This is a genomic window from Dinghuibacter silviterrae (genome assembly GCF_004366355.1).
Taxonomy (GTDB): domain Bacteria; phylum Bacteroidota; class Bacteroidia; order Chitinophagales; family Chitinophagaceae; genus Dinghuibacter; species Dinghuibacter silviterrae.
Genome location: NZ_SODV01000002.1, coordinates 1842241 through 1957583, shown reverse-complemented (window position 1 = coordinate 1957583; position 115343 = coordinate 1842241). Strand labels below are relative to the sequence as shown.

92 protein-coding genes and 1 other RNA gene (2 of these 93 only partly in view) are annotated in these 115343 nt (G+C 56.3%); 42 read left to right on the top strand and 51 right to left on the bottom strand.

Going from position 1 to position 115343, the window contains the following annotated elements; translation table 11 throughout:
* Nucleotides 1-29, bottom strand: partial view of a PLP-dependent cysteine synthase family protein gene (locus tag EDB95_RS25260; RefSeq protein ID WP_211352215.1) — the 5' portion only. Its footprint begins 1021 nt before the window's first position; only the first 29 of its 1050 coding nucleotides appear in the window; the start codon lies at nt 27-29; its stop codon lies beyond the left edge, outside the window.
* 115 nt (nt 30-144) lie between these two features.
* Here EDB95_RS25260 and EDB95_RS25255 point away from each other — a divergent pair, with 115 nt between their 5' ends.
* Complete coding sequence (locus EDB95_RS25255; RefSeq protein WP_133999196.1) at nt 145-606, top strand: Lrp/AsnC family transcriptional regulator; 462 nt, start codon at nt 145-147, stop codon at nt 604-606.
* A 38-nt stretch (nt 607-644) separates the two neighbouring features.
* On the opposite strand, the gene EDB95_RS25250 is transcribed toward EDB95_RS25255, so the two are convergent.
* The 4 genes from EDB95_RS25250 to pruA all read right to left on the bottom strand — a co-directional run bounded on the left by EDB95_RS25250 (nt 645) and on the right by pruA (nt 4266).
* On the bottom strand, nt 645-983 hold the full coding sequence (locus EDB95_RS25250; protein WP_133999194.1) for a DMT family protein: 339 nt from the start codon (nt 981-983) through the stop codon (nt 645-647).
* 3 nt (nt 984-986) lie between these two features.
* Nucleotides 987-1922 (bottom strand): aspartate carbamoyltransferase catalytic subunit, encoded by a 936-nt coding sequence (locus EDB95_RS25245; RefSeq protein ID WP_317129041.1) that lies wholly within the window; start codon nt 1920-1922, stop codon nt 987-989.
* 180 nt (nt 1923-2102) lie between these two features.
* Nucleotides 2103-2630 (bottom strand): bifunctional pyr operon transcriptional regulator/uracil phosphoribosyltransferase PyrR, encoded by a 528-nt coding sequence (pyrR, locus tag EDB95_RS25240; protein WP_133999191.1) that lies wholly within the window; start codon nt 2628-2630, stop codon nt 2103-2105.
* 10 nt (nt 2631-2640) lie between these two features.
* Nucleotides 2641-4266, bottom strand: a complete 1626-nt coding sequence (pruA, locus tag EDB95_RS25235; RefSeq protein ID WP_133999188.1) for an L-glutamate gamma-semialdehyde dehydrogenase — start codon at nt 4264-4266, stop codon at nt 2641-2643.
* A 47-nt stretch (nt 4267-4313) separates the two neighbouring features.
* Between pruA and EDB95_RS25230 the strand changes: the two genes are divergently transcribed.
* Nucleotides 4314-5318 carry a class 1 isoprenoid biosynthesis enzyme gene (locus EDB95_RS25230; RefSeq protein ID WP_133999185.1) on the top strand — a complete coding sequence of 335 codons (1005 nt, stop codon included), beginning with the start codon at nt 4314-4316 and terminating at the stop codon, nt 5316-5318.
* Here the strand turns inward: EDB95_RS25230 and prfB are convergent.
* Nucleotides 5278-6370, bottom strand: a protein-coding gene (gene prfB, locus EDB95_RS25225; RefSeq protein ID WP_394346392.1) for a peptide chain release factor 2 whose coding sequence is annotated in 2 segments (ribosomal slippage) — nt 5278-6309 and nt 6311-6370 — 1092 coding nt in all. Because the reading frame shifts where the segments join, the coding sequence is not laid out codon by codon here. The genes EDB95_RS25230 and prfB overlap by 41 nt on opposite strands.
* An 86-nt stretch (nt 6371-6456) precedes the next feature.
* Here prfB and EDB95_RS25220 point away from each other — a divergent pair.
* From EDB95_RS25220 to argS, 5 genes are all read left to right on the top strand, one after another.
* Nucleotides 6457-10506, top strand: coding sequence for a hybrid sensor histidine kinase/response regulator (locus tag EDB95_RS25220; protein WP_162852788.1), 4050 nt, complete (start codon nt 6457-6459; stop codon nt 10504-10506).
* Nucleotides 10488-11165 (top strand): hypothetical protein, encoded by a 678-nt coding sequence (locus tag EDB95_RS25215; protein WP_133999177.1) that lies wholly within the window; start codon nt 10488-10490, stop codon nt 11163-11165. The genes EDB95_RS25220 and EDB95_RS25215 overlap by 19 nt, the downstream gene beginning before the upstream one ends.
* Before the next feature lie 435 nt (nt 11166-11600).
* Nucleotides 11601-12092, top strand: a complete 492-nt coding sequence (locus EDB95_RS25210) for a hypothetical protein (RefSeq protein ID WP_133999174.1) — start codon at nt 11601-11603, stop codon at nt 12090-12092.
* Between the two features lie 175 nt (nt 12093-12267).
* Nucleotides 12268-13053 (top strand): hypothetical protein, encoded by a 786-nt coding sequence (locus EDB95_RS25205; RefSeq protein ID WP_133999171.1) that lies wholly within the window; start codon nt 12268-12270, stop codon nt 13051-13053.
* A gap of 70 nt (nt 13054-13123) precedes the next feature.
* The gene (argS, locus tag EDB95_RS25200; RefSeq protein WP_133999168.1) at nt 13124-14896 is read left to right on the top strand and encodes an arginine--tRNA ligase; all 1773 of its coding nucleotides are present in this window, start codon (nt 13124-13126) and stop codon (nt 14894-14896) included.
* Here the strand turns inward: argS and EDB95_RS25195 are convergent, their stop codons facing one another.
* Nucleotides 14897-15445: a hypothetical protein gene (locus tag EDB95_RS25195; RefSeq protein ID WP_133999165.1), complete on the bottom strand. Its 549-nt coding sequence runs from the start codon at nt 15443-15445 to the stop codon at nt 14897-14899.
* 30 nt (nt 15446-15475) lie between these two features.
* Here EDB95_RS25195 and EDB95_RS25190 point away from each other — a divergent pair, with 30 nt between their 5' ends.
* Nucleotides 15476-16357 carry a hypothetical protein gene (locus tag EDB95_RS25190; protein WP_133999162.1) on the top strand — a complete coding sequence of 294 codons (882 nt, stop codon included), beginning with the start codon at nt 15476-15478 and terminating at the stop codon, nt 16355-16357.
* Here EDB95_RS25190 and EDB95_RS25185 read toward each other — a convergent pair.
* From EDB95_RS25185 to EDB95_RS25170, 4 genes are all read right to left on the bottom strand, one after another.
* Complete coding sequence (locus EDB95_RS25185; protein WP_133999159.1) at nt 16354-17754, bottom strand: type III PLP-dependent enzyme domain-containing protein; 1401 nt, start codon at nt 17752-17754, stop codon at nt 16354-16356. The two genes, EDB95_RS25190 and EDB95_RS25185, sit on opposite strands and share 4 nt — an antisense overlap.
* Before the next feature lie 130 nt (nt 17755-17884).
* Nucleotides 17885-18229, bottom strand: coding sequence for a 50S ribosomal protein L20 (rplT, locus tag EDB95_RS25180; protein WP_133999156.1), 345 nt, complete (start codon nt 18227-18229; stop codon nt 17885-17887).
* A gap of 35 nt (nt 18230-18264) precedes the next feature.
* Nucleotides 18265-18462: a 50S ribosomal protein L35 gene (gene rpmI / locus EDB95_RS25175; protein ID WP_133999153.1), complete on the bottom strand. Its 198-nt coding sequence runs from the start codon at nt 18460-18462 to the stop codon at nt 18265-18267.
* Nucleotides 18463-18593: 131 nt separating this feature from the next.
* Nucleotides 18594-18935: an MmcQ/YjbR family DNA-binding protein gene (locus EDB95_RS25170; RefSeq protein WP_211352212.1), complete on the bottom strand. Its 342-nt coding sequence runs from the start codon at nt 18933-18935 to the stop codon at nt 18594-18596.
* Between the two features lie 52 nt (nt 18936-18987).
* Between EDB95_RS25170 and proB the strand changes: the two genes are divergently transcribed.
* Both proB and EDB95_RS25160 read left to right on the top strand, forming a co-directional pair.
* Nucleotides 18988-20067, top strand: a complete 1080-nt coding sequence (gene proB, locus EDB95_RS25165; RefSeq protein ID WP_133999150.1) for a glutamate 5-kinase — start codon at nt 18988-18990, stop codon at nt 20065-20067.
* On the top strand, nt 20064-21344 hold the full coding sequence (locus EDB95_RS25160) for a glutamate-5-semialdehyde dehydrogenase (RefSeq protein ID WP_133999147.1): 1281 nt from the start codon (nt 20064-20066) through the stop codon (nt 21342-21344). Before proB ends, EDB95_RS25160 begins: the two co-directional genes overlap by 4 nt.
* On the opposite strand, the gene infC is transcribed toward EDB95_RS25160, so the two are convergent.
* Nucleotides 21341-21883: a translation initiation factor IF-3 gene (gene infC, locus EDB95_RS25155; RefSeq protein WP_246073781.1), complete on the bottom strand. Its 543-nt coding sequence runs from the start codon at nt 21881-21883 to the stop codon at nt 21341-21343. The genes EDB95_RS25160 and infC overlap by 4 nt on opposite strands.
* A 98-nt stretch (nt 21884-21981) precedes the next feature.
* On the bottom strand, nt 21982-23919 hold the full coding sequence (gene thrS / locus EDB95_RS25150; protein ID WP_133999141.1) for a threonine--tRNA ligase: 1938 nt from the start codon (nt 23917-23919) through the stop codon (nt 21982-21984).
* 46 nt (nt 23920-23965) lie between these two features.
* Here thrS and EDB95_RS25145 point away from each other — a divergent pair, with 46 nt between their 5' ends.
* On the top strand, nt 23966-25084 hold the full coding sequence (locus EDB95_RS25145) for a hypothetical protein (RefSeq protein WP_133999138.1): 1119 nt from the start codon (nt 23966-23968) through the stop codon (nt 25082-25084).
* A 117-nt stretch (nt 25085-25201) separates the two neighbouring features.
* On the top strand, nt 25202-26533 hold the full coding sequence (locus tag EDB95_RS25140; protein ID WP_133999135.1) for a Fic family protein: 1332 nt from the start codon (nt 25202-25204) through the stop codon (nt 26531-26533).
* An 8-nt stretch (nt 26534-26541) separates the two neighbouring features.
* Here EDB95_RS25140 and EDB95_RS25135 read toward each other — a convergent pair whose 3' ends face one another.
* The 10 genes from EDB95_RS25135 to EDB95_RS25090 all read right to left on the bottom strand — a co-directional run bounded on the left by EDB95_RS25135 (nt 26542) and on the right by EDB95_RS25090 (nt 42035).
* Nucleotides 26542-26943 carry a hypothetical protein gene (locus tag EDB95_RS25135; RefSeq protein WP_133999132.1) on the bottom strand — a complete coding sequence of 134 codons (402 nt, stop codon included), beginning with the start codon at nt 26941-26943 and terminating at the stop codon, nt 26542-26544.
* A gap of 95 nt (nt 26944-27038) precedes the next feature.
* The gene (locus EDB95_RS25130) at nt 27039-30317 is read right to left on the bottom strand and encodes a TonB-dependent receptor (protein WP_133999129.1); all 3279 of its coding nucleotides are present in this window, start codon (nt 30315-30317) and stop codon (nt 27039-27041) included.
* Nucleotides 30314-31288 carry a fasciclin domain-containing protein gene (locus EDB95_RS25125; RefSeq protein WP_133999126.1) on the bottom strand — a complete coding sequence of 325 codons (975 nt, stop codon included), beginning with the start codon at nt 31286-31288 and terminating at the stop codon, nt 30314-30316. The genes EDB95_RS25130 and EDB95_RS25125 overlap by 4 nt, the downstream gene beginning before the upstream one ends.
* Before the next feature lie 4 nt (nt 31289-31292).
* Nucleotides 31293-32345, bottom strand: coding sequence for a fasciclin domain-containing protein (locus tag EDB95_RS25120; RefSeq protein ID WP_162852787.1), 1053 nt, complete (start codon nt 32343-32345; stop codon nt 31293-31295).
* A gap of 4 nt (nt 32346-32349) precedes the next feature.
* A complete protein-coding gene (locus EDB95_RS25115; RefSeq protein ID WP_133999121.1) occupies nt 32350-33594 on the bottom strand; it encodes a fasciclin domain-containing protein in 1245 nt (414 codons plus the stop codon).
* Between the two features lie 11 nt (nt 33595-33605).
* On the bottom strand, nt 33606-34640 hold the full coding sequence (locus EDB95_RS25110) for a fasciclin domain-containing protein (protein WP_162852786.1): 1035 nt from the start codon (nt 34638-34640) through the stop codon (nt 33606-33608).
* 4 nt (nt 34641-34644) lie between these two features.
* A complete protein-coding gene (locus EDB95_RS25105) occupies nt 34645-35916 on the bottom strand; it encodes a hypothetical protein (RefSeq protein ID WP_133999115.1) in 1272 nt (423 codons plus the stop codon).
* 4 nt (nt 35917-35920) lie between these two features.
* Nucleotides 35921-37675, bottom strand: coding sequence for a DUF4397 domain-containing protein (locus tag EDB95_RS25100; RefSeq protein WP_133999112.1), 1755 nt, complete (start codon nt 37673-37675; stop codon nt 35921-35923).
* 2 nt (nt 37676-37677) lie between these two features.
* The gene (locus EDB95_RS25095; RefSeq protein ID WP_133999107.1) at nt 37678-41103 is read right to left on the bottom strand and encodes a TonB-dependent receptor domain-containing protein; all 3426 of its coding nucleotides are present in this window, start codon (nt 41101-41103) and stop codon (nt 37678-37680) included.
* A gap of 17 nt (nt 41104-41120) precedes the next feature.
* A complete protein-coding gene (locus EDB95_RS25090; protein ID WP_162852785.1) occupies nt 41121-42035 on the bottom strand; it encodes a FecR family protein in 915 nt (304 codons plus the stop codon).
* Between the two features lie 151 nt (nt 42036-42186).
* On the opposite strand from EDB95_RS25090, the gene EDB95_RS25085 reads away from it, so the two are divergent.
* Together EDB95_RS25085 and EDB95_RS25080 are read left to right on the top strand one after the other, a co-directional pair.
* Nucleotides 42187-42702, top strand: coding sequence for an RNA polymerase sigma factor (locus tag EDB95_RS25085; protein WP_133999102.1), 516 nt, complete (start codon nt 42187-42189; stop codon nt 42700-42702).
* Between the two features lie 26 nt (nt 42703-42728).
* Entirely contained in the window at nt 42729-44243 is a 1515-nt protein-coding gene (locus tag EDB95_RS25080; RefSeq protein WP_133999099.1) for a phospholipase D-like domain-containing protein, read from the top strand.
* On the opposite strand, the gene EDB95_RS25075 is transcribed toward EDB95_RS25080, so the two are convergent.
* The 3 genes from EDB95_RS25075 to EDB95_RS25065 form a co-directional block, all read right to left on the bottom strand.
* Nucleotides 44240-44689: a hypothetical protein gene (locus tag EDB95_RS25075; protein WP_133999096.1), complete on the bottom strand. Its 450-nt coding sequence runs from the start codon at nt 44687-44689 to the stop codon at nt 44240-44242. The genes EDB95_RS25080 and EDB95_RS25075 overlap by 4 nt on opposite strands.
* Before the next feature lie 165 nt (nt 44690-44854).
* Nucleotides 44855-45358 (bottom strand): cupin domain-containing protein, encoded by a 504-nt coding sequence (locus EDB95_RS25070; RefSeq protein ID WP_133999093.1) that lies wholly within the window; start codon nt 45356-45358, stop codon nt 44855-44857.
* A complete protein-coding gene (locus tag EDB95_RS25065; protein WP_133999090.1) occupies nt 45358-47166 on the bottom strand; it encodes a M61 family metallopeptidase in 1809 nt (602 codons plus the stop codon). Before EDB95_RS25065 ends, EDB95_RS25070 begins: the two co-directional genes overlap by 1 nt.
* Before the next feature lie 152 nt (nt 47167-47318).
* On the opposite strand from EDB95_RS25065, the gene EDB95_RS25060 reads away from it, so the two are divergent.
* Together EDB95_RS25060 and EDB95_RS25055 are read left to right on the top strand one after the other, a co-directional pair.
* A complete protein-coding gene (locus EDB95_RS25060) occupies nt 47319-49019 on the top strand; it encodes a S8 family serine peptidase (RefSeq protein ID WP_162852784.1) in 1701 nt (566 codons plus the stop codon).
* Nucleotides 49020-49029: 10 nt separating this feature from the next.
* The gene (locus EDB95_RS25055) at nt 49030-49542 is read left to right on the top strand and encodes a DinB family protein (protein ID WP_133999084.1); all 513 of its coding nucleotides are present in this window, start codon (nt 49030-49032) and stop codon (nt 49540-49542) included.
* A gap of 80 nt (nt 49543-49622) precedes the next feature.
* Here the strand turns inward: EDB95_RS25055 and EDB95_RS25050 are convergent, their stop codons facing one another.
* Nucleotides 49623-50045 (bottom strand): hypothetical protein, encoded by a 423-nt coding sequence (locus EDB95_RS25050; protein ID WP_133999081.1) that lies wholly within the window; start codon nt 50043-50045, stop codon nt 49623-49625.
* A gap of 86 nt (nt 50046-50131) precedes the next feature.
* An RNA gene (gene rnpB / locus EDB95_RS25045) (RNase P RNA component class A) lies at nt 50132-50519 on the bottom strand.
* A gap of 69 nt (nt 50520-50588) precedes the next feature.
* On the opposite strand from rnpB, the gene EDB95_RS25040 reads away from it, so the two are divergent.
* The gene (locus EDB95_RS25040; RefSeq protein WP_133999079.1) at nt 50589-51425 is read left to right on the top strand and encodes a hypothetical protein; all 837 of its coding nucleotides are present in this window, start codon (nt 50589-50591) and stop codon (nt 51423-51425) included.
* A gap of 71 nt (nt 51426-51496) precedes the next feature.
* On the top strand, nt 51497-53209 hold the full coding sequence (locus EDB95_RS25035) for an amidohydrolase (RefSeq protein ID WP_133999076.1): 1713 nt from the start codon (nt 51497-51499) through the stop codon (nt 53207-53209).
* Here the strand turns inward: EDB95_RS25035 and EDB95_RS25030 are convergent.
* Nucleotides 53206-54093, bottom strand: a complete 888-nt coding sequence (locus EDB95_RS25030) for a hypothetical protein (protein WP_133999073.1) — start codon at nt 54091-54093, stop codon at nt 53206-53208. The genes EDB95_RS25035 and EDB95_RS25030 overlap by 4 nt on opposite strands.
* 135 nt (nt 54094-54228) lie before the next feature.
* Here EDB95_RS25030 and EDB95_RS25025 point away from each other — a divergent pair, with 135 nt between their 5' ends.
* The gene (locus tag EDB95_RS25025) at nt 54229-56874 is read left to right on the top strand and encodes a DUF5686 family protein (RefSeq protein ID WP_133999070.1); all 2646 of its coding nucleotides are present in this window, start codon (nt 54229-54231) and stop codon (nt 56872-56874) included.
* 53 nt (nt 56875-56927) lie between these two features.
* Nucleotides 56928-58142: a serpin family protein gene (locus tag EDB95_RS25020; RefSeq protein WP_162852783.1), complete on the top strand. Its 1215-nt coding sequence runs from the start codon at nt 56928-56930 to the stop codon at nt 58140-58142.
* On the opposite strand, the gene EDB95_RS25015 is transcribed toward EDB95_RS25020, so the two are convergent.
* A complete protein-coding gene (locus tag EDB95_RS25015; protein WP_133999064.1) occupies nt 58139-58774 on the bottom strand; it encodes a MarR family winged helix-turn-helix transcriptional regulator in 636 nt (211 codons plus the stop codon). The two genes, EDB95_RS25020 and EDB95_RS25015, sit on opposite strands and share 4 nt — an antisense overlap.
* Before the next feature lie 99 nt (nt 58775-58873).
* On the opposite strand from EDB95_RS25015, the gene EDB95_RS25010 reads away from it, so the two are divergent.
* From EDB95_RS25010 to EDB95_RS24995, 4 genes are read left to right on the top strand one after another with little or no spacing between them, the layout of a single operon-like run.
* Complete coding sequence (locus EDB95_RS25010; protein WP_133999061.1) at nt 58874-59341, top strand: hypothetical protein; 468 nt, start codon at nt 58874-58876, stop codon at nt 59339-59341.
* An 11-nt stretch (nt 59342-59352) separates the two neighbouring features.
* On the top strand, nt 59353-59985 hold the full coding sequence (locus EDB95_RS25005) for an NAD(P)-dependent oxidoreductase (protein ID WP_133999058.1): 633 nt from the start codon (nt 59353-59355) through the stop codon (nt 59983-59985).
* Between the two features lie 14 nt (nt 59986-59999).
* A complete protein-coding gene (locus EDB95_RS25000; RefSeq protein WP_133999055.1) occupies nt 60000-61505 on the top strand; it encodes a hypothetical protein in 1506 nt (501 codons plus the stop codon).
* Nucleotides 61506-61551: 46 nt separating this feature from the next.
* Nucleotides 61552-61773 (top strand): hypothetical protein, encoded by a 222-nt coding sequence (locus EDB95_RS24995; RefSeq protein WP_133999052.1) that lies wholly within the window; start codon nt 61552-61554, stop codon nt 61771-61773.
* A gap of 123 nt (nt 61774-61896) precedes the next feature.
* Here the strand turns inward: EDB95_RS24995 and EDB95_RS24990 are convergent, their stop codons facing one another.
* Together EDB95_RS24990 and galA are read right to left on the bottom strand one after the other, a co-directional pair.
* Nucleotides 61897-62931: a glycoside hydrolase family 53 protein gene (locus tag EDB95_RS24990; RefSeq protein ID WP_133999049.1), complete on the bottom strand. Its 1035-nt coding sequence runs from the start codon at nt 62929-62931 to the stop codon at nt 61897-61899.
* A 114-nt stretch (nt 62932-63045) separates the two neighbouring features.
* A complete protein-coding gene (galA, locus tag EDB95_RS24985; RefSeq protein WP_133999046.1) occupies nt 63046-65619 on the bottom strand; it encodes a beta-galactosidase GalA in 2574 nt (857 codons plus the stop codon).
* A gap of 155 nt (nt 65620-65774) precedes the next feature.
* Between galA and EDB95_RS24980 the strand changes: the two genes are divergently transcribed.
* Nucleotides 65775-70070 (top strand): hybrid sensor histidine kinase/response regulator transcription factor, encoded by a 4296-nt coding sequence (locus tag EDB95_RS24980; protein WP_211352210.1) that lies wholly within the window; start codon nt 65775-65777, stop codon nt 70068-70070.
* On the opposite strand, the gene EDB95_RS24975 is transcribed toward EDB95_RS24980, so the two are convergent.
* From EDB95_RS24975 to EDB95_RS24965, 3 genes are read right to left on the bottom strand one after another with little or no spacing between them, the layout of a single operon-like run.
* Nucleotides 70065-70736, bottom strand: coding sequence for an arylesterase (locus EDB95_RS24975; RefSeq protein WP_133999040.1), 672 nt, complete (start codon nt 70734-70736; stop codon nt 70065-70067). The two genes, EDB95_RS24980 and EDB95_RS24975, sit on opposite strands and share 6 nt — an antisense overlap.
* Nucleotides 70737-70747: 11 nt before the next feature.
* Nucleotides 70748-73261 carry an ABC transporter permease gene (locus tag EDB95_RS24970; protein WP_133999037.1) on the bottom strand — a complete coding sequence of 838 codons (2514 nt, stop codon included), beginning with the start codon at nt 73259-73261 and terminating at the stop codon, nt 70748-70750.
* Nucleotides 73258-73923, bottom strand: coding sequence for an ABC transporter ATP-binding protein (locus tag EDB95_RS24965; RefSeq protein ID WP_133999034.1), 666 nt, complete (start codon nt 73921-73923; stop codon nt 73258-73260). Before EDB95_RS24965 ends, EDB95_RS24970 begins: the two co-directional genes overlap by 4 nt.
* 118 nt (nt 73924-74041) lie before the next feature.
* On the opposite strand from EDB95_RS24965, the gene EDB95_RS24960 reads away from it, so the two are divergent.
* Nucleotides 74042-74602: a hypothetical protein gene (locus tag EDB95_RS24960; RefSeq protein ID WP_133999031.1), complete on the top strand. Its 561-nt coding sequence runs from the start codon at nt 74042-74044 to the stop codon at nt 74600-74602.
* Between the two features lie 6 nt (nt 74603-74608).
* Here the strand turns inward: EDB95_RS24960 and EDB95_RS24955 are convergent, their stop codons facing one another.
* Complete coding sequence (locus EDB95_RS24955) at nt 74609-77041, bottom strand: ABC transporter permease (protein ID WP_133999028.1); 2433 nt, start codon at nt 77039-77041, stop codon at nt 74609-74611.
* Nucleotides 77042-77164: 123 nt separating this feature from the next.
* On the opposite strand from EDB95_RS24955, the gene EDB95_RS24950 reads away from it, so the two are divergent.
* Both EDB95_RS24950 and EDB95_RS24945 read left to right on the top strand, forming a co-directional pair.
* Nucleotides 77165-78214, top strand: a complete 1050-nt coding sequence (locus EDB95_RS24950) for an LLM class flavin-dependent oxidoreductase (protein WP_133999025.1) — start codon at nt 77165-77167, stop codon at nt 78212-78214.
* Between the two features lie 47 nt (nt 78215-78261).
* Nucleotides 78262-79263 (top strand): type I glyceraldehyde-3-phosphate dehydrogenase, encoded by a 1002-nt coding sequence (locus tag EDB95_RS24945; RefSeq protein WP_133999022.1) that lies wholly within the window; start codon nt 78262-78264, stop codon nt 79261-79263.
* On the opposite strand, the gene EDB95_RS24940 is transcribed toward EDB95_RS24945, so the two are convergent.
* Nucleotides 79260-80279 carry an SDR family oxidoreductase gene (locus EDB95_RS24940; RefSeq protein WP_133999019.1) on the bottom strand — a complete coding sequence of 340 codons (1020 nt, stop codon included), beginning with the start codon at nt 80277-80279 and terminating at the stop codon, nt 79260-79262. The genes EDB95_RS24945 and EDB95_RS24940 overlap by 4 nt on opposite strands.
* A gap of 75 nt (nt 80280-80354) precedes the next feature.
* Here EDB95_RS24940 and EDB95_RS24935 point away from each other — a divergent pair, with 75 nt between their 5' ends.
* Together EDB95_RS24935 and EDB95_RS24930 are read left to right on the top strand one after the other, a co-directional pair.
* Nucleotides 80355-81119: an AraC family transcriptional regulator gene (locus EDB95_RS24935; protein WP_133999016.1), complete on the top strand. Its 765-nt coding sequence runs from the start codon at nt 80355-80357 to the stop codon at nt 81117-81119.
* 87 nt (nt 81120-81206) lie between these two features.
* Nucleotides 81207-83585, top strand: a complete 2379-nt coding sequence (locus EDB95_RS24930) for an ABC transporter permease (protein WP_133999012.1) — start codon at nt 81207-81209, stop codon at nt 83583-83585.
* A 3-nt stretch (nt 83586-83588) separates the two neighbouring features.
* Here EDB95_RS24930 and EDB95_RS24925 read toward each other — a convergent pair whose 3' ends face one another.
* Nucleotides 83589-84029, bottom strand: coding sequence for a hypothetical protein (locus tag EDB95_RS24925; protein ID WP_133999009.1), 441 nt, complete (start codon nt 84027-84029; stop codon nt 83589-83591).
* A gap of 28 nt (nt 84030-84057) precedes the next feature.
* Between EDB95_RS24925 and EDB95_RS24920 the strand changes: the two genes are divergently transcribed.
* Both EDB95_RS24920 and EDB95_RS24915 read left to right on the top strand, forming a co-directional pair.
* The gene (locus EDB95_RS24920) at nt 84058-84489 is read left to right on the top strand and encodes a hypothetical protein (protein ID WP_133999006.1); all 432 of its coding nucleotides are present in this window, start codon (nt 84058-84060) and stop codon (nt 84487-84489) included.
* The gene (locus EDB95_RS24915) at nt 84486-84860 is read left to right on the top strand and encodes a hypothetical protein (protein WP_133999003.1); all 375 of its coding nucleotides are present in this window, start codon (nt 84486-84488) and stop codon (nt 84858-84860) included. Before EDB95_RS24920 ends, EDB95_RS24915 begins: the two co-directional genes overlap by 4 nt.
* Here the strand turns inward: EDB95_RS24915 and EDB95_RS24910 are convergent.
* A complete protein-coding gene (locus EDB95_RS24910) occupies nt 84857-85828 on the bottom strand; it encodes a GlxA family transcriptional regulator (RefSeq protein WP_133999000.1) in 972 nt (323 codons plus the stop codon). The genes EDB95_RS24915 and EDB95_RS24910 overlap by 4 nt on opposite strands.
* Before the next feature lie 92 nt (nt 85829-85920).
* Between EDB95_RS24910 and EDB95_RS24905 the strand changes: the two genes are divergently transcribed.
* From EDB95_RS24905 to EDB95_RS24890, 4 genes are all read left to right on the top strand, one after another.
* A complete protein-coding gene (locus tag EDB95_RS24905; RefSeq protein WP_133998997.1) occupies nt 85921-86367 on the top strand; it encodes a VOC family protein in 447 nt (148 codons plus the stop codon).
* Nucleotides 86354-86791: a VOC family protein gene (locus EDB95_RS24900; RefSeq protein WP_133998994.1), complete on the top strand. Its 438-nt coding sequence runs from the start codon at nt 86354-86356 to the stop codon at nt 86789-86791. The genes EDB95_RS24905 and EDB95_RS24900 overlap by 14 nt, the downstream gene beginning before the upstream one ends.
* A 75-nt stretch (nt 86792-86866) precedes the next feature.
* Nucleotides 86867-87937, top strand: coding sequence for a hypothetical protein (locus EDB95_RS24895; protein ID WP_133998991.1), 1071 nt, complete (start codon nt 86867-86869; stop codon nt 87935-87937).
* Nucleotides 87938-87943: 6 nt separating this feature from the next.
* A complete protein-coding gene (locus tag EDB95_RS24890; protein WP_133998988.1) occupies nt 87944-88507 on the top strand; it encodes an O-methyltransferase in 564 nt (187 codons plus the stop codon).
* Here EDB95_RS24890 and EDB95_RS24885 read toward each other — a convergent pair whose 3' ends face one another.
* From EDB95_RS24885 to EDB95_RS24855, 7 genes are all read right to left on the bottom strand, one after another.
* On the bottom strand, nt 88508-89257 hold the full coding sequence (locus EDB95_RS24885) for an outer membrane beta-barrel protein (RefSeq protein ID WP_133998985.1): 750 nt from the start codon (nt 89255-89257) through the stop codon (nt 88508-88510). It lies immediately after the preceding gene.
* Nucleotides 89258-89354: 97 nt separating this feature from the next.
* Nucleotides 89355-91433, bottom strand: a complete 2079-nt coding sequence (locus EDB95_RS24880) for a hypothetical protein (protein ID WP_133998982.1) — start codon at nt 91431-91433, stop codon at nt 89355-89357.
* 94 nt (nt 91434-91527) lie between these two features.
* Entirely contained in the window at nt 91528-93384 is a 1857-nt protein-coding gene (locus tag EDB95_RS24875) for a T9SS type A sorting domain-containing protein (RefSeq protein WP_133998979.1), read from the bottom strand.
* 18 nt (nt 93385-93402) lie between these two features.
* The gene (locus EDB95_RS24870; RefSeq protein WP_133998976.1) at nt 93403-95124 is read right to left on the bottom strand and encodes a tail fiber domain-containing protein; all 1722 of its coding nucleotides are present in this window, start codon (nt 95122-95124) and stop codon (nt 93403-93405) included.
* 102 nt (nt 95125-95226) lie between these two features.
* Nucleotides 95227-95709: a hypothetical protein gene (locus EDB95_RS24865; protein ID WP_133998973.1), complete on the bottom strand. Its 483-nt coding sequence runs from the start codon at nt 95707-95709 to the stop codon at nt 95227-95229.
* A gap of 222 nt (nt 95710-95931) precedes the next feature.
* On the bottom strand, nt 95932-96630 hold the full coding sequence (locus EDB95_RS24860; RefSeq protein WP_133998970.1) for a LytR/AlgR family response regulator transcription factor: 699 nt from the start codon (nt 96628-96630) through the stop codon (nt 95932-95934).
* On the bottom strand, nt 96627-97673 hold the full coding sequence (locus tag EDB95_RS24855) for a sensor histidine kinase (RefSeq protein WP_133998969.1): 1047 nt from the start codon (nt 97671-97673) through the stop codon (nt 96627-96629). Before EDB95_RS24855 ends, EDB95_RS24860 begins: the two co-directional genes overlap by 4 nt.
* Before the next feature lie 200 nt (nt 97674-97873).
* Between EDB95_RS24855 and EDB95_RS24850 the strand changes: the two genes are divergently transcribed.
* The 3 genes from EDB95_RS24850 to EDB95_RS24840 are packed head-to-tail and all read left to right on the top strand — an operon-like array spanning nt 97874 to nt 104291.
* Nucleotides 97874-98608, top strand: coding sequence for a hypothetical protein (locus EDB95_RS24850; RefSeq protein ID WP_133998966.1), 735 nt, complete (start codon nt 97874-97876; stop codon nt 98606-98608).
* Between the two features lie 22 nt (nt 98609-98630).
* Nucleotides 98631-99743, top strand: coding sequence for an efflux RND transporter periplasmic adaptor subunit (locus EDB95_RS24845; protein ID WP_162852782.1), 1113 nt, complete (start codon nt 98631-98633; stop codon nt 99741-99743).
* 9 nt (nt 99744-99752) lie between these two features.
* The gene (locus EDB95_RS24840) at nt 99753-104291 is read left to right on the top strand and encodes an efflux RND transporter permease subunit (RefSeq protein ID WP_133998961.1); all 4539 of its coding nucleotides are present in this window, start codon (nt 99753-99755) and stop codon (nt 104289-104291) included.
* Here EDB95_RS24840 and EDB95_RS24835 read toward each other — a convergent pair.
* From EDB95_RS24835 to EDB95_RS24825, 3 genes are all read right to left on the bottom strand, one after another.
* Nucleotides 104236-105114, bottom strand: a complete 879-nt coding sequence (locus EDB95_RS24835) for a helix-turn-helix domain-containing protein (protein ID WP_133998958.1) — start codon at nt 105112-105114, stop codon at nt 104236-104238. The genes EDB95_RS24840 and EDB95_RS24835 overlap by 56 nt on opposite strands.
* A 60-nt stretch (nt 105115-105174) precedes the next feature.
* Nucleotides 105175-105870, bottom strand: coding sequence for an alpha/beta hydrolase (locus tag EDB95_RS24830; RefSeq protein ID WP_133998955.1), 696 nt, complete (start codon nt 105868-105870; stop codon nt 105175-105177).
* Between the two features lie 109 nt (nt 105871-105979).
* Complete coding sequence (locus EDB95_RS24825; protein ID WP_133998952.1) at nt 105980-108763, bottom strand: T9SS type A sorting domain-containing protein; 2784 nt, start codon at nt 108761-108763, stop codon at nt 105980-105982.
* A 160-nt stretch (nt 108764-108923) separates the two neighbouring features.
* Between EDB95_RS24825 and EDB95_RS24820 the strand changes: the two genes are divergently transcribed.
* Complete coding sequence (locus EDB95_RS24820; protein ID WP_133998949.1) at nt 108924-109772, top strand: LamG domain-containing protein; 849 nt, start codon at nt 108924-108926, stop codon at nt 109770-109772.
* Here EDB95_RS24820 and EDB95_RS24815 read toward each other — a convergent pair.
* Nucleotides 109759-112392 (bottom strand): glycoside hydrolase family 38 N-terminal domain-containing protein, encoded by a 2634-nt coding sequence (locus tag EDB95_RS24815; RefSeq protein WP_162852781.1) that lies wholly within the window; start codon nt 112390-112392, stop codon nt 109759-109761. The genes EDB95_RS24820 and EDB95_RS24815 overlap by 14 nt on opposite strands.
* 48 nt (nt 112393-112440) lie before the next feature.
* Nucleotides 112441-112737 carry a hypothetical protein gene (locus tag EDB95_RS24810; RefSeq protein ID WP_133998943.1) on the bottom strand — a complete coding sequence of 99 codons (297 nt, stop codon included), beginning with the start codon at nt 112735-112737 and terminating at the stop codon, nt 112441-112443.
* A gap of 238 nt (nt 112738-112975) precedes the next feature.
* Here EDB95_RS24810 and EDB95_RS24805 point away from each other — a divergent pair, with 238 nt between their 5' ends.
* Nucleotides 112976-115225, top strand: coding sequence for a CocE/NonD family hydrolase (locus EDB95_RS24805; RefSeq protein ID WP_133998940.1), 2250 nt, complete (start codon nt 112976-112978; stop codon nt 115223-115225).
* Nucleotides 115222-115343 carry the start of a LytR/AlgR family response regulator transcription factor gene (locus tag EDB95_RS24800; protein ID WP_133998937.1) on the top strand. 685 nt of this gene lie beyond the right edge of the window, so 122 of the gene's 807 nt are visible here — the first part of the coding sequence; it begins with the start codon at nt 115222-115224; its stop codon lies beyond the right edge, outside the window. Before EDB95_RS24805 ends, EDB95_RS24800 begins: the two co-directional genes overlap by 4 nt.

The following is a 115343-nucleotide window of genomic DNA, read 5'->3' as shown; positions in this document are numbered from 1 at the left end:
TCTTCGATGGTGGTGACCGCTTCCAGCATAAAAAGCGTTTTTATTTGCTCAAAGATCATTTCCACCGTTATGTCAAACAACGATTGTCCGAAAAAGCGGAAATTTTATGGAAAAACCCCTAATTTTCCTCAATAATTTCAATTTATGACGGGCCTGGACGATGTTGACCTTAAAATTTTAGGGCTGTTACAAAAGAACGCGGACCTGACGCACAAGGAAATTGCGTTCAAGCTGCACAAATCGGTCGCCACCATCCATGAAAGGACGCGGCGCCTAAAGGAGGAGGGCTTTATCCTGCGCACGGTCGCGATCCTGGACAGGAAAAAAATCCACAAGGCGCTGATCGCCTTTGCACACGTCCTTCTCCACGACCATACGCTCCAGACCCTGGAAGGGTTCGAGCAGGCGGTCGCGCGGTTCCCGGAGGTGATGGAGTGTTTTCAAATGACGGGGACATTCGATTTTATCCTCCGGATCGCCACGACCGATATGGAAGAGTACCAGCATTTCTACCGGAACAAGCTGGCGAACCTGCCGAATGTGACGACGGTGCAGAGCTTTTTCGTGCTGTCGGAGACGAAGAGTGAGACGGCGTACCCGCTGTAGGGGCGCCGCCGCAGCAGGGGCCCGCAAAGGCCGTGGCCCTAGAATTTTTTGAACATGAAATAGGCCCCCACGAGGATAAACCCGAAAGCTACGAGGTGGTTCCAGCGAAGCTGTTCCTTCAATACAAGGATGGTGAAAAAACAAAAAATGGTGAGGGTAATAATCTCCTGGATCATCTTCAACTGAAAGGCGCTATAGCCTTCAACCTCGTAGCCGATCCTGTTAGCGGGTACCTGGAAACAATATTCGAGAAGGGCGATGCCCCAACTGATGAGGATGACTTTGGGGAGGGGTGTTTTCTCAAACCATTTCAGGTGGCCGTACCAGGCGATGGTCATGAAAATGTTGGAGGCGATCAGCAAAAGTATCGTTCGCATGAGCTAGTTTTTACCGGCGAGGAGGTACAGCACGGCCATGCGCACGGCGACCCCGTTCTCCACCTGCTGGAGGATGAGCGAATGCCCGGAGTCGGCCACGTCGCTGTCCAGTTCCACGCCGCGGTTGATAGGGCCGGGGTGCATGATGAAGATGTCCTTTTTTAACCCGTCGAGCAACCGGCGGCTGACCCCGTAAGCGAGGTTGTATTCGCGCAGGGAGCTGAACAGGGGCTGGCTTTGGCGTTCGAGCTGTATGCGCAGGACGTTGGCGACGTCACACCATTCGAGGGCTTCCCTGACCTTGTAGACGACCTTTACCCCGAAGGCTTCCTGGATATAGGGCGGGATGAGCGTGGGGGGACCAGCAACCATGACCTCTGCGCCCATCTTTTTGAGGAGGTAGATGTTGCTCATGGCGACACGGGAATGCATGATGTCGCCGATGATGGCGACCCGGATGCCTTCCAGGGTGCCCAGCGCCTGTTTCATGGACAGGGCATCCAGGAGTCCCTGCGTGGGGTGTTCATTGATCCCGTCCCCGGCGTTGACGATCGCCGCCGGGATGTGCTGCGCGAGGAAGTGGGGCGCGCCGCTGGCGCTGTGCCGCATGACGACCATGTCCACCTTCATCGACAGGATGTTGTTGACGGTATCCAGGAGGGTTTCTCCTTTGGACACCGAGGAACCGCTGGCGGTAAAGTTGATGGTGTCGGCGGAGAGGCGTTTTTCCGCGAGCTCGAAGGAGATCCGCGTCCGCGTGGAGTTCTCGTAAAAAAGGTTGACGATCGTCACGTCCCGGAGGGAGGGGACCTTTTTGACGGGTCTTTGTAAAACGTCTTTGAATTGTTCGGCGGTGGAAAGAATGAGCTCGATGTCTTCACGGGTGAGCGCCCGTATCCCCAGGAGATGTTTCGTGGACAACTGCATCTTAAGGCGCAAAACTAGGAGAATTTGCGCAACTGCGGCGCAAAAATTTCGCACAGCGGGCACGGCGGCGATGAGCGGTGCGCGGCGGCGGTGAGCGGCGGCGGTGAGCGGCGGTGAGCGGTGGCGGCGAGCGGCGGCGGCGGCGGGCCGGGGCCCCTGCGGCTTCGCCGCGAGCGACGGCGCCTGCGGCGCTTACGCGCCAGCGCCCTCGTGGAGCACCACGCGCTCATGCTCCCATTCGACAATCACCCGCTGGCTGACAATAGAATCGATGGTTTTCCCGCAAAAATCAGGTTGTATGGGCAATTCCCTGCTGAACCGTCTGTCGATCAAGGCGCAAAGCGCTACCCGTGCCGGGCGTCCGAAGTCCTGGAGGGCGTCGAGGGCGGAGCGGATGGTCCGGCCGGTATAGAGGACGTCGTCGATAAGGATGACGGTCTTGCCCTCTATGGAAAAGTCGATGGATGTTTGGTTGGGGAGGTGTATCCCGTCCCGGACGTCGTCCCGGTAAAAGGTGATGTCGAGCTTGCCGTATTGTACCTTTTGCCCGGGGAGAAGTTTGCGGATCTGGTCGACGACCCTATCCGCAAACTTGATACCGCGGGGCTGTATGCCGATAAAAACAGTTTGTTTTACGTCCAATCCATCCTCCGTGAGCTGGTGCGCCAGGCGTTGAATGGTCAGTTTCAATTGGTCGGGGTCTAGGATGATCCTTGCCATAGGGCCAAAGTTACCCCAGAAAAGGATATCTATAATCCACGGGTGGGTTATAGTTTTCTTTTATCGTGCGGGCGCTCAACCAACGGTAGAGGTTAAGGGCGGAACCGGCCTTGTCATTGGTACCGGATGCCCGGGCGCCGCCAAAGGGTTGCTGACCGACGACGGCCCCGGTGGGTTTGTCGTTGATGTAAAAGTTCCCGGCGCTGTGGCTCAGGCGGTGCGTGGCGCGTTCGACGGCGGCGCGGTCCTGGGCGAAGACGGCCCCGGTGAGCGCGTAGGGCGACGTGTTGTCGACGAGGTCCATGGCTTGCTCGAAGGCGTCGGCCTCGTATACATAGAGCGTCAGGACGGGGCCGAAGATTTCTTCGCACATGGTGACGAAGCGGGGGTCGCTGGTTTCGATGACGGTGGGTTCGATAAAGTACCCGGCGGTTTTGTCGTAGGTGCCGCCCGCGATGATCCGCGCTGCAGGGTCGTTTTTAGCCTTGTCGATATAGCCGGCGATCTTGTCAAAGGAACGCTCGTCGATGACGGCGTTGATAAAGTTGCCGAAGTCTTCCACGGTGCCCATTTTCATGGACTGGAGCGCCTTCTGGAGACCGGCTTTTATCTCGGGGGCGAGGTTGGAGGGGATATACGCCCGGGAGGCCGCGGAACACTTTTGCCCCTGGTATTCAAAGGCGCCCCGGGCCAGGCCGGTGACGACAGCGTCTGCGTGGGCGCTTTTGTGTACGAGGACAAAGTCCTTGCCGCCGGTTTCCCCGACGATCCGGGGATAGGTCCGGTAGCCGGCGACGTTTTCGCCTATGGTTTTCCAGATGTGGTTGAAGGTGCGGGTGGACCCAGTGAAGTGGACACCGGCAAAGTCCCGGTGGGCGAACACCGCATTCCCGAATTCGGGGCCGTCTCCATAGACGAGGTTAATCACCCCGTCGGGCAACCCGGCTTCCTTAAAGACCTTCATGACCCACCAGGCCGCGAGGACCTGGGTATCGGAAGGCTTCCAGACCACCACGTTTCCGCAAAGCGCAGGGGCGGAGGGCAGGTTGCCGGCAATGGCGGTGAAGTTAAAGGGCGTGATCGCGACGACAAAACCTTCCAGGGGGCGGAACTCCAGCCGGTTGTGTACCCCGGGGCTGCTGATCGGTTGCTGGCGGTAGATCTCGCCGAGGTAGTGGACGTTGAACCTCAGGAAGTCGATCAGTTCGCAGGCGCTGTCGATTTCAGCCTGGTAGGCGTTTTTGCTTTGGCCGAGCATCGTGGCGGCGTTGACCTGGTAACGGTATTTGGTGGCCAGCAGGTCGGCGGCTTTCAGGAAGATATTCGCCCGGTTGGCCCAGCTCAGTTCGGCCCAGGCCTTGCGCGCGGCGAGCGCGGCGTCGATGGCTTTGTTGAAGTGCGCGGTATTGCCCGTGTGGAAATGCCCCAGCACGTGATGGTGTTCGTGCGGAGGGTGCAGGCTGACCGTCTTACCGGTTTTCACCTCCTCCGAACCAATGTACATGGGAATGTCGGCCTTGTGGGCCTTCATTTCCTGTATCGCCTTTTGTAACAACTCCTTCTCTTTACTCCCTGGCGCGTAGCCCAAAACGGGCTCGTTGGCGGGCAGGGGATAAAAAAACTCTCCGATGGTCATGGAAAATAATTTCGGCAAAATTACGAATTGTACCTTTCTTGCAGCTTATGGGTTATTTTTTCCGGTTCCTGGCCCAGGTTCTCCGCACCGCGTTCTATATCATCCGGCAACGCCGGATCGAGACCCGGAGGGCGTATGCGTTGCTGGCGGAGGTCGAACGGAAATATGACGGGCGGTTTAGCGATAAAACCCGCAGGAAGATCGCGGTCAGCTATGGCATCTACAATCCGATGATGTGCGACGCCTTTACCGCCCTGCGCGGGCGCCGGACGACCGAAGCGGAAAAAGAACGGTTTATTTACTATTTCGTGTGCAGTTCCCTGTTTGACGACTTTACCGACGTGCTGGCGTTACCGGAAGACGAACTCCTGGCGTTGTCGTTTGCGCCGGAGCGGTTCGAGCCGCGGAATTTCGACGAGGCGGTGTTTCGGGACGCGCACCTGCAACTGCGGAGCTTTGTGCATGAGCGGACCGTCTATGACGCGCTGACGCGGAAGCTTTTCCAGGCGCAGTGGGATTCGAAGAAGCAGGCCCGGACAGGGGTGCTCTCCGAAGACGCCCTCCGCGAAATTACCTTCCGCAAGGGCGGCCTCTCGGTGCTGCTGTGCAGCTTTTACCTGGAAGTCACCCCTACCCCGGCCGAGCGGGACTGCTGGTACCGGATCGGCACCATCATCCAACTGACCAACGACCTTTTTGACATCTACAAGGATTTGGGGGACCAAATGGATACATTACCGCTCCGGATGCGGGACGTCGCGGTTTTCCGTGTCTTTTTCGAAGACCAGGTCGTGGGGATGTTCCATGCCGTGGAAAGCCTGGAGGTGACCGAGCGGCGTAAAGGGCCCTTCCGGCTGGCCATGGCGGGCATTTCCGCGTTTGGGATGATCGCCCTCGATCAGTTTGCGGAACTAACGCCGCCATTCACCGGGTATACCCGGCAAGAACTGGTGATCGATATGGAAAAGCGGCAGAACCTGGCCGCGTGGCTCAGATACACCTACCGTATGGCTAAACGTCCGCTTCCTTCGCCATCATCAGGTACGCCTTGATAAAGCCTTCCAGCTCCCCGTCCATGACGGGTCCGATGTTGTTGACCTCGTAGTCGGTACGGTGGTCTTTGATCATCTTATAGGGATGGAAAACGTAGCTGCGGATCTGGGATCCCCACTCGATCTTCTTTTTGGAGGCGTTGGTGGCGTTTTTGAGCTCTTCCCGGCGTCTCAGTTCTTCCTCGTAAAGGCGGGATTTGAGCATCTTGAGCGCCTTTTCCCGGTTTTCCCCCTGGGTCCGGGCCTGCTGGCACTCGACGATGATCCCGGACGGGATGTGTTTCAGGCGCACGGCGGTTTCGACCTTGTTGACGTTTTGGCCTCCTTTACCCCCTGACCGGTAGAATTCCCATTCGAGGTCGGCCGGGTTTACTTCAATTTCTATGGAGTCGTCTACAAGTGGGTAAACAAAAACCGACGCAAAAGAAGTATGCCGGCGGGCATTGGAATCGAAGGGGGATATGCGGACCAGGCGATGGACACCGCTTTCGGCCTTCAGGAAGCCAAAAGCAAAAGGTCCGTCGAACTGGAGGGTGGCGCTTTTGATCCCGGCGCCTTCTCCTTCCTGGAGGTCCAGCTCGGTGACGCCCCAGCCTTGTTTCTCGCCGTACATACGGTACATCCGCATGAGCATTTCCGCCCAGTCCTGGCTTTCGGTCCCGCCCGCCCCGGAATTGATCTGGACGATGCCCGGGAGCTCGTCTTCGGGCTGGTTCAGGGTGCTTTTGAATTCGGCCTCCTCGATAACCTGGAGGGCCTTGTCATACGCCTGGCGGACCTCCGTTTCAGAGCCCTCCCCTTCCTTCCAGAAGTCGAAAAGTACCGTGAAGTCTTCTATGGAAGCCTCTACGCTTTCGTAGAGTTTGACCCAATATTCGTTGACCTTGATGTCTTTCAGGATCTGGGTGGCGCGCTCATTGTCGTCCCAGAACCCCGGCGCCAGGGTTAGTTGCTTGTCCCTGGCGATTTTTTCCCTTTTGTCAGGGACGTCAAAGATACCTCCCCAGAACGCCCAGGCGGTCCCTCATATCTTTTATCTGCTCTATTGTCATAGCGGACAAAGGTATCGGTTTTTTGTTATGTTTGTATCATCCAAACGCTACCCTTGTCTTTGCGTCCATCCATACTTTGTCTAACGTTGAGCCTGGTCTTTTTTGGTACCTCGGCCTTGGGGCAATACCACCGGGTGAAATTCCGGCGTCTCGGTACGGCAAACGGTCTTTCCCAAAGCAATGTTACCTGCATTCTCCAGGGCAAAAGGGGATTTATATACTTGGGCACGAAGGATGGCGTCAACCGTTGGGACGGGTATCAGTTCATTTCTTTTAAAAACGATCCCGCCGATTCCAACAGTCTTCCCAACAACTTTGTCAAAGGACTCCTGGGAAGCCCGGACGGGCGTCCATGGGTGGCGACCTGGGGAGGAGGGATTTGCCGTTTCGACCCCCTCAACGGAAAGTTTACGCCCTACAACCGGGGCAAGTCGCCCGCCGACAGGATACCGGACAACTTTATCAATTGCGTTGCCTCCAATGGCGGCCACAGCGTGTGGATAGGTACGGAAAATCATGGAGCCTACCTGGTACAGGACGGGCGAACCCTGACGCATTTGGGAGAGGACAATGTCACCTGTATTCTCAGGGACGACAAAGGAACGGTTTGGCTTGGTTCAGCCCAGGGAGGGTTGGAACGATACGACCCCTCCACCGGGAAAATGACCTGGTTCCGGCACCGCGAGGGGGACACCACTACCCTGGCGGGTAATTATGTCCGCGCCCTGTTCCAGGATAGCGGGCATCGCCTTTGGATTGGTACGGGCGGAGGGGGCCTGGACCTCTGGCAACCGGAGCAGGAAACTTTCCGGCACTACCAGCATACCGAAAGACCGGGCAGCCTTTCCAACAACATGGTTTTTTCCATCGGCGAGGACCGGGACCATGTCCTTTGGGTGGGGACGGAAAACGGGGGGCTGAACCTCCTGGCACCCGGCGCCGATACCTTTACCGGCCTGGTAGAAGACGACATGGATACCTATAGCCTGAGCAGCAATTCCATTTATTCCATTCTCCAGGATAAGGATGGCAATATGTGGGTGGGTACCTTTAGCGGCGGGGTGAACGAATTTAACTGGGACACCCGGCAGTTCCTCCTCTACCGCAGGGAAACCGACCCATCCAGCCTGAGCAGCAACAACGTCCTGGACTTCTTAGGTACACCGGGGAAGATCTGGATCGGTACCGACGGGGGCGGCCTGGACATTTTTGATGAAAAGACCGACCGGTTCCAGGCCATCCAATATCATCCCCGGGATCCCCACTCTATCAGCAGCGACTATGTGGCGTGTGTGTTGGAAGACCGTAAGGGACAGATATGGACCGGCACGGTCGCCAACGGTCTGACCGTTTTTGACCGGAACGGCCGTTTCCTCCGGAACTTCCACAATAATCCCCTCGACGCGGGCAGCCTTTCGTCGGACAATATATCCACCCTGGCCCTCGACGCGGATGGAAGTATATGGATCGCCAGTTATGGGACGGGGCTGGACCGCTTTGACGAGGCCACGGGCAAATTTGAACACTTCCGGCACGACGCGTCCCTCCCGGTCACCCAGAGCCTTTCCGGCAACGGTATCCAGAAATTAATGACGGACGACCAGGGCCTTCTTTGGATCGGGACCTTTGACAAGGGCCTGGACGTCTGGAATAAGAAAACCCGGACCTTTCTTCACTATACACACGACACGGCCCGGAACAGTCTCAGCAACAATGCCGTCAACGACCTCAGGGAAGACCACCTCGGCAATATCTGGATCGCCACCAATTATGGCCTCGACCGTTGGGACAGGAAAACGGGGCGGTTCAAAGTGTTTCTTGCCAAGGATGGCCTGGGCGGGAACATCATCCATGCCGTACTGGAAGACAGCCAGGGGCATTTATGGCTGAGTACGGACAAGGGGATCTCCTTTTTCGACCTGGTCTCCGGTACCGCACGCAATTACTCCGCCGCCTTCGGCATCCAGCCGGGAGAGTTTATCGCCCACTCGGCCTGGAAAGCGGCGGACGGCAAACTCTACTTTGGAGGCACCGGGGGGTTTACGGCTTTTTACCCGGACAGTCTCCGGAACAACCCTTTCGACCCGCCCCTTGTCCTCACCAAGTTTTCCCTTTTCAACAAGGAAATCAGCCTGGACTCGGGAGGAACCGAGGTTTATCATATCCAGGAATCCGGGGATGACGCGATTACACTACCCTTCGACCATTCCGTCCTGACCTTCGAGTTCGCCTCCCTGAATTATACGACCGGGGACCGCAAGCGGTATATGTATCGTTTGGAGGGTTTTGAGAAGAATTGGAACGACGCCGGTTTGCGGCATTCGGTCACCTATACCAACCTGGATCCGGGGCACTACGTTTTCGAGGTCAAAGGACTCAATAATAGCGGAGCATGGTCGGACAAACCCCTGACCGTAAAGCTGGAGGTCCTTCCGCCCTGGTGGGACACCTGGTGGTTCAGGACCATAGGCATCCTGGCCGGCGTGGCGTTGATTTACGGGATCATCGCGCTTCGCGTCCGGATCATCCGCCAGCAAAAAGAGGCGCTGGAAAACCAGGTCGGCGAACGCACCGATCAGCTCGCCCAGGCCATCAAAAAAGAACGGGAGGCCAACGAGGCTAAAAGCATTTTCCTGGCTATGATGAGCCACGAGATCCGGACGCCCCTCAACGGGATCATCGGTATGTCCTCCCTTCTGTCCGAATCGGACCTCAGCAAGGAACAGCAAGACTTCGTCGCCACCATACAACACTCGGGGGAAACACTGCTGTCGGTCATCAACGACATCCTCGACTTCTCCAAGATCGAAGCCGGTCACATGGAGTTGGAGGACCGGGAGTTCTCCCTGGAAGTTTGCGTGGAAGAAGTCCTGGAGCTGTTCGGACCCCGCGCGGCCGAAGCCGGTATAGACCTGGTGTGTGACATTGACGATGACGTTCCCCCGGTCATCCGGGGGGATATGATCCGGCTCCGGCAGGTGTTGACCAATTTGGTGTCCAATGCGGTTAAGTTCACCCGGAAGGGGGAGGTGTTTCTGCACGTGGGTGTGGCCCGGTCCGGCGACCCCGTCGAGCTGGTCTTTACGGTGCGGGACACCGGCATCGGTATCCCCGACGAGAAGCTTCACCGGCTTTTCAAGGCCTTCTCGCAGGTGGACGCCTCCACGACCCGGCAATACGGTGGCACGGGGCTGGGGCTGGTCATCTGCGAAAAGCTCGTCACCCTGATGGGCGGTACCATCGGCGTGAAGAGCAAAGAGGACATAGGTACGGAATTCCGCTTTACGATCCGGACCCGGCGGGCGGCGTCCGGTTTTCCGGCGCGACAGCCGAGCCAACCGCCTTCTCTTAAAGGCAAAACGGTCCTGGTGATCGATGACAACGCTACCAATTTACAAATATTGGACAAGCAACTGTCCAAATGGGGGATGACCGTGGCGACGGTATCATCAGGCACGGACGCCCTTGCCCTGGCCCACGACGGACACCGCTTCGACCTGGTCCTGACCGACCTGCACATGCCCGTCATGAACGGCAAGGAAGTCGGGGCGGCGATGACCGGGGTCCTGCCCGGCACCCCGGTCATCCTGCTCAGCTCTACCGCGGACGATATCTATCCCCAAAAGGAAAACCCTTTCAGGGCCGTCCTTCACAAACCGGTCCGTCAAACATTACTCCTGGCAGCCGTCCAGGACGCCCTTCAACCCGGCAAGAAAATGGAAACCCCTCAGCACCGCAAACAACTCGACCCTGCTTTTGCAAAAGAACACCCGTTGCGCATCCTTGTTGCCGAAGACAATCCCGTCAATCAGAAACTGGTCGAACACATCCTCCAAAAGCTCGGGTATGCGCCCGACAAGGCTTTTAACGGGAGGGAAGCCGTGGACAAAAGCGCCACAGACACGTACGACGTGATCCTGATGGACGTCAGCATGCCGGAGGTGGATGGTCTCCAGGCGACCCGTTTTATCCGGGAGCGGGGCGGCCAGCAGCCGGTGATCATCGCCATGACCGCCAACGCCATGGAAGGCGACCGGCAGATCTGTCTCGACGCGGGGATGAACGACTATGTCTCCAAACCCATCCAGCTCGACCAGCTCCTGCAGAGCCTCAAAAGATGGAGTACCTCCGCATGAGCCGGACCTTGCGAAGGATAACGATGGGCATAGTGGGGTTGTTACTGTTGTATTTGTTGTGCCTGCTCTACCCCCAGCCTTTTTTCCCTTTTAAGGCCCGGCGGGGGAATATCACGATCTATGCTTCCCGCGCCGTTCCTTCCTCCCTTTTTGACGAGGTAAACAACCTGCTACGGCGCTCTCCCCTTGATGACACGACGATCACCCAACGGGTATTCGTCTGCGGCAGTGTTTTCCAGTTTGGCTTCTTTACCCGCGGCCGGACCAACCTCGGCGGTCTTTGCGACAACCGGCTCACCCGCAACATCTTTATACGTCCGGCAAGCCCGGATTTCGACCGGGTTCCGGGCGATCCGCGTCCCCTCTCCTATTTTATTGCCCATGAGATCACCCACAGCCTGGAGTCCCATTATGTGGGCCGCTGGAGCCTTCGTGAGCCCACCTGGCTTTGGGAAGGCTATGCGGACTATATTGGTGATCCCCGGTCCATTTCGCGCCTGCTTGACGTTTACCGGGCGCGTTCGCCCCAGGCGTACGACCGGTATGCCCTCTATGTGACCTACTTATTGGACCTTGAGCACCAGGACATACGGGACCTGCTCCGCCGCCCCCCTGCCAGAGATAGTGTCGAGGCCGCAGTGCAGGGACTGGCCCGCTAGCCCCCTCCGGGCGGCCGCTCCTCCCAAAAGCGGGCGCCGGATGTAACTTTTTCCCGCCAATTGCGTCTCATTCTAGGTTTTTGAAAAGTGCTGGATTTTACAATTTATTCACAGTTAGATGCATTGATATTAAGAAAAATTCGTAGCTTTGCGGCGCCATCCGGTACCAAAAGAAAACGATTTGACCACTTGCCCTCTTTTTTAGCCCGCTAACGTAGGCTTGCTTGGAAACTGCTCCTAGAACCAGACTTCAATTAGGGAAAAGCCTTTCTACCTGCAGTAAAAACAGACATCCGAAAGAAAAAAACTACCGGTCACGAAAAATGACCGCTCATATAGCCAAAATTGCCAGACATAGTATCTTGCATTGCATAGTACCAGTTTAAAGACATATCTTTGTATCACAAACAAACCGAAAAAAGTAAAACATTTTATATGAAACAGATTATCAATACTACCGGCTTATTCCTTTTGATCGCCGTTCCCACATTTGCCGGGAACATGGATTCGACGAAAAAGGACTCCTGCTGCACCACCGCTGCTGTGAAAGCCAACCGTGACAACGCTCCGGCTGCTATTTCCGCCGCCGAATTCGCCCAGGCTGCCGTCGAACTGAATGCGGCTGCCGCCAACGCCGACGCCGACATCACCTTTGCTTATGCAGCCCATAACGCGGACCACGCCGCCGTCGCCAAGGCCGACGCCCTGACGGATCTGCAGGTGTGCGCTTCCTCCTACAACCACTTGTCCGAGGCTGCTGTCAGGAATGCAGACCGCTCTCTGACCGCCGCTCATCAAGAGAAGGTGGCGTTCGAAGGCACGCCCGTCAAGGCTGAATCCTTAACTAAATTGTTAATTGCTACCGACAAATCAACGCATCAGCAATTTGCCCGCCAGTATGGTATGGAAGTTGCAAGTTCTAAATAAGCAGAAAGTTTCAGTTATTAGTTTTCTCATGTCTCTTGCGGGTCGGTGTTCTCACTGACCCAATTTTTTTGCCCGTACGCCCGTTTATCTATGCATTGTGGCCTTTGGCAGCGGAGTTTTTTAGGTTTTGCACCTTTGGTGTAACTTTAAGGACTCTTAAAAAAGCAACCAAGCAATGACAAAGCAATTTTTATGGGTCACACTCGCGGTGGGAGTCTCACTCACGCTCCAGACAAAGCGGGGACAGGCGCAGGAAACGGCGCCTATGATCATCAAGGCCACCCAGGTTTTTACCCCCCCGGACGGCGGGGACGATCCGAACCCGCCTCAGGAAACAAGCATCATGGTTTACATCAAGGGTAATCACGTCAAGTCCGAGTCAAAGTCGGACGTGCAGCATACGATCGTACTGGTGGATAAGGATGCTAAAAAGACCACCCAGTTGTACGAGAACCAGGGCCGGAAATATGGGTACTATTCCATAGACACGCCCCGGACGACGCCCCGGCAACCACGGCTGGATTCCGCGGGGAATCCCCGTCCGAGGCCTTCCACGAACATCGACTATATCGATACTACGATGACGATCGCGGGGTATAAGTGCAAAAAAGCGTTGGCGAAGACGTCTTTCGCGGGGCGCAATATCGTCACCGAAATTTGGTATACCGAGGACTTACCGATAAAGGAACCGATCCAAACCGGCGGGCGTGGGTTTGGCTTCGGCGGTTTTAACCAGTTGAAAGGTTTCCCTATGGCCTTTACGACAACCGTCTTTAACGGGGCAACGATCCAATACAAGGTGACCAAGGTTACGGTCAACGCGGACATCAAAGACAGCGAATTTGACGTACCCAAGGGTTATGACGTAAAACCGGAGAGTGAGCGGCCCCGCGGGCAGGGCTTTGGCGGGTTCCGCGGGGGGCCTGGCGGCGGGCCTGGTGGGCCTCCGCCCGGTGACTAACCGGCGCCGGAGTGTGTAAAAAGCTTGAAAAGCGGGCAATGCCCGCTTTTTTTTTATTTTTGCCCCCCCAATGGCTATCACAAACATCATAGGCGATTCAGTAAAAGCGGCCCTGACCGCGTTGTATGGCATCGAGACGGACGTCAGGGATTTCCAAATCAACCAGACCAAGCCGGAATTCGAAGGCGACTATACGGTCGTTGTTTTTGCGCTGGTCAAAAAACTGCGGAAGTCTCCGGACGGTCTGGGGAAGGAGCTGGGAGAGTACCTGGTGGCGCAAAACCCGGGGCTCTTTAGCGCGTACAATGTCATCAAAGGATTTCTGAACCTGACCGTAACCGATAGCTATTGGACGGAGTTGCTTGGCAACGCTTTTCAAGACGCCCGCTACGGGGCCGGGGCGCCGAAGGGCGAACGCGTGATGGTCGAATACTCTTCCCCGAACACCAACAAACCCCTCCACTTAGGCCACCTCCGGAACAACTTCCTGGGTTGGAGCACGGCGGAAATCCTCAAGGCCTGCGGGTATGAAGTCGTCAAGACGTGTATCGCCAACGACCGGGGCATCCATATCTGTAAAAGCATGGTGGCCTGGCAGCGGTTTGCGCATGGCGCGACCCCGGCGTCCACGGGGACGAAGGGGGACCACTTCGTGGGTGACTATTATGTGCTTTTCGGAGAAGAACATAAAAAAGAAACGGCGGCGCTGGTAGCGGGGGGCATGCCGCAGGAAGAGGCGGAAAAAGAGGCGCCGGTCATGAAGGCGGCACAGCAGATGCTGGTCGACTGGGAGGCGGGCCAACCCGATGTGATCGCGCTGTGGAGCCAGATGAACGCCTGGGTGTACGCGGGTTTTGCGGATACCTACCGTGCCATCGGGAGCGACTTTGACAAGACCTATTACGAAAGCGAGACCTACCTGCTGGGGAAGGATATGGTGGATGTAGGGCTGGAAAAGGGTGTCTTTTTCCAGAAGGAGGACGGCAGTGTCTGGATCGACCTGACCGACGAAGGGCTGGACCAGAAGATCGTCCGCCGCCGGGACGGCACGTCGGTATACATCACCCAGGACATTGGTTTGGCGGAGTTCAAATACAACGAATACCACTGCAACCAGAGCATCTACGTCGTGGGGGATGAGCAAAATTATCACTTCAAAGTACTCAAGCTGATCTGCCAGCGCCTCGGTATTCCTGGGGCGGATGGCATTTACCACCTGAGCTACGGCATGGTGGAGCTGCCCACGGGTCGTATGAAAACCCGGGAAGGCACGGTGGTGGACGCGGACGACATCGTCGCAGAGATGGTCAACCTCGCCCGGGTCAAAACCGAGGAGCTGGGCAAGGTGGACGGGTTTACCGCCGCCGAACGCGAGGACCTGTATCATACCCTGGGCCTGGGCGCCCTGAAGTTTTTCCTGCTCCGGGTGGATCCCCGCAAAAGAATGTTGTTTAACCCGGAGGAGTCCATCGACCTGCACGGGTTTACCGCGACCTTTATCCAGTACGTATACGCGCGTATCCGGTCGGTCCTGCGGAAGGAAGGGGCGCCTGCGGGCGGTTTTTCAACCGCTTTGCTGCCGTTGGAAAAAGAATTGCTGGTCGTGCTGGAACAATTCCCCTCCGTCGTCGAGACCGCGGGTTCGGACCACGATCCTTCGTTGATCGCCAATTACGCCTTCCGGCTGGGGCAGGTGTTCAACTCGTTTTACGCAGAGCACTCGATCGGCAATGCCGAAAACCCCGCTAAACGCCACCTCCGGCTGGGGCTGGCGCAAATGACGGGGAATGTGCTGGCGTTTGCGTTGTCGCTGCTCGGGATTGCCGTGCCGGAGCGGATGTAATTACCGGGCCTGCTCCTGTATCTTTTGCCAGTCTTCGGGTTGTAAGATCGTCTTCTCCTCATCCCTTTTGCCAACGGCAATCCCTACGGGAGCGTCACCGCCATTATTGATAATCATCCAATTGTCGCAGAGAGGGAGGATATGACGCACCAGGTTCCGGATGCTTTTGTAGTACGTATCGACGATTTTGTCCTCAGGGATGTTCTTTTTTACCCGTTTTTTTGACATTTCTGGCGACGGGAGCCAATAGTAGACCATCGTCACCCCATATTCTCTCTTCCGGGCGATCCCGACCAGGCGGGCTTGGTGCCCATCCGCCAGCGTCGTTTTTATCGCAAAGTCCTCCCTTTTTGCCATCAGGTCCGCCACATTCATCCGGCTCTTGGCACCGGGAAGCTCGAAATATCCGGGGTAAAAAGGAGACACCCCCAAGGGCATGTCATCCACGTCCAGGCATACGTCGCAATGAAAGACGTTAGGCAACACCGTCGTGGTGGCTTTGGTTTTGCCTGCGCCGTGCGGGCCCGCGATGATATATAAGTGGGGCATACAGCACACAAATTCGTATATTTATTGTTCATGGACGCGCCGACAAAAGACTACAGCACCATCAGCCCTTCCGCAAAGTCCCTTCTTTGGATGAAGGCGCTTACGGACATTCCTTTTGCCAGGGCCGCGGCCGGTCTGGTCTTTGGAGAAGATGAGCTGCCTCAGGAAAGCGACGAGCGGGTCACCCCTACCTTTCTAAAACGGCTGATGCACTTCGACGTCCGGTATTGGTCGATCGACGCGGCTTTGAGCATGATGGGGCTGACGAACATCCTGGAAGTGTCCTCCGGTTACTCGTTCCGCGGTTTGCACCAGGTGCTTTACGAAGACCGCTTTTACATCGATACGGACCTGCCGGAAGTGATCGCGATCAAGGAAACGCTCCTCCAGCCGCTGATGCGGACCTTAGCCGACGCCCCTGTCGGACAGCTCCTGGTCAAACCGCTCAACGTATTGGACGAAGACGCCTTCCGGGCGCTGATACGGCGTTTCCCCCCGGGTCCGCTGGCCTTAGTCAACGAAGGGTTGCTGGTTTACCTGGACGAGGAAGAAAAACGCCGCATGTGCCGGATCATCCGGTCTGTGTTAAAAGAAAGGGGCGGCTACTGGGTCACCGCGGACGTCTATGTGCGTAAGATGGAAAACGAGATGGCGGCCCTGTCCGAAGTCACCCCCGAAATCTCCAAGTTCCTGGCCGATCACCACGTGAACGAAAATAAATTCGGCAGCTTCGGCGAAGCGGAGACCTTTTTCCGCAGTTGCGGGTTGAAACTGGCGTACAAGGCTACGCCCGAGCCGGATATGATCCGCTCGCGCGAGCTCCTGCGCCGGAAGGGGCAGCAGGTGCCGCCGATACCGCTGGTGCAGCGTCACCGGATCCGCGAGACGTGGATCCTGGAGCCGCACCGCTAATAATACCCGAGAATCTTCAGCATGCTCTGCGCCGTCTGCTCCTTGGCGTAGACCCAATCCGTGAGCTTCCCGCTTTTGTCGTAGCCGACGATGATGTGCTTGGGAGAAGGGATGAGACAGTGTTTGATACCTCCATAGCCACTGATCTGATCCTGATAGGCTCCGGTGTGGAAGAAGCCGACATAGAGAGGCTCCTTATCACCGTTGACCTTTGGAAGAAACACTTCGTTGATGTGCTCTTCCGAATCGTAGTAGTCGTGGCTGTCGCAGGTGATCCCTCCCAGGACCACGCGTTGGTATTCATTACCCCACTTGTTGATGGGGAGCATGAGGAATTTTTCGCCTATACCCCAGGTATCCGGGAGGGTGGTGATAAAACTGGAATCGATCATGTACCAGATCTCGCGGTCGTTCTGGGTCTTTTCGGCGATGACGCTGTAAATGTGCGCCATGCTCTCGCCGACGGTAAAGCTGCCGAATTCCGTAAAGATGTTGGGAACGGGCACCTTCGACCTTTTACAAGCCTTTTTGATCGTCGAGACGATCTCGTTGATCATGAACTGGTAATCGTATTCGAAGGCCAGGGAGTGCTTGATCGGGAAGCCGCCGCCGATATTGATCGAGTCCAGTTCGGGGCAGATCTTTTTCAGCTGGCAATACAGGTTGGCGATCTTGTTGAGCTCGGACCAGTAGTAGATGTCGTCCTTGATCCCCTTGTTCAGGAAGATATGGAGCATCTTGAGCTGGAACTTGTGTTCGTAGCCCTCGATCTTGTCGACGTAGAATTCCAGGATGTCCCGGGCGCGGATGCCCAGACGCGACGTATAAAAAGGAAACGACGGTTCTTCTTCCGCGGCCACGCGGATCCCCAGTTTGAAGGGTTCCTTGACTGACCGTTTGTACATTTCCAGTTCTTCCTTGTTGTCGAGAACCGGGATGACGTTTTTGAAACCGCTGTTGATCAGCTTGGCAATACGGGACGTATACGCCCGCTGCTTGAAGCCGTTGCAAATGATGTGGATGTCCTTATTGATCTTCCGGCGTTCGTACAACCGGTTGATGATCTCTATATCGTAAGCGTAGGACGTCTCCAGGTGGATGTCGTGTTTGAGGGCCTCCTCCACGACAAAGGAGAAATGCGAGCTTTTGGTACAATAACAGTAGTAGTATTTCCCCTCGTATTTGTGGCGCTTGAACGCATTGTCAAACCACTTTTTAGCCTTGCCGATCTGCTGTCCGATCTTTGGGAGATAGGTCAATTTCAACGGCGTCCCGTACTTGTCGATCAGGGCTTTCACGTCTACGTCATTGTAACGAAGGTAGTCGTCTTCAATCTTAAAATCTTCCTGCGGGAAGTGGAACGTCTGATGCACCAGGTCGGTGTACGTGTTGTTCATTGACAGTTCTCTCGTTTTTTGAGGCTTTTGGGTTAGAAAATGGCTACAAAAGTATATTTTTTCGCAGTTTCCGTGCAAAAAAAAAGACCGCCCAGGGGGGCGGCCAATCTATAGATAAACTTTGGCGCGTCTACTTTACGGAAGCCACCAGGCTCTTAAAGGTTTCAGGCTCGTTCATGGCCAGGTCGGCGAGGACCTTACGGTCGAGGGTAATCCCTTTTTCGTTCAGTTTGTGGATGAACTGGGAGTAGCTCAGGCCTTGTTCCCGGACGGCCGCGTTGATACGGACGATCCAGAGGGCGCGATACTCGCGCTTTTTGAGTTTGCGGCCGACGTAGCGGTATTGCAGGCCCTTTTCCAGGACGTTCTTGGCTACGGTGTACACGTTCTTGCGCTTGCCGTAGAAGCCCTTGGCTTGTTTCAGTATCTTTTTCCTTCTGGCCCTGGATGCTACTGCATTGACTGAGCGTGGCATATCGAATAAATTTTAAACGGTAATTAAATGGTTGTCTACTTCAAACGCAACAGGCGCTTTACAAAAGGCAGGTTGGCCTTGTGTACGAGCGCGCCGCCCCGCAGGGAACGCTTCCTTTTTTTGGACTTCTTCGTGAGCAGGTGGCTCTTGAAGGCCTTGGCAAAGGCGATCTCGCCGGAACCGGTTACCTTGAACGTCTTTTTCGCTCTGGAGTGTGTTTTAACCTTGGGCATTGTTACTAAGCGTTTTACAGTGTGTGGCCGAGCCTTTCCTAAGGGCTTGCCGTTGAGATAATTGTTAACGTTTCGGGCATCAAACAATAAAATCTCCGTGAAATTCGGTCGGCAAAGGTAGGGAACAAACTTCAGATCCCCAATTCTTTCCGGGTCTTTTTGGGGAGTTTTTCCAGGACGAGCGTGTAGGATTTCTTCAAATAGTCCTTCCATTCCTGGCGGGACAGGGCCCCGGGGCGGTTCACCTGGACCCACTGGCCCCGGGCGAAATGGGGGGCTTGTATGATGTCGTCCCTGCCGGTAAGCTCGGCAAAGTCCTCCTCCGAGACCTTGAAACCCACCCGGTTGCCGGCGAGACCGGCGATGGCGAAAATCTTGTCCCCCACCAGGAAAGTGAGGTTGTCTTCCCATTTGATGTCTTCGGTCACCTTTGGCAGGTCGGCGGTTAGCGCCCGGAGGTCGTCTGCGGTCATATTGCCCGGGGTTTAAGTATCTTGCGATCCGCAAATGTAGGAAATGCCAGGTATGGATTATAAAAGACTGGTGATCAAAATCGGGTCGAACGTGCTCACGGGCCCGGACGGACTTCCGGACAGACTCCGGATGGAGCGCCTCGTGGAGGAGATCGCATCGCTGAAAAAGGAAGGCCGGGAGGTCGTGGTGGTCTCCTCGGGGGCGGTGGCCTCCGGGAGGGCGCTCGTGTCCGTCCCCGAGCGGGCCGACGAAGTCGCCGCCCGGCAGCTCCTGGCCTCGGTGGGCCAGGTGGAGCTGATCCGCCGGTATGCAGACCTTTTCCGCGGCTTCGACCTGGTGGTTTCCCAGGTATTGGTGACTAAAGAGGACTTCCGGGACAAGACGCACTACCGGAATATGCTGAGTTGTTTGGAGATCCTGCTGAGCGAACAGATCATCCCGGTCGTCAACGAGAACGACGTGATCTCCGTGTCGGAGCTGATGTTTACGGACAACGACGAGCTCGCGGGGCTTATTGCTTCCATGATCGGGGCGAATGCGCTCATTATTCTGTCCAATGTAGACGGCTTGTACACGGGGGATCCACGCGATCCGGGGTCGGTGTTGCTCGAAGAAGTGCTCCCGACCTTATCGGATCTTTCGGGGTATATCAGCACCTCCAAGTCCAACTTCGGCCGCGGGGGCATGCTCACCAAGTCGCACATGGCCCGCAAGACGGCCAGGCTGGGCATCGCCGTACACATCGCCAATGGGAAAAAAGACCATATCCTTGCCGGTGTCTTGAATGGCAGTGTTCCGCATACGCGTTTTCTTCCTTTGCGGAAACCCTCGGGCCAGAAGCGCTGGATCGCGCACGCGTCCGCTAAAGGTCGCGTTTTTATAAACGACGGTGCCCGCGCGGCATTGCTGGGCTCGAAGGCCTCCAGCCTGCTGCCCGTGGGCATCACCCGCATCACCGGGGACTTCAACAAGAACGACGTGGTGGAGATCGCCGACGCGCATGATCACCTCATCGGGCTGGGCATGGCGCGGTATGGCTCCGAAACCGCGCGGGGGCTCATCGGCAAGCACAACGAACCGCCCCTGGTGCATTATGACTACCTTTACATACAGGAAGACACAAAAGGATGAACTATTTCGAACGGGCGCGCGACGCGGTGCGCCATCTGCATATACTCACCCCTGAGATAACCAACGAAGTATTGTCCGCGATAGCGCAGGCCCTTGTCGGGTCTTCGCCGGATATTTTAGCAGCCAACGCCCTCGATTGCGCGCGCATGGACCCCGCCGATCCCAAATACGACCGGCTCTTACTCACGGAGACGCGTATCGCAGGGATCGCCGCGGACATGGCCAACGTCGCGTCCCTCCCCTCCCCTTTGGGTCACTCGCTCGAAGAAAAGACGCTGAACAACGGCTTACACATCACCCGTATCTCCGTGCCGCTGGGTGTGGTGGGCATGATCTATGAGGCGCGGCCCAACGTCACGGCCGACGCCTTCTCGCTTTGTTTCAAAACGGGAAACGTCGCCCTGCTCAAGGGAGGCAGCGACGCCGACGACTCCAACCGCGCCATCGTGCGCGTGATCCACGGGGTCCTGGAGCGCTTTGGCATCCACCCCGACGTGGTGCAACTGCTGCCGCCCGAACGCGCGTCCACTACGGCGCTTCTTCAAGCCGTCGGCTGGGTGGACGTGGTCATCCCACGGGGAAGCAACCAGCTCATTCAATACGTGCGCGAGAACGCGCGGGTGCCGGTGATTGAAACCGGGGCGGGCGTGGTGCACACATTCGTGGATGCGTCTGCCGATCTTGCGAAAGCCGCTGCGGTCATCCACAATGCGAAGACCCGGAGGGTGAGTGTGTGCAACGCGCTTGATTGTTTGCTCGTGCATTCCGCGCTGCTGGGGGCGTTGCCGCAGTTGGTGGGGGCGATGGCCGGTGCAGCGGCGCATGGCGAAGCCGGCGCCGGGGGCGCCGCACACGGCGTCGAACTCCGCGCCGATCCCCGTGCGCTGGAAGCGCTGAACGGCCGCTATCCGGCCACGCTGCTGAAACCCGCGACCGAAACCGACTTCGGCACAGAATTCCTGGCAATGACGCTCGCCATAAAAACGGTGGACAGTTTTGAAGAAGCCCTCGAATATATCCGCAAACACAGCTCCGGGCACAGCGAGGCCATCCTGACGGAGGACACCGCGCACGCGGACCGTTTCGTACACGCGGTGGACGCAGCGGCGGTGTATGTGAACACCTCCACGGCATTCACGGACGGCGCCCAATTCGGGCTCGGGGCGGAGATCGGGATCAGCACGCAAAAGCTGCACGCGAGGGGGCCTATGGGGTTGGAGGCCCTGACGAGTTACAAATGGATCGTCCGGGGAGACGGACAAGTGCGGCCGGGTTAAGCGGCGCCGCCTTCCTTCTTTTTCTTGGCGCTGGCGGGTTTGGGGGCGAACATCGTCAGCATACGCTTGCCTTCCATCTTCGGCATCCCTTCCAGGACCCCGTGTTCTGCGAGGCGTTCCGCGAATTTCAGCAGGATCAGCTCACCGCGTTCCTTGAACATGATGGCACGGCCCTTGAACTGGACGTATGCTTTAACCTTATTGCCTTCTTCGAGGAACTTCAATGCGTGTTTCACCTTGAAGTCGAAGTCGTGGTCGTCGGTATTGGGCGTGAAGCGGACTTCCTTTACTTCGGAAGCCTTGCTCTTCGCCTTCATTTCCTTTTCCTTCCGCTTCTTCTCGTAAAGGAACTTGTTATAGTCGATGATTTTGCAAACGGGGGGATCCGCCGTGGGAGAGATTTCTACCAGGTCAAGGCCCTGGTCGAAGGCCATTCTCCTGGCCTGGTCTGTCGGGTAAACGCCGACGGTTACGTTGTCGCCCACCAGCCTAACCTGGGGGACCCTGATGCGATCGTTGATTCGGTGTTCCGGCTCCACTTGCCTTCTGACAAACGGGCCATTAAATCTTCCTCTTTGTGGTAATGCCATTAAACGAAAAACTGTTTTTTTAAATTGGTGACGGGTGTAAATCTACTCTAATTTTCCGAAAGTCGGAGTCTTGCTTCCTCTTCTACTGAACGAATAAAGGAGTCCAGGGGTTGACTGCCCAGGTCCCCTTTCCCCTGGCGGCGGATGGAAACCTGTCCGGCCGCTTCCTCCTTTTCCCCCAATACAACCATATACGGAACCTTGGCGAGCTCGGTGTCGCGGATCTTTTTCCCAATCTTTTCGCTCCGGTCGTCGATCTCGGCACGGACCCCTGCGTCCCTTAGGGCTGCTTCCACCTTCCGGGCGTAATCCATGAATTTGTCGCTGATGGGCAACACTTTAACCTGGGTGGGCGCCAGCCAGACGGGGAATTTCCCCGCGTAGTGCTCCAGGAGGAAGCCGATAAAGCGTTCGTGGGTGCCCAGGGGCGCCCGGTGGATGATCAGCGGGGTATCCGTCTTGTTGTCCCGGGTCGTATATTCCAGTTTAAAGCTCCGGCCCTGGCTAAAGTCGACCTGGTTGGTGGCCAGGGTAAACTCACGCCCGATCGTGCTCCAAATCTGAACGTCGATTTTGGGGCCATAAAAGGCGGCCTCGTCGGGCACCTCGATAAAGGGCGTCCCGGTATCCTGGAGGACTTTCCGGACCATGGCCTCGGTTTCCAGCCAGAGTTCGGGGGCGTCCACGTACTTCTGACCCAGCTTGGACGGTTCGTGCAGGGACAACCGCATCACGTATTTGTCGATCCCGAAGAGCTTGAAATACTTCAGGTACATCTGGTTGACCGCCTCGAACTCGCTCGCAAACTGCTCCTTGGAACAATAGATGTGGGCGTCGTTCATGTGCAGACAGCGCACCCGCATCAGCCCGAAGAGCTCCCCGGACTGTTCGTACCGGTAACAAGTCCCGTATTCGGCCAGCCGCAGGGGCAGGTCCTTATAGCTCCGGGGTTCGGCCGCGTAGATCTTATGGTGGTGAGGGCAGTTCATCGCCTTCAGGTAGTAGTTGGTCCCGTCCATCTCCATGGGGGGATACATACTGTCCTTGTAATAAGGCAGGTGCCCGCTGGTCAGGTACAGGTTTTCCTTGGCGATATGGGGCGTGACCACGCGTTTGTAGCCCGCCCTGGATTCGGTTTCCTTCGCCAGCTTTTCCAGTTCCTCGATGATGATGGTCCCGTTGGGCATCCAAAGCACCAGGCCCGGTCCGATGTCATCGTCGAACGTAAAGATCCCCAGGTCCTTGCCCAGTTTCCGGTGGTCGCGCTTCTTTTGTTCTTCCAGCAGCGCGAGGTATTCGTCGAGTTCTTTTTGTTGAGGAAAAGTAACGCCGTACACGCGTGTCAGCATCTTATTTTTCTCACTTCCTTTCCAGTAGGCACCCGCGATGTTGGTGAGCTTGATCGCTTTGATCGCCCCGGTGGCGGGGATATGGGGCCCCCGGCAGAGGTCGGTAAATGCCCCCTGGGAATAAAAGGTGATCGAGCCGTCCTGGAGGCCTTCCAGCAGGTCCAGCTTGTACTCGTCTCCTTTGTCGCTAAAATATTTGACCGCGTCCGCCTTGGAGATCTCCTGACGGGTGTAGGCGTTGTTTTGTTTGGCCAGCTCGGCCATCTTTACCTCCAGCCTGGCGAGGTCTTCCTCGGTGATGTGCCGGTCCCCCAGGTCCATATCATAGTAAAACCCGTTTTCCACGGGGGGGCCCACCCAGAACTTGACGCCGGGAAAAGTGGCTTCTACCGCCTCGGCCAGCAAGTGTGCCGAAGAGTGCCAAAAGGTGGACTTGCCGTCCGCGTCGTCCCAAGTCAGGAGCTTTAGCGTAGCATCCTCCTGTATGGGGCGGGTCGCGTCCCAAACCTGTCCATTGACGTTTGCCGCCAATACTTTTCTGGCCAATCCTTCCGAGATCGATTTGGCTATGTCCAGTGCGGTTACTCCGTTTTCATACGAACGAACTGCGCCGTCCGGGAATGTGATTTTGATCATAAAGTTCGTCTGCCGAATTTGCAAAATTAATGCTTAATTTTCTTTTATGAGGCACCTAAGTTTTTGTTTCCTTGCTATCCTACTCTGCCTTTCTACACACGCCCAAAACTTCAACGGACAATGGAAAGGCACCTTTACCTCCTTTGACTCTTCAGAGACGGATGACTATGTGCTGGAGCTCCAGGTTTCCGCGGGCGGGCAGGTGACCGGGTATTCGTACACGTATTTTTTTCTCCGGGGATACACCATTTTCACGATCTGCACGGTGACCGGCACGGTCGATCCCGCCACCCGGACCGTCACCGTGAGCGAAACCCACCGCATCAAGGGGAATACGCCTCCTGGCTGGGTCGACTGTTTACAGACACATATACTTACGTATTTCAACGGAGGAGGCGAGGAAACCCTGGAGGGGAGGTGGAAGCCGGCGCCGGGGTATACGTCGTCCTGCGGGTTTGGGTTTACGACGCTGTCGCGGAAGACGCTTGCGAGCTTGCGGCCTGTGCCGCCGGGCGCGGGGCATGCGGCGCGGCCGCCGGTGGCCCGGCCGCCCGTGGCGCATGCGCCGGCGAAAACGTCCCGGCCAGATTCCGCCCGCGTGCACCGCGTGCCGCGGCGTGATACCCTGGCCTCGCGCAAGCCGGCAGCGCCCCACCCCGGCGTCGCGTCCCGGTCGAAGCCCCCGGTAAAAAAGGCACCCCCGCCCACCGATACCGTCGCTCTAAAGATGCAATCCGGCGGCGACCGCCTCGCCGCCGCCCCGCCGAAGGTCCTGGCCCCGGTGACCCCTCCCCCGCCCCAGGTGCGGCAACGGCAGGACAACCTCATCCAAACCATCGAGATCACGGACCCGACGATCCGCATCGAACTCTATGACGACGGGATCATCGACCACGATACGGTCACCGTATACTTCAACGGCAAGGCGGTGGTCTATAAAAACATGCTGACGCACCAACCCATCAAGGTCACGCTGACGGCCCTGCCCGACCGGGACAACGAACTCATTCTTTTTGCCGATAACCTTGGCGATATTCCGCCGAATACGGCGCTGATGGTGGTGCATGCGGGGGAGGATCAGTATGATGTGCGGGTGACATCGGACCTGCAGAATAATGGGGTGGTGCGGTTCCGGTGGAAACAGGCGACGACAAAGCCCAAATAAATCCGATATGCCACTCTTTATCAATTATTTATAATTCTACAAGTTACTCCTAATTTTTCAAAAAATTTGGAATAAACAATTGAATACTCCTAATTTTGGGAATTATTAGGAAATAATATGAGGAGCGTCGAAAAACCACCCAGGATGCCCCAAGGAGGGGTAGCATTGTTAAAAGCCATGGAGGAACTGCAAGCTGCAGGAAAATTTGAAGAACTGCGACAAATAGAAGAATCCTCTTATCCCTATTGGGAAAAATGGAAGTATCTCGCTAAAGAATGGAGCTGTGATCCCAAAAAAGTTTGGGGTGCCGTCAAAGGGCAGCGCTACTCACAAAAGACCATCAATTTTAGTGGGCTGGAGATGCATCTCAACACGCCCTCATTTTTGCAGGAGCAGCTTCACGACCTCGATATGAACTTAGGTGGAAGCCTCCATACAAGCGATCTTATTCCAACGGCCGAGAAGCAACGCTACCTAGTCAGCTCCCTGATGGAAGAAGCTATTGCCTCTTCCCAGCTCGAAGGTGCTGCGACCACGCGAAAGCTTGCCAAAGAGATGCTCGAATCTAATAGAAAACCCAGGAACCTTTCCGAGCAGATGATCGCCAATAACTATACTGCCATGCAGTGGATTGTAGATCATAAGGATGTTACCATGACACCGGATCTTATCCTTCAGATCCATCAAATTATTACCAGCGGAACGCTTCCCGATGGTCGTGAGGAAGGAGCGTTCAGAACGTCAGATGATGTACGCATTATCGACGTGCAGACCGGAACAATTCTGCATACCCCGCCTCCCTCCGCTTTGCTAGAGAAGCTGATGACCGAATTTTGCATTTTTGCAAACGATCAACGAAAGGAAAACTTCTTCCTCCATCCCATATCCAAAGCCATCATTGTTCATTTCTTGACGGGATATATACATCCATTTGCAGATGGAAATGGCCGTACTGCCCGGGCATTGTTCTACTGGTACCTAATTAAAAAAGGGTATTGGCTCATCGAATACATGTCAGTATCCCGGGTTATTCTAGGCTCGAAGTCGCAGTACGCACGGGCTTATCAATACACAGAATTGGATGAAAATGATCTTACCTATTTCGTCGCCTATAATTTGAAATGCATTGGCACTGCCTTGGAGGAACTTAAAAAGTATATTTCGCGAAAGAACAAGGAAAAGAAGACGATGTTGCAGCTCCTTCGAAATACCGATTACAATGAACGACAACAGTTCATGCTTCAACAAATTCTCAATGAAGAAAAAACAACATTCACTGTATCTGAAATCGAGTCCAAATTCGACGTCAGCAATCAAACAGCCAGAAATGACCTAAATTTTCTGGTCGAAAAAGGCATTTTGGATCCCAAACGGCTGGGACGTCAAATTCACTTCCTGGTTACTATCGACGCCGCAAAAAAAATTCAAAGTGCCTCCACCGCAAGGTGAGGCTTGCCTCACTTGAACATCCGCTCCTCGATCTCCGCATCATGCCCATACACATCCTTCCGGTAATTCACCCTCCCCGTCGCGTCGACCCACGCCGTCAAATAGACGATATACACGGGTATGGGCTTGGGAAGTGTTACCCAGAGCTCGCTACTGCGGTGCATAGCAGCCTTGATGCGCTGGGGTGTCCAGCCGGGGACGTCTTTTATTGGGTGGGAGACCATAGGAACGCTGCTCCCGGCGGACGGCAGCCTCCAGCGCGGTATCGAAGGTCGGGGTCGTATCGGAAGGGGAAAATCCCCGGACAGGCGTAACCGCTTTTTCACTCTGGCGATCGCCTCGGCGCCGGCCGTATGGCATCCGTACAGGCAGGGCCATAGCGCCGCCAGGCAAAGAAGGGCGTTCTTCATCTCCGGATAGCAATTTCCGCCAAAGATAGGAATTTGCAGCGCCCCGAGGGGGCGGCGCCGCACACAAGCGCGGCACCGCATACAAAAACAGAGCCTTAAAAACTATACCTCACCCCCGCCTGCATCTGCCATCTGCTGGCCATAAAATCCACCGAGTACGGCTTCCCCGGGTTGATAAACTGATAAATGGGATACCCCTGCGACACGCGGGCGGGGATATAGGGGATCAGCCCCACGCTGGCCGTGGAATTGTAGGTATTGGGTACGAAGTACACGCGTCCCCAGTTGGGGTCGAGCAAGTTGGTTAGGTTAAGGATGTCGAGGGTAAAAGAAACAACACGGCTTCCGCCCAGCCCGAATTCCTGGCCGAAGTGGAAGTCGAGGTCGTTGTTCCAGGGGGTGGTGACGGCGTTGCGCTGCGTGAAGTCTCCGCGGCGGGAACGCAAATAAGGACTGCTGTCGATAAAGGCGTCGAAGGCGGCGGCTTGCTGGGCGGCGGTTTGGTATTGACCGGTCTTGTCGGTATAGCTCTGGAAGAAATTCACCGACTCCCCTACGCGGGGGATATACGCCAGGCTGACCTGCTGAGGAGTGTTTTGCACGGTATAGTTGACAAAGCCATAGGTAAAGGGGGCGCCGGACTGGGCGCTGAAAAACAACAGGACGCTGGTCCGCCAGTGGCCGTGCCAGGTGACCTCATACCCGGCGTCTGCCACGATGCGGTGGCGGAGGTCGAAATTGGAGGGAGCAAGGCCCGGGTTGTTGGGGTTGAGCGCTTGGTTGACCTGCCAGTTGGACTCCATGGAGTTCCGGATACCGTTGGATATGTCCATGGAGTGGCCGAAGGTGTACGCGGCCATGGCCTGGAAGCCGTTCGGGAATTTGCGGCTGACCTGTGCGGTCAGGCTGTAGCGGTAGCCACGGTTGGTATTGCTGAGCTCGTAGGCGTTGGCGAACTGGGGGTTGATGCTGCCGCCGAAGATGGGTTGTTTCCGTTGGTTGAGGGCGGAGTCGTACGCATAGTAGGTCGGGTTGTCCTTGATATTGACCTGTTGGAACAATACGTCCTTCAAAGTCTTTGTGTAGAGCGCTTCGAACGTGTATTTGAAGCCGAACCTATCGGTATAGTCCACCGCGAAGCTGCCGCGCAATACCTCGGGCATGATGAAGTGGTTGTCGATGAGGTCTACCTGGGTCTGACCGGCGTTGGGGTTGTTCACGATCCGACCCTGGTTGGCGATAAAGCCGGCGATCCCGGGTTGCCCCTGGTTGGGCTTCAGGGGGTCGGTGCCGGGGGCGAAGGGCGCGGGCGGGTTGCCATCGGTCTTCTGGTCGAAAGAACCGTACGTGTCTCCGTTATTGTAGAAGGCATAGCCCAGCCAGGCGAAGGGAATCCGGCTGGTGAAGATACCCAGGCCGCCCCTCAGGATGACCCGCTGGTCACCGCGGGGATCGGCCCGGAAACCGATGCGGGGGGAGATCTCCGGACGGGTAAGGTAGCTTTGGTTGATCTGGTTCATCTGGGTATAGGTGTACGAAAAACCAAAGTTGGGGTCTGACACGGCGGTCCGCGTTTTTTCACTCAACGGTTGCTTCGAGGGCACTACATCATAATCGGCGCGCAGGCCGTAGGTTACCTTGAACCGGTCGGATACCTGCACCTCGTCCTGGAGGTAGGCGCTGTACAAGTTGACGTTGAAAACGGCGCCCGGATGCGCGAGGATATACGCGCGGGCGTTGTTCGCGAAGTTATAGTTCCCTTGCACCCGTTCGGGGTTATTCGCCAGGAAGTCTTCGATGCTTTGATAGGTCACGCGCCCGTTCCAGGAATTGACGAAGCCGTAGGAGATGTGGTACAGCTCGTCGTGGGTCCCCATGGTGATCGTGTGGCGGCCGAGGTTCCAGGTCACGTTGTCGGTAATCTCGATGGTGCGCTGTTTCTGGTTGAAGATGGCGGCCTCCCGGTCGGTGCCCAGGAAGATGGTGGAACCGGGGCTCCGGCCCACGATCTGCACCTGGGGAATGGAGGGGTCGCTTAAAGGGTTGCGAAAGTCGTGTATGGACGTAAAACCTGCCACGAAGCTGTTGGACCAGCGGTTGTTGAAACGGGTCTTGAGTTCCGCTACCGTGGACGTCTGGTTGTTGACCTGCTGATAGCCGATCCCTGCGAAACGGAAGTCGAACTGGTCGCGCTCCATATTGATGGCTTCGGAGTGCATGGTGTTGTTGCGCAAGACGAGTTGGGTGCGACGGCCGATATTCCAGTCGAGGCGGTTGAAGAATTTATTGGAATTGGAATAGACGTCGTACACCCCCGCTGTTCCCGGGTCGATACCATAGGTGTTGATCATGTGCGACCGGATGCTGTCTGCATCTGCCAGGCTTAGGATGCCGCCAGAAGCGGCGCTACCGGCTACCTGCTGGATGGGATCCACCCGGCGGGTGAGTTCTTCGTTGGTGAAGAAAAAAACTTTGTTTTTAACGATCGGAAACCCCACCCGGGCGCCCACCTGGTAGTCGTGGAAGTCGGAAGGCATTTTGCGCGCCTGCTCCTGATGGGTATTGTCCGGTCCGGTGATGGCGGCATTACGGCCATAGGTATAAATAGAGCCGGTCACTTTGTTGGTGCCGCTGCGGGTGACGGCGTTAATGCTGCCCCCGCTGAAATTACCCAGGGTCACGTCGTAGGGCGAGAGATAGACCTGCATGTCCTCGATGGCGTCAAGGGAGATCGGGTTGTTCCGGGTGGATGAACCGGGCATGTTAGAAGTGCCCGTCTGACCGCCTAAGCTAGGGCTGAAGCCGATGGCGTCGTTGTTGATGGCGCCGTCGATGGTGACGTTGTTGTACCGGAAATTGCTGCCTGCAAAGGAATTATCTTTTGAGCCCTGGGGCACGAGACGGGTCATGTCGGTGATGCTGCGCGTCGCCGTCGGCATGGTGCGCAGCTGGTCGCGGCCGATGTTCAGACCGGCGCCAAAGGTATTGGCCCTGGGCGCGGCCGAAGCCGCCTTGATGACCACGCCGGCGACCTCGTGCACGGCGGGTTGAAGCGCTATATTCTGTGTAAGTGTTTCGCCCAATCGAACCTGGTCAATGTCCAGCGTCCTGGGGGTCATACCGGCATAACTAACGCTCAATATATAGGGTCCGCCGACACGCAACCCCGGCAGGTGATAACGCCCATCCGGGGAGGTCACGGTCTCGTAATGGGTCCCTGAAGGCTGGTGAACGGCGGTGACGGTGGCCCCGGCCAACGGCGCACCAGCCGTGTCGAGGATGCGCCCGGTAAGGCCACCGCCGGTTTCCTGGCCCGCCGCGAGTAAACTAAGCAAAACGCCCGTGCAAAAAAGAAACAGTGTAGAGAGTTTCATGGGAATAATATATAGTTCAGTTCATGTATCACTCCATTGGTGGCGGAGATGTCCGGTTTGACGATCTGGACGGTGTATTGTACGTTGGCGGCGGACTGGAAGGTGATGCCGTCCGCTTCTATGCTGAACAACGCGCCATTACCCGAGTAATTGAAGTACGGCCCTCCGAAGGTTATGCCGCCCTTGAAATCGCTTGTATAATATTCCCCGGGGAAGAAGTAGACATAAAGCAGGTTATACATATAATTGGAATCCGCCTGTTGTATCGAAGCAGTATCGGGAAACCCGAAGTCTTTGAAGGCGCTGTTGTTGGGCGCCAGCAACGTGATGCCGTAAAAGTTCGTTCCGTTGCCGTTGTTCTTGACGGGGGCGGGATTTTCCAAAAGGTTTCTGAAACGCGCGATGTGACGGACAGCGGCGCCAAAGATGGTCAGCTCCGGAAGACTGTCTATCTCCTGCATGAGCGTACCCGTAGGGGGCAGGACCATCCGGTCGGTGGCCTGGATGACCCCTTCGGAGACGGGTATATCGGGTTTGACGACGGGGACGCCGTCCAGGAAAATGCCGTAATAGTTCTTCGTCAATTCGGGCTGGAACAGGGGATTCAGACAGGTGACCGTTTCGCTATAGGTACCCGTCAGGCTTGCCCCGCTGAGGCGCCCGTTCAAGATCCCGTATTCCAGGATGCCGCGCAGCCGTGCCGTGTCATACGTGGCAAGGGTTTGCTGGTTGAACCCCGCTCCCTGCATGGCCCCGTTCATGGGCACATAGATGGTATACGGCCCCCCGCTGGCGAACGTGGTGTCCGTTGCCATCCCGGACCGTTGGAGCGCCAGGTTGTAGAGCCGGAAATTGGTGTCCTGGGCGGTGTACTGGCTGAGCGTCAGCTCCGGGCCCAAGTCCCCTTTGGGGGCGGGATATTTGGTACAGGAAGACGCCAGGAGTAATATCAGGGTTAATTTCTTTTTCATATTGTCATGGTTGTAAGACCTGGTCGATGACGTGAAGCACACCGTTTTCGCTGGGGATGTCCGCCTGGTATCTATATTTATCTTCTACTTGGTTGGAATTGGCAGACGGAATGCCGCCGGGAGTGCCCTGGCCGCTTCCCCCCAGGAAATGGTCCGGAAGGATCCCCCAGCCCGCTTGTTCCTGGAAGTAGCGGACCTGCTCTCCATTCAGCGCGGTCACCATCACGGTATCCCCCGGTGCCGCCAGCCACCGGTCGAAGTCGTTGAGAAACCGCCGGCTGCCCGGGATGATATGCCCCCTCACCAGGGGGCCCAGTACCGCTGTGTCTGCCGTCAGGAGGCTGTCCACGGTACTGATTCCAAGACCCATCCAGGCCGCCTGCACAAAGGCGGTGTTGTTGGGCGCCAGCACCGTCCATGGTCCGCCCTTCGTCAGGAGGCTGTCGGCGCCGACGCGTGTCAGGGCCACGGCAAACATGGTGAGATCGGGGAAGTTTTTAACCCAATCCGTAATCGAATGGGTTTCCTCCGGGTTGAGCAATAGCGAAACCGCCTGGATAAGACCGTTGGAGGTGGGAATATCCACGCCTGTCAGCGGGGCCCCGTTGACCGTAACGACGGTATCCGTCCCGCTGACGTACTTGCTGACCCAGACGTGAAAGCCTCCGTAGGTGGGAATCGGTTGGTTGTCGCCCAGCGGCAGGGAGTCGAAGGAATAGCGGCCGCGCAGAATGCTATAGTTGAATATATCGTTGAGGAAAGTAGAGGACCAGGTGCCGAGCGGATAACCGATGAAGTAGATACTCCACTGGGTACCCGCCCATCCCGTGTTGACGGGAGCCAGCACCGTAAAAGGACCGGCCCCGGCAAGCGTATCGGCGTAGCCCGTCGTCGTAATACCCGTACTATACATGCTGAAGTTGAAATTGTCCTGGATCACGAAAGAAGCACGCTCGCCGTAAAGGCTGTCCTGGATCGCCGCGGAAGCGGGATGACTCTTGGTACAGGAGACCGCACCAAAAGAACCCAGGATGATCAACAATAAAAGGATGCGCATATACTTAATTGGGTGAGGTGAATAATTGATCGATGATATACAGGGCTCCGTTCCTGGCCATGAAGTGTTTCGGGTGGGTGGGATCCGTGTCGGGGGACAACGGCACAGGGGAGATAGCCGGGTTCCACTGGATGTAGGGGACTCCATTCTGCACCGAAAACACCAGGGGATACGGCTGGTAGTAGAACAAATAAAAGTTAGATTCCAATATCTGGAAAGAATTGGTGTTCTGTAACCCGTGGTTCACCAGGGGGCTGAACTGGAGGTCATTGTACAACGCCAGGTAGCCCGCCGGGCTTGCATTGTTCGCGTTGTAGATCACATGCGCATACAGGATGCTGTCCATGGGAATATCGACCAGTTGCGTGTAATTGTTGGGGGTGGGTCCGCCAGTGCCGATAGGCGCGCTCAGGGCATACTGCCGTATATCGTCCACCGAGTTAAAACCTGCCGCGCGGAAGGCGGAATCCGTGGGGGCGAATACGGTGGGCAGGTTCGGATTCTCGGGATAACTATTACTGGGATTGGCGATGTTCACCGTGGCAAAAAAAAGCGAATCGGAATAATGAACGTTAAAATACGGGTATGACGGCGATGTTTTCTCATAGGCGTTGTACAGACTATCGTCGATTCGGAGGGCGGCACAATAAAGGCTCAGGCGGGGATCGGAGGAAATGATCTGCCAGAGCGACTGCCGGGGCGCCGCGAGGACCTTTCGGAGGGTAAACAAATAGCCATTAAAGGCGGCTACCGCGGGCATCCCGTTGCCTGCCGCTTCACCATTGATGTATACCACTCCGTTCTCCTTGATATACAAGTTCTGCTGGTAAACGACGTCTCCCAATAACGTGTCGAGGCTGATATCCGCCCTGAGCGAGGCCGCCTGGACGCTCACCTCGGCCGAGGTCAGGGCCGCGTCGCTATAGGCGCCCGCGACAACATGGTACCGGACGATCTGCGCCAGGGAATCGATCGGAAGCGCGGCGATCGCCTGGGAAGTGAGCCCCGCCGCGGTCATGGCGGAGTCGGAAGGAGCGAAAATGGTGTATCCGCCGTTGGTCTTGAGCGTTGTGTCCAGACCCACCCGGTGAAATGCCTGGTCGAACAAATGGCAGTCGCTGCTGTCCAGCACCTGGACCAGGTTCCCCGCGGAGTTGTGCATTTGATGGGAAGGCTGGATAAGGTAGTCGGTCGCCTTGCGACAAGCCACGCCCAGGAGGAGACAGGATAACAAGATATATCGATTCATGACATGTCGGTTTATGGTTGGACAATGGTGGAATCCGGGTAGACCGGCAAGCCATCGAGCCCGTGCACCACGCCGTTCATGGCGATGTGATCGGGGTCGACATCGTTACAATAGTCGCCCAGGGAGTATACCCCTCCCTGGCTATACACCTGGATGTAGTTGGGCCGGTAGCAGGACAGGCCCGCCTGCCCGTAATAACCGAACTGGATGACATAGTTGGCGGTTAAATAATAGCCACCGGCGCCGATCTCCACCGGTCCATCAAGAATGTCGGACGCAAAGAACAGCTCGTGGGGCATGACCCCTGCCGTCCAGAGCCAGGAGTAGTTGGTTTGCGGCGTCTCCGCGGTGATCGTGTCCATGGTGATGTTCCAGTTCGCAAACGCATTGTTGTCGGGGGCGAACACCACCCATGGACCCGCGCTGTCCAGTTGGTTCAGCTCGCCGTACTGTTGGAGCGCGGAGACATACATGCTGTAGTTCGGATTATTCACCAGGAATTCCTTTATCGAAGGCACAGGATAGGACAACGGGCTGCTCAACACCTGGATGACGCCGTTGGTCGCTACCAGGTCCAGGCTCGTCGCTTTCACCCCGTTGACGTGCAGGAACTGTATCCCGGTGGGTTGTGTCTGGGTGTTCCCGGGAACCGGTACCGAAAAATATAAAGGCAGGCCTTCGATGTTGCGGTATATGTAGTCGATCGTCTGGGGAATGCTGGCGTAGGTGATATTGTTCTCCAATATATGGTACGCCAGCAACTTCCGGAGCTGTCCGGTATCTATGCGGTTCAGGCTGTCCTGGGTGATGCCCTGTGCCTGGAGGGCGGTGTTGTCGGGGACCAGGAGGGTAAAGGGCCCCGGGCCTTCCAGCAGCGTGTCCAGGTGTACCCTTTGAAGGGCATTGTAAAACTCGCTGAAGTCATAGTTATTCTTCAACCGCTGCAGGAGGGTTTGCCCTTCGATGACGGGGACGGGCGTGGATGTCTGGCTTTTCGAGCAGGCGCCCGCCAGGAGCACGAGGACGATGAGGTATGTTCTTCGCATGGCGCTATTGATTGGGAACTTGGTTGAAGGCATTTTGTATTTGCATCAGGTACACCCGGTCATAGACCATTTCCATAATGTTGAGGGTGGGATAGACGCTTACTTGTCCGCCCACGTTGACGAGCAGGTCCAGGTTGGGCGTAAAGTGGAACGTGGTGCCGACACCCGGCAGGTAATTGTTGAAGGTGACGGGGTTCGCCGCACAGTTGAGCACAAAGGGCAGGTAATTATGGGCATAGGCCGTACTGTCCTGGGCGTAGATCGAAAATTGTACGAAGGGGAAATTACCCATGTACCCATAGCCCGAATTATTGAGGTAATTCGCGTAGGACCGCAAAGAATCCTGGATGAAGAAATAGCTCTTGTCCAGTAAGGGTAGCCCCAGGTAAGAAATCTGGGTCGCCATCCGCTGGTTGAGGGTCGTATAGTAATTGTTGTTATAACCCGTGAGCGGATTGTAGTGATCCTGGCCAAATTCGACACCAAGCCCGTTGTTGAAGTCATTGTGGATATAGTAGGTGTAGTAAATGACGGTGGAATCCGGAAAATCCGGGAAGTATCCCAAACGTGCTGAATGTGGCGTAACACCGGACAGGTTGACGAATCCCGCATACAATTGATCCGGTTCGAAGGCCTGGTGGATGAACTGCTCCTGGCGGACATACGCACCGTATCGGTTGTTGTCGAGGTCGGTGGACAAGGCCTCCATGGTATACACTTCGCCCGCCTGGAGGTCCAGGGTCGTATCGATGAGGATCTGGTGGCGGATCGTGGTTGACAAACGGCTGAAGGCCGTATCCGTCTGTGGCCTGATCACGAAAACGAAGCGGTGCTTGCCGGAGGGAACCTGCGCCCAGGAGGAGAGGTCGAACCCATTGAGGGCGGGGGCCGTCGGGACGTGGGCGTTACCGGGATATTCATAATTGACATATCCCGGTGTGATGGTGACATTGTTCGAATAATTATCGATCTGTTGCAGGTCGACCCCAAGGCTGTTGCCTTCGTTGATCGGGTAGGACAAGCTGTAGAGTTGCCGTGTACCCAGGAAATCACCCACGACCAATCCTGTATCCGGGGCGCCGCCGGCGTCCAGGTGGGGGTCCATGATAAAGGTCAGGAAGGGTGGCGCCTGCTGGCTGTGCAGGAAGTCCACCGACGTGGCAATGTCGTTGAACACCCGGATGTAGGCCGCCCCGGACAGGGGGCTGGCTTCAGGATATTTCCTGCAAGACCCCACCAACACCAATAGGATTCCTATACATATATAAGTGCGCATATACTTATTTGTTGTGTTTGATAACGATCATCCGCGCCGCGGGGCCTGTCCCCGACAGGGAACCGACCAGCGCCGTCGTATAAACGCCCGGCTCCGCCGAAGGAGCATAACCGGGGGAATACAAGGCGGGGTTGGCGACACACGCCTGCGCTACCCTCAGGGGGGGTACGCTTAGCAAAAGGGTGCCCGGGACCTCGGCTACGGGACCCGGGCTGGACTGGTAGGCCCGGATCACGGCAGGGGGCGCCCCCGCGGTGGTGTTCCAGGTGTCCGGGGATCCCCACATAATCGTTTCCGAATAAAGGATGTAGGGATTGAGGGGGGGCATATAGCCAGGGCTAAGGTTAGTAACGGCCTGCGGGTATCCATCGCCATCGTTGCCGGCGCCAAAGTTGGTCATCAGGGTAGAATCGTCGGTGAACGTCGCATAGGGCACGTCCGGGCACAGGTTGAGGAAACGGCTCTGCCACTGCCACAGGACCTGGTAGATGCGGGCGGACCCATTGGTACCGTCGTCGACGCCCCCGGCCCCGTTGTTGTATACACTGGAATAAATCTCTCCCGACATGTCACAGGCGGCGAAGATGATGTCCGGCGTGCCGTCTGTCTTCGGATAGGCCCAGATCGTATAATAGTCGTAAGGAGAAAGCGTGATGGATTTCTGCACCAGGACGTTCCCGCCGGCGTCCAGCAGGCTGACCTGGTGGGTGCCTTGCACATAAATGACATTATCCGTCGGCTGCCCGAAGGCCAGCGGGCCGCCAAGCGCCTGGCCGTCCACCCGGAAGGTAACATTCCCCGACCCCAGTGCATTGACCGCCTGCATCTGGGCGAAGGTGACATTGACACCCGGTGTCGCCTCCGTTACCGTACGATAGGCGTTGATCCGGGCGGTGGAGTAGTCGCCCGTACCAGGGATACAATCGTTATACCTGAACCAGTTAGGGGTAATCACCAGGCTGTATACTCCCCCGGGTTTGTAGGTCCGCATTTGGGGAAAAATACCCTCCTGCAGTCTCGGGTTACAGGTGTTGTAATTGGGATACAGCGGCAACTCCACCAATTGATGCGTGATGTCGATGCCGGTGCTGCCGCTGCTGTTGAAAAGTTTGAATTCATAGGCCCCGTAAGGCACCTCTATGTAGCCGCTGGTGGAATCCATGCCTATGTTGGACGTGGCGGCGCCGACCGGGGTGCCGTCCGCATAGGTCAGGGTGACCGGCCCCGAAACCCCCAGGGGATCGTTCGCCTGTCCCAGGTTGATGATCCGGATCTTGACATTCTGAGGTTGGCTGGGCGCGCTGTTCAGCCTGGGGTATGACCGGAAATAAGGCGGGTCATCCATGACATAATAATCCCTGGGATTCAGGGGATCGTCCTGGAGCACCGTGTCTATACCGGCCGGAGCAGAACTGGAGAAGGATGCACTCCGGAAATTCAGGGTGATATGCGCCCGGCCGTTCTTGTCCAGGATTTCCACCGGAATGGACCACGGGTCCCCATCCTGGGAATGGGGCCATTTGCCCGAGGGAAAGATGCTCAAACCCAGGGCGGTGCCTCCGACGGTGGAATTGGTGATAAAGGAGGTCAGGGGATTGTTGTTCACCTTGACGTCCAAATCGTACGCGCAGAAATTGAACAGGCGGATGCTGGAAGGCGTCGAATTCAGGACCGACAGGGGCGGAATGACGTTCTCTACCTTGCTCTTGACACAGGCCTGGAGGATAAGGGCGAGCACGAACAGGTTACGCAGCTTCATGATCAAAACAAGTTGTAGGTGAGACCCAGGGCCAGTTCGGACCCTTTGTAGTATTGATGGTGGACATAGGTGATGCCGTGGAATTGGCCGTTATTACCCGGGTCGGCGTAGACCTCCCGGTAGGGCGGGTTAAGGAGGTTCTTGGCGAATCCCTTTGCCAGCCAGCGCTTGCCCAACCGTTGGCTAAAGACGAAGTCCAGGGTCGGCATGGGCCGGTCGTAGATGTCCGGGGTTCCATCCAGTTGGACCTGGACGAGGCGTTCTCCCACGATGTTGAAACTCACCGTCACGTCGGTTCCCCAGCGGGGATGGACGTAGTCCACGTAGGCGTTGATGGAATAGGGCGCCTGTTCGAACACCGGGCTCGTCGCGGGTGAAAACCGGTCATTGGTCCGGTCTGCATTCAGCCGCTCGGGGTTTTTGTCGATCGAGCTCGCCGCCAGGAGCAGGTTCGACCCGAAAAACACGTGGGCCAAACCCGGCCAGATGGCCCCGAGGTCCTTGCGGGCTTCCAGCTCCACGCCGTACACCACGCCGATGTTCGGGTCGTTCTGGAATTCCACGATCGGGAATTCGGGGAATTTAGCCTGGTTGCCCTGGGAGTTGTAGATAAATACTTTGGTGAGCTGGTGCTCGATGCGCTTCCCGAAGACGGAGGCGGAAAACACCTCCCCCGCCCTGGGGAACCACTCCCAACGGAAGTCTGCGCTTTTTGTAAGTTGGTTGACTAAGGACGGATTGCCGACGACAACGGCAAACTGGAAAGGGTCGAATTCGTATATATCGGTGATTTCTCTCAGCTCCGGCCGCGCCAGTGACGTGCTGTAAGCCACGCGGAAATTCATGTTCTTGTGATATGTATAGACGAGGTTAGCTGAGTAATAGGGCTTGTATCCCGTGGAATAGCCCGTGTTGGGTTCGGAGGTACTGAACGACAGGTTGCCCCCGTAGGCCGACTGCAGCGAGGGGTTGGCGGCCACCGGGTTGAACACCTGGTTGGTGTCGACGTGCGCCTGTATGTCCGTGGATTCGAAGCGGACGCCACCGATGAGCCGCAACTGTTTGGTCAGGTGGAGGTCCGCCATGCCATAAAAGGCGTCGGTCTCGTAGGTACCGGTATAATTGTTGGGGGACTTGCGGATCTGGTAGAGAAAGCCCCCTACCCTGGGCTGTCCCTCATTATCATAATTAGAGGGGCCCTTCAGGCCGATGTTTTGGTACGACACCAGCGCGTTCAGGTCGCCGCCCAGTTGGTTCAACAAACCGTTATCGCCCCCCAGGTTCGTCCCGGGGAGACCTAGGATGTTCTCCGAAAAGGTCCGGTCCCGTTTCAGGTAGTTCCCTCCGAATTTCAATTCTTGATTCAAACCGTGTATGGTAAAGGGAATAGCCAGGTCGGCCTTTGCGTTATAGTTGTTTTCGACCAGCTTCCGGTAGCGGCGGCCATTGGGGTCCGCGCCGATCTCGCTGCCACTCGGCCCCAGCCCGTGTACCGTTCCGAAAACGAATGCATAGGTATCCGAACCGATGCCAACCCCGTTGGGATCCACGTACCGGGTCGTCCGCAGGTCGGCCAGGTCGGTAAACCGGAAGTCGGGCTCGTTCTGGACGGACCTGGAAGAGCTGAGGTTGTAGCTCAGGTGTGGGGTCCATTTTCCGCCCAGCAGGCGGTGTTCCCCCTGGAGGTTGAAGGTGTTGAAAACCCGGTAGGTCTGGTGGAGCTGGTTGATGACGTTATAGACCGGGTAGTTCAACCCGGTATTGTCCCATGCCCCTGTCAGGTTGCTGCCCTGTGCCTCGGCGCCCCGGCTGCCCATATATTGGAACTGGACGTCGTTCCCCCGGTTGAACCGGTAGGCCACCCCCGCCAGCACCCCATAGTTCAGGGTTACCTTGCCCGTGCTCTCCTGGTAACTCAGGAACTTCCCCAGGCGGGGAAAGTCGGGGGTGATGTAGTTTGGGATGTGCATGGGGGAGTAGATAGCGGGGGAACCGGTTACGACCCCCTGGTAGAGGCTGTATTGGTTGAGCTCGCCGTTGTAGATGTCCTCGGTACGCTGGTAGTAGCTGCCGCTGAGGATCACCCCCAGCGAGTGCCCGTGGAATACCCTGAAGTCATTCCCTATGGTGGCCGCATAGATCTGGTTGGGCGCCGCCTTTTGATAGGAGGTCGTCAGGACCGGGTCGAAGGACTGCATGATGCTGTTGATCCGGTAGGCTTCGGCCGTAGCCTGGGGGCTTTGCCTGCTGTTGATGAACTGCTCCTGGATCTGGATCAGGCCGCCCGGGTATTGCTGGTTGAGGTTCAGAAAGGCCTGGCTGAGGTTGTGCTCCTTCACACGCTGTCCCCAAAATCCAAGGTTGTCATGGTAGAACCCGTTATACTGTCCGGCCAGCCCCACCGTGGAGTTAAATCCACCCTGGACGGTGAACTGCACCGTCAGGGAATCCGGGATGGATTTGGTCTTTAGCTCGATGATCCCCGCCGAGGCGTCCGCCGGGTGGTCGGGCGTGAGCGTCTTGTATACCGTAATATTGTCCAACAGGCCGGCGGGTACCAGGTCCAGGGGAACCGCGCTGCGGTCGGGGTTGGCGCTCGACAACCGTGCACCGTTGAGCTCGGCGATCACCGCCCGGTCGCCCAGCCCGCGGATGGCCACGTATTTGTCGTCTGTGATCGTTACCCCGGCCACCCTCTGCAGGGCCTGGGTCGTCGTGATGCTGGCCGTCTTCTCGATCTGTTGGGCGGAGATACCGTCCGACACAACGGCCGCGTTTTTGCGTTCGTTGAGCAGGGAGGCCTCGGTATTAACGCGCTTGCGAGCCTCCACCACGACGCTGCCCATGGCCCGGACGTCCGGGGCCAGCGAGACCGCCACCTCTTGCGGGCCGGCGGGATGGACGCTGCGGATCTTATACCCGATCATCGAAAACACAAACTCGGGGGATTCTTCCTGTACGTCCATCGAAAACCGTCCATCCGCACCGGTGATGGTGCTTTCCCTGCTCCCCCTGACGGTCACGTCCGCACCGGCGAGAGGCTGGCCGTTGGCGGCATCGGTGACCCGGCCATTCCAACGGGACCAGGCCAACCGGCGGGCCGCCCGGGCGACGACACGCACGCTGATCGTCTTGTCGATGAGCACGAAGTCGAACCCATAACTGGCGCCTAAGGTACGCAAGACACGCCCCAGGGGCACGTTTTCCTCATCCAGCCCGTTGATCACGATTCTTTTGAGGGCATCCGCGTCGAAGGAAAACGAGTATCCCGTTTGACGCCCGAGCTGTTTGAGCACGACGTCCGCGGTTTGACCGCTGGCCTTCAGGGTGACTTTCGTCCCCAGGGAGTATACGTCCTGCCCGAAGACCCTCACGGACAGGAAAAGCAATAGGATGACAGGTAGTCCGTATGACAACCGTTGTTTCATGTAGCTGGTTTATACCGTTAGTAATTCAGGTAGTAATGGTCCTTTTGTCTCCGGATGACCCGGAGGCTATGTACAAAGGCGATAGACGCCAGAATATTGCCTACCGACTTCATGTCGTAAATCCCGCTGATCTTGAGCGACCGGCGCGCAACACGCGGATCTATATCAACTGTAACGCCCGTCTGCAGGGTGATACGGCGCATCACATCGGTAAGATCCACCTGGTCCAGGACCAGCTTGCCCTGGGTCCACGCGCTGACGTCGTTCACGGCGAACCGGCCTTTCACAAGCCCGCGCGCGCCCAGCGTGACCATATCCCCGGGTTTTAGCACGATGCTGTCCCTCCCTGCCCAGACCCCCACGGCGCCTTGTACAAGGGCCAGGTGCACCGCCCGTTCCCCGGGATACGCGTCGATATTAAAGGAGGTACCCAACACTTTGGTAACCATTCCCGGAACCTCCACGCTAAAGGGCCGTGCGGGATCCTTCCGGACGGTGAAAAAGGCTTCTCCCGACAAACGCGTTCGCCTGTCCCTATTGTTATACGCAAGGGATGAATGCCCGTTCAGCCATACCCCGGTGCTATCGGGCAGCAGGTAATGACGGGGCTTTGCGGAGTCATTTGTCAGCGTTGCCCAGCTCAGGGTGACGGGCGCGGCCTCGTGGCGGTGCCGTGTCAGGAGGTAACCGCAGAGCCCGATCACCAGCGCCGCGACCGCGGCCCATCGAAAGAAGCCACCGCGGCGCCCGCGAAAGTATCCACGGCGTTCTTCCCCTGGCTTGACGTGTTCCCATATCTCTGCCCGTTCCCTGGTATTGTGTTCCGGTTGTTCGGCCCACACCCGTTCGAACCAGGCGTCCACCTCCCGGGGATGTTCGGACCACCATTGCTCGAAACGGGCGCGCTCCGCCGGAGAACACCCGCCCTTCATGTATTTGCAAAAAGTTTCAAAGTCCATTACATGAACCACAACGGACACAGGAGAACCCATAACTACCGTTAACATTAACTTAATACGTGCCGAAAAATTAACGCGGGCCGTGTAGTAGGGGCCCTTATTTTTGTCGAACTAATCATCACCGATGCGAACTGCATTCGACAAACATCGAGAGCGCGTCTTCCACGACATATACCAAAACTCCTTCGATCAGCTGTTCCATTTCACGCGGAAATTGTTAGGAGACCATGACCTCGCCAAAGACGTCGTGCAGCAATGTTATACAAATCTTTGGCCGACGGCCTTTGAACAGGGAGGGCTGGAAGATGCGCGCCGGCAGTTGTTCACGTTTGCAAAAAATATGGTGATCGATCACCGCCGCCGGGAGGTCACCCGCATCCGTTTCCTGCAACAACTGGATGACGGCCAGCAAAAGGACGGGGCCGCACCGTTGCATACCAAAGAGGCGCTCCAGGATATAGAAGCCGCCATCGAAGCCCTGCCGGCCAAACGGAAACATATCTACAAGCTCAGCCGGAATGAGGGGCTCAGCCACGAGGAGATTGCCGTACAGTTGTCCATCTCCAAGAATACCGTCAATAACCAGATTGCATCCGCGAACGAGTTCCTGAAGGAGCGGTTGCACCACCTGAGGCAGTAATTCAGTATTTTCACCACAAAAACCCGATGCCCCACGCTGCGCTCCTGGAAACCCTCATCGTGGTCTTCCTTTATATCCTCGCCGTTTTCTTCGGGATCAAAGTGATCACCCAGACTGCACAGCCGGCAAAAGCGTTAGGGTATTTAATGTTATTGTTTTTCCTACCCGGCATTGGGCTGCTGATCTACCTAGGCATAGGCGAAAACCGGAGGATCAACAAGATCTACGACCGCAAACTCTGGCGGGACATCCGGCGGTATGAGCAGGTCAAACAGCGCATCCACAAACGGTCGCTGGAAAACCTGGCCGCCAACGAGAAAGCGCTGGCGCCCTTTAGCAACGTGGTTCACCTGCTGCTCAAGGATACCCTTTCACCCCTGACCTTACACAACGAGGTAGAAATCCTCCGCAACGGGGAGGGCAAATTCCCGGCAGTGATCAAGGCGCTCAGGGAAGCGCGGCACCACATCCACCTGGAGTACTACATCTTTGAAAATGGGATCGTCGGCGACGAGATCAAAGCCATCCTGATGGAAAAGGCCCGGGAGGGCGTCGAGGTGCGCTTTGTCTATGATGACTTCGGGAGCAAGGATATCAAGCGGCGCTTTTTGCGCGACCTGCGGGCGTCGGGGGTGCAGGTCTACCCTTTTTACCGGGTCCGGTTTTTTGCCAACCGGCTCAACTACCGGAACCACCGCAAGATCATCGTGGTCGACGGGCGCGTCGGGTTTGTGGGGGGGATAAATATCTCAGACCGGTATAGCAACGCGGTGACCGGGAAGCCATCCGGTGGCCGCGCAGGCCACTCCGGGCCCTCCGGCCTTGCCAGCCGCTCCGCCCGGGAAAAGGTCTACTGGAGGGACACCCACCTGCAGATCCGCGGGAGCGCGGTCTACTCTCTTCAATACCTCTTTCTATCGGACTGGTCGTTTGCCAGCGGACAAGACGTCGAATTCCACGACAGCTTTTTCCCCCGCTCGCAGGTCCAGGGCCAAACGCTTGTCCAGATGGCCTCCAGCGGCCCGGACTCCCTGAACCCGACCATCATGATGGCCAACAATGCCATCATCCACAACGCCCGCCGGTATGTCTATATTACGACGCCTTATTTTATCCCCAATGAATCGGTGTACGACGCCATCCGGACAGCCGCCCTTGGCGGGCTGGATGTGCGCATGCTGGTACCGTTTCATTCGGATTCCTGGATCGTCAACAAGGCGGCGTCGGCCTATTATGAGGACCTCCTGAACTGCGGGGTCAAGATTTACCGCTATCAGAAGGGCTTTGTCCACGCCAAGACCATCGTGGTCGATGACAGCCTGGCCATGGTGGGCTCGGCCAATATGGACAACCGGAGCTTCGAGCTGAACTTCGAGACCAATGCCCTGGTCTATGACCAGGGGGTGGCCGTGCAGTTGAAAGAACAATTTCTGGCGGACCTGGACGACAGCGACCGGCTCGATGCGGCTCGCTGGGGCCGTCGAAGAGGCTTTACGCGTTTTCAGGAATCGGTGGCCCGGCTGCTGTCGGGGATTCTCTAGCGCAGCGCCTCGAATTCGTTGATGTCCCCGTCGGCTTTCACCTCCAGGACGCGGATGTGCTTGGGGCTTACGACCTTTACATAGGTCATGTCGTCCTCTCCGTCCTTTTGCATCACGGTAACCTCTTTGATCTCGTACCCCTTGTACCAGGAAGCGATGTGCTCGCGGACCTTGGCCGGCAGCGTCGAGGCGGCCACCGTGTGGAAAGTCCCGATCAGGTTTCCGTCTACGTCGTAGAAGGAATCCATCATGTGTCCGTTCCAGAAGAAGAGTACTTCCGTGTAATTTTTCTCTTCATTCCAGATCGCCGAAGCTCCTTTGTAGCTGGCGTTAAAGCTTTTCATGGCGCGGGTGTTTTCCCCTTCGAGTGTCCCCGTATTGTTACCTGCGAATACCGGCTGTGCGGCGGTAAGAACGATAGCGGCGATGGCTGCAAACTTTTTCATGGCTTTTTGGTTTTGATCTATGTAATGCCAAAGCGCTGCCAAACCCGTGTGCCAGGTGTAAATAACTGATTACCAACTTTAGGGAAAAATAAGATGCGTTGCCGGTTGTGCAATAGCGGACAACTTTCCGTCCGGAAGCGGACAACCGGGGGCGCGCCGCGCCCCTTACGAGCGGCAAAGTTCACGGATCAGGGCTTCATGCCCCGGAAACTGCTTGACAAGGTCTTCGGCGACGGCCATCTCGAAGTCGTCGAACTCAAAACCAGGTGCCACCGTGCACCCTACAAGGCAATACCCGTCGGGCTCCCCCGGGCGGGCGGAGAACCAGCGCCCGGCGGGCACGACGGCCTGGAAGACCTCGCCTTTGTCGAGCCGGGAACCGAGCCGGATGGTGGTCACGGTGCCGTTGGCTTCCAATACATAGATGTGCAGCGGCACTCCCTGGTAAAAATGCCAGCACTCGTCGCTGGCGATGCGGTGAAACCCGGAGAAGTGACCGCTTTCCAGGAGGTAATAGATGGCAGTCGAATACGCCCTGTCCCCCCCGAAACGGCGGGCCAGGGCCGCCTGTGGCACCTGGCCCGGCGAGCGGTAGGTCTCGCGGTAGTAGCCCCCCTCGGGGTGGGGTTTTAACGCCAGTTGGCGGACGAGGTCTTGTACTTGTTCCATTATTGTGCGCCTAACCAGGCTTGTTGTTGTGCTTCAAAACCAGCGGCGATTTTGGCCTCGTATTCCTGGCGCTCCTCCAGGGTCACGGGCAAGGTCCCGGATATACCGCGGTTGGAAAACCCGACCTGAACCGTTTTCCCGATGGCGGCGGTGGACAGGAAGGTGCTGATGTCATGGGCCGAACGGACGGGTGTACCATCCAGGCTGAGGATCGCGTCCCCGGCGTCCAGGCCCGCCGCGTACAAGGCGGTGCCCCGCACGCAACCCCGCCCGATGGCGACGTGGCCACTGTCGTCGGTGGCGTACGTGACATTCCCCCACCCTGCCTTGCCTTGTTGGTCATTGGACACCTGTACCCCGATGGCGGCAAAGTACGGTTGCCAGTCGTCGTGGTGGATTCCATAGACATAGTTCGCAAAAAAGGCGCGGGCATAGTCCGCGGTCGTAAGCCCCGCCAGCGTGGTCTCCAGGTCTTGGACGTCGTACCAGCGGGCCACCTTCCCGTAGTGGATCCACAACGCCTTCATAAAGTCGTCGAGCGTCTTGTTGTAGTCCTTACGGAGGTGCAGGTCGAGGATGCAGGCGATGTTGGCGCCATAGACATAGTAGCTCAGGAAGGTATTGGCAAAATTATTTTTGTCGATGGAGACGCCTGCGTCGGTAAAGACGGCGCGGCGGCTGGACTCGATGGGGGTGAAAAACCGGGAACCCGGGCTTTGTAAAAAGGCGTTGAGGTAATTCCCGAGGAGGGACACCTCTTCTTCCTTTGTCTTAAAGCCGGCCCTGGTCAGGAGAAGGTTGCCGTAGTATTGTGTAAAACCTTCAGCCACCCAAAGCTCGTCGCACATATCGGACTTGGTGAAGTTGAAGGGCTCGATGGCTTTCGGACGGATGCGTTTGACGTTCCAGGAGTGGAAGAACTCATGGGCCACGACGTCGAGGATGCGGGGCATATCGTCTCCGGTCACTTTGCCCATGGGGAGGGTGATACAGGTGGAGTTACGGTGCTCCATACCGTCTCCGCTGGCCCAGGCGTTGGCGTCCAGGATAAAGGTGTACGTACCGTAGTCGTAGGAGGCGTATTCGCCGAATACCTTTTTCTCTTCTTCCACGACTTTTCGAACATTATCTACCAGGGTTTTCCAGGTATCGTCGCTGATGTCGGCGTGCAGGGACACGCGGAACGTTAATTTTTTCCCATCCGTATTTGTCTCCTCGAAATTCGCCATCCGGAAATCGGACAGCTCGGTGGGACAGTCCATCAGGTACTGAAGACCGGGCGCGGTAAAAACAAAAGGATCGGCGGTGGGGACGAGCTGTGTAGCCACGGCCCAGTGCAGCCCTTCGGGCGCCTGGAAGGTTATTTTGATGGGGGCCTTGTCCTGGCCGGCCAGCCAAAGGATGGTACCGGGCATGTTCAGGTGGGCGTGTGTACGGTCGATCCCGACATACGTGCCGTCGGTGCGGTCGCCGAAAAGCGTATATTCCACCGTTACGGTCGACCCGTGTTGGGGGAGCTCGTATACGTCCCCGTCAACCTGCCGGATCTGGAGCGGATTGCCGGAAGCATCTTTGGCACTGATGTCATAGACATTCTTTCCGAACTCGTGGGTGGCGTAGCGGCCCGGGGACGACCGGCTCATCCGGAAGGTGAGGGGACCGGCGGGGGCCTGGTGGACGGTGAGGTCCACTACGGCCTCGTGGTGCATGTAATGGGAGAAGGACAGCGAATAGTCTAGGGTCGTCTGGGCCCGGGCGGTGGTCAAACACAGGCCCAGGGCGGTGAGCAGGGTTAAGGAGCGCGTCATGGCGGTAAATCTATGGAAATTCCCGGACAGTTAAAGATTCGTGAATTCACCAAGTCATCACACGCCAATCATCATATAAATGGGGCCTTTCATCACAGGAACCCGTATTTTTGAGGTTTACCGTTTTATCTTCTTTTTATCTAGACATGCATATGAAGCTTTTTTGTAAACAGGTTTTGTGGGGCTTGATGTTGGGGTGTTTTTCTTTAACCGTCCGCGCCCAGGAGGTCAGTGTAGGATCCGCCCGTGAATTAGGAGACGATTCATTAAAGGGGTGGCACTTATTGGATAAGCAAAAGGATGGCTTTAACGGCATCTCCCTTGGCCAGGCTTATCAGGAACTGCAAAAGACAGGGAAAAAGCACAACACGGTCGTCGTGGCGGTGATCGACTCCGGGATCGACACCACTCATGAAGACCTCAAAACCGTGCTTTGGACAAATCCGGGCGAGATCCCCGGGAACGGTATAGACGACGACCACGACGGCTACGTGGATGACGTACATGGATGGAACTTCCTCGGTGGCAAAGACGGGCGGAACGTGGTCAAGGACTCTTATGAAGGGGCCAGGATCTATCACCAGCTCAAGGCCAAATACGCAGACTCCACCGCCATCGATACAACGACCGACGAGAAGAAATGGGAATACCAGGAATGGGTAAAGGTAAAGTCCCGCCTGGAAGCCGACGCCGCCAACGCCTCGATGACCGTCCTGGCGCTGAAGCACCTCTATCAGAACATACCCACGGCCGATAGCGTGATGCGCGAGACCCTGGGCAAACAGGAATATACGGGCAATGACCTACAGGCCTACGCCCCCACGACGGCCGGTCTGTCCCGGGCCAAAAACGTCATGATGGCCCTTTTTAAGGGTTTTGACGAAATGAACGCCCTCAACAAGACGCTCATCCAGAATTTCAACGACTACTATGAAGGGCAGTCCGAAAAAGCGGACGAACTGGACAAGGCCCCTGAAGACTACCGGGGTGAGGTGGTGAAAGACAACTACGCCGACTTCAACGACCGCTATTACGGCAACAACGACCTCATGGGCAACGCCATCTTCCACGGCACCCATGTTGCAGGGATCATCGCCGCCGACCGGACCAACCACATCGGTATCGACGGCATCTGTGACGACGTCAAAATCATGATGGTCCGGGTGGTCGACGACGGGGACGAACACGACAAGGACATCGCCCTCGGCATCCGCTATGCCGTGGACCACGGCGCCAAGGTGATCAATATGAGTTTTGGCAAAAGTTTTTCTCCCCAAAAAGCCTGGGTGGATGAAGCCGTAAAATACGCCGCCAGCAAAGACGTACTCCTCGTCCACGCCGCGGGGAACGACCACGAAAACGTGGATTCCACCGACAACTTCCCCACCCCCGACTATATCGATGGCAACGAAACCGCCCCCAACTGGATCACCGTCGGTGCCAGCGGGGACGACCGGATCGGAGGACTCGTCGCGGGTTTTTCCAATTACGGCAAACGCAGCGTGAATGTGTTTGCACCGGGTGTAAAGATCTATTCCACCGTCCTGAACAACGGGTATGATTTCGCCGACGGAACCAGCATGGCCTCCCCTGTTGTTGCCGGTGTCGCCGCCCTGATCCGCGAATATTTCCCCAGCCTGAATGCCGAACAGGTCAAGTATGTGATCGAAAAATCCGCCATTGCGCCCGCAGAACAGGTGACCATCCCGGGCACGGAAACACAAACCTCCCTGTCCGAGCTGTGTACCAGCGGCGGGATCGTGAATGCGTACGCAGCCATCAAGCTGGCGGAAACCCTGAAGGGGGAAAACAAGATCCCCAGGACCCATATTAAGAGGAACAAAAAAGATTAACTTCGGGGCTATGGCAAGACCCGAAAATGTACTGCTCCCTTACAAGAACTACGTCGACCTCGTAGACGAAAACGATATTTTCCTGGCACTGGAGCACAACCTGGCGGAGATCAAGGAACTCCTTGGCGCGATCCATTCCTCCAAACTGGGGTATGCCTACGCCCCGGGCAAGTGGACCGTGGCCCAACTGCTCCAGCACGTCATCGACGCGGAGCGGATATTCGATTACCGGGCCCTGCGCATCGCCCGCGGCGACAAAACGCCGCTTCCGAACTGGGAAGAAGACGACTATGCCCGGATGGCGCCCGCGGACCATCGCACCCTGGCCGACCTTTCCGAGGAAATCCTAAGTGTGCGGAAGGCCAGCACGCTGCTGCTGTACAGTTTTACCGACGATTGCTGGGAACGCACGGGTACCACCAGCGGGAAGCAGGTGGATGTGCTGACCATCGCGTTTTTGATCGTCGGGCATATGCGGCACCACATAAAGATTTTGCGGGAGCGGTACGAGATACAGCCGTGAGGCAGCCCGTTAGGGCTGCTCGTCGCATAAAAAGGCCGACCCTTTCCGGGGCCGGCTTTTTTGCGTTTATCGCGGCGGACCTATTCCTGATTGGACGGCGTCAGCACAACCTTCACCCACACAGCCCCCGGCGTAGCCGCGGGGACGGTCCCGGATGGAGACTGTGCATAGATGCTCAGGTACCCTACCCCATACACATAGCTATAGGAATAGCCGTTGTAGAGCTCGGGGATGGCCTCAAACTGGATGTCCGATGAGCTGGAGGTGTTGTAATTGTACGAAATCGCCACCGAGACGTTGTCGGTGAGGTTGACCGAGTTGGTGATCTCTGGCATGCTGATGCTGATGGTCCAGGCGTCGCCCGACTGATCCACCTTCCAGGAGGTGCTGTCCGCCTGGGCGATGATGGTCGTGCTGGGTGTGGTGTAATAGTTTTTCTTGGTACAGCTCGTCGCAGCCGCTGCCACTGTCAGGCAGGATACCCACAGGAGTGTCTTCATCATTGAGGTAGTCGTTTAGGAGTTATTCAATCAGTAATCAGTACAATATTACAACATTTAAGGGAGAGGGCGTCCTATGGACGCCCCCAAGTGTTTGCAAGCCTGTAAGCCGGATTCTGTACCCCCGGAGGGGCTGCCATCATTTATCTGGGAACGCCCTTGCGGACGCCCTCTAGCTGCCTACCCCTGCACCCGTTCCCCGTTGCCGGGAAAACTCGGGCGGGCCGCCCTTCAAGGCACATATACGTGGCATTTCAGCATCCAAGGTTTACCCCGCCCCTGCATTACTGCAAACGGCGCGTGGGCTCTTACCCCACGTTTTCACCATCACCCCCGCCCTCGCGGACGCGGGCTGTCATTCTCTGTGGCACTGTCTGTCTCCTGCTCAAGGGAGCCCGGCTGTTCACCGGTGGATTGCCCTGCGCTGTCCGGACTTTCCTTTCCCGCTGACGCGGAAACGATGGCACGGCTCGCGGAGCGAAGGTACGCATTTTATGGCTGAGCCCGCCCGGCTGGCACTGGGTCATTTTTTGTATTTTCGTCCCCATGAAAACCTTGTTACCTCTTTTGCTGGCAGGAATGCTCGGAAGCGCTTCGGCCAACGCCCAGGATTCCGTATCCTTTACAATCCGTTTCCTGCCCCAGACCGTCTATACCGAGACGATCAACCAGCGTTATGACATGCATATAGACTTCGACAGCAGCAGCCAGGAGATACAGGACAAGATCAAGGAAAGCGGCGCACCCGTATCCTCGCGACAACTGTCTTCTCGGCTCGGCTGTACGATCACCACGGCCAGGCCTGGCCCTACCGGTCATATCCCCGTCGTGATGGATATCACCGATACGGATTCGCTGACCCACCGTTTATTGGGTCTCAAGGCCTATGGCAAGTTGATTCCCGACGGTCTGCCGCAATATGATTCGGTTGAGTGTCCCAATGGGGATACAGCCATGCGGTCGTCGTTTTTAAAAATGGCCAATACCCTTTCCACCCAAATCCCTCTGCCCAATGCCAAACTGGCCATAGGGGGCTCTTATACCCAGGTCGTACCCATAAAAATTCCCATCGGACCGATGGCGGCAGGGATCAACGAGAAGATCACCTATACGCTAAAGAATGTCACCGGGGGCATCGCCCACTTTACATTGACCATCATGTTGGACATGAATGCGACTTCGGACGCGCTGCCATTTCCTATCCAGGGGGGTGGCGATGGGACAGGGACCATGGAGTATGACACCCTACAAAATTTCATTACCAATATGCGCATGGATTACGATATGCGCGTCCGTGTCGCCCAGGAAGGCATGATCATGCATCTTGCCATCCATGCGGGCATGTTGACCACGGCCAGGATCAGCCCGGCCGGTGGGCGCTAAAAGCACGAGGCAAGGCTAACAGCTACCTAATCGGGGCCTAATATTCAAGGGGTACCTATGTCTCCAAAAACATGAGGAATATTCTTGTCGTGTTTGCGGCCTTCCTGGTAGCGGGCATTCTTGCCGCGCAGGGCGCGCGGGCCCAGCAGGCGACCGCCCTGGCGGCAGCGGGCGTACAGCCCCAGCAAGCGGATCTTATCCTGACCAACGGCAACGTGATCACGCTCCGCGCCAAAGGCGACCGGGCGCAAGCGATCGCGATCAAGGGCGCGACCATCCTCGCCGTCGGCGACACGACGGCCATCAAGACGTTCGAGGGCCCGGGCACCAAGGTCATCGACCTGCACGGCCAGACAGTGGTCCCTGGTTTCAACGACGTACACCAACACCCCGCGCCGGTCTATACCTGGGACAAGCCTTATGCCTCACTGGAGCTGGATACGGTGTCGTCTATGCGCAGTTTGATCGGCCTGCTCCGGCGGAAGGCGGCGGTCACGCCCAAAGGGATGATCATCCGGGGGGTGGGTTATAACGAAATAAAGCTGGGCGCCCAGCCCATCCGGGACAGCCTGGACCTGGCGACCACCGAGCATCCGGTGATCCTCAGCCAGGCCAGCGGGCATGTGTCGGCGGTGAATTCCTACCTGTTGCGTCTGAACCATATCGGGAAGGAGACGAAGGACCCGCCGGGCGGGGCGCTGGAGCGCTTCCCGGACGGGGAACCCGACGGGATCATCAAGGAGTCGGCGCGGGGTCTCCTGACGGCCAAGGGCGCGCCGGTGCCGGAACCCACGCGGGAGGAAGAACTGGACGGCTACCGGCTGTATTTTCACCGGCTGCTGGCGAGTGGTATCACCAGCCTGGGGGATTGCTGGACAACCCCGGGCAAAGTAAAAATCTACCAGACGCTGGTGGCGGAGCACTTCCCCCTCCGGTTTAATTGTTATATCGGCGTCGACTTTTTAGACGACGTGTTGAGCGGGAAGATCCCGCGGCTGCAAACCGATTTTCTCCGGATCGAAGGCATCAAGATTTTCCACGGCAACTCCCTCAGCGGAAAAACCTGCTGGCTATACGAACCTTATGATACCCTGGATCCGGCCACCGGGAAAAAAGACTACTTCGGGATTCCGCCGGCCCGCTCCCAAAAAGCCCTGGACAGCCTGGTGTTGAAGATCCACCGGGCGGGGTTGCAGATCGCCTGTCACTCCAACGGGGACAGGGAAATCGACATGGTGCTGGCGGCGTTTGAATACGCGCAAAGACGCTATCCCCGGGTGGATGTACGGCACCGGATCGAACATTGCAGCATCACCAATGAGGAAATCCTCGACCGGCTGGCAGCCGACAGTGTCATCCCTGTTTTCCACAGCTATGCCAACGAATTGGGCGATCAGCTGCGGGTCTATGGGGCCAAACGGCTGTCCATGATGATGCCTACGCAGTCGGCTATTGACAAGGGCATTCCCTGGGCCATGCATTCGGACTACCCCGTGTCCCGGTATGAACCCATGTACCGGCTGGACGGGGCGGTCAACCGGGTGGCGCCGTCCGGCGTCGTCTTAGGGGCCAACCAGCGCATCGGTGCCGAGGACGCGATCTATGCCTATTGCGCAGGGGGTGCGTATACCACCCATGAGGAAAGTAAAAAGGGAAAGATCATCCCCGGACAGTTCGCGGATTTGGTCGTGCTCGATGCGGACCCGACAACGGTAGAGCCCTCGGCTATCCGGGGGATCAAAGTGGAAATGACCCTTGTCGGGGGACAGGTGGTGTACCCTTAGGCCTGCGGTGCACTTTCCGCCTGCGGATCTTCCGCGGTCCGCGTCCCTGCCAGCGCATACGGCGCTTCCACGCCCTCCGGCAGGCCGGGGCGGATCATCACCGACGCGAACCCGACGAAGAAAAACGCGATGACCGGGGCGGGAATAAGGTATTCGACCACGACCGTGGCAAAGCCCGGCGTTTCCGGTGTGTGGACAGACGCCAGGCTTAGCAATGACATCGTTTGTTCGATCGTCCAGATCATCCGGCTGGACACCACCTCCAGCAGCCAGATGCCGGCCAGGGCATACAACCAGCGATTGGCGCGCCAGCGGGGGCTTTGGGGAAAAAGGCGGTTTTTCAGGACCGCAGCCATGATCAAGGGGGGCAGGTACAACCTAAGTTCCAAAAAAAGCCAGTTCAGCAGCGAGCTGTTTGAATATCGCGTATTCGTGATCCCTTCCAAGGCATCCCTTAGCGTGACCAATAGATAGTCCATCACGCCCAAGCCAGCACCCACGCCCAGGATGATCCAAAAATCCTTGTCGTTGATCCTGCGGATAAACGCGCCCCACCGGGCGGAACCCGACGGCAATGCCTCGTTGGAAGAAGCCAAACGGTACCACCCGATGGCAAAAAAGGCAACGCAAACAATCCAGGCCGTACGGCTTAGATCGACGCAGGAATAGACGGCTTCGCCACCACGGGGGGAATAAAAAACGAAAAAAACGTCGAGTAAGCCGTACGGTCTTTGTCCCAATGGCGTCTTCAGGTAAAAGGCGCCGGCCGCGATGATGGTGAGCAGGCTAAATAAGAACGCCACCGTAAAGGTCGGGAGGGCCCATTTCCGGTACCCTTCCACGGTGTCGCTGACGATCGATTTGATGTAGTTTCCAAAGTTCATAGATCTACAATTTATCAAAAGTTTATGGAACTGCTTTTGCTGAAGCTATGGAGGCACAGTATCTTGCAGCGGCGGCCGGCCAATAGGTGGCGGGACCCGTGATAACCCTGCGCGTCTTGCTGTTGAACGACCGATATGAGCGATATTAGGACCCTGATTGCATTGATTTTCACTAGTTTATGCCTGAGCACCTACGGGCAGGTCCGGGTCGTCTCCGGCGTTGTTGTGGATTCAACGACAAAGGCCCCCTTACCAAATGTCAGCATCAAGGCCGTCAAAGGGTCAAAGGGTACCCTGACCGATTCAGCCGGACAATTCAGCCTCGCAGTGGACGACGGCACCCGGCAAATTATCATTTCCTCCCTTGGGTATTCCGACCGGCTCCTCCGGCTGACCTCCGCCCCGGAACAGCACTTTACCGTCCGGATGGGCACGGCCTACAAAAGCATGGGGGAGGTTGTTGTCAAGTGGAAAAAAAGCAAATACCGCAACAAGAACAACCCCGCCGTTGAACTGATCCGGGAGGTCATCGACCACAAAGATTCCAACCAGGTGAAGGGGTATCCCTACGCCACCTACCGGGAATACGAGCGGATGCAGGTGTCGATGGACAACATCCCGAAGTTCATCCAGAATTCGAAGTTGTTGAAACAATTCCACTTCCTGTTCGAAAACGTGGATACGGTCAAGTACCCGGGCAAGCGGCTGATCCCGATCTATCTTTCGGAAACCCTTTCGGACAACTATTTCCGCCGCCAACCGGAGAAAAAGAAGACCATCATCGTCGGGCAGAAAAGCATCAATTTCGGCGAGTACATCGACATGAAAGGCATCAGTAACATCCTGACGCGCATGTACGAGCCGATCAACATCTACGACAACAATATTTCCCTTTTTACCACCCAGTTCCTAAGCCCGGTGGCCGGGTCCGCCCCGACTTTCTATATGTATTTTATCCAGGACACGATCATGGAGGAGGGCATCCGTTTGGTTCGCCTGAACTTCCTGCCCCGTAACCCGGATGACCTGTTGTTTAAGGGAACCCTTTTTGTGACCCTGGACGGCCGCTATGCCATCAAAAAGGCGACGCTGGAGGTCAGTAAACACGTCAACCTGAACTATGTCCGCGGCTTTAGGGCCACCCAGGGCTTTTCCAGGGATACCTCGGGCCGTTATTTCCTGACCTCTTCCGACATGATTGCCGACTTCGGGATCACCAACAACGGGGTTGGGGCGTTTGGGGAAAGGGCCTTTTCTTATTCGAACTACCGGTCCAGCGATCGCCTCCCCGATTCTCTTTTCAAGGGTCCGTCGGTGGTCGTGTCTGCCACGCCGGGGACGGTGGTCAATCCGGGTACCGGCGCCGTTGCCGGGGCTAAGGAACTGCGTGACGGATCGGCCCGGGTCAGCGACCTCGGCGGGGGTACATCCATCCCTGTGGGTGCGGCCGTGCTGAGTGATAGTGAGTGGGCCGCCAGCCGGACCATACCGCTGACCAATGCCGAGCTGAGGGCGTATTCCAACATCGACAGCCTGACCGGGATGAAGTCCTACAAAAGGATCATGGACTACGCCACCCTCCTGGTCGCGGGGTATAAACAAGCCGGCCCCTTCGAGGTCGGTCCCTTTGCCACCTTTTATACGTTCAACCCCGTGGAAGGCTTCAAACCCCGTTTTGGCGGCAGGAGCACGACCCGTTTGAGCAAACGGTACTATGTGGAGTCTTATGTTGCCTACGGCACCAAGGATGATAAATGGAAGTATTATTTCGGGGGCACCTATTCGATCAACCACCAGTCGATCTACAAATATCCCCTGAACTATGTCACCGCCAACTTCCAGCGGGACACCCGGACACCGGGTCAAATGGATGGTTTTAACCAGGAAAGCAGCTATTCCTCGCTGAAGCGGGGAGACAATACCAAATGGTTGTACAACGACATCTTTAAGGTCGACTACGTACACGAGTTCGGGGACCATTTATCCTACGACCTCGGTTTCCGGTACTGGCAACAACACCCCGGGGGCTCCATCGCCTACGTGTATGAACTGAATCCGAATGAATACGACTCCGTTCAATCGGTGACCACGACCGAGCTCAACCTGACGCTCCGGTGGGCGCCGCATGAAGAATATTATCAGGGCAAAGTAGGACGCGTCTCCGTCGCCAACCGGTATCCCATCATCACCCTCCGCTACGCCCACGGTTTCCAGGGGTTGATGAACGGGCAATACAACTACGACGCCCTGCACCTCAACGTATACAAACGCGTCTACATGTCCCCCATCGGGTATTCGGACGTCACGTTTGACGCGGGGTGGACGGGCGGAAAACTTCCTTTTCCCCTGCTCACCATCCACACGGCCAATCAGGGCTACGCGTATTACATCGACCAGTACAACCTGATGAATTTCGAGGAATTCGTCTCCGATCACTATGCAGGCGTGGACATCGACCACTACTTCAACGGGTTCTTCTTTAACAAGATCCCCCTGCTGAAATGGCTAAAGCTCCGCGAGGTGATTGCGGGCAAGATCCTTTTCGGGGGCGTGCGGGACGAAAACAATCCCGCCATTACCGCGGATCAGATGAAATTCCCCACGACCAACGGGGTAACGTCTACGTATACCCTCAACAACGGCCCCTATATCGAAGTCAGCGCGGGGGTCACCAACATCTTCAAACTGGTCCGCATCGATTTCGTCAAACGCCTGACCTACCTCAACCACCCCGACATCGCGACCTGGGGGATCCGGGCGAGGGTCAAGTTCGATTTTTAAGGGGCGGATGCAACGGTTGGGCGGCGACCGCCGTCATATTCCAAACCTCGTCTATGAAACGTTTGCTCCTGGCCCTCCTGGTCCTGTCGGCTTGCCGTAAGGGGACTACCCCTACCCCGGATATTACCCATGACATCACGCTGCCCGCTTCGGGGACCGCCGTGGTGGCGGCGGAAAATCAATTTTCGCTGGCACTTTTTCAGGCGGTGAACCTGCAGGATACGGTGCTGAAGAACAAGATCATTTCGCCTTTTAGCGTGTACATGGCGCTGGGGATGGCGGACAACGGGGCTGCGGGGACGACCCTGGATTCCATCAACAAGGCGCTGGCGCTGGGGGCGCTGTCGACCGGCGACCTGAACGGGACGGCGTCGGCCCTGATCCAGCAGTTGCCGGGGGCGGACAATCATGTCACCCTATCGGTGGCGAATTCGGAGTGGTACAACCAGCAAAACACGCCGATGGCTTCTTTTTCCCAATTACTACAAAACGACTACAATGCAAAGGTGGCGGGGCTGGATTTTAGCAATCCGTCTTCGGTGACAACCATCAATCAATGGGTGGCCAACCAGACCCAGCAAATGATTCCCCAAATATTGAACAGCATCGAGCCAACCGAAATCATGTTTCTGGTGAATGCCGTTTATTTTAAGGGCGAATGGACGACCTCGTTTGACGCGGGGCTTACCCAGCCGGCTCCGTTTACACGCGGCGATGGTGTGGTGGAAAACGTTCAGACGATGCGGTTGCAGAGCCCGGTCCCGATCCAGTTTTTGATCACCGATACCGTGACGATGGTGGAGTTGCCCTATGGAGGGAAGCAGTTTGTCATGGACATCATGATGCCCGCGGGGGACATCAGGTCCTTTGCCGCGGGGCTTACGCCAGCGTTGCTGACGGGATGGATCAGCCGGATGATCACCTCGCAGGCCAATCTGACGATGCCGCGCTTCAAGTTTGACTATAACGTATCCATGCAACCCGCGCTAACCAGCCTGGGGATGGGGATTGCCTTTGGCCATGCGGCCGATTTCTCGAATATGTATACGATACCGGTGTTTCTCAGCAGGGTCATCCACCAGGCGGCCATCGAGGTGGACGAGAGCGGCACAAAGGCCGCGGCGGCAACGGTGGTGGGTATCGGAACAAGCGTAGCCGTGCCCACGAACAACATCAAACTGAACCGGGCTTTCCTCTTTACGATCCGGGAAAAGACGAGCGGGGTGGTGTTGTTTACAGGGATCCTGAATGATCCGCTGAGCGACTAAGCCAGCTCTTTGTACACCTCGTCGAAGGGACGACCCTTGTCCTGGACCCAGCGGGCGGCGAGTTTGATTTCCATGTTGCGCAGGAGCTGTATGCAGAGCTGCTGGTCTTCCGTGGGCATGTCTTTGGTCATCATACGGGCCATTTTTTCCAAACGGGCGGCGGCGCGGTCGATGACCGCCAGACCGGCGGGGGTCAGCCGCAACCGTTTGGAGCGTTTGTCTTCCTTGTCGGCGGTTTCGCTGATGTAGCCTCTTTGCCGGAGGCGGTTGAGCATATCGGTGCCGCTGGACAACTCCATCAGGTTCGTATAAATCACTTCGGTTTTGCGGGGGGTCTTGAGCTGGTAGATGCTTAGGAGCATGCCCATCTCTTCGAGTTGGTGCAACCCCGTTCCTTCCAGGGCCGCGCTTCCATAAGCGGCGTTGATCTTGTGTATGCGTCCCATCAGCTTTAACAGCACGGCGTTGGGCACGGCGGGGATCACCCCGGCCATCATCTCACCTGTCTGGCGGCCCTCGCGTTGGTGGATCAGGGTATACCGGCAAAAATCTTCTATACTTCCGTCGGGGTAACGGGCCTCGAATTGGGCCCAAAGGTTGACCAGTTCTACGGTTTTGTTTGGCAGGTGCATTTATTACGTTTTCGTAGTAAAAATATAATTTCTACTTCGGTTTGCAAAACATTCGTTTTCGATATACATTTGTCATATCAACTACGAAAACGTAATAATATGAGCTCCGTTTTGTATTCTACTTTCCTGACCCTGCATATCGCGGGCTTTACCCTTTTAGGGGGGATCCTTCTGGCGGATTTCGTCGCTTTCTCCCGTTTTTGGAAAGTCTGGGACCGGGATCCCGCCCAGGCCCTGCTTACCCGCCAGATCACGGCGGGATTCCCGCCGCTTATTCGTATCGGCGCGGCGGTGTTGATCCTCGCCGGGATCGGGATGATGGCACTGACACATGGGATCTTCGGGGAACAAACCTGGTTTCGTATCAAAATTGTGTTGGTCGTCCTGATCATTATCACCGGGATTATCGGCGGACGGCTTCAGGGAGTGCAGCTAAAAAAACTGCTCGACGCCGACAGTACCGCTAAAACGCCTGCGGTGCTGCGGGCGCGTATCCGGTTTTTCCATATTGTGCAGATCACGCTTGTCATGGGGGTTTTTCTGCTGAGTGCTTTTCGCTTCAACTAAATCTTTTGTATATGCGTCTTCTTGTATTTGGCGCCACGGGCGCGACGGGCGGCCCGCTTACCCGGTACGCCCTGGAGGCCGGTCACTTTGTTACCGCCGTGGTGCGGAGACCGGAAAAAATAACGTTTAGTCACCCTTTGCTGCGGGTTGTACAGGGGGATGTACTGTTACCCGGTTCTTTTGCCGCTGAAGTCTATGACCAGGACGCGGTGATTGCCTGTCTGGGCGTCAACACGACAAAACCAACAACCTTTTACTCCAAAGGGGTCACGCACCTCCTCGATGCCATGCACCGGGCCGGTGTATCGCGGCTGATGGTCATGTCGGCCCTGGGGTTGGACATCGGACCGGAGATCAACCCGGTGCAACGGTTCCTTACCAAGTACGTCCTGCAGCGCATTCTCCGGCATCCTTTTGCAGACCTCCGGAAGATGGAAGATATCGTCAAGGCGAGCGACATGGAGTGGACCATCGTCCGGCCCCCCCGCCTGACCAACGGAAAACCAAAGGGGCACTACCGGGTGGCCATCGACCGTTTCCTCGCGCGCCCCATGGTCATTGCACGCGCGGACGTCGCCGGGTACATGCTGGGAAACGTAGACAATAGCACGACCTATAAACACACGGTAGAGATCGGGTATTGACCTACATTCGTGGCATGGAAATACGAGTCCGCGTCTCCTTGCTGCGCTCCCTGTATACGCTCCTCCCGGCCCTGGGTGGATTCGTCTTCACCTTCTGGTGTATCCACCGAAGCGGGGTGGGCGTAAGCCCGGACTCGATCGCCTACGTCAGCGGGGCCCACCAACTCGTACAGACGGGCCGGCTCCTGGATTATACGGGTCATCCGTTCGTGGACTTTCCTGCAGGGTATCCCCTGCTGCTCGCGCTGCTGATGCGGCTCACGCACGCGGACCCGCTGAACATCCTGCAATACCTGAACCCAAGTCTGTTTGCGTTATTGATCGGGCTTTGCGGATATATGGCGGGCAGGATGGGGTATCCGGAGCGGTGGCACAAGCCGCTGCTGGCTATTTGCGTCGCCCTTAGCCCTGCCTTGATCGAAGTGTATATCATGCTTTGGTCGGAGACGGTTTTTGTGTTGTTGACGGTGCTGTTTATGATCGCACTGCGGCGGTATCTTTATCGACATAGTCTTGCCGCGCTTTTAGTAGTCGCTTTGGTCTGCGCCCTTGCGTGTTTTTTCCGGTATGCAGGAGTGACGCTGGTGGCGACGGGCGGATTGCTGTTGCTCCTGGAGCGACGCCGCCATTGGGGGCATATTTTTCTTTTTGGCTTTTTGTCTGTCTCTCTGTTGGCCGTTAACCTCACGCGTAATTTTTTGGAGAGCGGGACCCTTACGGGCATGCGGCAAAAAGGGGTCACCCCTTTGCTGCGTAACCTGTATTACTATGGGGACACGTTTTCGGGTTGGTTCCTTTTCGGAACGACGCACTACCAGCTTTGCCTGATCATCGGGTTGGTGCTGCTGATCTTATTGGTTCTTTTATTTACCCGGGGGATCCCGCGGCTGAAGGGGGAATATCCTGCCTTTGTGAAGATCGGGCTTTCTTTTGCGGTGGTGTATTCGGTGTTCATGGTCCTGTCGGCTACGATTTCCCGGTACGAGGAGATCAACAGCCGGTTACTGTCGGCCCTGTATATCCCGCTTGTGCTAAGCCTTTCTTTTCCGCTGGCGTGGTTTTCCGGGCGGGCCTCCACCCGGTTTGCGCGTCGCTGCTGGCGGGTGGGTGGTCTTGGCATCCTGCTCCTGGTGCTGTCCAGCCAGCTTGTGGCGGATCACCAGTGGTATGCGGACATTGCCGAGGGCGGCATTGGCGGGTATACCGAGGACGACTGGGATGACAGCCCCCTGGTCAAGTTCCTTGAAGACAGGCCGTCTCCTTTCCTCCCCGGGTATACCTTGTATTCCAATTCACCGGAAGGTGTCTACTTTTTTGGCGGGTATAGCTGTCAGCTTTTGCCTCAAAAGGCTTTCCCCGGACCCATTGCGCAATACTATGCGACATCCCGTCAGTACCTGATCTGGTTTAACGATGGCACCAACGACGCCATACTGTCGCTTCATGATGTACTGACGCACAAACAGATGCGGTTAGTCCAACAGTTTGACGATGGAGCGGTATACGTGACCGCGCCTTAATGGGGCTCCGGTATGGTAATTGTGGCCATTTTCTAAACACCTTTTTATGACAACAGTAGCCTACCAATGGTCAGGTCCACGGACGCCACGGGATGACGACGACGATATATTCGACGACGACGAAAACATCACCGGGGACGAGGACCTTTACGACGACATCGAAAACGAAGAACCCGCCGATGAGGAAGACGTCATCGAAGAGCAGGAAAACATGGAAGCCGGCGTCCCGGACCTGGACGAGGACGACGAGCTGGGAGAGGGGGATTAAAGGATTTCCCAAGTCTCGGTCTGGGGGCCCGGCGGCCCCCACCCTGATCACTGCCCCAGGCGGCCCGTCGGAATCCTGGGGTCGCAGCGCCGGGCTGACCGATCCTTAAGGGTTATTTGTCTTTTAAAATGCGCTTAATGCCGCCGTTGGTTCCCCGTTGCTGCCAAAGGCGCCCAGGCCGTAGCCCTGCCAGTTGTTGTAGCACTCGGGTTCCCAATAAAATACACCCAGACCACCCGATACGGATTTGGTCTTGGCGATGATGTCTTTCAGAAAAGCCTCCGTTATGGTGGGCTGATCTTCTTCCATACCGACCTCGCAGATCATGACCTGTTTGCCATACCGCGATACCATATCCTGCATATTCGACAAACACTCTGCATCGAGGGTTGTGTAATTGGAGGTCGTGGGATACAGGGACATCCCGATGACATCCCAGGATGCGCCGTTGGACTTCAGACCGTCGAACAACCAGCGGAACGTGGTGTTGTCATAGCCGTTGGCAAGATGCACAATAACTTTACAGTTCGGGAAAACAGCCTTGGTGGCATTGTATCCGCAGTTCACCAGCCAGGCGAAATTTTTCATGTTCAGCGAGGCTTCCCCGTCGGGCCACAACATGCCGTTGGACACTTCGTTTCCGACCTGTACCCAGGTAGGGGTGATCCCCCCGGCCTTGAGCGTATCCAGCACCGCTAGCGTATAATTGTAGGTTTCATTCATGAGGCCGGTGAAATCCAAACCTGCCCAGGCAGCCGGTACGGTCTGATGTCCGGGGTCGGCCCACGTATCGCTGTAGTGGAAGTCGATCATGATGTTCATGCCGGCGGCTTTTGCCCGTTTTGCCTTGGCAAGGACGTCGGCGGTGTTGCACCAGCCCCCGGACGGATTGACCCATACCCGGAGCCGGATGGAATTGATGCCCAGACCGCCTAGGATCGCAAAAAGGTCTTCCTGCGTCCCGCTGCTGTTGTAGAATTTATAACCCGAGGCTTCCATTTGCGTCACCCAGCTCACGTCGGCCCCGTTGGCAAACGAAGAAGCCGAGGCGTCGGGGGTGTCGCTCGTGGTCGTGGTGGTCTTTGTACCGGAATTGTTTTTGGAACAGCTAAGGGCGCAAATAAGTACGAATAGACAGGCAATCGTTTGGCGGATCATACATTTTTGATTTCTGGTGGGAAAATTACGTGCATCTGTTGGGGAGGGGTTGCTCGGGTGTGCATTTTTTTGGTTCTAATGGACTTTTTGGCCGCCGGCCTTGGCGCCGCGGCCTTATGGCCCGGTCCGGATCGTCACTTCCGCGGGCTGCAGGCCGTCCGCTTCGGCGCGGACCGTTATCGTCGGACCGCTCGCCGCTGTCGACCCGCCCGCCGCCTGGAGGATGACCTGGCACTTGCCGTTGAACAAATGCCGTTGCCACCCCCCGGCGGGGTACTGGTCCGGCTCATGGCTGGTGGGGTCGCCGTTGCCGGCGCCGATAAAACGGGCGGGGGCTCCGTTCAGGGCAAAATGGATCAGGTTTTGGGCGTCGGGCACTTCCCGTCCCTGTTGATCCACCACATGGACGTTGACTACGAGGGCGTCCTTTCCATCCGCTGTTATAGCGTTTGTATCGGGTTCCAGGACAATCCGGTAGGGTGCGCCCGTGGTTTCGACGGCCGTTTTGAATTTTTGGGAGCCTTTATGAGCGATGGCCTCCAGCCGGCCGGGGGCAAAAGGCACCGTCCATTCGAGGTGGCCGTTGCGCGGCATGGCTTTCTCCCCCAGGCTTTTGCCGTTGAGCCGGAGCTCTACCTGGTCGGCGTTGCTGTTGACCCAGACCGCGATGGGCTGACCCTCCCTGCCCTTCCAGTTCCAATGCGGGGAGATATGAAGGACTTCCCGGTTGGTCCACCAGGACTGGTAATAATAATAGATGTTCTTTGGGAAACCGCAGTCGTCCATGAGCCCGAAGTGGGAGTGGATGACCGGCCAGGCAAAAGGCGTGGGCTCCCCCCGGTAGTCAAACCCCGTCCATACAAAACCGCCCATCCACCAGGGCTGAGCGGCGGCCAGGGTCCACCAGGTTTCCGCCCGGCTCGCCCACCAGGGCGCGCTGATGTCCTGGTCGGGGAGGTATCCCCGGGCGGAGTCGACGCGGAATGCCCCCGTCACCGGGTCCGGGTTATAAAAACCGCGGGTGGTCACCGTGCTTCCCATTTCGGTTCCGATGATGGGTTGTCCGGGGTGGTCCCTGTGGTAGTCCGCCACCGCAAACTGCCGGTAGTTGAATCCCCGGACCGGGATCACTTCGTTGACGCCCTGGTAAACGTCGGGCAGGTCGGCTGCATACGTACAGGTCCGCGTAGGATCCAGCAGCCTTTGCCGCTGGATCAGGGTCTCCGCGATACGCCGGCCCGTAGCCCGGGTTTGGATATGCCCTTCCTCGTTACCGATCGACCAAAGAAAAACACAGGCACGGCTGCGGTCGCGCCGGATCAGCCGCTCCCACTGGTCCAGGTACTCCGGGCTGCTGTTGAGCAAACGGTTTTCGTCAAGGACCAAAAGTCCCAGGCTGTCGCAGGCGTCCAGGAGCTCCGGGGTCGGGGCGGCGTGCGCCGTCCGGTAAGCGTTCACCCCCATGGCCTTGAGCAAACGGACGCGGTAGTACTGAAGGGCGTCGGGAACGGCGCTGCCCACACCCGCGTGGTCCTGGTGGCAGTCGACGCCTTTTATTTCCAGGTGTGTGCCGTTGAGAAAAAGTCCTTTCTCCGCATCCAGGCGGACTGTTTTGATGCCAAAGCGTTGGGTGGTGCTGTCGATGACTTTGCCGTCTTGCATGATCAGGACGGTGGCGCGGTATAAATAGGGGTCGTCGGGGGACCATAGGCGGGCAGTGGGCACCCGCGCAGTGGCCTGGGCAGTGGCCTGGGCCGTGGCCTGGGTTGCCGCAAGGCCTCCCGGGGCAAGCGCCACGGGCGTGTATACGGGGGCGCCTATGCGCCGGCCTTCGCGCGTGGTGAGGCAGGTAACGACGGTGCAGGTGTCGGTTACGAAACGGTTGCCGATGACGGTGGTTTCGACGTGAACGATGGCGACGGACGACGTCGGTGTGCCCGGCGCGGACACGGCCGTGGTTGCCAGGCCGCCGGGTGCGGGCGCGGCGGGCGGCTCCGCCACCTCCGCGTGGATAAAGAGCCCGTCCGACGGAATGTATACCGGCTGGTACGTATGCAACCATGCATGGCGATATATCCCCGCCCCCTCGTAAAACCAACCCTCGTATTGGGTGGCGTCGACGCGGACGACAAGGACGTTGTCGTGGTGGAAGTCCAGGTAGTCGGTGATGTCATACGATGCACCCAGGTAGCCGCTTTCGTTGCGCCCCAGGTAAAAACCGTTGATCCAGATCCTGGCGTCGCGAAAGATGCCGTCGAACTGGAGCACGAAACGGGCCCCGGAATCGGAGGCAGGGACCGCGAGGTGCCGGCGGTACCAGCCGATGCTGGTTTGCGGGAACCGGCCCCCAATGGGTTTGAAGCCGTGCGACGCCACGTCGAAGTTGTCGGAGGGCACAAAGGGCAGGGTTTCCGCCCAGTCATGGGGCAGCCGCACCGGGTCCCAGGCGCTATCGTTGAAGCGGGCGTCAATGGCGGTCCCGCCCGCTTTTCCGGACTTGGAAAAAATCGTCTCCAGGCCGTATCCGAAGTCCCGCGCCGGGTCGGACGCATCCCCGAGGTGAAAACGCCAGCCCTCATCTATGGAGACGGTCCTGTGGGTCAGGGTTTGTCCGTTCGCGGGAAAAACCCCTTTCGCCAGAAAAACAAAGGCGAGAAAGCAGAGCCTGCACAACCAGCAACGCAGCATATATGATAAATTGATCCGGCACCAAATTAGGTCTTACCCGCGCCTGGGGCTTTGCTTCGACGTTCATTTTTATGGTCCTGGCGTTCATTTTCTGCCGCGGGAACCCCTGTGGATGGGCAAAAGGATTAATTTCGGCTATGCGGTTTTGCCGAATTGTGAGGTTTCCATTGTGGGTCGCCTTTTTTTTGCCCGCCAGTTTTTTGCTTGCCGGGCGCTGTTTCGGGCAGGCACCCAGTTTGCCGTTCCGGCACATCGGGTACGAACAGGGTCTTTCCAACAGTACCATCGAATGCATATTCCAGGACAGTCATGGGTTTATATGGCTAGGCACCAGGGACGGCCTGAACCGCTATGACGGGAACGACATGACCGTCTACCGGAACAGGGCCGGGGATAACGGCAGCCTGAGTGACGACTATGTCCGTTGTATCACCGAGGACGCGGCGCACACGCTTTGGATCGGGACGTCCAATGGGCTCAACCGTTTCGATCCTTCCACCCAAACCTTTACCCGTTATCCCGCGGGCGCGATTAACGCACTGGCGGCGGACAGCTCCGGTGGCCTATGGGTGGGGACCGATGGGGGCGGGTTGTACTATGGGGGGAAGGGGCTGGTGCGGGTGCCCACTTTTGGGGCGCACATCAACGCGCTAAGCCTGCGTCCGGAGGGGACGCTTTGGATCGGCAGTGAGGTGGGGCTGAGCCGCATGGGCGTGGGCGGCAGCGCGATGGGGGCGGACGGCAGCGCGATAGGTACGGGCAGGAGCGCGATGGGTGCGGGCGGCGCTCCCCCTCGCGACGAAGTGATCCACGCCACCGGCGCCCCTTTACCGCCGGTTCTGGTCATCCGCGCGGACGCCTCCGGGGACCTCTGGCTGGGGACGGCGGAAGACGGCGTATGGGTGTACCATGTGCCGGCGGACGCCGGAAGACAATCGGCGGACGCCGGAAAGGCGAAAGCGAGTGCGGGAAAGGCAACAGCCGATGCCGGAGAGGCGACAGCGAACGCCGCGAACCTGGTGCGCTACCGCCACGAAGACAAAACCCCTTCGAGCCTCGGGGGGAATATGATCAAAAGCATCCTGGTGGACCGGGAGGGGCGTGCCTGGGTGGGTTGTATCAACGGGGGGCTGAATCTTTTCGAGGCGTCGACGGAACATTTTTTTCACTATCAAAACGATCCACTGGATGCGTCGAGCCTATCGCAACGGACGGTGTCGGCGATTTTCGAAGACAACCAGGGGAACCTTTGGGTGGGGACGCACCGGGGCGGCCTCAATGTATATATGCCGGGCGCGGCCAAGTTTAGAAAGTATCCTTCACGGGAGGGCGCGGCCGGGGGAACCACGGCGGACGGGCTTACGAACAGCGATGTCCGTGCATTTTTTGAAGACGCCAAAGGGGATATATGGATTGGCACGGACGGAGGCGGGTTGAATGTCTGGAGCCGGCGTGCGAACCGGTGGCAGGCGTACCGGTATAACCCTTACGATCCAAAGAGCCTGGGGTCGGATGCGGTCCTGGACGTGACGGAGGACAAAAGCGGGAGACGGTGGGTGTCGACCTGGGAGGGGGGGCTGAACCTTTTTCATCCGGAGACAGGGACCTTTACGCGTTACCTGCACCGGGAGGGGGACACGACCTCGATCAGCTCTAATTATGTACAAAAAACATTCGAGGACCGGAAGGGGCGGCTCTGGGTGGGGACGTATTTCGGGGGGTTGAACCTGTTGGATCCGGGCCGGGGAACCTTTCGCCGGGTCAGGGGGGACGAAGCGGGCGAGACACAGGTGCAGGGCAACAACGTCGTCTCCCTGGGGGAGGACGCCGGGGGGAACCTCTGGGCCGGTACGGACGACGGGGGCCTCAACCGCTGCGACCTGCGGACGGGGCGGTGGTCGCATTACTTCACGCACGAGGGAAAGATGCCGGACATCCGGGTCATTTTTACCGACCACCGGGGGCGGCTGTGGATCGGACGGTCGGGGCTTTTTTTGTATGACGCGGCAAAAGATACTTTTTCTTGCTATACGGACAAGGCGGGGCTTTCGCATGAGTTTATCAAGGGGATCATCGAAGACGGGCTGGGCAATTTCTGGATCAGCACGGGAGGCGGGCTGACCTGTTTCAACCCGGACACTTACGCGTTTACGCGATACAACCGGGGGGACGGGCTGCAGGGGTTGGAGTTCGAACCGGGCGCTTACCTGGAGACACGGGCGGGGGAAATGCTGTTTGGAGGCACCAATGGGTTTAACGCTTTTTTTCCAAGAGATATACAACGGAATCCTTACATTCCGCCGGTGTACATCACGGGCTTCCAGGTTGGCGGGCAACGGGTGGACGCGAAAGATACGCTGCGGCTGGGTTTCCGGGAATCTACCTTTTCCTTCACCTTTACAGCCCTGAACTATTCAGTCCCCGAAAACAACCAGTACGCGTATATGCTGGAAGGGTTTGACAAGGACTGGCACTATGTGGGCAACGAACACAAGGCGAATTATACCAACCTTGACCCAGGCACTTATGTCCTGCGGGTGAAGGCCTCCAACAACGACGGGGTTTGGAATGAACAGGGCGCCCGCGTATTGATCGTGATCGCGCCCCCGTTTTGGAAGACCTGGTGGTTTGCGGCCCTGGTAGCGCTGGCCGTTACGGGCGGCGCTTATACCTATTATCGTTTTAAACGCAGCCTGGAGCTGGCAAAATTGGAGGAAAAAAAGCGGGAGGAAATCCACCAGGTGCAGCTCCAGTTTTTTACCAATATCTCACACGAGTTGCGGACGCCGCTGACGCTGATCTTAGGCCAGGTGGAGAAGCTGTACAAGATGGAGGTCTCCCCCACCCTGACCCATTATTATGCCTCTATACGCCGGAATGCGACGCGGCTGATGGGGTTGATCAACGAGCTGATGGACTTCCGGAAACTGGAGACGGGGACCTTGTCACTTCACGTGATGCCGGGCCGTCTGGACCTTTTTCTGGATGAGATCGCGGACGAATTCAAGGATTGGGCCGCGGAAAAAAATATCCGTTTCAAGGTCGAAACGGGCCAGGCGGCCCCGGCCTGGTTTGATCGCCAGGTTCTCGAAAAGATCGTCCTCAACCTCTTGCACAACGCCTTCAAGTATACGGACGCCGGCGGGGAAATCACGCTGAAGGCGCTTCCCGGCCTGGACGGTTTTACGCCTTCTTTTGCCCACGAGCTCGTGCTCCGGAGCGACCGCCGCGCCAAACGCTACCAGTATATCCGCGTGGCGGACACCGGTATCGGCATCTCGAAAGAGTCCATCGCGCACCTCTTCGAACGCTACTACCGCATTTCCGAATCCCACCTGGGGTCGGGCGTGGGGCTGGCATTTGTCCGAAGCCTAACACAACTGCATAAGGGAGACATTTTCGTCTATAGCGAGCGCTATAAGGGTACGGAGATTATTGTGGGTATTCCGTCAGAGGAAGAGGAATACACGGCTGCAGAGCGCTGGGCGGTTGGGCTGCCCGCGGGCAGGGTGCAGTTGGAGAGTATCCGCACGGCGGGGGTGGACCAGGAACTGGCGCCGCAGGCGGGAGTTGCGGCAGTGGGCGGTGCTGCTGCAGGCGGTGTTGCTGCAAGCGGCGCGGACGCGCCGGGCGAGGCGGCGGAGGGCGCGCTCCCACAAGACGCGGAGGGCACCCCCGGCGAAGAAGCGCCGCTGGTGCTCATCGTCGAAGACAACACCGAACTCCGCGACTTCCTGAAGGAAACCTTTGCCCCCTTCTACCGGGTGGACACCGCGGGGGATGGGGAAGAGGGCTGGGCGCGGATCAGGGAGGACGCCCCGGACCTGATCGTGAGCGACGTGATGATGCCCAAAATGGACGGGGTCGCGCTTTGCCGGCTTGTCAAGCAGGACTTGGGGACGAGCCACATTCCCTTCCTGATGCTGACGGCGAAGAATACGGGGAGCGCGCAGCTGGAGGGTGTGGAGTCGGGCGCGGACCACTACTTTACAAAACCCCTGAGCATGGACCTGTTACTGGCGACGGTCCGGAATATTTTCCAGCGCCAGCAAAAGTTGCGCGACCGCTACCAGCGGGACTACCAGGTGCAGGCCCGGGAGCTGGTGCATTCGCAAAAGGACAAGGCGTTTATGGACGCGCTCCTGGAAACTATCGAGGCGCAGTTGGTCAACCCCGACCTGGACGTGGAATACCTTTGCAGTCAACTGGGGATGAGCCGCACCCGCCTGTACCAAAAAATCAAACAAATCACGGGGCAGTCGATCGGCGAATTCGTGCGGACGATCCGTCTGAAACGCGCGGTGCACATCCTTCTCCACGAGGACGTACCTTTTACGGAGGTGATGTACCGGATCGGGATCCAGAGCCAGTCCTATTTTACAAAGGCGTTCAAAAAAGAGTTTGGGAAGACGCCGACGCAGTTTTTGCAGGACGTGAAGAAGGGGTCATAGCATGCCCTTGAGTACAGCCCATACATTATCCGCAACCATGCGCTCGCCTTCTACATTGGGATGTATCCCATCCCCTTGATTGAGGGTGGGAACGCCGCCAACGCCTTGCAGGAGGAAGGGCACCAACTGCGTATTGTTCTTGGCAGCGAGCGCCGGAAAGATCGCCTTGAAGTCCGCGGTATACTGCTGGCCGAGGTTGGGCGGCACCTGCATCCCGAGCAACAGGAAGCGGCAGTGGGGATACCGCAGGCGGACACTGTCGATGATGGCCTGGAGGTTGGTGCTCGTTTGGTCGACGGGGAGACCGCGGAGGCCGTCGTTGGCGCCGAGTTCCAGCACAAAAATATCCACGGGTTGCCGGAGGACCCAGCCGATCCGGCCGAGGCCGCCGGCGGAGGTCTCGCCGCTGTTGCCGGCGTTGACGGTTTTGTAGGGGAGGTGGAGGGCGTCTATCTTATTTTGCAAAAGAGATGGAAAAGCGTCTTTGGTCTCCGGGAGGCCGTAGCCGGCGGTGAGGCTGTTGCCGAAGAAAAGGATGGTCTTTCGGGTGTCCGGAGCAGCAGCAACGGTGTCGCGGGCGGGAGCGGTGGCGTCGCCGCCGCCGTGGCAATTGGACAACAAAAGCCCCGAGAGGAGAAGCGCGCAGACAAAAAAGAAGCGGGTCATAGCTTTATTTTTCATACTTCATTACGCAATACCTCCAACGTAGACCGGTTAAGGATACCGCGGCTGTTGAGCAGCCCCACGGTCATGGTGAGCAGGGACACGAGCACGAGCAGCACCAGGGGTGGTCCGTAGGAGATGGCAAAAGGCAGCTTGAACAAAAAACGGGCCTGGCACCAACTGGCAACGAGGGCGATGAGGATGCCGGTCAGGCCGGACAAAAAGCCAAGGAAAATATATTCAAGGGCGTTGATGCTAAAAACGGTGCGGCGGCCGGCGCCAAGGGTGCGCAAGAGGACGCTTTCCTGGATGCGCTGGTATTTGCTGTTGCGGACGGACGCGATAAGGACGATGAGACCGGTGACCATGCTAAAGGCGGCCATGAAACGGATGACGTAGTTGATCTTGTCGAGGAGGCTGTCGAGGACGGACAAAATGAGCCCGAGGTCGATGACGGATACGGTGGGGAAGGCGCGGACGATCGCCTGGCGGGCGCCGGCGGCGGCTTCGGTGGAGGGCGTACGGGTCAGCAGGACGCGGAACTGAGGGGCTTGTTCGAGCACACCGGTGGGGAACACGATGCGGAAATTGGTTTGCATTCGGTTCCATTCGACCTTGCGCAAGGATCCTACCGTAGCCTCGACGGGGATGCCCTGGACGTTGAAGACGAGGGAATCTCCCGGTTTGAGACCGAGGTTTTGAGCGTAGCGTTCTTCGAGGGAAACCGGGACAGGGGTACCGGGGGAGCCCGCCTGGCCGGTCCATTTACCATCGGTGATGGTCTCGGTATTGGTGAGGTGATCGCGGTAAGTGACGCGAAGTTCTTCGTTAAACGCGTGCCATAGGCGGCCGCTGTCGGCGGATGTTTTCCCTTTGATGGAGGTATAACGCAGCGTGACGATGGGGACCTTTTCGATGATGGGGAGCCCGCGGGCGTGGAGGAGGGAGTCGACGCCTTTTTCCTGGCGGGCCTGGATGTCGAAGACGATCATGTTGGCCTGGCTCTTGCTTGAAGAAAGGACGAGCTGGTGGACGATGATCTGCTGGATAAACAACAGGGTGCAGACAAGGGCCGTGCTGAGACCGATGGAGACGACGAGGATGAGGGTCTGGTTGTTGGGCCGGTAGAGGTTGGCAAAACCCTGACGTACCGGGAAGCTCCAGGAAGTCCGGGTGATCCGTCTCAGGATAGCCATGAGGAAACGGCCGACGAGGCTGAGCAGGAAATACGCCAACAGGAGTCCAAATGTAAAAAAGAACGTGGGTGCTTTCTGGCGAAGCTGGAGCCAGGTGAACCCGGCGATAAAGGCCAGCACCAGGACGTAAACGGGCCACCGCCAGGGGTCTTTGGTGCGGGGGCCGTGCTCATAAGAGGACCGCAGCGTATACAGGGGGGTGATGCGCCGGATGGAGAGCAGGGGCAACAACCCAAAAACAAGGGCCATGATGAGCCCGAGCGCGATCCCCTGCCCGATCGCGGCCCAGGAAACGGCGGTGGTGATGGTGATGGGGAGGACGTCCTTCATGACGCGCGGCAGGAGCTGCTGGACCCCTACCCCGACCACCGCGCCGATCAGCGCGCCGATCAAACCGATACCGGCGACCTGGAGGAGATAAATCAAAAAGGCTTTGCGGACGGTAACGCCCAGGCAGCGCATCACTGCGATGGTGGCGGTTTTCTCCCGGATATAAATCTGGATGGCACTGGCGACGCCGATACACCCGAGCAAAAGGGCGAGGAAACCGACCAGGGACATAAAACGGGTGAGGTCGGTAAAGACGCGGCCGGTGGATTCTTTGCGCATGGCCACGGTTTCGTAGCGGAGGGAATCCCGCTCGAATTCGGGTTCGAGGTCGCTGGCGAGTTTGTCGACGTCGGTTCCCGGTTTGAAGTGGAAGTAGTAACTATACCTGGCGCGGGACCCAACCTGGTTGAGCCCGGTGGACGCCATGTCGCTGAGCGGGATATAGACGACGGGGGCCATGGTCGCCGTGAGCCCGTTGCCACCCGGATAGCTTTCGAGGGTGCCGGCTACCGGGAACGTATGGTTGCCGATCTGGACCGAATCACCGGGGCGGACGTTGAACTGGAGGGCCAGGGATTTTTCGACCAGGGCGGCGTGCGCGGGCTGGAACGCGGTGGCGGCGCCGACGGGCGTGGTCTCCAGGCTGCCGTAGTAGGGATAGGCGCCGGCGAGCGCCCGGACCTGTACCAGGCGGGTGGAGCCGGTGCGGGGGAAAAGGGCCATCGAGCCGAAGTTTTCTTCGTCAGAGCGGGCGGTTCCAGGAGTCGCCAGCGAGTCGATGAACGCCGCCGCACGCGGCCCCGGCACCCTGTTGGAAGACAGCGTCAGGTCCGCCCCGATCAGCGACGCTGCCTGTTCATCGACATTGCGCCTCAAATCGTAGCCAAAAGAATAGATCGCCACCAGGGCGGCAATCCCCGCGCTGATGGAGCCCATAAAGAGCAGGAGACGGGAGCGGTTGCGCCGGCTGTCCCTATAGGCCATGCGAAGAATCCAATTCATACGAGCCGCCCTCCCTTTATCCGGATGACGCGCTGGGTCTGGGCGGCGAGCTCGGCATTGTGGGTGACGAGCACGAGGGTGGTACCCACCTCCCGGTTGAGACCAAAGAGCAACTGGACAACTTTATCGCTGGTTTCTGCGTCGAGGTTGCCGGTGGGTTCGTCGGCAAAAAGAATGGTGGGCTGATTGGAGAACGCCCGGGCAAGGGCCACCCGTTGCTGTTCGCCACCGGACAATTGGATGGGATAGTGGTGGGAACGGTCCGACAAACCAACGCGGTCGAGGAGGTCCATGGCCTTGGCGCGGGCCTCCCGGTCTTTCCGGAGTTCGAGGGGGACCATCACGTTTTCCACCGCGGTCAGGCTGGGCATGAGCTGGAAATTCTGGAAAATAAAACCGACGGAGCGGTTGCGCAACGCCGCGAGCTCGTCCTCGGACAACCGGCTGAGCTCCTGTCCCGCCAGGACGACGTCACCGGAGGTGGGGCGGTCGAGACCGGCACAGATCCCGAGCAGGGTGGTTTTCCCACTCCCCGAGGGACCGATGATGGCGTTGGTCGAACCGGTATCGAAGGTAAAGTCGATGTCTTGTAAAACGGTGAGGGTCTTTCCTGCGCTCTGGTAGGTCTTCCGAAGGCTGCGGACCGAGAGGATGTCTGACACGTTTGTTGTTTTTACGAAAGGGAATTTACGTTAAAACGGTCAAAAAGGCTGATTTCGGATTAAACGTTGGGACGAATGGACATTCTAAGTACCTTTCACCTCACAATCTAAGCCTACTATGAATCTGATGAAAGGTGCCGCATTGGTGGCTATCGTCTTGCTCAGCTCCTGCGCTGGCCACAAATCGTATTTTACCTCTGACGTCCGTGCCCGTCTCGAAAGGGATCACATCCCCCCTGAAAAAGTCCAGTTCTACATCGACCGCAGTGTCGAGTTGCGCAGGGAAGTGGCGTCAAGGGATGCCAAAGTCACCGACGGCCGGGTCAGGCTGGTCAACGGGAAGTACATCAATATCATTAAACTAAAGAAGGGAACCCCGGGGGTTTGCACCGGTTTTTATACCAATTCGGTCAATGTCGCCTTTGAAAGCGGCCCCGGTCAGTACCTGGCCTTTGGCGTACCGGCTTATGGGAACAACATCTACCAGGTGGAGGCCCAGAACTGGATCAACGGTACCGGCAAGGTCATGTACGAAGGCAATGCCTATTTCATCCAACCCGGGGGCGTGGAAGCCAAACTGCTGATCGACAAGAGCATCATCGACAAGTACGACGTTTCGTCCAGGAATATGCATGGGCGGAAGGTACAGGATAGCGATGCGACCCCGGCCAGCAACTAGGGAGCGCTACTCCGACCGCAAACTCTTCACGGGATTAACCCTTGCTGCCCGTAACGCCTGGAGGCTTACGGTCAGCAAGGCAATCGTGAGTGCCAGTACACCACCCAGGACAAACATCCACCAGCTAAGGGGAACCCTGTAGGCGTAGGACTGGAGCCACCGGTGCATCGCCCACCAGGCGACAGGGGTCGCGATGGCGAAACCTAAGAGGACCGGTTTTACAAAGTCCCCGGAAAGCAATTGGACGATCCCGCCGACGCTGGCGCCGAGCACCTTCCGGATGCCGATTTCCTTGGTGCGTTGTTCGGCGCTAAAGGCTGCCAGCCCGAAGAGTCCCAAACAAGAGATAAAGACCGCGATGAGGGCGAACGTATTGATGATGTTCGCCAGGGTAATGTCCGCTTCGTATTGGAGTTGGATATCGTCGCTCATAAAACGATATTGGATGGGTTCTCCCGGCAGGTCTTTTTTCCAGATCGCCAGTGCCTGTTCCATAAAGGCGCTGTAGTCATCCGTATTGGTATTAACGAGCACGTCGGACGGGTAGGCGCTCCATCCGTTGATGCCATGGGGTCCGCACCAAAGCATAAACGGCTTTACGTCTTCATATAAGGAGGCGTAGTTGAAATCCTTCATCACACCCGCAATCTCGACAGGTGGATTGTTCAACGGGATCAACCGGGTACCCGGCGCCTTTGCGGGATCAAGTCCCAACCTGCGCGCCATCGTTTCGTTGATAATCACGCGGCTGGAGTCCCCCTCCCGAAAGTCCCGCCCGCTGACAAGCGTGATACCGGCGGCCTGGACAAAGTGTTCGTCGGTGATGTAGAACTTCGGATCCAGCGCCGAGAGGGGATTTTGCCCGGGCCGGTAAAAAGGCCAGTCATTGGAAACGTCCTGGCTGGGATAAAAAGTGGACCGGCCCACGGCCTTGACGGAGGATAACTGGCGAAGATCTTCCACGAAGGCGGGCATGTGCGCCACGGCGTTGTCATTACGAAAGAAAAAGACGATGCGCTTGTCCTGGGAAAAACCCAGGTCTTTTTGCATGACGTAGTGGAGCTGGCTCCGGATCACGACGATCCCCGTCACCAACAGGATGGACAGGGTAAACTGAAACACCACCAGGGAACGGCGGATACCGCCCGCGGAAATATGGCTGGTAAAATTGCCTTTCATCACCTTGATCACCCGGAAGGCCGAGAGGTAAAAGGCGGGATAGCTCCCTGCCAGGAAACCCGTTGAGAGGACGATGGCTATAAAAAGAGCCCATACGCTGGCGTTACCGGCGAGGTGTAGCGGGATGTCCGCGCCTGTCAGCTGGTTGAGTTGGGGAAGGGCGATATACAGCAACGGTATCGCGATGCCGGTCCCGATCAACACCAACAAAAGAGACTCTCCCAGGAACTGCCGGACCAATTCTTTCCGGCCCGCGCCCAGTACTTTGCGGACACCGACTTCCTTTGCCCTTTTGGAGGCGCGGGCTGTCGACAAATTCATGAAATTGATGCACGCAATCACCTGGATGAGCAGGGCGATGAGCATCAGTATCCGGAGAAAGGTTTTTCCGGTGGGTCGGGTCATCTCCCCGATGTAGCCAGTGGTCGTATGGATGGAAAGGAGCGGCTGCAACATCAGCTTTTTGTGCATCCCGACCTTTTTGAGCTGGTCCGCGCCATACCGGTCGAGAAAAGCCGGGAGCGCCGTTTCGAGGCGGGCAGGATGGGCACCCGGCGCAAGGCGTATATACGCATGAGTGAAGTTCTCCCCCGCCCACTGGTTGACGCTATAGGCATAGGCGCCGATCCCGTTGCTGTTCATGGCCAGGAACATATTGGCGTGGATGTGGGACTTGCCCAGGCTTTCGTCCACCACACCCGTGACCTTGAAGTCGTGTTTGCCATAGGCGTTGTCGATCGTGATGACCTTGCCCAGGGGATCCTCGTCCCCGAAAATTTTGTCGGCCGTGGGTTTTAGCAAAACGACCGTATACGGTTCGAGGAGGCTTGCCCCCGCGGTCCCCCTGTCGAAGTGATAGGTAAATACGTCAAAAAAGGTGGAATCCACGAAGTCCACGTCGCTTTCATAAAATGCCTTTTCCTTATAGCGGACGAGGTGTTCTTTTATCCCGAACATGCTGGTAGGCACGACGCGGGTGTATTGTTCCACCTCGGGAAAATCTTTTTTCAATTGGGGGGCGATGGGAGGCGATGTAGTGACGCTGCTGAACGCCTGCCCCCCGATGCCGAAATGGCTGTCGATGCGATATATGTCCTCCGCCCGGATGTTATGCCGGTCATAGCTGTACTGGTCCTCCACATACAAGACAATGTATAGACAACAAAGGGTGCCGATGGCCAGACCGGCGACATTGACCAGGGTAAACATCCGGTTCTTTCGCAGGTTGCGGAGGGCGGTGGTAAGGTAGTTGCGGAACATGTGTTTGGGCGCACCAATACGATGCCGATTCACTAAGCATTCGTTGTCAATAACTTAAACGGCGGGCGGTGTACGAATCCGGACGCTGTTCGTCCGGATTCGATATTCCCGACCTTTGCGCCCATGGAACTTGGACTCAGCACCTTTGGAGAAATACACCCGGACTGCGTGCCGGGGCATGCGGTCAACGCACACCGCCGGATACAGGAACTTTTGGAAGAGGCCAAACTGGCGGACGCGCTAGGGCTTGACGTTTTCGCTTTGGGCGAGCACCACCGTCCGGACTACGTGGTATCGTCCCCGGAAGTGGTACTCGCGGCGATCGCGGCGGTGACCAAACGGATACGGTTGTCGAGCGCGGTGACGGTCTTGAGCTCGGCGGACCCGGTCAGGGTCTTTCAAAACTTCGCCACGCTGGACCTCGTCTCCTCCGGTCGGGCGGAGATCATGGCGGGGCGTGGCTCCTTCATTGAATCCTTCCCGTTGTTCGGTTATGACCTCGACGATTATGACGAACTTTTTTCTGAAAAGCTGGAGCTGCTCCTGGCGATCCGCGAAAAGGAGGTCATCGCCTGGAAAGGTAAACACCGCGCCGCGATTCCGCGGCTGGGGGTGTATCCCAGGCCATACCAGGATGTGTTGCCCGTTTGGGTCGCGGTGGGCGGCACACCTCAATCGGTGATCCGGGCGGGGGCGTTGAACCTTCCCCTGACACTGGCCATCCTCGGCGGCATGCCCCGGCAGTTCGTGCCCCTGGTCAAGCTCTACCGGGAAGCGGCGCGCGAAGCGGGACACTTGGTGGCGCCGCCCCTGGCAGTGAACGCCCATCTCCATATCGCCGACACGTCGGACCAGGCGGCCGAGGAATTCTGGCCGACCTACGAAACGCTTATGAACCGGATCGGAAAGGAACGCGGCTGGAGCCCACTCACCCGGAAGCAATTCGAACAGTTGCGGGGACCGGAAGGTCCGTTGCTGGTGGGTAGCGTGGAAGAAGTGGTGGAAAAAATAATCTACATGCACGGCCTCTTTGGGAATTCGCGCTACCTCGCGCAGACCATTTCCGGGGGTATTCCCCACGCCAGCCTGATGCATTCCATCGAGCTGTTGGGTGCGCAGGTAGCGCCTGCAGTCAGAGAGCGGCTCCGCGTCGCGCCTGCAGTCCACGAATAGTCCGGGTGCTTTTGCCTACATTTGGAGACCTAAACACCACCTCTTCTATGAAAAAGATCGCCCTGCACGGCTTCGGCCGTATCGGACGCCAGTTCCTTCGTATTGGCCTGTCCAGAGAACTTTTTATTCCAGCTTCCATTTCTGACATCAAGGACGAGGCTACCTTAGCCGCTCTTTTTGCCGTGGATACCAATTACGGCCGCTGGCACGAACCCGTGTCCGGAAAAGAAGGATCACTAACGATCGGTGGAAGGGAAATCCTTTACCTCAACGCCACCAGGGAACTCCCCGACTGGAAAAAGCTGGGGGTGGACCTCGTGGTGGATTGTACGGGGAGGGCCACGCAACGGGCGGGCGCACAGGCCCACCTCGACCGGGGCGCGAAGTACGTCCTGGTGAGCGCGCCTTCAAAGACCCTGGCCGATTGTGACGCGGTACTGCTGAAAGGGATCAACCTGGACACCTTTCAACCGGACAAACACCACATCATCAGCATGGGGAGCTGTACGACCAATGCGCTCGCGGCGCCGATCAAGGTCATCCTTGAAAACTTCGGCATCCGGTACGGTTTGTTTTCCACCGTGCATTCCTATACGAATTCCCAATCCCTGACCGACCAGCCGATGAAGGACATCCGGGATTCCTGGGCCGCCGCGGAAAACATCATCCCCTCCTCCTCCGGCGCGGCCAGGGCGCTTCAATTTATCTGGAAGGACCTGAAGGTCACGGGCAAGGCGTACCGCGTACCCACCCGTACGGGCAGCATTGCCGAGCTCATTCTTGTCACCGAAAAAGACTGTACGGTGGCGGAGGTCAACGATGCCTTCCGGGCCGCCGCCGCGTCAGGCCCCCTGCACGGCGTGATGGACGTGCTGGAAGGTCAGTGGGCTTCGTCCAGGATCGTCGCCGATGTACATTCTTCGTTGATGGACCTGCCGCTCACGGCGCGGGAAGGTGATCTGCTGTCGATTGCTTCCTGGTACGACAATGAATGGGGGTTCTCCAACCGGCTGGCCGAAGTGGCCGCGGATATTGCTGCGCGGATCTAAGGAATCATTCTTTGCCGCCGCATATCGTCAAAAATACGGTAGAACATCGCCTCGGTTTCCACGAACTCATGGAAGCCGAAACGCCTCGCCTTTGACCCGTCTGCAATCATGTCGTAGTCCCAGGCAAAAACAAAGTCCCCAAACCGCCAGGAGGAGACTTCAGCGTAGGTATGGGGATACAGCTCATGACGCCGTACCAGTTCGGTCCATAGCGGCGCCTTATCCGCCATGATGGTTTCCAGGGACATGGGTAGCGGGGGCGCGACGTCCAGTTCGAACCAGGCGGCGATCTTTGGCCAAAGTTCGCTCCAGCGGAACATATCGCCGTTGTTGATGTTAAAGGCCTGGTTGGCGCAACGCGGATCGGTGGCCGCCCAGACGGTCGCCTTGGCCAGCAGTTCGGCGTCCGTCAGCTCCAGGAGGCTGTGGTATGCCCCCGGTTTGCCCGGGAAACGAAAGGGCACGCGCAGCGCCTTCGACATCGTGGCATAAATGGCCAGAACCATCGCCAGGTTCATCGGGTTGCCCAGTGCCACCCCGCCCACCGCGGAGGGCCGGAGCGCCGACCAGGTCCAGCGTTTTCCCTGCTGGAAGGATTCCAGGAAATCCTGTTGGTCTACATTGAACTCCGGGGGCATGTGCCGGGCATCGGTTTCCCGGGCAGGTGTTTTAAAGGGTCCTAAGTGGGCGCCATAGACTTTATATCCCTGCATCAGGCTGACATGCGTCAAGCCGGGCGCGACGCGGTCGATCACTTCGACCACGTTTACCAGCATGGCCAGGTTGGGCGCCACCAGCTCAGACCAGGTGGGACGGTCCTGGTAGGCGGCGTAAAAGATGTGCGTTACTTCCGTCAGCGTACCGAGCTTCCGCTCGACGTCGTCCCGATCGATGAGGTCAGGACCTCCGTCCCGTCTCGAAAGCCCGATGACATTCCAGTCCGGGAGTTTGCGCAGGTGGTCCGCGAGGTTCTGTCCAATCACGCCCTTGGCGCCGACGATCAATGCTGTTTTCATTTTTTTAGGACAAAGCTCGGCCGCGGGGCACCGGTCTGCTTGTATATTTCTACTATTTCCTGGTAATTTTGTCCCATGAAACGCTACCTGCAGTACGACCGCCTGAAGATCGATCACTTCGTGACCCGGCGGTGGAAACACCCGCTTCATAACCACAACCATTTCGAGTTGATCTTCGTGCATAGGGGCAAGGGCACACACTGCCTTTCGGGCCTGCATATCCCCTTCGAAGGCCCCAGTCTTTTCCTGTTGTCCCCTCATGACGTCCACCGGTTCGTCCTGGAGAAGGAAACGGAATTCACCTTTATAAAGTTTTCGGAGCAGTATTTGCGCCCTATGACCGAGTGCCGTGGCTCGCTCCTGCACAACGCACCGGATACAGATAAAGCGGAACGGATCTGCCGGTTGATCCTTGACGCGCAGCAGGATGAAGGCGGCACGGTTTTTTTCCTCATCCAAGCCCTGCTGTCTCTTGCGAAGCGCCCGTCTTTAGCAGTTGCGGGCAAACACGCCGACAAGGTTACCGGGCTTCTTCAATATATTCATCAGCACATCTATTGCCCCGCCTATACACAAGCTGAACACCTCGCAGCGGTCTTCGGTTTTTCCGCCCACTATCTCGGCCCTTTTTTCCGGACCCATACCGGCGTTACGCTGCGGGAATACGTCGGCCGGTACAAGTTCCAGCACATCCGAAACCGGCTCCTGCACAGCTCGTTGTCCATAAAGGAGATCAGCAATGAGCTGGGTTTTACCGACCTGAGCCATTTCAACAAGTTTTTCCGGGCACGCGCGGGGATGACACCCACGCGTTTCCGGGCGGGCGGATCTGAACGATGAAGTGTATCAATAGCGAACAGGGCGGTTGCAAACGGCCCTGATTGTCAGCGCGTTGAAAACGGGCATGTTTTTTACGCCCTGTCCGTTATGCTCCGAAACTACTTCACCATCGCCTGGCGAAACCTGGCAAAGAATAAGGTCTTTTCCTTGATCAATATCGCCGGGCTGACGATCGCCATCACGGTTTGCATGATGATCTACCTGTTTATTCTCAACGAGTACAGCGTGGACAATTTTCATGTCAAGTCAGACAGGATCTATCGTCTTCGACGCAGCTTCCTCGTCGAAGGGACGAACCGGCAAGCGGTCTGGGTATCCTATCCGTATGCCACGGCCTTGTTGAACGATTTTCCGGACATGATCGAAAAGGCGGTGCGCGTCCGCCCCGACAACGATCTTTTCACGTTGGGGGATCGCTCTTTTAACGAGCCGGGTGTGTATAAGGCGGACAGCGATTTTTTTTCCTTTTTTTCCTTCCCCCTGGTGAAGGGGGACCCGGCCACAGCGCTCAAAGACCCACGGAGCGTCGTCCTCACGGAAAGTACGGCTAAAAAATACTTTGGCGACCGGGACCCCATCGGCCAGGTCATCGAGATGGACAGGCAGGTGCCCCTGAAGGTCACCGGGGTGGCCCGGGACGTACCGCCCAACTCGCACCTGCAGTTCGATATTGTCGTCAACCAGGCCTACGAGCCCCACGATACGACGCCCAACGCCTGGCCCAACAATGGCTGGTTCACCTATGTTTTGCTCAAGGACCACACCAACCCCGAGGCATTGAGGGCGGCGCTTCCGGCCTTTATGGAAAAGTACATGGGTAAAGCTATGCGGGCGCAAGGGTTTCACTTCAAACTGGAAATGACGGCCCTGCCTAAGGTCTATTTTGAATCCACGAGTTATGACCCCGTCCGGCATGGGGACAAGGCGGTTGTGTTTGTCTTTGTGTCCATCGCCGCGCTGATCCTGTTGATCGCCTGTATCAATTTTACCAACCTGTCCACCGTCCGGGCGGTGGAACGGTCGAAGGAGGTGGGGCTCCGGAAAGTCCTGGGCGCCCTCAAATCGCACCTGGTCCGCCAGTTCATAGGGGAATCCATCTTGCTGACCGCCGTGTCCTGCCTTTTGTCGGTGGCATTCCTGGCCATACTCATGCCCGCTTATAACCAGTTGCTGGGACGGACCCTGGTCGTTTCCTGGTCGACGTGGCCGTTGTACGTCTTCCTCGTGGGCGTGACTCTGCTGGTGGGCTTTGTGGCGGGTTGTTATCCTGCCTTTGTCCTATCCGCTTTTAAGCCGATCGAATCCCTGAAGGGAAAGCTTCGTTTGGGCAAGGGCGGTTCCTTTTTCCGGCAGGCCCTCGTCGTCGTTCAGTTTGGCATTTCCGTCTTCCTGATCGTCGGAACACTGGTCATGATGAACCAACTGTACTTTGTGCAACACACCAATGTCGGTTACAACCGGGACCAAACCGTCGTGGTGTCCATAGACAATTATGATATCTACAACCACCGGCGTCTTTTCAAAACTACCCTGGAAGGACAGCCGGGCATCGAGTCCGTATCCATGATGTCCGGGGACCCCGGCGGTTTTTTCGACGGGATGGGTTTCAAGACCGACGGCAGGAATGACCAGGTCTTCAATGCCCGTACCGAGTTCAGTGATTTCCAGATCGTGCCCACCCTGGGGCTGAAGGTCGTTGCAGGCAGGGACTTTTCTCCCAGCTTCCCGACGGACTCCACGGACGCTGTCCTGGTCAACAAATCGGCCGCCGCCCAACTGGGTTATACCCCGGCCCAGGCCCTGGGCCACTGGGTTCAAAATACCTCCACCGATAACAAGCAACGCCGGATCGTGGGTGTGGTGGATGATTTCAACTTCCAGTCCCTGAAAGAAGAAATAGAACCCCTGATCATCACGCCGGGAGCAGACAACCGGGTTATCCTTATCCGGGTTCAACCGGGAGCGCTCCGGCCCGCCCTCCGGCAGATTGGAGAGGCGTATAAACGCGCCGCCCCGGCTTATCCCTTCGAATACCATTTCCTCGACCAGGACTTCAACGAGCTGTACAAAACGGACGAACGCCAGCAAACCATTCTGGGACTGTTTTCAGGCCTGGCCATCCTGATCGCCTGTCTCGGACTCTTCGGCCTGGCCTCCTTCACTACCGCCCGCCGCTTTAAGGAGATCGGCGTTCGCAAGGTCCTGGGGTCATCGGTCCGGAACATCGTCCTGCTGCTCGTTTCCGACCTGCTCCGCCCCATCCTTTTAGGTACGCTCATTGCCGTGCCCATTGGGTATTATGTCATGCACCACTGGGTGGAGAATTTCGCCTATCGCACCGCGGTGCATTGGTGGATATTCGCCGGCGCGGCGGGTTTGACCTGCTCGATCGCCCTGGCGACCGTAGGGGGGAAGGCGCTGCGCGCGGCGATGGCTAGTCCGGCTAGGAGTTTGAGGACGGAGTAGGCGCTAGGCGCGGCCGTAGCGTTTTTGGTATTGGTTTAATTCCCCCAGTATATCATCCAATGTTGCCTCCAGGCTACCCGCCGTGATGGACACGGTGCTGTCGTCCGCCATCGTTACAAGGATATCGGAGGGTCTGCCCCGGCCGGCAACGCTCGAACGCTGCCGGATCTCTTTGATGTCTTTCCAGGGATACGTTTTCCCGGTAATATTAACCTCCAGGGCATCGGGGGTCAGGCAGAGCGCGGGGGTTCCCGTCCGCAAAAGCCGCAGCAGGCGCAGCCTCCTGGGCAAAACAAACAAAATGGGTACCAACACAAGGAGGCGAAACCAAACGAGTGTAGACCCCATACGGCCGGCGCTCCACAACACCAGGGCGATATAGCCGCAAATGATGACGGCGAGGATGATAAAGCTGGTTCGGGAGACGTAGTATTCTTTAATCATATAGTGATAAAAATAATATCTTTAGCCTATGAAACCAACTTTACTAACCTGCGTCATCGCCCTGTCGTTTTGCGCATGCAAGCCCTCGGTGCGGTTGAACGGCACCTGGAAGCTCCTCACAGGAACGACCATCACCAAGGGGGTCTCCGAGGTGACTGATTATACGAAGGGGCAGGAATTTATCAAGATCATCAACGACAACCATTTCGCTTTTCTGAAACATGACCTGAACCCGGCCAGGGATTCTTCCAACCACTTTGACGGGGGCGGCGGCAGCTATACGCTTACGGGGGACCAGTATACGGAGCACCTGGATTATTACGGGGATCATAATTGGGAAAACAAGACATTTACCTTCACCGTATCCCTCCATGGAGACACACTGGTACAAAGGGGTATGGAAAAGAATGACAAAGAAGGAATCGACCGGGAGATCATTGAACGGTATGTACGGCTATGAAAAAAGTGTACCTGACCTGGCTGGCCTGCGCCGGCATTTTGCTGTTGTTTGATGTTTTTGCCGTTGTGGGTGCCCCCAGGCTGCATATCGAGGAGGCCAGCCTTTTCTGGCTGACCCTGCTGATCTATTTTGCCGCGGCGTACGAAGGAGCCCGGCTCCGTGGTTTTAGACTGGGCGTGGCGTTTGCGCTGCTGCTGAGTTTTTTTGACGGGACCGTTGGCCTGGGCGTCCAGTCCCTGCTGGGCGAGCCGATTAAATACAGCTTTTTGGAATGGGTCGATACGACCTTGTTCTATATGGGATGCGCCTCCATCCTGGGGCTGGGGGCGGGTGGCCTGGTGGTGCTTACACGGCCCCGTAAGGAGGACTAGGCCTGCAGGGCGTTGTATTTGTTCCGGTATTCGTTGGGGGTCATCCCGGTGACCTTCCGGAAGACTTCCCGAAAGGTTTTGATGTCTGCGTATCCGACCTCGTACATCACGTCGTGGATGGATTTCCGGCCGATCTCCAGTTGTTTCTTGGTAGCCTCGATCTTGACCCGCTGGATGTACTCCACCACCGTGTTGCGCGTGGCCTTTTTAAACCGTCGTTCGAAGGTCCGCCGGCTGACGTTGAAGGTATCTGCTATCTTGTCCACGCTCAGGCTCTCCGCGTAGTTTTGTTCAATGTATTCCTGGGCCTTTTTGATCGCTTCGTCCCGGTGGTTTTTTTGCCCGGCAAAAATAATAAACGGTGACTGGATCGTCCTGTCCAGGTCCACCACGAAGAACTTGGCGGTATGGATGGCGATTTCGCGGCCGGCGTATTTTTCCACAAGAAAAAGCAACAGGTTCCAGTACGCATTGTTCCCCCCGCTTGAATAGAGCCCTTGGTGGTGCGTAATGACTTTTTCGTCGACCAGGTCGATGTCGGGATAATAGTAGCGGAACTCGTTGGCGTACGCCCAGTGCGTCGTGCACTGATGTCCGCTCAACAAACCGGTAAAGGCCAGCAGGAAGGCGCCTACGCAAAAACTGGCCACTTCCGCTCCCCTATCCTTATACATATCTACAATCCAGGGTGCAAAATCTTTGTTGATATAGGTCGCCGCCAGCGCGTCCCCCGTCATGGAGGGAATGATGATCAGGTCGGTCCGTTCCACCTCCTCCATCGTCACGTCCGGTTTTATCGTAAACTGGTTTAATCGCACTTCCCTGGACAAACCCACCAGCCGGACGCGAAAAAGGGGTTCCCTACCCGACCGTTCCAGGAGGTCGTTGACGATGGAAAAAACATAGGCGGCGTCTGCAACCGAGGCCGGGACGGCGTTTTTCAGCACCAGAATCGAAATATCGATCATGTGCTGAATGTACAAAATTTTGTCGCAATCCCCCCTTCACATTGTCGTATTCGCCTACGCGCCGAACCAACCGGCCGCTCTATATTTGAGGCATGATTGCAGCCACACACTACCTGAATTTTCCCGGCAATACGGAAGAGGCCATGAATTTCTATAAATCGGTTTTCGGAGGCGAGTTTATCGCCTTCCACCGTTTTAAGGACAGCCCGGGTTTCGAGAAGATGCCAAAGCATGAGCAAAACATGATCATGCACGCCTCGCTGCCCCTCGGCAAAGGGCTCCTCATGGCCACCGACACCCTGGACTCCATGGAGCAGACCCTGACACCGGGGAACAACTACCACATCGTCGTCCACACCGAAAGTGAGGAAGAAACCAATACCCTGTTCAAGGGCTTGTCGGCGGGCGGCAAGATCGAAATGCCCCTCAACAAGACCTTCTGGGGGGCTTATTTCGGCATGTGCCGCGACAAATTCGGCATCCAATGGATGCTCAGCTATGATATAAACCATCCAACCATAGATCATGTCAAGAGTTAACACCTACCTTAATTTCGCCCGGAGTACCGAGGAAGCCTTCAACTTTTACAAGACGGTCTTCGGAACCGAATTTGGTGCGCCTATCGCACGCTTTGGCGACGCCCCTCCCCAGCCCGGAGCACCCCCCATGTCCGACGCGGACAAAAACCTCGTGCTGCACGTGTCGCTGCCCATCCTGGGCGGTCACATGCTCATGGGTACGGACGCCCCGGAGTCCTTTGGGTTCCATCTGACTTTCGGGGACAACATGCACATCTGCCTGGAGCCGGATACCCGTGCGGAGACGGATCGCCTTTTTGCCGCCCTGTCCGCCGGTGGTAAAGTAACCATGCCGCTCGCGGATATGTTTTGGGGTGATTATTTCGGGAGCTGCACCGATCAGTATGGAGTGCAGTGGATGCTTAGCTGGAGGGCGAAGGCGTAAACCTATCTTGTCCGGAAGGGGTTTTGTGTTGCTTTTAACAATGATTACCACTAATTTAAAGGGAACTACGGCCACATGAAACCCCTTCTTTTCTTTCTTTTGCTTGCCGGACCGGCTGGCTTTAGCGCCGCGCAAAAAGTGCCCGTCGTCATTCATCTGACCCCGCCCCCCAAATTAAAAGGTGTTTCCGCTTTGCCCTTCGACAAGGTGGTCGTCATCGACAAGCGATTCGACACGGCGCACCCCGGTACCTTCGGCTTCGTGGATCAATACATATTCAAGTTTGACCAACCGCTCCCGCGGGTCGTTGAAGCGTACATGGACAGCGCAGCCGCAGCCGTTCCTCACAGGGAAGGAACACTTTATGTTTCTATAAACCGGTTTGCCATAGTCAATGCACCTTTTGAAATCGACCTCATAGCCGATGCATTCCTGCCCTCAGGCGACTCCGGGTTTAGAAAAGTGGCCTCCATCGACAGCCATTTCCTGGCCGATGGCCGAAGCGGGTACAAAATCCTTGTCACCAGGGCCTCGGAAAGAGCGCTGAATGCCCTCCTCCAGCGGATCGCCGGCGACGGCCTGGCCGGAATGCCGCGATACTATTACGCGCGAAGTACGGTTTATGCGCCGATCACCCGTAGTTGGTTGCGCTACCCCGTGATGGCTGCAACCGGTTTCCCGTCCGCCGGCGTCTACCAGACCTGGAGTAATTTCCGGAGCAATTTGCTGGACACCGGCGACTACCCTTTGACGATGACCCCTGACAGCAGCTATTTCTTTGGCTACCCCATGCCTGTGGCGGAGCGTCATTTTAAAGGAATCTACGCGGTTTGTTATAACGGTCTGCTGTATTACAATCTTTTCGACCAATATCTTCTTCCTCTGGTCAAAACAAATGGAACCTTCTCTTTTTATGTTCCCTCTTCCCTGTCGGCCCTCTTACCGGAGCCGTTGCCTCCTTTTGATGCTTTCCAGGCGTTGGATCCACAGTACCCCGACCCTGTGGACATGGCCCCAATGCCCTCGAAGCCTGCGCTGCCCTCCACTGCGGAAAGGGGGTTGCAAACATACCGGGAAAAAAAACTGGCGGGGATGAAGGGGAAGACTTGTTTTATCGATATGGATACAGGACAGATCGTATATTGAATCCAAATGCAACCCTTCCCCTCCGCGTATCAACGCATTCTTGACAAGACCCTGGAATCCGGGTTCACCATGGCCTCTGACGCCCTGACGTGTTCATTACTCCGGACCCTTGCCGTATCCAAGCCCTCGGGCAAGTTTCTTGAACTTGGCACCGGCACCGGGCTTTCGACCTCGTGGATCCTGGATGGCATGGACCCGCCATCCACACTGATCTCCATCGACAACGACGCCGTTTTTCTGGACATCGCCCGGGAAGCGCTGGGGTCGGACCCCCGTTTGCAGCTTGTGTTGACCGACGGCGGCGCGTGGATCGAAGAAAACGCGCACCAAAGGTTCGATTATATTTTTGCCGACACCTGGCACGGGAAATACCTCCTTTTAGACAAGGCGCTGGCGATGCTTAACAAAGGTGGATTCTATATCATCGACGATATGCTGCCACAGCCCAACTGGCCGGAGGGGCATGAAGAAAAGGCCACCGGTCTGGTGGCCTTTTTAGAAGCAAGGGAGGACCTTTTGCTGACAAATCAGTTGTGGGCGACGGGGGTTGTTATCGCGGTGAAAAAATAGTTATGCCTTCCCGTGAGGCCGCAGATACCAGTGAAACGCTACCAGAGCGGTGAACCCATCCGTATTGGTGCCCAGGGTATAATTGTTGGGCTTGGTCGTCTGGCCTCCGGTGGTGGAATTTGTCGTCACCGTGCTGTTGGTGACGTCGCTGTGCTCATAGCTGTGCAGGTATCCCAGACCGAAATCGATGCCGATATCGGGACGGATCCAGTGCGTGACCCCGAGGTACCCGCCCCCGGTCCAGGTTACGATGCCGCTGGTCGTCCCGCTGGACGTATAGGTGCTGGTGGGGGAACCGCCGGACCCGGTGGTATTCCCTGCACCGATCCCTACGGTGCCCTGTGCCTGCAGGTAAAGCATCGTGCGCAGGGGCCTGCTCTCATAGAAATAATAGCGAAGCATGGGGCCCAGGTCCACCGTCGTGCTGTTCGTGGTGGTGATTGACGAAGAGGGGCTGGTCTCCGTATTGTTCGCGGTGGTCCGGTTGTGCGTGTAGCTCACCCCGAGGTTACCGGCCAGGACCAGGTGGTTGGTGACAAACACACCGACCTGGGGCGTCATGCTCAGGCTGTACGCGTGCGTAACCGCGTCCTTCGTCCCCCCATCCGGGTAGCTGTAGTCATTGGTTGACTGGGAATAAGTCGTGGTACCGACGGAGGCACCCACGAACAGGGTCCCTTTTTGTGTTTGGGCAGAGGCACGGAACATGCCTGCGGAGCACAGGAGTGCAACGAGTAAATGCTTCTTCATAGTCGTAGATAAATAGTGAAATATACGGTTTGGGGATATAGACGCCTGTGGCGTTTATCCGTTTAACCTGTAGCAGGAGTCCTCCTGTTAAAGATTCCTATAAATTTACCGTATGCTCGTAAAATGTCTTCCAGTATAGTGTCGTCAGGCTTTGGTAAACGCCAAAGTCGTTCGCAACAGAGGGATCCACCAGTTCTGCGATATTCAGATCATACCTTGGCGTACCTTTTCCCTTATCTTCGATCGCCATTTGTTTGACGTTATTACGGATGGCAAGGCCTTGCTCAAAGGCTGCCATGGCATGCGGGTGATCCCCGAGCCCCGAACCGGCATCACCTTTGAGACCGGCGATGTACCCTTGGTGTTGCAATGCCCGCACGCGGCTTTGGAAACCTGCCTGTACAAGGTGTTCCTGGCCGACAAAGCCCACCAGGCCTGAAATATCTGCCGATCCGGCGTTTGCAAGTTCCTCCCCCTTTTGGAATGGATCCGATTTCCGCTTTTTTGTTTCCCTATGCTCTTCAAAGACCCGGTTTACTCCCTTCTCGACTTCGCTGGCCGATTCTTCGCCGCTTAGGTCGTCATCACGGTCTACCGTTTCCTTGAATCGGCGCTTTAGGTCTCTTTTTACTTTAATTTTCTTCTTTTCTTTGCCGGAAGCCCTTTTGCCCTTATTCCGTTCTTCCACCACCTCTTGCAGTTCTGTCATGTGTTCATCGGCCGAGTCGTCGTCCGAAAATTTCTCCATGTCCTTTGTCTTGAGCTTGCTCAGGATATTTTTCTTTTGTTTAAAAAGTAAACGCTTTTGTGGATCTTTATCCGTAAGCTTAAGCGCATCGTCTTTGGCCTCGCGAAGCTGCCCTTTAAATTCTTCCTTCTGCTCCGCGTCCAGCAGATCAGCCGTCAGTCCGTGTACCTCATGTTGGATTTGGTGCTGACCGAGGAGGTGCGTCTGGGCTTCCCTGTTCTCTTTTCGCTTTACCGTATCGTTTGCCGGGTCGCTGTAAAACGCCGGGATCGTCGGAAAGTAGGTGTCTCGTATCAGATGGGCAATGGCCAAAAGGGCCCCCTCTTTATCCGTAAATGCAGCCCCCGGGGTGCCGCTAATGTCAACATTCGTAAAATCGGTATGGTCGGTTGTACTAAAGAATTGATTTACATGCAACCGCATCTTGCCTAAAGCGTTTCTTTGGTCCGTTTTTGTAAGCGTAGTAATGCTTCGACCCATTGCAAAGTGCTTCTCGATTTCCTCCAGCGGCTTCTTGCTTTTTTCCCAGGCCGAAGGGAAATTCCCTTCTTCCGTCACCACATTTTTTTCTTTCCCTTCCTCTATTTCCGTATCATCGTCGTCGTCCTCTTTTTTCTTTTTCTTTGCTACTTTTTTCTTTTCCACCTTTCCGAAAGCTTCCGGAGCCGTTACCTTTCCATCTGCAATGTTCTGCAGCCCGATGGGCGCGAACATAAACATCCCCGCGCTTCTTCGACCTTCGGCCAACAGAAGTACTTCCAGGTGATAACGCATTTTGCTAAGTTCATCGGCGCTATAACCGTCCGGCGTGTTGCCCTTCATCAGCGAAAGATGCGCTTTTGCCACTTCCGTATCGCCACCATGTTTGTCCGCCAGCGATGAAAAGGACATGGACAGTTCCTTATAGGCGACGCCTTCCCCTTTGACGTCTTTACCCAGGTTGCCCGAAGGATATACCATACCATCGATGGCGCCCCTGTCCGTTCGATCCGTGTTCCTAAGGGTGCTCGACGCGAACTGGCTCTGCGTGCGCGGGGTGCCATGATCCAAAGCAAAAGTATAACCAGGGCTCATCTTGGCTTCCTTTAACACATTGTAGGCGTCAAACGCATTGTTCACCTGGCGGACCTGTCCCCCCTGGGGGTACACCTCATTCCAGTTGAGGTGCTTTTGATGCAGATCGGTGGATAGCGGAGGAGTGGTCAGCTCATCGTCTTTCATTTTTTTGATGATCCATTTGTAGAGATATTCCACGATCTCGTTCTCGGTGACGTCAATCGTTTGGGAACCGTCGTTGTTTTTAAAAGCAATCCGCTGTATAACAGATTTCCCAAGATCGGCAGCGGGGCCTGCCATAGTATTCTGACGGTGCGCGGCGGCGCGGGAAGAGGTGCGGGAGGTTTGTGATTTCGAGAGATGAGCAAACATGGTTATAAGGTACGCAAATAAGCGGAATCTGCGCGCGGAGTAAGAAAAAGCCCCACACATGGTGTGGGGCGTATTGATATATCCAAGTCTGTACCTAGTTTGCCAGCAATACCATCTTTTTTGTGCCTACGATCTTCCCATCGATGGTTAGGGTATAGAAATAAGTCCCGGGGGCGAGACCGGCCGCCGGTATTATTTCCTGCCCATCCCCTTTGCTTTGGATCCGTACGGTTTTCAGCACGTTGCCGTTGGCATCGGTGATGCTTAACTGGACGATGTTGGACTTTTCGGGGATGTGATAGGGGATCGTCGTGGTGGTGATGAAAGGATTGGGCGCATTCTGCTTCAGGATGGGGCGGTCACCCGTCAAGGTAAGCGTGTTGTTCCCCTTCAGCTCATTGATCTGCGCCTGGATGGCGGTGACCTCGGTTTGGAGGCTGCTGATGGCGTTGGATAAGGTGTCGTTCTCCTTGCTCAACTGTTGAACCGATTTGACCAGGGGCGGTACGAAGTCGTCATAGCGCAAACCGTAAAAGTCTTTGCCGCCTTGGGGTTTGACCACTCCGCTAAAGTCATAGTTGACCTTTTGTGCGGCAGCGCTCACTTCCTGGGCGATGAAACCCGAGTAGACGACCTGTGCTTTCTGGGTCATTGCCTGCTGCATCCGGTTATCGACCCCGCTGGGATAAAGCACACTGTTGATCCCGTTGACGTCCAGGGTATAGGTGACGGGGCGGAGAAGGTTGATGAATTCCAGGCCCGGTACATCTTCCTGGATGTTCTTTTTATACCGGCCGTCCGAGAAGTTGGTCCAGTTGGCATAGCCGCCGATAGTGGTGGTGGCTGTATTGCCAAATATGGCTTCGTTGCTGGCAGTGGGGGTTGCCATGTTCCCGATGGCGATGGTATTGGAAAGGTTGGCACCGGAACCGGGACCTGCCTGGTCCCCGATCGCCGTGTTGCCGCTCCCGGTTGAATTATAATACAGGGCCTGGTATCCCAGGGCCGTATTGTTGCTGCCCGTGGAGTTGTCGTACATGGCCTCATAGCCTAACGCGGCGTTGCCAGAGCCGGAGGAATTGGAGGTCATCGCCTGGTCTCCCACGGCGGTATTGCCATTGGCTGTATTGGTCCCTGCGAGTGCGCTATAGCCGATCGCCGTATTCCCGCCGCCCTGGTTGCCGTAGGCCGCAGAATAGCCTATGGCAACGTTTTCTATCCCCGTCGTATTTTGGGCCAGCGCGTTGTTCCCGATGGCCACGTTGTTGTTTCCGGTCGTATTGGCCAGCATGGACTGATAACCGGTCGCTACGTTACCATAGCCGGTTGTATTGTTCATCATGGACTGATAGCCGATGGCGGTATTAAAGCTCGCCGTATTGCTATACAGTGCCTGGTACCCCATGGCCGTATTTTCCGAGCCGGTAGAGTTGTTATAGAGGGTGAGGGCTCCGAATCCGCTGTTATACTGACCGGTCGTATTGTCCTGGAGCGCGTTGGACCCGAAGGCCGAGTTTTCACTGGCCGTGGTATTGTAGTACAACGCGAGCGGGCCGACCGCGCAATTGCCTATCCCCGTGGTGTTGTCGTACAGGGATTCCAGGCCCACGCCCACATTATAGTTCCCGCTGCTGTTCTGGGCCATGGAGTAGTACCCGATGGCGGTGTTCCCCTGTCCCCCGACATTATGCGTCAGGGCGTAGTACCCGAAAGCCGAGTTCTGTATCGACCCGGAACCAAGGGTTCCACCGGAACCCAGCCCCCAGAACGTATTGTCCCAGGAAACGTCGATTTCCCCGGAGACGATACCCTCGGCCTCGAAAACGAGGCTTTGGCCGTTGGTCGTGCCCAGGAAATTCCCGGAGCTGATCGCGTTCCCGGTCAGGGACCACTGGGCTTGTACGGAGGCATAACACAGGAGATAGGCAACAAAGATGTATAGCTTTTTCATATAAAATTCGGTTGATCGTTATTGGATGCGGCCCTTTTTTTCGCGGCCGGTGAGCATGGCGCTGTCTGCCGGCTTGGCGTCGCTCCTGGGTTCTTTCGATCCCATGGCGGCCATCTGTGCAAGCCGGTTCAATTGCAGGTGGGCATTGTACAACTCGTCCTGGAGGTCGCTCAACACCTGTGTAAGGCTATCGTGTATCCGGCTAAGCTCCTGGACCGAGGCGGTTACCGGGACTACAAACTCGCCGTAATTCAGGCCGTACAGACTAGGCGTGGTCCCCATGTGCGCCACCCCGTCGAAACTATAGCTAAGGGATTTGGCTGCCGTATCCACCTCTTGGGCAACGAACCCGGTGTACCGGATCTTTTCCTTCAGGGCAACGGGGGCGGGATCCGGCGCCGGCTCCGGCACGAACTGGCGCGCAGGCGACAGGACGGTGGGCTGTGCTACCGTCGACGTCAGCACCCGGCCAAGCCCGGTCAGATCCAGGTTATAGGTCACCGGGCGCAATTGCCTGATAAAGGCCAGGCCCGGGACATTCTCCTTGACATTCTTCTTGTACCGCCCGTCGGAAAAATTGGACCAGTTGGCATAGCCACCGATACTCGTTATCGACGAATTGCCGACGACGACCTCGTAGCTGGCCATACAAGAGGCGTCATAGCCAAGGGATACGCCTTCTGTAAAACCACTGCTTGTCGCCGTGGCGCCGGTGCCCACCGATACGGCGAGTTCCCCCGTGGTGTTTGCGGGCAGGGAAAATGCGCCAAAGGAGATATCGTTGAGTCCGGACGTGTTGTTGACAAGGGCCTCCAGGCCAAACGTTGTGCACGACCCGCCTGTCGTGTTCTGATACATGGCGATCTCGCCGATGGCGATATTGTAGAAGGTGCTCGCCCCGCTGTTGTTCTGCAACGCTGACGCACCGATCGCCGTATTGGTCGGACCGCCGGCATAGTACAACGCATTGCTTCCAATACCGATGTTGAAATTGGAGGCGCTGGCCCTCATGGCAACGAACCCGTAGGCGATGTTATCCGTGCCGCCATGACTGTTCTGTCCCGCTTCACAGCCGACAACGATGTCATCCGACCCTCCAGCGTTGGAGTCCATCGCAACGAACCCCAGCGCGATGTTTGTCGACGAGGTTGACAGGTAGAGCGCGCCGTGCCCGAGCGCCTCGTTGGCATAACCCAGCGAGTTCGTATAGAGCGCACGCCCCCCGAACGCGTCGTTCCAGTTGCCGTCCGTGAGCGTCTGCAGGGCATTGGACCCCATGGCACAGTTATCGATGCCTTGGCTGGTATACCCTCCGTTGTTTACGTGATACAGCGCCAGCGGCCCCACCGCCACGTTGTTGTTGGAGACCTGGCCTCCATACATAGCCTCCAGGCCCACGGCGGTGTTGAAGGCCCCGGTGGTGTTAAAGGCCAACGCATACCGGCCGAATCCCACGTTTCCCTGGCCCGTGGAATTACCCGACAACGCGTACCGACCCATGGCTACGCCTTGTACGGCCGTTGTCGGTGATCCGCCGCATTCTTCCCCCAGGAAGGTGTTCTGGTTGGAGACATCGATCAGACCCGCATTGAAGTTGTTGGCTTTCAGGAGAAGGTTTTGGAAATTAGTTGTCCCGATAAAATTGCCGGGACTGATGGCATTGCCGGTGAGTTGCCATTGCGCATGAAGGCCCGGCCCGGTACTGAGGCCAAGCCCCAGCAATAGGTAGATTTTTTTCATCCGAAAGGGTTAAACAGGTTAGGAAATAAGGATACCTACCGAGCGCCACCAAATCTAGTCAAAAACCACCTACGGTGTATGGGGGTGAAATAAAATACGTCTTTACACGTATATCCGTTCCGCAATCCGTTTACCCGACTGATTGCCCAGGATGATGAACTCGCGTTTTTTCCGTCCCGCTGTCTCAATATATACCCTCCCGTCATGCGGATAAGGCCCCATCCCCCATTTTGGCCGGGGATTGTACCATGCATTGGTTACATCCCCACGTGGAATCAGGAAGTTACTCCTGTTTTTCGCTATGATACTGCCGTCCAGCAAATCAACCTCTTTGATCGCATCCAGGTATTTGGTTTTTATGTAGGAAGAAGGATCTGTCAAATTCCCATGAACCGCCAGCAAAGCGGTAATGGCTTTTGTCAGCTCATCGCTGCCACCCGGCGCGCTGATCAATCCATGGACCTTGATACCGACCAGGTAGTCCTTGGTCAGTAAGACAAGGAACGTGCGGTTTAATATCAACGCGTAATATTCCATGGCCACGAAGTGGTTGCCCTCCTTGAGGGGGAAGTCTTTGAGTCTCATAAGTGCTCTGTTGGCGGAGAGCCTACTCTCCATGTGGGGGCAATAGGCCCCCCAAAAACAAAAACCCGCCTGGTCAGGAACCTGGCGGGTCTTACATGCTATGATGATGATGTCACTACATAGCCCGGCTGGTTCCTTCTTCGAAGGAGCTATACGAACTACTGTATGACATTTGATGCTTCATTGCAGGGCAAAGGTATGCATTTCTTTGAAGATACAAAATCAAAGCGTCCATTTTTCAATGAATTGCTTAAGCCCCTCCTTATATTGATCTCCAATCGCAATGACCGCGCCGGCGATATGCACGGCGGACTTGGAAATGCTGTTGATCTTCCCCAGGGATACAATAAATGACTTATGTACCCGCATAAATTGACCGGCCGGTAGCTTTTCTTCTACACTTTTAAGGGTGGTGAGCGACATCACCGGCTTGCTTTCTCCCCTGATGTGTACCTTGACATAGTCCCTGCAGGCTTCGACATAGAGGACGTCCTCATGGGCCACCTGTACCAGTTGGTGTTCTACTTTCAGGAAAAGATACCCCTGTTCGGGGGAGGCGGCCTGATACGCCCTGGCTTTGCTGGCGGCCCGGAGGAATTCCTCGTAGTTGAAGGGTTTTAGCAAATAATCCAACGCGTCTACCTTGTATCCTTCGATGGCATAGTGGTTATATGCGGTGGTGAAAACGATCCGCGGCCCCCTGCCGTTTCCCAAGATACGGGCCAACTGCATGCCGCTGACATCCGGCATTTGAATATCCAGGAAGACCAGTTGCACATCCATAACATCCAGCCGCGCCAATGCCGCCGCGGCATTTCCGTAACGGCCCTTGAGCCTTAAAAAAGGGGTCTGTTCAATAAAGGAACAGACAAGACTCAAGGCCAGGGGCTCGTCATCTATTGCGATACAATTCACCATCATAAATTGAGTTCCAGGCACACCGTGTAGGTCGTCTCCGGCTCTTCCACGATGTTCAGACGATACCGGTCTTTATATAATAATTCCAGTCTCCGCCTCGTGTTCGAAAGCCCAATGCCCCCGTCCAGGTCGGCGGAAAGACCGTTTTTGCTGACGATGCAGTTCCTGACCTCAAACCGGAATGTCCTGTCGATGAGGGTCGACCGGATGTGTATCCTCCCGGGAACCATCGTACTCACCCCATGTTTGAAGGCGTTTTCTACAAAAGGGATCAGGAGCATGGGATAAATCGGATCATCGCTGACGATGCCCGGTTCTTCTACGACGACCGTGGTGCCTTCCTGCAGGCGTATCCGCATCAGTTCGACGTAGTCCCGTACAAAATTGACCTCCTTGCTCAGCGGAACGGTATCGTGTGCCTCATAGAGCAGGTAGCGCATCATCCTGGACAGCTTGTGCAGGGATTCACGGGACTGGACAATATCAATGAACGTCAGGGAGTATATATTATTCAGCGTATTGAAGAAGAAATGAGGGTTGATCTGACCTTTTAGCAACGTCATCTCCGACTTCATTTGCGCCTGCTCCAGGGACTGGCGCGCCTGGTTTTCCTTTTGCCACTGTTGAATGACCGCCACGCTCGTGCTGATGCCCAAGACCAGCAAAGTGGTGGTCAGCATATAGATATTGACCACGGACCGGTCTACCAGCTTTATCCCCAGTTGCCGGCTGAGCAGCGCTTGAAGGTGCAAAGTCCGGTCCAGGAAGGTGTTCACCACAACGATAAAAACGACATTCAACGTCACGGAAACGGTAAAACGAACCCCCTTTTGTCTTAGCAGGTATTCGGGAACAGCGACCAGCGCATTGTAATAGAAAAAGATAACGAGCAGCAGCAAGTGTACGCTTTGAACGATCCAGAATTCAGGAGGAAGCTTCACCCCAAAGTTGTGCGGGGGATACAAAAGAAGGACAAACCCCAGCAAGCTCCATACCAGGATGTGTATCAAAAGGACGACGTATTGGCGCTTGTTGCGGATCTCCATGGAGGGTCAAAATTAGCCGAAAGGGCCCGGCGGCCCCAATAGAACCAACGTAACGACCTGGATCGTCGATCAAATGACCAATTCCGTCGATGAAGGCCGACCCACGCGGTTATCGGCCGGATAAGGTTTTTCATCGGATCGTATGTCCTTTTCGTCGATGGCTTTTTACCGAACCGGAGAACCGGTTCAATTTTAAGAATATGAGAGGCCTACTTTTGTCCCTGTTCCTTGTAACATGGACTTATTCGCTTTGGGGGCAGGTGACCGTACAAGGAACCGTCTATGACAGAACGGTGATCAACGGGTTGCAGGAGGTCACCATCAACGATATACACGGGGCCATCGCCGTTTCCGACTCACTGGGACATTATTCGGTGACCGTCCCGGAGGGAGACACCATCTACTTTTCCTACCTAAAAAAGCGGACGATGCCGTTCCCGGTAAAAAACCTCCGGGATCCAATGAATTTCGACGTGAGCATTGACGCAGAAGGCCCGGCCGTCACGCCCATTTTTATAACCGCCAACAGCTACCACACAGACTCGTTATTGAACCGGGAGGAAAACCGGGAGATCTTCGATTTCCAGCGTCAAGGCCATTACGTGCGCAATATCCGGACGATGCCCGGTGGCGCAGGCCTTAACCTGGGGGGGACATTTGACATGGCCATGCTTTTTGACCACAGCGTCGAAAGAAGCAGGGAAAGCGTTCAAAGATGGATGATCACCGAAGAAAAGGATAAATACGTCGACCACCGTTTCAACAAGGCGATCGTCAAAAGGATCACCGGGCTGGATTCGGCGGACTTGCGGCGGTTTATGCGGGACTACCGGCCGAGCTATGCGCTGATAAAGTCCTTTCCCTCCGATTGGGAGTTTTATGAGTATATATTGGAGTCCAGTAAATCGTATTTAGAGGATGAACAAAAAAAATAGTATATTAACAGTGGTGAGCGACATGAAAAGAATAATCATCATCCCGCTTTTCCTGTTCAACTTTCTCTATTCCTGCCAGAATGGACAACCGCCCAATTCCGGTGCAGCTCCGGAACGGTATTCCGTCCTTCTTTTGGCCACCGCTTCCGTGTCCACGCACAAGGACTATCCCGCCACCATCCAGGGAAGACAGGACATCGAGATCAGGCCCATGATCACCGGATACCTGGCCACCATCAACGTGAGCGAAGGGGCTAAGGTCAATAAGGACCAGTTGTTATTCACGATCAAAAATCCCCAGTATGAACAGGAAGTCCGCAGCTCGGAAGCCGCGGTCCAGACGGCCGACGCAGACCTCGCTACCGCTAAAATGAGTTACGCGAAGGTCAAGCCGCTGGTCGACAAACAGATCGTCAGTAAATACGAACTGGAGTCGGCGGATTACACCCTGCGGACCAAGGAAGCAGCCCTCGCCGAGGCAAAGGCCAGCCTTGAAAATGCGCGGACCAACCTGTCCTACACCATCATCCGAAGTCCGCACGAGGGCGTGATCGGAACCATCCCGTACAAGATCGGTTCGTTGATCGGCAGTACCAGCAGCAGCGCCCTGACAATGTTGTCCGACATCCGGCAGGTATATGCCTACTTCACCATGGATGAGAAAACCACCCTCGGGTTGTTAAAAGATGCCCGTGCGGAAGACCTTCAGCGCGCCCTCGACCGTTTCCCGGCAGTGACCCTGGTTCTTGCGGACGGCTCGCTCTATGCGCTGCAAGGCAGATTGAAAACCGCCAGCGGATTGATCAGCAGCGGCATGGGGTCATTTACGATAAAAGCTGTTTTTGACAATCCGCAGGGACTCCTGCGAAGCGGGGCCACCGGTTTTGTGCGCATTCCCCTGCACCTGGACTCGGCCCTCCTGGTGCCGCAAAGCGCCACTTTCGAACAACAGGATAAAAGGCTGGTGTATGTGGTGCAGCCGGATAACAGGGTCCATGCCGTGGCGATCACGGCAACTCCGACGGACGACGGCAAGTCCTTTATCGTCTCCGACGGTCTGAAAAGCGGTGAACGCATCGTCCTGAATGGGCTGACTACCCTTCGGGACAGTCTCCTGATCCAACCCGTCCAGTAAAAAAAACACATGCTGAAGATATTTATAAGAAGGCCTGTATTAAGCACCGTCATCTCCGTCATTATCGTCCTGCTGGGCATCGTGGGGATGGTACAACTCCCGGTGGCGCAGTATCCGGATATCTCTCCACCCACTATCCAGGTGAGCGCCACCTATACGGGCGCCAATGCCGACGTCGTACTGAAAAGTGTCATTGTTCCGCTGGAAGAAGCGATCAACGGGGTGGAGGGGATGAGCTACATGACCTCCACGGCCACGAATACCGGGAGCGCTACCATTTCCGTTTATTTCAGGGTGGGTACGAACCCCGACATGGATGCCGTTAACGTCCAAAACCGGGTTTCCAGTGCCACCAGTCTGCTTCCCGCAACGGTATCCCAGGCCGGCGTGACGGTGAACAAGCAACAGTCCAGCCTTTTGCTGATCGCTTCTTTATACAGCGACAACCCGGCCTACGACGGGACCTTCCTGCAGAATTACGCGGAGATCAATATCCTGCCGCAACTAAAACGGCTGAATGGCGTAGGCAATGCCTCGGTTTTCGGTTCCCGGAAGTACTCGATGCGCATCTGGCTAAAGCCGGATAAGATGGCGGCGTACAAGCTCACACCTCAAGATGTCAACGACGCGTTGAGCGAACAGAACATGGAAGCCGCGCCCGGCAAGTTTGGCGAGAACAGCGACCAGAGCTTCCAATACGTGATCCGCTACACCGGCCAGTTGAAGTCGGTGCCGGAATTCAGCAATATCATCGTAAAAGCATCTTCCGATGGAGGCCTTGTACGGCTCAGCGACGTCGCACGCGTCGAGCTGGGGGCACAAGACTATAGTGTTTACGGGCTGGCGCAGGGTAAGCCCGCCGCCATGCTGGCCGTGAGCCAGATACCGGGTTCCAATGCCCGCAGCGTCATCCTGGCGTCCGAAAAAGTGCTGGAACAAGCCGCCGGGTCCCTGCCTGCCGGCGTGCATTACCAGGTAGATGTGGATATCAATAAGTTCCTGGATGCATCCATTGAAAAGGTCGTGCGTACCCTAGTGGAATGTTTCGCACTGGTTTTCCTGGTGATCTTCATCTTCCTGCAAGACGTCCGGTCTACCATTATACACGGGGTCTCCGTCCCGGTCGCCATCACCGGAACATTTTTCTTCCTGTATCTTTTCGGCTACAGCATTAACCTGCTTACCCTGTTCGCCCTGGTCCTGGCCATAGGCATTGTCGTGGACGATGCCATCGTCGTGGTCGAAGCGGTACACGCGAAACTGGAGCAGGGTTACCGGTCGCCGCGAAAGGCCGCCATCGATGCCATGGGCGAGATCAGCGGAGCGATCGTGTCCATCACCCTGGTGATGTCGGCAGTATTCATTCCCGTAACCTTCATCGGCGGCTCGACCGGTGTTTTCTTCAAGCAGTTTGGCGTTACCCTTGCCGTCGCCATCCTCATCTCGGCCATCAATGCCCTAACCCTTTGCCCCGCGCTGGCGGCGCTTTTCCTGAAGCCGCTACACGAAGAGGAGGGGGCTACGATCAAACGGCGTTTCCAACAGGGCTTTAATGCAGCCTATGCGGCGATGGCCGAAAAATATAGCCGGTGCGTGCGGTTTCTGACGCATCGAACCTGGATCGCCGCCATCGCGGTCCTTTTCTTCGGTACCGGTTTCTACCTTCTTTTCACGTATACGCCCTCCAGCTTTGTGCCGGATGAAGACATGGGGGTTGTATTTGTCAATATCACCCTGCCCCCGGCTTCCTCCCTCGAACGGTCCGGGCAGGTGGCCGATACGCTCGACAAGATGCTCAGCACGGTCCCCGGTGTGGAACGGTCCATCCGCCTCGTAGGGCAGAACTTTCTGGCAGGCAGCGGGAGTTCCTATGCCATACTCATCCTTGAGCTCAAAGACTGGGGCAAAAGAAAAGGCATCACCAACAATGACGTCATTCAGGAAATAAACCGTCGGACGGCCCACTTCAAGGATGCCGACCTCCTGTCCTTCTCTCTGCCGACGATCACCGGTTTCAGCAACAGCGGTGGTTTCGAGTTCCAGTTAGAAGACAAAGGCGGGCATTCCACGGCGGAGTTTTACCAGGTTGCCCAGTCTTTCCTGGCCGGGCTCCGCAAAAGGCCCGAGATCATGTTCGCGTCCACGCCGTTCAATCCCAATTTCCCGCAATACCTGATGGAGGTCAATGTCGCCCGGTGTAAGCAGGCCAATATATCGGTGTCTTCCCTGCTCAACACGATCAGCATCTATTACGGCGCTTCCTACGCATCCAATTTTACGGAGTTCGGCAAACAATACCGGGTGATGGTACAGGCGGATACGGCTTACCGGGCCAGTATCGAAGGGCTGAACAAGATTTATATCCGGGTCACCGACAGCGGGATGGCGCCGGTTTCCTCCTTCATTTCCATGCATCGGGTCTATGGCCCGGAAAGCATTTCCCGCTTTAACCTTTTCTCCTCCATGTCCGTCAGCGGATCACCAAGCCCTGCTTACAGCACCGGCCAGGCCCTACAGGCCATCCGGGATGTCGCCGCCCGCTCGCTCCCGTCCGGTTACGGGTATGAATTCTCCGGTATAAGCCTCGAAGAGGAGAACAGCGGAACGCAGACGGTGTATATCTTTATCCTTTCGCTTGTCTTTGTTTATTTCATCCTAAGCGGCTTATATGAGAGCTACCTCCTACCCCTGGCGGTCCTGCTCTCCTTGCCGGTGGGATTGACGGGGCAATTGCTTTTTGCCCGTCTTTTCGGCCTCGACAAAAATATCTACATGCAGGTCTGCATGGTGATGCTCATCGGGCTGCTATCCAAGAACGCCATTCTCATCGTAGAGTTCGCCATCGACCGCCGCAGGCTGGGCATGCCCCTGGTGCAATCCGCCATCGAGGGCGCACAGGCAAGGCTCCGGCCGATCCTGATGACCTCCTTCGCCTTCATTTTCGGACTGATGCCCCTTATGTTCTCCAGTGGCGTCGGCGCACACGGCAACCGGTCCATCGGCACGGGGGCCATCGGAGGCATGTTGACGGGGACGATACTGGGCGTCTTTCTCACGCCGGTATTGTATGTGCTTTTCCAGGGATTGCAGGAAAGGTTCAGCGGCCCGGCCCGGCCGCTGGATGAGCCGGAAGACGAGCACAACCCCATCCCTATCCGCCCGTTAATGGTAATCCTCTTCGCCGGCCTTTTCTTCTCCTCCTGTAAAGTCACCCAGCCTTATAGCAAACCGGCAACCGCCCTGCCCACCCATTACCGGGACCAGGCCATGGTTGACACGACGACCCTGGCCACGCTGCCCTGGCGAAGCCTTTTCAGCGATCCCAAGCTCCAGGCGCTGATACAGGAGGGGCTTTCCGCCAACCTGGATATAAAAAGCGCCATAGAAACCATCCATTCCTCCGAAGCCACCCTGCAACAATCGAGGGCAGCCCTTCTTCCGAGCCTGAGCGCCGACGCGGGTGCAACGATTCAAAAATTGTCTTCCGCGCAAACTTATGGTATCAGCGTCCCCTCCTCGCCGGTTTACCAGGTCTACCTCAGCAGCAGTTGGGAGGCGGATATTTGGGGGAAACTCAAAAGCTCCAAAAAGGCGGCGCTGGCTGGTTTTTATCAATCGGTCGCCGCCCTTCAGGGCGTGCAGACAAAACTCATTGCCGATATCGCCGACGACTACTATACCCTTTTAGCGTATGACGCAGAGTTGACGATCACCCATGCCACCATCGACAACCGCAAACAGGATGTCGAAACCATGCGTGCCCTGCTGGACGGCGACGTAGTGACGGCCGCCGATGTGGTGGAAAGCGAAGCAAACCTGCATTCCGCCGAAGTCTCGCAATACGACATCGAGTCCCAGATCAGGACGACGGAAAACGCATTGAGCGTCCTCCTGGGCCGGCCGGCGGGTCCCATCGACCGGTCCACACTGGAAAGTCAGATCCCCCTTCGGAACCTCGAAACAGGGATCCCCTCACAGCTTTTGCGCAACAGGCCCGATATCTTGCAGGCCGAATACGCTTACCGCGAGGCATTCGAGACAACCAACGCCGCAAGGGCTTATTTCTACCCTACCCTTTCCATAACGGCCGAAGGCGGTTTGTATGCCATGGCCGTAAAGGACTTCTTTAGCGCGGGTAACCTCTTCGGGGAGCTTGCCGGCGGGCTTACACAACCGATCTTCCAGCAAGGCACAAACAAGGCAAGGCTTAAACAGGCAAAAGCTTCGCAGGCAAAGGCGCTGAACGACTACCAATCCACCCTGTTGAACGCCGGGGCTGAGGTGTCCAACGATTTATTCAGCTATGAGCAGGCGATCCATAAACAGGTGGTTCGTTCCGCCCAGATCGAGTCCCTCAAAAAAGCGGTCGACTATACCCATGAACTCTTAAAATACACCGCCAATACCAACTATAACGACGTGCTGACCTCCGAGCAGAACCTGCTGACGGCGCAACTGAATGGGGTGGCGGATAAGTTACAGGAGTTGCAGGCTATTGTAGACCTGTATGTGGCGTTGGGGGGAGGCTGGCAGCCGGGGAACCCCTAAAGTCCGAAGGTGATATTCCGGTATTCTTCTTGAAAAAATTGGAGAAGTAGGCCACGTCCTCGAAACCAAGCTCAAACGTGATATGCTTCACCGACTTGTCTGTAAAGCGCAAAAGACGTTTGGCTTCTACGATCACTCTTTCCTGGATGATCTGGGACGGCGTCTTCTGTTTGTAGATCGAAAAAAGATTGGATAAAGTTTTAGGAGACTTGCAAAGTTGCTCTGCATAAAATTGAACCGAATGCTCCGTCTTAAAATGCATCTCGACCAGCAAATTGAATTTGCGGACAATATGGAACCGGTCTTCCTGGTTCTTTGGCGTCGGGGCGTAAGATGACTTTGCCAGCCCGGTTACATAGATGATGAGCCGTTTTAACAATACCAGCAGCATTTCATGCTGAATATGGTCTTTGGTCCGGAATTCCTGGATGAAAACAGCGGACAGCAATTGCAGTCTTTCCTGATGCTGTTCGTTCAGTGTAACAAAAAGGTGGTCCGTGCTGCTGAACAGGAACCCGACACAACTCACCTCGCTGTCATGGTCGATGATGCAGTAAAATTCACGGTTAAATTGCCAGCCGATGATACCGGAGGCGTCTTCAAAGCTAAAAGACTGGTTAAACAAAAGGGTGACCATGGAATGGGAAGGAAACGTATATTCCGTTCCATCTATAGTCACCGCCTGCGGCGCCCCCGGATTCCAGGCAATCGTAAAATACTTATTGAACCGGTCCTTTGCAAAATATAACCGGTCAAACGCCGGCTCGTCCTTAAAAAGGAATAATTCTCCGCCCGTTTTTTCCTCCTTTATATGCAGCTTCATTATACAAAATACGAAAGAAAAAGGTAAGCCCCACCTGTTTACCGGGTGGGGCTTACGTCTTTATTCGGCGGACAGTTCTTTGGCGGCGTGGGCGATGTATGCAGCCACTTTATCGGGCTGCGACACATATACGGCGTGACTGCCTTTGACCTCGATCACCTGGGTATTGGACCGTTTGTACATGGCGTGCTGGATGTCGGGGTTGATGCTTTTGTCTTCCGTTGCGATGATGCCGTACGCCGGCTTCTTCCTCCAGGCCGCGTCGGTCACCGGCGTAACAAAACACTCGCCATAAAATTGCCCCTGGGAGGCGCACATAAATTCGGCCTCTTCTTTGCTCACGTCGCCGCAAAAACCGGCGTGGTACTTGGCCCTGTCATAATATACAATCCCCTTGTCATCCGCGTTGAGCACCCCATTCTCCGGTGCGGGCGGGGCAGTCATAAACCATTGCAGGGCGGTCTCCCCGTTGTCCGGTTGAAAAGCCGCTATATAGACCAATCCTGCCACGTTCGGGTGATTACCGGCTTCGGTGATCACGACGCCGCCCCAGGAGTGGCCAGCCAGGATGGCGGGGCCGTCTTGCGCATCCAGGGCGATTTTGGTGGCTTTGGCGTCGTCGGCCAGGGACGTGAGCGGGTTTTGCACCACGGTGACATTATATCCTTGCCTGGTCAGGTTTTCATAAACCCCTTTGTAACCGGAACCATCGACGAATGCACCATGAACGAGCACTACATTTTTTACCGTTTTCATCTTTTTTTGATTTAGTGTGATTGTTTGTGTTTGACAAGACAAAGATCACACGAAACCCAGGCGGAGGCGGTGAGGATACTTCCCGATTGGTTGTAATTATTTCCCGGTTTTATTGTTTTAGGATCTTCGCCGCCACCGTCCTGCCGTCGTTAATTAAAACAACGAAGTACATCCCCTTCGCCAGGCTGGAAACATCGATGCTCCCGGCTGTCGACCCCGCGGGAATACTGCCGGTAAGCCATACTTTGCCGTCGACACCAATCACCCGTATAAAGGTATTATTGATCGTGCGCGGACAAGTCACCGTAACCGGGACATCTCCCGTAACCAGGGTTGGATGAACGTTATATGACTGCGTCTGCGCTTTACTGAAAGAAATAATTCCGCTATAGTCTACCTGGCCGTTGAATTTCACCATCTGCAACCGGTAGTACACCGTCCCCTCCGGCACATGGGTGTCGGTTGCGGTATAATTATTCAGCAATCCGTCGCCGGCCGTCACCCGTTGCACCGGCGTATAGGTGTATCCATCTGTGCTTCGCTCCACTATGTAATAACTCAGGTTCAGTTCGTCGGTCGTTTGCCAGTACAGATTGATGTTGTCTTGATTCCACTCGCCGCTGAAACCGAGCAGCGTTTCCAACAAGGGCAGGCAGGAGTTCAACGAAAACCATTCGGTGGTGATATTGGTACAGCCGCCTATGGCGCTGGTGACGGATATGGTATACGTTCCGATATCGGATGCCGTCACGGGATGTAAAGCCAGTGTATTGGATGTGCTGGTGCTGCCGTCGGGAAGCTGCCATGAATAGCTGTAGAAAGGGCTGGCCGGCAACGTTAACGTCATGTCACTACCGACGCAGGTGCTCCCGGTAGCCACCACCGTGGGTGCCGTCAGGGTATCGATGGTAATGCTGCGGGAAAAGCTGTTGTCGCAGGCGTCGACCATCTGGAAGGTATACGTACCGGCTGAAATCCCCGAAAATACCGGGCTTGTTTGCAGCGCGGTGGTCGTTGGGCCGGAGACGATCTGGAATTCATAAGGCGTTACACCGGTGCTGCTGTCGGGCAGCAATGCCACCTGCCGGGTGGCGCCGCAAATGGCGACGGCGGCCGAGGCATTAAATTCGGGCTGGGTATAGCTGGGAACCACGATCGTGTCGTTGATCGCGTCGCAGCCCCAGGTAGCCATGTCATTAGGGTACACGATCGGCTGGAAAGGATTCAGATAATGAAACGAAGCATACCAGGTGGTACCCGATGGCACATTCACGATCGAATCGGTAAATGGGGAATTGGCGAAATACGTATCATAAGACGTATTGACCGTGATATGTCCGTATTGGTGAGCAGCGTTAAGTACCGTATTCGACGCGGCGTTCAGCATGATTTTATTAGCACCCGCACAACCCTTTATCAGCGGGGCCGAAAACGTAGAATGCCGCAGGTCCGAAGAATCCACCGTTACCGTGACGCTGTCGGTCTCTCCACAAGCAGTATTGACATATAATTTATAGGTGCCCACCGTGAAATAATTTACATAGACCAGGGTTCCAAGCAATATGTTGTGGATCGTATCCGGGTAAGTCAGGGTTTGCGTGGTACCGTCGGCCAGGGTCATCGTAGGCGGACCGGAGGCAAACACGATGTCCCCCGTCCTGTTTGTCGGATAGAATTCCAATTCCACGGCGGATGTCCCTTCCTTACAGGTGGCATACTTATAGACGAACGCATTGGTTATCGTAAATGCCGGTACCGTGTCCCAGTCGAATAACAGCGTGTCTCTTTCGCAACAATCCTGCCGTATCACTTGATAACCCGTACCCGGAGGATAACCGCTGAAGGTCGAATTATTGAGCTGTGAGGCCAGCACGGTTCCGGAAGGGCTTACCAATGTATACGTAATGGTGCCGCAATGCAGCGTCGAAGGTTGCAGCGCATTGTCATAGTCATAGTCAAATGTATAGGTATATTGCGTACCGCAGGTCGTGGCGAGCGTGGGCGTCGGACGCATATTGAGGTTTTCCATAAAATAGGCAGTGGTATTGGAAGACCCGCAACCGTCGGCAGCCGTTATGGTCAATACTTCGTTGTCCCCGTTGATATGATGATACCTGAAATAGAACGTATCCATGATATAACCGGCCCCCACGACCGTGGGATTTGTAAGCACGTGCGTCAAGACCTGGCCACCCGGAAGCGGCAATGTAAGGGTGTAGGGAGGTTTGAAACTGGACGCTACATTCAGCGTTACCGCGTAAGCAAATGAGTCGCAGGAAATGTACCAGAAGTTGGCGTTGTAAAAATTCACAGCGCTGGCGCTGGTAAGCACCACTGTCCTGGTTTGGAAATTTCCGCAGGAATCGGTGACCTGACAAGTATAGGTACCGACCGGCAGGCCGGTAAATACATTGCCGGTCTGCGGACCCGCGGTGACGGGCGAAGGGCTGACCAGCGAAAAAGCCAGCGGCGCCCGGCCATTGGTAATATTAATGGTGATCGAACCATCGCTGCTTGACGGGCAGGAGGGCATTTGTGTGCTGATTGCCACCGACGGAACCGCATACGTACCGGTAACGGTAAAAGAGCTGGTCACCGATGTATTGCAATTATCGGTGACCTGCACCGTATAGGTGCCCGGTGCCAGCGACTGCAATATATTCGAGGATTGCGGTGCTGACAAGGTGGGACCGGCAATGATGCTGTACGTATAGGGCGTTGACCCACCCGATGCGGACACGGTCGCCGTGCCGGAAGCCTGGCACCGGCTTTCGGTAGTGGTGACCGAATTCATAACAAGGGGGGTGGACGCAGGGCATTGTGCTTTTAGTGTATACACGCCCGCAAGGGACAGCACAAGGCAGAGCAGCACATGAGGTAAGCTTTTTCTCATAGTTACGGGTTAATAAGCAGGGTGCAAGGTATTTAGGAAAGAAAAAAAGGGATATCGTAATACTTGGAAGTTGCCTTACACAAGTGGCTACAATCCACCCCATTTAATTATCTTTGGGGCAAGTTCCCCTATATCAATTGAACCTCAACCCCACAACTCCATGACTTACAAGAAATTGTCCGCACTCTCCGGAATCCTTATCGTGATGGCGGCATTCCTGGTGAACTCCTGCACCAAAAGCAGCTCCAACCCGACCTCCACGACCGATACCACCGTCAACCTGACCAAGGGTCTGTTGCTGTATCTGCCTTTTTCCGGGAATATCGCCGACTCCAGCGGCAACAATAACCCCACGACCGCCATCGGAAGCGTCCTGACCTATGACGCCCACGGCTATGCGAACAACGCATTTGGCGCTACGGGTAACGGCGAAAGGGTCATCGTTACCAATAACGGTTCCATCAAATTCGATACGGCCTATTCGCTGTCTTTTGGCGTGATGGTCAACGACAACCGGCCGGAATATTACATCGCCATGGTAAACCCCACCGTTGCGAAGGGCGTCAACTTTGTCATAGGTAGTGTAGTTGGCCCCACTACTCAACTGGCTATGGGTACCGAAGATACGACGGTTGGATGCGAAGGCAACGCAACGAACGACGCGCTGAACAAGGTCGATTCAACCGGATTCATTCCCGTACCGGGCGCTTGGTATAACGTCATTGGCATCTACCACAAGGGGCTGATCCAGGTATATGTCAATGGCCAATTGATCTCCAGTGCACACAGTACAGGAAGCGTGTCCAACTGCTGTCAAAGCTCCAACATCGTCATCGGCGCCTGGTGGAACCAGGACCTGCAAAGCCTTAATGGTAAATTGGACAATATCCGGCTGTACAACCGGGTACTCACGCCCCATGAAATTGCGAAGTTGGCCAGCAATTACCAGGTCACTTCCAATAGCATTAAACCGGCTGCTCAAACAGGCAGCGGCCCTATTGCAAATTAAAGCTGGCAGGACCGAATGCTTTGATCCCCATAGTAAATTGCCCATTTACTATGGGGATTTTCTTTCCGGCAACTTCGCCCCGGAGGTTTATTGGCGTGGCACTGGTGAAATGCCGGTACCCCGGCAAGGTAATCCTGATGTCACCGGACACGCCCGTCATTTCCCACAAACGCAGTAAGGTACCGGGGTTGCCATCGGGGTCTTCGCCAAAAGCCGTCACCAATACCCCCTTCCGTGACACCGCCACCCCGCTTTGTTCGCCGGGCAATTGGCCGGTGCTGTTTTCCGGAACGGCTACCTGAAGCGGATAACGGGCTTCCAATGCAGGAACCGGCAATATGCCCCCCTTCGGGGTATGGTTATTGAATGTCCAGATCCTGATGCGGGAGCTCCAGGTGCCGGGATACCAATACCGGTAATTTGTATTCCATTGGTTGTTGTATAAATTGACATACACCACGGGCTTCCGGGGAATAAAATCAAGCGAAAATTTCCAGCAACCGGGTGTATCCAGGCTGATCAGCGGATGATCCAGGGGGCAAACGGCTATGCCGTTACCGCTCGCATCAGCCATGGTAACCCCCTGCCCTGCCGTATACAGGTACTTGTTTGCTCCTTTTGCTATATCCATCCCGGGATCCATCACGCCCAATGAACGATACACCTTGAAGACCGGGTTTTTAATATGGAACGGAAGTGCCAGCCAGTCGGCTTCCGGCCAATTGTCCTTCGCTTTATCCAGAATGGTCACCTCCATATCGACATAAGGCTGCTCATCCACCAAGGTTACCTTTAATCTCGACGCGGGCAAATGCCGGGCCGTATCGGCGGGCATGTCCAAAACAGCCGTCTGTTGCGGCCCAGCCACATAAATGCTCAGCTTTCCACCTACAGGAGACGCCATCCGGTAAGGGACGACTTTACCGGAAATCATACCAGGTTTGTGCATACCCGGGTGCAGCCAGTCTCCTTTAGCACCAAAGGCATTCCAGGCGCGTCGTTGCTGGTATGCTTCCGTATACTGCGCCGTTTGTTCGAAGGTGAATCGTTCATTGCAATATTGACCTGTTTGCACCCCCGATACGTTAGCGGCCCAATCATGACCGGTACGCTTGTCCATCAGAGACTGTATAGTGCCGCTTGCAACATCGAACGTAATTTTATAGTATTGATTCTCGATAAAATTACCTGTCGCTGTCTTTGGTTTGTCCGGTATCTTCACCGTTTTATACCCACTTGCGGGCACATTTTTTACAAGGACCGACTGGCCGTTGACATTCACCACACCGCTTCTCTGCCACGGCAACGGATTGAAAACTATGACACTGTTTGGATCACATGCTACCTCGTGCGCCAGCCACCTGAGGTTATCCTGCTTCAGTTGATCGGCAATATGCCAGGCATGGCGGATATAATCGGTTTTATCCTCCCAGGATGCTTCCAGATCGGCGTAGGTTGAAGGAGGCAGTTTTTTAAATTCCTCTCCATATTGTTCAATGTCCCTCGCGCTTCCCCAGGTATGTTCTGCGTACAAAGCCATCAATTCATACGCCTTCGCCATAGAATCGGCAACAGGCGACACCGGTAGTCCCCATATCTTCAGTTGCGTATTCAATAGCTCATCCCCGGCTAGTAAGGGAGCTGACGCCCGTGACAGTGCCGAACCACCCGGATCGGACATGAATCCATGGATCCAGGTATCGGGCATTTCCTTTTTTACGACCGGCAATTCGGGGTGTCCGGCAAGAATGTCCCTCGCGAAATCATCCATCGTCCCCACCCGGATTTTTACCCCCGGCAGCTTTGCCCTGGCCTCCTCAAACAACGCTTTCACTTGTTTCTCATCCGGGGGGCCGCTGTTGTCCAGCGTTACAAAAATGGCCGGCCAGACCTTATAGGGCCAATCAGCCGGCGGCAGCAATCCATGCCCCACAAAGTGATCACTACCTCCCCAATCGCTTGGCCAGCCGAGACCGACAGCCGTCCCATAAATGCTTGAATAAAATGTCAACACCCGGGAGCCATCCGGCCCTTCCCACCAGAAAAGACCGGGCGTTTGTACAAAACCACTGGGCCAGTTACATCCTATGTGCAAAAACTTTACCCCCGCATTGCCCAATACCGTGGCCAGCTCGCCCGAGTGAGAGGGAATATCCGTCACCTTCGCGGCAATCGGCAGCGGCAGGTGATATTGCCTTGTCAGCCTTGAAGCGAAAACCAGGCCGCGTGTCAATACCTCCGGCTCACAGACGTCGGTTTCGATGGTAAAAGGCATCGCATGGGTGATGAATCGACCCTTGCTAAAGGCCTCATCCAGCTTCTGCCTCCGCTCTTCCGTCTGCCCCGGCCAGGGCTCCATCACCTTGGCCATCACCCAGCCCGGACAGGTCCATTTAAACTGTTGCTCCACCGGCAACGACCGGGACGAATCCATGATGGTGAGCGCATGATCGATCATATCGGTGCGGTAATAATGCACGATGTCTTTGACCCTATGGGTATAGCCGATGTCGAAATGGGTTTTGAAAATGACGATGATTTCCTTAACGGGGGTCTGGGCCCGGATACATTGTGTAAAAGACAATGTCAGTGCGAGGGCGGCAAGCTTTAATCGGGTCATGCGTATTTTGTCCAAATGTCTGAACATATACAAACATAGGGGTAAATTTCAGGAATTCCTAAACTTACCTGGGGGGCCTAGCGGCCGGTCTGGGGGGAAGACCACCTCTACGCCCTGGGACATTTCCTGTTCGCTCATCGCCTTTCCCGCTTCGAATTGGCCAAATGCGACATAATACCGGGCATGTGGTGCAATCGCAAGCTGGATGTTCGGCTGCGCCGGTGTAACGATAGTGGCCGCCCCGGACATGGCGATCCCCACGGTGGCTGTATTTGCCGGAACATTGGCTGTTTGAATGATATAAAAATTGCCCAACTGAAGGTACAGGTCGTGCCGGGAAAACATTTTTTTACAAACCAGGCCAGGGACATGGCACCGAAAGCCTGGAAGTTGACGTCCTTCTGGAAACAGCAAAAATCCCAACTGTTATTGGAGTTGTTGATAAAAACGATGGAATACTTTGGCATAGGTTTGTTTTTGCCAAAATTCCGATCTGCTGGTGTTCTTTTCCAGCGTATAAAGACCTGTTTTCCCAAACCCCGGAAAGGCTTATCTTTAAAGGAAGCTACTAACCACCACAGCCATGAGAAAAGTGTTTTTCCCCGCCTTCCTTTTTTTCTTTCACCAGTTGTCCGCACAGCAAATCTTCTTCCCCAAAGAGAATTTCAAAGACAGCGTAACGCTGGCCGCAGCGATTCCGGCGCTTGCAGCGCAGGTCATCACCGAGTACAAGAATGAAGACAAGACAGATTATTACGATAACTTGTTTCGCTTCCAGTTAATGGCCAAACAATACGACCAGGCCATTGCCACCATCGATTCCCTCAGGAGCGTCATACCATCCGCCGGTCAAAAAGGAATTAACGGCTTGGGGTTTCAATACAGTACGTTTGCAAAAGCCAAGCTCGCCTCCCAGAAAGGGAACCTTTCCTTCGGGGATTGTTTTAAGAGGATATTTGCCACCGAATATGAGCGACTGGACGCGGATGCGAGGTATATCCTTTCGGTTCGCCTCCTTTACGACATCCGGCCTTTGAAAAAAGGCCTCGACCAACTTATAGACATCCAGCGACAAAAGGACACGATCTCTCTAAAAGAAGCGGCGCAATTGATCCGTGTCTATAACTCCTATATCGTTTACAGCGACATTATGCTGTTGATGAACCCGATCGTTGCGGCTGAGGACAAAAAGGAATTCATCATCGACCAGGTGCTTATCAAAACGCGCGATGGCAGCCTGATAGAGGCCGAAGCAGGGCGCCCCGGGGATGCAAAAGGCAAGCTGCCCACGATTTTCATTTTCAATATCTACATCGATTCCGCAAATGATGCCGCAATGATAAAGAGATATGTTTCCAGCGGCTACGCCTGCGTGATGGCCTTTACAAGAGGCAAGGGGAAAAGCCCGCAGGCGATCGAACCCTTCGAGCACGACGCGGACGACGCCTATGATGTGATCGACTGGATCAGCAATCAACCGTGGAGCGATAAAAAAGTCGGCATGACCGGCGGAAGCTATCTCGGTTTCGCCCAATGGGCGGCAGCCAAGAGCCTTCATCCTGCACTCAAAACCATCATGCCGGAAGTGGCGGTAGGTTCGGGGATAGACTTTCCCATGGGGGGCAATATCTTCATGAGCTATATGCTTCAATGGATTCATTATGTAACCAATAGCAAGCAAACCGACAACGTCGACTTCAACAATACCAACCACTGGGATTCCGTCAACATGAACTGGTACAGGCGAGGAGCCGCCTATCGTGCATTGGATACTGTAGAAGGCAGGCCGAATCCGATTTTTCAACGCTGGCTGCAGCATCCCTCCTTTGACAGCTTCTGGCAGAACACGAGGGCCTATGGGCAGGACTTTTCGAAAATCAATATACCTGTACTGACGACGACGGGTTATTATGATGGTGATGGCAAAGGGGCGATGCATTACTACCGCGAGCACTATCTTCACAATCCCCATGCTGATAACTACCTTGTCATCGGCCCTTACAATCACGGGGGCGCGCAGGGGTATCCCCAGACAGAATTATATGGATACAAAGTGGATTCCGTAGCCACCGCATTCAATTTTACCGACCTCGGGATCAAGTGGTTCAACTATGTGCTAAAAGACAGTGCCCGACCCGCCCTTCTCCAGGATAAAGTCAATTACGAAGTCATGGGCGCCAATGAATGGAAGCACGTCCCATCGCTGGCCGATATGAGTAATGATACGCTCACTTTCTACCTCGGTAACATCCGGGTCGACCAGCATTATAAGCTCAGCGAAGTACCCCGGCCCGACGAGTTTATCCGCCAGGAAGTCGATCTGGCCGACCGGACCGATTCGGCTTCGGATGAAGAGGCATTTAAGATCATCGACAAAACGATCGATGCCAAAAATGCGATTAGTTTTATCTCCAAGCCCATGGAACAACCATTGATCGTGAGTGGTTCTTTTGTTGCGTCGCTGAAGGCGGCCCTCAATAAGCGAGACATGGACCTGGCCATGTATCTCTACGAACGAATGCCTGACGGGAAATATTTCTACCTCGAATCTGCTTTGCTAAGGGCAAGTTATGCGAAGGACCACAGTAACCGGCAGTTACTGGAACCCGGAAGGAAAGAAACCATTCCTGTCGATAAAGCCGGCATGACCGCCAAAGCACTAAGCAAAGGCAGCCGGCTGGTCATCGTACTCCGCATCAACAAGAGCCCGGGCTGGCAGATCAACTACGGCACCGGAAAAGATGTCAGCGACGAGACGATTGCAGATGCGAAGGAGCCGTTGGAAATAAAGTGGTTTTCGGACAGCTATATAAAGGTACCGGTGTGGAGATGAAACGCCCCTACCCCCGGACCCCGGAAAAGGTTGAGGTGCTGACTGCATTCGGGTATGGCGCCTTTACGGCGGTTTTCCTGGCCCTTTTCGATCCGTTCCAGTTTGGAGAGGCCGGGGC

Excerpts from the sequence above, each read along its gene's own strand:
- EDB95_RS25255 (WP_133999196.1), top strand. The coding sequence starts at position 145 with ATGACGGGCCTGGACGATGTTGACCTTAAAATTTTAGGGCTGTTACAA.
- EDB95_RS25250 (WP_133999194.1), bottom strand. The coding sequence starts at position 983 with ATGCGAACGATACTTTTGCTGATCGCCTCCAACATTTTCATGACCATC.
- pyrR (WP_133999191.1), bottom strand. The coding sequence starts at position 2,630 with ATGGCAAGGATCATCCTAGACCCCGACCAATTGAAACTGACCATTCAA.
- pruA (WP_133999188.1), bottom strand. The coding sequence starts at position 4,266 with ATGACCATCGGAGAGTTTTTTTATCCCCTGCCCGCCAACGAGCCCGTT.
- EDB95_RS25230 (WP_133999185.1), top strand. The coding sequence starts at position 4,314 with ATGGGTTATTTTTTCCGGTTCCTGGCCCAGGTTCTCCGCACCGCGTTC.
- EDB95_RS25215 (WP_133999177.1), top strand. The coding sequence starts at position 10,488 with ATGGAGTACCTCCGCATGAGCCGGACCTTGCGAAGGATAACGATGGGC.
- EDB95_RS25210 (WP_133999174.1), top strand. The coding sequence starts at position 11,601 with ATGAAACAGATTATCAATACTACCGGCTTATTCCTTTTGATCGCCGTT.
- EDB95_RS25205 (WP_133999171.1), top strand. The coding sequence starts at position 12,268 with ATGACAAAGCAATTTTTATGGGTCACACTCGCGGTGGGAGTCTCACTC.
- argS (WP_133999168.1), top strand. The coding sequence starts at position 13,124 with ATGGCTATCACAAACATCATAGGCGATTCAGTAAAAGCGGCCCTGACC.
- EDB95_RS25195 (WP_133999165.1), bottom strand. The coding sequence starts at position 15,445 with ATGCCCCACTTATATATCATCGCGGGCCCGCACGGCGCAGGCAAAACC.
- EDB95_RS25190 (WP_133999162.1), top strand. The coding sequence starts at position 15,476 with ATGGACGCGCCGACAAAAGACTACAGCACCATCAGCCCTTCCGCAAAG.
- EDB95_RS25185 (WP_133999159.1), bottom strand. The coding sequence starts at position 17,754 with ATGAACAACACGTACACCGACCTGGTGCATCAGACGTTCCACTTCCCG.
- rplT (WP_133999156.1), bottom strand. The coding sequence starts at position 18,229 with ATGCCACGCTCAGTCAATGCAGTAGCATCCAGGGCCAGAAGGAAAAAG.
- rpmI (WP_133999153.1), bottom strand. The coding sequence starts at position 18,462 with ATGCCCAAGGTTAAAACACACTCCAGAGCGAAAAAGACGTTCAAGGTA.
- EDB95_RS25170 (WP_211352212.1), bottom strand. The coding sequence starts at position 18,935 with ATGACCGCAGACGACCTCCGGGCGCTAACCGCCGACCTGCCAAAGGTG.
- proB (WP_133999150.1), top strand. The coding sequence starts at position 18,988 with ATGGATTATAAAAGACTGGTGATCAAAATCGGGTCGAACGTGCTCACG.
- EDB95_RS25160 (WP_133999147.1), top strand. The coding sequence starts at position 20,064 with ATGAACTATTTCGAACGGGCGCGCGACGCGGTGCGCCATCTGCATATA.
- thrS (WP_133999141.1), bottom strand. The coding sequence starts at position 23,919 with ATGATCAAAATCACATTCCCGGACGGCGCAGTTCGTTCGTATGAAAAC.
- EDB95_RS25145 (WP_133999138.1), top strand. The coding sequence starts at position 23,966 with ATGAGGCACCTAAGTTTTTGTTTCCTTGCTATCCTACTCTGCCTTTCT.
- EDB95_RS25140 (WP_133999135.1), top strand. The coding sequence starts at position 25,202 with ATGAGGAGCGTCGAAAAACCACCCAGGATGCCCCAAGGAGGGGTAGCA.
- EDB95_RS25135 (WP_133999132.1), bottom strand. The coding sequence starts at position 26,943 with ATGAAGAACGCCCTTCTTTGCCTGGCGGCGCTATGGCCCTGCCTGTAC.
- EDB95_RS25130 (WP_133999129.1), bottom strand. The coding sequence starts at position 30,317 with ATGAAACTCTCTACACTGTTTCTTTTTTGCACGGGCGTTTTGCTTAGT.
- EDB95_RS25125 (WP_133999126.1), bottom strand. The coding sequence starts at position 31,288 with ATGAAAAAGAAATTAACCCTGATATTACTCCTGGCGTCTTCCTGTACC.
- EDB95_RS25120 (WP_162852787.1), bottom strand. The coding sequence starts at position 32,345 with ATGCGCATCCTTTTATTGTTGATCATCCTGGGTTCTTTTGGTGCGGTC.
- EDB95_RS25115 (WP_133999121.1), bottom strand. The coding sequence starts at position 33,594 with ATGAATCGATATATCTTGTTATCCTGTCTCCTCCTGGGCGTGGCTTGT.
- EDB95_RS25110 (WP_162852786.1), bottom strand. The coding sequence starts at position 34,640 with ATGCGAAGAACATACCTCATCGTCCTCGTGCTCCTGGCGGGCGCCTGC.
- EDB95_RS25105 (WP_133999115.1), bottom strand. The coding sequence starts at position 35,916 with ATGCGCACTTATATATGTATAGGAATCCTATTGGTGTTGGTGGGGTCT.
- EDB95_RS25100 (WP_133999112.1), bottom strand. The coding sequence starts at position 37,675 with ATGAAGCTGCGTAACCTGTTCGTGCTCGCCCTTATCCTCCAGGCCTGT.
- EDB95_RS25095 (WP_133999107.1), bottom strand. The coding sequence starts at position 41,103 with ATGAAACAACGGTTGTCATACGGACTACCTGTCATCCTATTGCTTTTC.
- EDB95_RS25090 (WP_162852785.1), bottom strand. The coding sequence starts at position 42,035 with ATGAAGGGCGGGTGTTCTCCGGCGGAGCGCGCCCGTTTCGAGCAATGG.
- EDB95_RS25085 (WP_133999102.1), top strand. The coding sequence starts at position 42,187 with ATGCGAACTGCATTCGACAAACATCGAGAGCGCGTCTTCCACGACATA.
- EDB95_RS25080 (WP_133999099.1), top strand. The coding sequence starts at position 42,729 with ATGCCCCACGCTGCGCTCCTGGAAACCCTCATCGTGGTCTTCCTTTAT.
- EDB95_RS25075 (WP_133999096.1), bottom strand. The coding sequence starts at position 44,689 with ATGAAAAAGTTTGCAGCCATCGCCGCTATCGTTCTTACCGCCGCACAG.
- EDB95_RS25070 (WP_133999093.1), bottom strand. The coding sequence starts at position 45,358 with ATGGAACAAGTACAAGACCTCGTCCGCCAACTGGCGTTAAAACCCCAC.
- EDB95_RS25065 (WP_133999090.1), bottom strand. The coding sequence starts at position 47,166 with ATGACGCGCTCCTTAACCCTGCTCACCGCCCTGGGCCTGTGTTTGACC.
- EDB95_RS25060 (WP_162852784.1), top strand. The coding sequence starts at position 47,319 with ATGAAGCTTTTTTGTAAACAGGTTTTGTGGGGCTTGATGTTGGGGTGT.
- EDB95_RS25055 (WP_133999084.1), top strand. The coding sequence starts at position 49,030 with ATGGCAAGACCCGAAAATGTACTGCTCCCTTACAAGAACTACGTCGAC.
- EDB95_RS25050 (WP_133999081.1), bottom strand. The coding sequence starts at position 50,045 with ATGATGAAGACACTCCTGTGGGTATCCTGCCTGACAGTGGCAGCGGCT.
- EDB95_RS25040 (WP_133999079.1), top strand. The coding sequence starts at position 50,589 with ATGAAAACCTTGTTACCTCTTTTGCTGGCAGGAATGCTCGGAAGCGCT.
- EDB95_RS25035 (WP_133999076.1), top strand. The coding sequence starts at position 51,497 with ATGAGGAATATTCTTGTCGTGTTTGCGGCCTTCCTGGTAGCGGGCATT.
- EDB95_RS25030 (WP_133999073.1), bottom strand. The coding sequence starts at position 54,093 with ATGAACTTTGGAAACTACATCAAATCGATCGTCAGCGACACCGTGGAA.
- EDB95_RS25025 (WP_133999070.1), top strand. The coding sequence starts at position 54,229 with ATGAGCGATATTAGGACCCTGATTGCATTGATTTTCACTAGTTTATGC.
- EDB95_RS25020 (WP_162852783.1), top strand. The coding sequence starts at position 56,928 with ATGAAACGTTTGCTCCTGGCCCTCCTGGTCCTGTCGGCTTGCCGTAAG.
- EDB95_RS25015 (WP_133999064.1), bottom strand. The coding sequence starts at position 58,774 with ATGCACCTGCCAAACAAAACCGTAGAACTGGTCAACCTTTGGGCCCAA.
- EDB95_RS25010 (WP_133999061.1), top strand. The coding sequence starts at position 58,874 with ATGAGCTCCGTTTTGTATTCTACTTTCCTGACCCTGCATATCGCGGGC.
- EDB95_RS25005 (WP_133999058.1), top strand. The coding sequence starts at position 59,353 with ATGCGTCTTCTTGTATTTGGCGCCACGGGCGCGACGGGCGGCCCGCTT.
- EDB95_RS25000 (WP_133999055.1), top strand. The coding sequence starts at position 60,000 with ATGGAAATACGAGTCCGCGTCTCCTTGCTGCGCTCCCTGTATACGCTC.
- EDB95_RS24995 (WP_133999052.1), top strand. The coding sequence starts at position 61,552 with ATGACAACAGTAGCCTACCAATGGTCAGGTCCACGGACGCCACGGGAT.
- EDB95_RS24990 (WP_133999049.1), bottom strand. The coding sequence starts at position 62,931 with ATGATCCGCCAAACGATTGCCTGTCTATTCGTACTTATTTGCGCCCTT.
- galA (WP_133999046.1), bottom strand. The coding sequence starts at position 65,619 with ATGCTGCGTTGCTGGTTGTGCAGGCTCTGCTTTCTCGCCTTTGTTTTT.
- EDB95_RS24975 (WP_133999040.1), bottom strand. The coding sequence starts at position 70,736 with ATGACCCGCTTCTTTTTTGTCTGCGCGCTTCTCCTCTCGGGGCTTTTG.
- EDB95_RS24970 (WP_133999037.1), bottom strand. The coding sequence starts at position 73,261 with ATGAATTGGATTCTTCGCATGGCCTATAGGGACAGCCGGCGCAACCGC.
- EDB95_RS24960 (WP_133999031.1), top strand. The coding sequence starts at position 74,042 with ATGAATCTGATGAAAGGTGCCGCATTGGTGGCTATCGTCTTGCTCAGC.
- EDB95_RS24955 (WP_133999028.1), bottom strand. The coding sequence starts at position 77,041 with ATGTTCCGCAACTACCTTACCACCGCCCTCCGCAACCTGCGAAAGAAC.
- EDB95_RS24950 (WP_133999025.1), top strand. The coding sequence starts at position 77,165 with ATGGAACTTGGACTCAGCACCTTTGGAGAAATACACCCGGACTGCGTG.
- EDB95_RS24945 (WP_133999022.1), top strand. The coding sequence starts at position 78,262 with ATGAAAAAGATCGCCCTGCACGGCTTCGGCCGTATCGGACGCCAGTTC.
- EDB95_RS24940 (WP_133999019.1), bottom strand. The coding sequence starts at position 80,279 with ATGAAAACAGCATTGATCGTCGGCGCCAAGGGCGTGATTGGACAGAAC.
- EDB95_RS24935 (WP_133999016.1), top strand. The coding sequence starts at position 80,355 with ATGAAACGCTACCTGCAGTACGACCGCCTGAAGATCGATCACTTCGTG.
- EDB95_RS24930 (WP_133999012.1), top strand. The coding sequence starts at position 81,207 with ATGCTCCGAAACTACTTCACCATCGCCTGGCGAAACCTGGCAAAGAAT.
- EDB95_RS24925 (WP_133999009.1), bottom strand. The coding sequence starts at position 84,029 with ATGATTAAAGAATACTACGTCTCCCGAACCAGCTTTATCATCCTCGCC.
- EDB95_RS24920 (WP_133999006.1), top strand. The coding sequence starts at position 84,058 with ATGAAACCAACTTTACTAACCTGCGTCATCGCCCTGTCGTTTTGCGCA.
- EDB95_RS24915 (WP_133999003.1), top strand. The coding sequence starts at position 84,486 with ATGAAAAAAGTGTACCTGACCTGGCTGGCCTGCGCCGGCATTTTGCTG.
- EDB95_RS24910 (WP_133999000.1), bottom strand. The coding sequence starts at position 85,828 with ATGATCGATATTTCGATTCTGGTGCTGAAAAACGCCGTCCCGGCCTCG.
- EDB95_RS24905 (WP_133998997.1), top strand. The coding sequence starts at position 85,921 with ATGATTGCAGCCACACACTACCTGAATTTTCCCGGCAATACGGAAGAG.
- EDB95_RS24900 (WP_133998994.1), top strand. The coding sequence starts at position 86,354 with ATGTCAAGAGTTAACACCTACCTTAATTTCGCCCGGAGTACCGAGGAA.
- EDB95_RS24895 (WP_133998991.1), top strand. The coding sequence starts at position 86,867 with ATGAAACCCCTTCTTTTCTTTCTTTTGCTTGCCGGACCGGCTGGCTTT.
- EDB95_RS24890 (WP_133998988.1), top strand. The coding sequence starts at position 87,944 with ATGCAACCCTTCCCCTCCGCGTATCAACGCATTCTTGACAAGACCCTG.
- EDB95_RS24885 (WP_133998985.1), bottom strand. The coding sequence starts at position 89,257 with ATGAAGAAGCATTTACTCGTTGCACTCCTGTGCTCCGCAGGCATGTTC.
- EDB95_RS24880 (WP_133998982.1), bottom strand. The coding sequence starts at position 91,433 with ATGTTTGCTCATCTCTCGAAATCACAAACCTCCCGCACCTCTTCCCGC.
- EDB95_RS24875 (WP_133998979.1), bottom strand. The coding sequence starts at position 93,384 with ATGAAAAAGCTATACATCTTTGTTGCCTATCTCCTGTGTTATGCCTCC.
- EDB95_RS24870 (WP_133998976.1), bottom strand. The coding sequence starts at position 95,124 with ATGAAAAAAATCTACCTATTGCTGGGGCTTGGCCTCAGTACCGGGCCG.
- EDB95_RS24865 (WP_133998973.1), bottom strand. The coding sequence starts at position 95,709 with ATGAGACTCAAAGACTTCCCCCTCAAGGAGGGCAACCACTTCGTGGCC.
- EDB95_RS24860 (WP_133998970.1), bottom strand. The coding sequence starts at position 96,630 with ATGATGGTGAATTGTATCGCAATAGATGACGAGCCCCTGGCCTTGAGT.
- EDB95_RS24855 (WP_133998969.1), bottom strand. The coding sequence starts at position 97,673 with ATGGAGATCCGCAACAAGCGCCAATACGTCGTCCTTTTGATACACATC.
- EDB95_RS24850 (WP_133998966.1), top strand. The coding sequence starts at position 97,874 with ATGAGAGGCCTACTTTTGTCCCTGTTCCTTGTAACATGGACTTATTCG.
- EDB95_RS24845 (WP_162852782.1), top strand. The coding sequence starts at position 98,631 with ATGAAAAGAATAATCATCATCCCGCTTTTCCTGTTCAACTTTCTCTAT.
- EDB95_RS24840 (WP_133998961.1), top strand. The coding sequence starts at position 99,753 with ATGCTGAAGATATTTATAAGAAGGCCTGTATTAAGCACCGTCATCTCC.
- EDB95_RS24835 (WP_133998958.1), bottom strand. The coding sequence starts at position 105,114 with ATGAAGCTGCATATAAAGGAGGAAAAAACGGGCGGAGAATTATTCCTT.
- EDB95_RS24830 (WP_133998955.1), bottom strand. The coding sequence starts at position 105,870 with ATGAAAACGGTAAAAAATGTAGTGCTCGTTCATGGTGCATTCGTCGAT.
- EDB95_RS24825 (WP_133998952.1), bottom strand. The coding sequence starts at position 108,763 with ATGAGAAAAAGCTTACCTCATGTGCTGCTCTGCCTTGTGCTGTCCCTT.
- EDB95_RS24820 (WP_133998949.1), top strand. The coding sequence starts at position 108,924 with ATGACTTACAAGAAATTGTCCGCACTCTCCGGAATCCTTATCGTGATG.
- EDB95_RS24815 (WP_162852781.1), bottom strand. The coding sequence starts at position 112,392 with ATGACCCGATTAAAGCTTGCCGCCCTCGCACTGACATTGTCTTTTACA.
- EDB95_RS24810 (WP_133998943.1), bottom strand. The coding sequence starts at position 112,737 with ATGTTTTCCCGGCACGACCTGTACCTTCAGTTGGGCAATTTTTATATC.
- EDB95_RS24805 (WP_133998940.1), top strand. The coding sequence starts at position 112,976 with ATGAGAAAAGTGTTTTTCCCCGCCTTCCTTTTTTTCTTTCACCAGTTG.